70 protein-coding genes, 2 tRNA genes and 1 pseudogene are annotated in these 90633 nt (G+C 40.5%); 40 read left to right on the top strand and 33 right to left on the bottom strand.

The window, feature by feature from the left end; genetic code table 11:
* Window positions 1-11 precede the first annotated feature (11 nt).
* The 17 genes from AN391_RS12505 to AN391_RS12425 all read left to right on the top strand — a co-directional run bounded on the left by AN391_RS12505 (window position 12) and on the right by AN391_RS12425 (window position 23401).
* Window positions 12-87, top strand: a tRNA-Lys gene (locus AN391_RS12505).
* 152 nt (window positions 88-239) lie between these two features.
* Window positions 240-1280: a quinolinate synthase NadA gene (gene nadA / locus AN391_RS12500; RefSeq protein WP_055015705.1), complete on the top strand. Its 1041-nt coding sequence runs from the start codon at window positions 240-242 to the stop codon at window positions 1278-1280.
* A gap of 166 nt (window positions 1281-1446) precedes the next feature.
* Window positions 1447-1536 (top strand) — tRNA-Ser (locus AN391_RS12495).
* A 281-nt stretch (window positions 1537-1817) separates the two neighbouring features.
* On the top strand, window positions 1818-2480 hold the full coding sequence (locus AN391_RS12490; RefSeq protein ID WP_055015704.1) for a DUF6998 domain-containing protein: 663 nt from the start codon (window positions 1818-1820) through the stop codon (window positions 2478-2480).
* A 76-nt stretch (window positions 2481-2556) separates the two neighbouring features.
* The gene (locus AN391_RS12485; RefSeq protein WP_055015703.1) at window positions 2557-4677 is read left to right on the top strand and encodes a RecQ family ATP-dependent DNA helicase; all 2121 of its coding nucleotides are present in this window, start codon (window positions 2557-2559) and stop codon (window positions 4675-4677) included.
* 11 nt (window positions 4678-4688) lie between these two features.
* Window positions 4689-5690: a DNA-processing protein DprA gene (locus tag AN391_RS12480; RefSeq protein ID WP_055015702.1), complete on the top strand. Its 1002-nt coding sequence runs from the start codon at window positions 4689-4691 to the stop codon at window positions 5688-5690.
* 5 nt (window positions 5691-5695) lie between these two features.
* Window positions 5696-6082 carry a hypothetical protein gene (locus tag AN391_RS12475; RefSeq protein ID WP_152967902.1) on the top strand — a complete coding sequence of 129 codons (387 nt, stop codon included), beginning with the start codon at window positions 5696-5698 and terminating at the stop codon, window positions 6080-6082.
* A 55-nt stretch (window positions 6083-6137) separates the two neighbouring features.
* Entirely contained in the window at window positions 6138-8192 is a 2055-nt protein-coding gene (locus AN391_RS12470) for a class I SAM-dependent DNA methyltransferase (protein ID WP_055015700.1), read from the top strand.
* Entirely contained in the window at window positions 8192-9742 is a 1551-nt protein-coding gene (locus AN391_RS12465) for a restriction endonuclease subunit S (protein ID WP_055015699.1), read from the top strand. The genes AN391_RS12470 and AN391_RS12465 overlap by 1 nt, the downstream gene beginning before the upstream one ends.
* On the top strand, window positions 9742-10965 hold the full coding sequence (locus AN391_RS12460; RefSeq protein ID WP_055015698.1) for a hypothetical protein: 1224 nt from the start codon (window positions 9742-9744) through the stop codon (window positions 10963-10965). Before AN391_RS12465 ends, AN391_RS12460 begins: the two co-directional genes overlap by 1 nt.
* Before the next feature lie 76 nt (window positions 10966-11041).
* Window positions 11042-15364 carry a hypothetical protein gene (locus tag AN391_RS12455; protein ID WP_055015697.1) on the top strand — a complete coding sequence of 1441 codons (4323 nt, stop codon included), beginning with the start codon at window positions 11042-11044 and terminating at the stop codon, window positions 15362-15364.
* Window positions 15365-15368: 4 nt separating this feature from the next.
* On the top strand, window positions 15369-16205 hold the full coding sequence (locus AN391_RS12450) for a hypothetical protein (protein ID WP_055015696.1): 837 nt from the start codon (window positions 15369-15371) through the stop codon (window positions 16203-16205).
* Window positions 16202-17362 (top strand): hypothetical protein, encoded by a 1161-nt coding sequence (locus tag AN391_RS12445; protein WP_055015695.1) that lies wholly within the window; start codon window positions 16202-16204, stop codon window positions 17360-17362. Before AN391_RS12450 ends, AN391_RS12445 begins: the two co-directional genes overlap by 4 nt.
* A complete protein-coding gene (locus tag AN391_RS12440; RefSeq protein WP_055015694.1) occupies window positions 17362-19044 on the top strand; it encodes an ATP-binding protein in 1683 nt (560 codons plus the stop codon). The genes AN391_RS12445 and AN391_RS12440 overlap by 1 nt, the downstream gene beginning before the upstream one ends.
* Complete coding sequence (locus AN391_RS12435; protein WP_200910097.1) at window positions 19037-19624, top strand: hypothetical protein; 588 nt, start codon at window positions 19037-19039, stop codon at window positions 19622-19624. Before AN391_RS12440 ends, AN391_RS12435 begins: the two co-directional genes overlap by 8 nt.
* A gap of 1 nt (window position 19625) precedes the next feature.
* Entirely contained in the window at window positions 19626-21101 is a 1476-nt protein-coding gene (locus AN391_RS12430) for a protein kinase domain-containing protein (protein ID WP_200910096.1), read from the top strand.
* Between the two features lie 380 nt (window positions 21102-21481).
* Window positions 21482-23401, top strand: a complete 1920-nt coding sequence (locus AN391_RS12425) for a hypothetical protein (RefSeq protein ID WP_055015692.1) — start codon at window positions 21482-21484, stop codon at window positions 23399-23401.
* Window positions 23402-23436: 35 nt separating this feature from the next.
* Here AN391_RS12425 and AN391_RS12420 read toward each other — a convergent pair whose 3' ends face one another.
* Window positions 23437-23634, bottom strand: coding sequence for an AlpA family transcriptional regulator (locus AN391_RS12420; RefSeq protein ID WP_055015691.1), 198 nt, complete (start codon window positions 23632-23634; stop codon window positions 23437-23439).
* Between the two features lie 125 nt (window positions 23635-23759).
* Between AN391_RS12420 and AN391_RS20895 the strand changes: the two genes are divergently transcribed.
* The gene (locus AN391_RS20895) at window positions 23760-23882 is read left to right on the top strand and encodes a hypothetical protein (protein WP_268795575.1); all 123 of its coding nucleotides are present in this window, start codon (window positions 23760-23762) and stop codon (window positions 23880-23882) included.
* 63 nt (window positions 23883-23945) lie between these two features.
* On the opposite strand, the gene AN391_RS12415 is transcribed toward AN391_RS20895, so the two are convergent.
* The 3 genes from AN391_RS12415 to AN391_RS12405 are packed head-to-tail and all read right to left on the bottom strand — an operon-like array spanning window position 23946 to window position 27119.
* On the bottom strand, window positions 23946-25013 hold the full coding sequence (locus tag AN391_RS12415) for an ABC transporter substrate-binding protein (RefSeq protein WP_055015690.1): 1068 nt from the start codon (window positions 25011-25013) through the stop codon (window positions 23946-23948).
* Window positions 25010-26455, bottom strand: a complete 1446-nt coding sequence (locus tag AN391_RS12410; protein WP_055015689.1) for a sensor histidine kinase — start codon at window positions 26453-26455, stop codon at window positions 25010-25012. Before AN391_RS12410 ends, AN391_RS12415 begins: the two co-directional genes overlap by 4 nt.
* Window positions 26448-27119, bottom strand: a complete 672-nt coding sequence (locus AN391_RS12405) for a response regulator transcription factor (protein ID WP_055015688.1) — start codon at window positions 27117-27119, stop codon at window positions 26448-26450. Before AN391_RS12405 ends, AN391_RS12410 begins: the two co-directional genes overlap by 8 nt.
* A gap of 272 nt (window positions 27120-27391) precedes the next feature.
* On the opposite strand from AN391_RS12405, the gene AN391_RS12400 reads away from it, so the two are divergent.
* The 6 genes from AN391_RS12400 to AN391_RS12375 all read left to right on the top strand — a co-directional run bounded on the left by AN391_RS12400 (window position 27392) and on the right by AN391_RS12375 (window position 34691).
* Entirely contained in the window at window positions 27392-28717 is a 1326-nt protein-coding gene (locus tag AN391_RS12400; RefSeq protein WP_055015687.1) for an OprD family outer membrane porin, read from the top strand.
* 189 nt (window positions 28718-28906) lie between these two features.
* Complete coding sequence (locus AN391_RS12395) at window positions 28907-29089, top strand: hypothetical protein (protein WP_024032566.1); 183 nt, start codon at window positions 28907-28909, stop codon at window positions 29087-29089.
* Window positions 29090-29131: 42 nt separating this feature from the next.
* A complete protein-coding gene (locus tag AN391_RS12390) occupies window positions 29132-30235 on the top strand; it encodes a 4-oxalomesaconate tautomerase (protein ID WP_055015686.1) in 1104 nt (367 codons plus the stop codon).
* 332 nt (window positions 30236-30567) lie between these two features.
* Complete coding sequence (locus tag AN391_RS12385; protein WP_055015685.1) at window positions 30568-31680, top strand: tripartite tricarboxylate transporter substrate binding protein; 1113 nt, start codon at window positions 30568-30570, stop codon at window positions 31678-31680.
* A 74-nt stretch (window positions 31681-31754) separates the two neighbouring features.
* Window positions 31755-33743, top strand: coding sequence for a tripartite tricarboxylate transporter permease (locus AN391_RS12380; protein ID WP_055015684.1), 1989 nt, complete (start codon window positions 31755-31757; stop codon window positions 33741-33743).
* A gap of 84 nt (window positions 33744-33827) precedes the next feature.
* Window positions 33828-34691, top strand: a complete 864-nt coding sequence (locus AN391_RS12375; RefSeq protein ID WP_055015683.1) for a universal stress protein — start codon at window positions 33828-33830, stop codon at window positions 34689-34691.
* Between the two features lie 144 nt (window positions 34692-34835).
* Here AN391_RS12375 and AN391_RS12370 read toward each other — a convergent pair whose 3' ends face one another.
* Window positions 34836-35228, bottom strand: coding sequence for a DUF2750 domain-containing protein (locus AN391_RS12370; RefSeq protein WP_055015682.1), 393 nt, complete (start codon window positions 35226-35228; stop codon window positions 34836-34838).
* A 226-nt stretch (window positions 35229-35454) separates the two neighbouring features.
* Here AN391_RS12370 and AN391_RS12365 point away from each other — a divergent pair, with 226 nt between their 5' ends.
* The 8 genes from AN391_RS12365 (at window position 35455) to AN391_RS12330 (ending at window position 51605) form a co-directional block, all read left to right on the top strand.
* Window positions 35455-36498: an alkene reductase gene (locus tag AN391_RS12365; RefSeq protein WP_055015681.1), complete on the top strand. Its 1044-nt coding sequence runs from the start codon at window positions 35455-35457 to the stop codon at window positions 36496-36498.
* Window positions 36499-36696: 198 nt separating this feature from the next.
* Window positions 36697-38970 (top strand): TonB-dependent receptor domain-containing protein, encoded by a 2274-nt coding sequence (locus AN391_RS12360; protein ID WP_055015680.1) that lies wholly within the window; start codon window positions 36697-36699, stop codon window positions 38968-38970.
* Between the two features lie 93 nt (window positions 38971-39063).
* On the top strand, window positions 39064-40125 hold the full coding sequence (locus AN391_RS12355; RefSeq protein ID WP_055015679.1) for an alkaline phosphatase D family protein: 1062 nt from the start codon (window positions 39064-39066) through the stop codon (window positions 40123-40125).
* Window positions 40126-40285: 160 nt separating this feature from the next.
* Window positions 40286-43588: an exodeoxyribonuclease V subunit gamma gene (recC, locus tag AN391_RS12350; protein WP_055015678.1), complete on the top strand. Its 3303-nt coding sequence runs from the start codon at window positions 40286-40288 to the stop codon at window positions 43586-43588.
* Window positions 43575-47138: an exodeoxyribonuclease V subunit beta gene (gene recB / locus AN391_RS12345; protein ID WP_055015677.1), complete on the top strand. Its 3564-nt coding sequence runs from the start codon at window positions 43575-43577 to the stop codon at window positions 47136-47138. The genes recC and recB overlap by 14 nt, the downstream gene beginning before the upstream one ends.
* Complete coding sequence (recD, locus tag AN391_RS12340) at window positions 47135-49096, top strand: exodeoxyribonuclease V subunit alpha (protein WP_055015676.1); 1962 nt, start codon at window positions 47135-47137, stop codon at window positions 49094-49096. Before recB ends, recD begins: the two co-directional genes overlap by 4 nt.
* Before the next feature lie 296 nt (window positions 49097-49392).
* Window positions 49393-50454: a hypothetical protein gene (locus AN391_RS12335; protein WP_055015675.1), complete on the top strand. Its 1062-nt coding sequence runs from the start codon at window positions 49393-49395 to the stop codon at window positions 50452-50454.
* 86 nt (window positions 50455-50540) lie between these two features.
* A complete protein-coding gene (locus tag AN391_RS12330) occupies window positions 50541-51605 on the top strand; it encodes a hypothetical protein (RefSeq protein WP_055015674.1) in 1065 nt (354 codons plus the stop codon).
* Window positions 51606-51655: 50 nt separating this feature from the next.
* Here AN391_RS12330 and ttcA read toward each other — a convergent pair whose 3' ends face one another.
* The 11 genes from ttcA to ccoN all read right to left on the bottom strand — a co-directional run bounded on the left by ttcA (window position 51656) and on the right by ccoN (window position 61703).
* Complete coding sequence (gene ttcA, locus AN391_RS12325) at window positions 51656-52573, bottom strand: tRNA 2-thiocytidine(32) synthetase TtcA (RefSeq protein ID WP_055015673.1); 918 nt, start codon at window positions 52571-52573, stop codon at window positions 51656-51658.
* Window positions 52574-52676: 103 nt separating this feature from the next.
* Window positions 52677-53603 (bottom strand): universal stress protein UspE, encoded by a 927-nt coding sequence (gene uspE, locus AN391_RS12320; RefSeq protein ID WP_055015672.1) that lies wholly within the window; start codon window positions 53601-53603, stop codon window positions 52677-52679.
* 107 nt (window positions 53604-53710) lie between these two features.
* Window positions 53711-54448 carry an FNR family transcription factor gene (locus AN391_RS12315; RefSeq protein ID WP_055015671.1) on the bottom strand — a complete coding sequence of 246 codons (738 nt, stop codon included), beginning with the start codon at window positions 54446-54448 and terminating at the stop codon, window positions 53711-53713.
* A 67-nt stretch (window positions 54449-54515) separates the two neighbouring features.
* Window positions 54516-55187, bottom strand: coding sequence for a sulfite exporter TauE/SafE family protein (locus AN391_RS12310; protein WP_055015670.1), 672 nt, complete (start codon window positions 55185-55187; stop codon window positions 54516-54518).
* Window positions 55180-55347: a cbb3-type cytochrome oxidase assembly protein CcoS gene (ccoS, locus tag AN391_RS12305; protein ID WP_055015669.1), complete on the bottom strand. Its 168-nt coding sequence runs from the start codon at window positions 55345-55347 to the stop codon at window positions 55180-55182. The genes AN391_RS12310 and ccoS overlap by 8 nt, the downstream gene beginning before the upstream one ends.
* Window positions 55344-57719, bottom strand: coding sequence for a heavy metal translocating P-type ATPase (locus AN391_RS12300; RefSeq protein WP_055015668.1), 2376 nt, complete (start codon window positions 57717-57719; stop codon window positions 55344-55346). The genes ccoS and AN391_RS12300 overlap by 4 nt, the downstream gene beginning before the upstream one ends.
* An 8-nt stretch (window positions 57720-57727) precedes the next feature.
* Complete coding sequence (locus AN391_RS12295; protein WP_055015667.1) at window positions 57728-58219, bottom strand: FixH family protein; 492 nt, start codon at window positions 58217-58219, stop codon at window positions 57728-57730.
* A gap of 141 nt (window positions 58220-58360) precedes the next feature.
* Window positions 58361-59395, bottom strand: coding sequence for a cytochrome-c oxidase, cbb3-type subunit III (ccoP, locus tag AN391_RS12290; RefSeq protein ID WP_055015666.1), 1035 nt, complete (start codon window positions 59393-59395; stop codon window positions 58361-58363).
* On the bottom strand, window positions 59392-59577 hold the full coding sequence (locus AN391_RS12285) for a CcoQ/FixQ family Cbb3-type cytochrome c oxidase assembly chaperone (protein WP_004588824.1): 186 nt from the start codon (window positions 59575-59577) through the stop codon (window positions 59392-59394). The genes ccoP and AN391_RS12285 overlap by 4 nt, the downstream gene beginning before the upstream one ends.
* A 5-nt stretch (window positions 59578-59582) precedes the next feature.
* Complete coding sequence (gene ccoO / locus AN391_RS12280) at window positions 59583-60257, bottom strand: cytochrome-c oxidase, cbb3-type subunit II (RefSeq protein WP_004588825.1); 675 nt, start codon at window positions 60255-60257, stop codon at window positions 59583-59585.
* Between the two features lie 12 nt (window positions 60258-60269).
* Window positions 60270-61703 carry a cytochrome-c oxidase, cbb3-type subunit I gene (gene ccoN / locus AN391_RS12275; protein ID WP_004588826.1) on the bottom strand — a complete coding sequence of 478 codons (1434 nt, stop codon included), beginning with the start codon at window positions 61701-61703 and terminating at the stop codon, window positions 60270-60272.
* Between the two features lie 339 nt (window positions 61704-62042).
* Here ccoN and AN391_RS12270 point away from each other — a divergent pair, with 339 nt between their 5' ends.
* From AN391_RS12270 to AN391_RS12260, 3 genes are all read left to right on the top strand, one after another.
* Complete coding sequence (locus AN391_RS12270; protein WP_055015665.1) at window positions 62043-62468, top strand: hypothetical protein; 426 nt, start codon at window positions 62043-62045, stop codon at window positions 62466-62468.
* A gap of 657 nt (window positions 62469-63125) precedes the next feature.
* On the top strand, window positions 63126-65570 hold the full coding sequence (locus AN391_RS12265) for a TonB-dependent receptor (RefSeq protein WP_055015664.1): 2445 nt from the start codon (window positions 63126-63128) through the stop codon (window positions 65568-65570).
* 104 nt (window positions 65571-65674) lie between these two features.
* Window positions 65675-67027, top strand: a complete 1353-nt coding sequence (locus tag AN391_RS12260; RefSeq protein ID WP_055015663.1) for a hypothetical protein — start codon at window positions 65675-65677, stop codon at window positions 67025-67027.
* 58 nt (window positions 67028-67085) lie between these two features.
* Here the strand turns inward: AN391_RS12260 and AN391_RS12255 are convergent, their stop codons facing one another.
* The 8 genes from AN391_RS12255 to AN391_RS12220 all read right to left on the bottom strand — a co-directional run bounded on the left by AN391_RS12255 (window position 67086) and on the right by AN391_RS12220 (window position 75913).
* On the bottom strand, window positions 67086-67337 hold the full coding sequence (locus tag AN391_RS12255; RefSeq protein ID WP_055015662.1) for a hypothetical protein: 252 nt from the start codon (window positions 67335-67337) through the stop codon (window positions 67086-67088).
* 17 nt (window positions 67338-67354) lie between these two features.
* The gene (locus AN391_RS12250; RefSeq protein ID WP_055015661.1) at window positions 67355-68191 is read right to left on the bottom strand and encodes a peptidoglycan binding protein CsiV; all 837 of its coding nucleotides are present in this window, start codon (window positions 68189-68191) and stop codon (window positions 67355-67357) included.
* Complete coding sequence (mfd, locus tag AN391_RS12245; protein WP_055015660.1) at window positions 68191-71664, bottom strand: transcription-repair coupling factor; 3474 nt, start codon at window positions 71662-71664, stop codon at window positions 68191-68193. Before mfd ends, AN391_RS12250 begins: the two co-directional genes overlap by 1 nt.
* Window positions 71665-71715: 51 nt before the next feature.
* The gene (locus tag AN391_RS12240; protein WP_055015659.1) at window positions 71716-72609 is read right to left on the bottom strand and encodes a carbon-nitrogen hydrolase; all 894 of its coding nucleotides are present in this window, start codon (window positions 72607-72609) and stop codon (window positions 71716-71718) included.
* The gene (locus tag AN391_RS12235; protein ID WP_055015658.1) at window positions 72606-73661 is read right to left on the bottom strand and encodes an agmatine/peptidylarginine deiminase; all 1056 of its coding nucleotides are present in this window, start codon (window positions 73659-73661) and stop codon (window positions 72606-72608) included. Before AN391_RS12235 ends, AN391_RS12240 begins: the two co-directional genes overlap by 4 nt.
* Before the next feature lie 57 nt (window positions 73662-73718).
* Window positions 73719-74327, bottom strand: a complete 609-nt coding sequence (locus AN391_RS12230; protein ID WP_055015657.1) for a PilZ domain-containing protein — start codon at window positions 74325-74327, stop codon at window positions 73719-73721.
* A 168-nt stretch (window positions 74328-74495) separates the two neighbouring features.
* Window positions 74496-75263: a haloacid dehalogenase type II gene (locus AN391_RS12225; RefSeq protein WP_055015656.1), complete on the bottom strand. Its 768-nt coding sequence runs from the start codon at window positions 75261-75263 to the stop codon at window positions 74496-74498.
* Complete coding sequence (locus AN391_RS12220) at window positions 75263-75913, bottom strand: peroxiredoxin-like family protein (protein ID WP_055015655.1); 651 nt, start codon at window positions 75911-75913, stop codon at window positions 75263-75265. The genes AN391_RS12225 and AN391_RS12220 overlap by 1 nt, the downstream gene beginning before the upstream one ends.
* A 119-nt stretch (window positions 75914-76032) precedes the next feature.
* On the opposite strand from AN391_RS12220, the gene AN391_RS12215 reads away from it, so the two are divergent.
* Window positions 76033-76920: a LysR family transcriptional regulator gene (locus AN391_RS12215; RefSeq protein WP_055015654.1), complete on the top strand. Its 888-nt coding sequence runs from the start codon at window positions 76033-76035 to the stop codon at window positions 76918-76920.
* On the opposite strand, the gene AN391_RS12210 is transcribed toward AN391_RS12215, so the two are convergent.
* Window positions 76900-77415, bottom strand: coding sequence for a DUF2937 family protein (locus tag AN391_RS12210; RefSeq protein ID WP_055015653.1), 516 nt, complete (start codon window positions 77413-77415; stop codon window positions 76900-76902). The genes AN391_RS12215 and AN391_RS12210 overlap by 21 nt on opposite strands.
* Window positions 77416-77534: 119 nt before the next feature.
* Between AN391_RS12210 and AN391_RS12205 the strand changes: the two genes are divergently transcribed.
* The 3 genes from AN391_RS12205 to AN391_RS12195 are packed head-to-tail and all read left to right on the top strand — an operon-like array spanning window position 77535 to window position 82227.
* On the top strand, window positions 77535-78110 hold the full coding sequence (locus AN391_RS12205) for an RNA polymerase sigma factor (protein ID WP_055015652.1): 576 nt from the start codon (window positions 77535-77537) through the stop codon (window positions 78108-78110).
* Window positions 78107-79183 carry a FecR family protein gene (locus AN391_RS12200; RefSeq protein WP_055015651.1) on the top strand — a complete coding sequence of 359 codons (1077 nt, stop codon included), beginning with the start codon at window positions 78107-78109 and terminating at the stop codon, window positions 79181-79183. Before AN391_RS12205 ends, AN391_RS12200 begins: the two co-directional genes overlap by 4 nt.
* An 8-nt stretch (window positions 79184-79191) precedes the next feature.
* Complete coding sequence (locus AN391_RS12195; RefSeq protein WP_055015650.1) at window positions 79192-82227, top strand: TonB-dependent siderophore receptor; 3036 nt, start codon at window positions 79192-79194, stop codon at window positions 82225-82227.
* Between the two features lie 82 nt (window positions 82228-82309).
* Here the strand turns inward: AN391_RS12195 and AN391_RS12190 are convergent, their stop codons facing one another.
* The 7 genes from AN391_RS12190 to AN391_RS12160 all read right to left on the bottom strand — a co-directional run bounded on the left by AN391_RS12190 (window position 82310) and on the right by AN391_RS12160 (window position 88744).
* Window positions 82310-82699, bottom strand: coding sequence for a biopolymer transporter ExbD (locus AN391_RS12190; RefSeq protein ID WP_055015649.1), 390 nt, complete (start codon window positions 82697-82699; stop codon window positions 82310-82312).
* A gap of 291 nt (window positions 82700-82990) precedes the next feature.
* Complete coding sequence (locus AN391_RS12185) at window positions 82991-83434, bottom strand: PA2169 family four-helix-bundle protein (RefSeq protein ID WP_055015648.1); 444 nt, start codon at window positions 83432-83434, stop codon at window positions 82991-82993.
* Window positions 83435-83608: 174 nt separating this feature from the next.
* Window positions 83609-84547 carry a LysR family transcriptional regulator gene (locus AN391_RS12180; RefSeq protein WP_024032602.1) on the bottom strand — a complete coding sequence of 313 codons (939 nt, stop codon included), beginning with the start codon at window positions 84545-84547 and terminating at the stop codon, window positions 83609-83611.
* Window positions 84548-84564: 17 nt separating this feature from the next.
* Window positions 84565-86283 (bottom strand): bifunctional isocitrate dehydrogenase kinase/phosphatase, encoded by a 1719-nt coding sequence (aceK, locus tag AN391_RS12175; protein ID WP_055015647.1) that lies wholly within the window; start codon window positions 86281-86283, stop codon window positions 84565-84567.
* Between the two features lie 185 nt (window positions 86284-86468).
* The gene (locus AN391_RS12170; RefSeq protein WP_055015706.1) at window positions 86469-86948 is read right to left on the bottom strand and encodes a DUF4124 domain-containing protein; all 480 of its coding nucleotides are present in this window, start codon (window positions 86946-86948) and stop codon (window positions 86469-86471) included.
* A gap of 81 nt (window positions 86949-87029) precedes the next feature.
* Entirely contained in the window at window positions 87030-88526 is a 1497-nt protein-coding gene (locus AN391_RS12165; RefSeq protein WP_055015646.1) for a DUF3413 domain-containing protein, read from the bottom strand.
* A gap of 5 nt (window positions 88527-88531) precedes the next feature.
* Complete coding sequence (locus AN391_RS12160; RefSeq protein WP_004588923.1) at window positions 88532-88744, bottom strand: DUF1414 domain-containing protein; 213 nt, start codon at window positions 88742-88744, stop codon at window positions 88532-88534.
* Window positions 88745-88806: 62 nt separating this feature from the next.
* Here AN391_RS12160 and yejK point away from each other — a divergent pair, with 62 nt between their 5' ends.
* Window positions 88807-89823, top strand: coding sequence for a nucleoid-associated protein YejK (gene yejK / locus AN391_RS12155; RefSeq protein WP_055015645.1), 1017 nt, complete (start codon window positions 88807-88809; stop codon window positions 89821-89823).
* Between the two features lie 485 nt (window positions 89824-90308).
* Here the strand turns inward: yejK and AN391_RS12150 are convergent.
* Window positions 90309-90633: pseudogene (locus tag AN391_RS12150) on the bottom strand (ribonuclease E); the annotation flags it as partial.

Here is a 90633-nt window from a genome sequence, read left to right as displayed (position 1 = left end):
GAATTTAGAGCGGGTCATTAGCTCAGTTGGTAGAGCAGTGGACTTTTAATCCATTGGTCGATGGTTCAAGTCCATCATGACCCACCATTTCTAATAAAACCACAACTTTCCCCATTATTTTATTTAAATCAGTTTCTTATTTTTATTTATAAACAGCATGCCCAGATAGCTGTTATTTGCCCGTGTATTCTCGTATAATTTGCCGTAATTAATGCACCGTAGATGAAGTGGTCGAGAACATGAGTCTAGCTCAAACTATTATGCCTGAAGGCTATATCTTTCCTCCTAAGCCAGCGCCGTTAACTAAAGACGAGCAAGGCGAATATAAAGCACGTATTAAACAACTACTGCAAGATAAAAATGCAGTGCTGGTAGCCCATTACTACACAGATCCTGAAATTCAGGCCCTTGCCGAAGAAACAGGGGGCTGCGTTGCAGACTCATTAGAAATGGCACGTTTTGGTGCTCGCCACGATGCAGATATGATCATCGTTGCAGGCGTACGTTTTATGGGTGAAACCGCTAAAATTTTAACGCCAAACAAAACCGTTGTTATGCCAACGCTAGAAGCAACCTGTTCGTTAGACATTGGTTGCCCTATTGATGAGTTTTCAGCGTTTTGCGATGAGCATCCAGATCGTAAAGTTGTCGTGTATGCAAACACCTCTACAGCGGTTAAAGCGCGTGCAGACTGGATTGTAACCTCATCGTGCGCACTTGAAATTGTAGAGCACCTAGATGAGCAAGGTGAAAAAATTATTTGGGGCCCAGATAAACACCTTGGTAGCTACATTCAAAAGAATACCGGCGCCGATATGATCATGTGGAACGGCGCATGTATCGTCCACGATGAATTTAAAACAAAAGCGCTTAAAGATATGAAAGCCCTGCACCCAGACGCAGGTGTATTGGTGCATCCAGAGTCACCGGCAGAAATAGTGGCACTGGCAGATGCGGTTGGCTCAACAAGCCAATTAATAAAAGCGGCGCAAACAATGGATAAAGAAAAGTTTATTGTAGCGACAGACCGCGGTATTTTTTACAAAATGCAGCAGCTATGCCCAGAAAAAGAGTTTTTTGCAGCCCCAACAGCCGGTGAAGGCGCGTCATGTAAAAGTTGTGCACATTGCCCGTGGATGGCAATGAATGGCTTAAAAGCGATTGAAGAAGCACTAATAGACCCACGTGGTAAAGAAGTGTTTGTAGATATGGACTTACGCGAAGGCGCACTCAAGTCACTTAATCGCATGTTAGACTTTACAGCCAACATGGCTAAGTAAACATCACTCTGTATAAAAACGGCTAAGCCTCCGGCTTTAGCCGTTTTTTTATGCCTAAAGTAAATTGCTGATTGATTATTAGGCACTTAACAGCACAAATTTAAAAATGCCTTGCACCTATGTAACCTATTTCATACTATAACGCGCTGTTGCACTGCAACACCGTGGAGGAATGGCTGAGTGGCTGAAGGCGCACGCCTGGAAAGTGTGTTTAGGTTAATCCCTAACGAGGGTTCGAATCCCTCTTCCTCCACCATTATTCAATATCAGGGCGTCTCAGGACGTCCTTTTTTGTGCCTGCAACTAATAAAATGAACAAGTTGCAGTTATATCTTGCCCTATTTCGCCTAACCAAAGTTGATAGTTCTAATTCGTTTTTATGTACTGCTTGGGTATACTAAAATGCAGCCCAACTAGTAAAAAAACAAGAGTGAATGGGGCGTTGAGTGGTCACATGCACTACATAAAACAAGGCTTTATTGGTATGAGTCACGGAACCCTCAAAGTATTTTAAGTAGATATAAATAAGGATATAAAATGGCTTTAACACAGATGCAAATCATTCAATCACTGGGTGAGGCAATGAGCTGGTTAGAAAGGGAGTTAAGTTGGGATGTGCCTGCAACAGAGCTAAGACATTTAACCGGTAGAATAGGCGAGCTTTACGCTGCACTTATAACTAATGGGCGTATGGCAACTGAAGTTAACCAGGCGGGTTACGATGTTGTATCAAGTAGTGGTGAGCGTATATCAGTTAAAACAACAGCTAAAATGGGGGCAAGCGGCCATATAAGCTTTAACACAAATACGTTAGCGTTGGTTGACCGCATCATTATTTTAAGAATAAATACTGAAGAAATGCAGGTTGAGACTTTATTAGATACCACTGTTGAACAAGCAAAACTACTCATGAATATTGGACCAACAGGTAAAAGCGCTATAGCTATGAGTAAGTTAATAAATGCACAGGTTAAGCCACGTAGATTACTAAATGTAAAAGAAGCTATATGGGATAACTACAAATTGGTGGAGCTTGAAAATGGCACTATTGAAGTGTTTTTAAATAACGAGCTTGTAACACCCAGTAAGCCTTACTTACGTGATATTGCTAAAGAGTTAGGGGTTTCAATTTTAAATAGCAGCGGAAATCCATTTAATACACGGCAATTGGGTTCTTTATTATTGAAAACAATTAGGTAGCTGATATACATTTGGAGTGTACATAGATAAAATCAAACTAAATGATTTACTTAACGTCAAATAAAAGGAATTAATCATGAGTCAGCAAAGAGCGCTGGAATTATTAAGGCAAGGTGTTGGTAGTCCAACAGCTAATTTTCACGAGCATCAGTGGGAGTCTGTTGATGCCATAGTAAATCAACGCTGTCGTTTGATATGTGTACAGCGTACCGGTTGGGGCAAAAGTTCAGTTTACTTCATCTCAACTAAGATGATGCGTGAGCAAGGTCATGGCCCTACAATTATCATTTCCCCCTTGCTCGCTTTGATGCGAAATCAGATTGAATCAGCTGCAAAATATGGTGTTGCACTCGGAACGGTTAACTCTTCTCAAAGCCGTGAACAAAATGATGTTAACAAAGCTCAATTTTTAGTCGGTAATTTAGATGCATTAATCATAGCGCCTGAGCAATTGGCTAACCAGGAGTTTATAGACAACGTTATAATACCATCTAACCCTGGTTTTTTTGTTATAGATGAAGCGCATTGTATCTCAGACTGGGGGCATGATTTTAGACCTGATTATCGACGGATCTCAAGAGTGCTTGGGAACATTGCCGATACTCCAGTACTCGCCACAACAGCTACAGCTACCGAGCGAGTTGTTAGAGATGTTGTCGAACAATTACATGTTGAAGGTCAACAGGTGTATTTGTTGCGTGGGCAACTAACACGAGAATCAATTCACCTTCAAAATATACATCTAGACAAACGGTCAAAGCGTTTAGCTTGGCTTGCCCATACAATTCCACAAATTGAAGGTACAGGCATCGTCTACGCTACAACTATCAATGACGCCTTTCTTGTTGCAGAATGGCTCCGAAGAAGCGGTATAGCGGCAGAAGGTTATGCTGGCTCAATTCCAGGGCTTACTAAAGTAGAGAATACGTTAAAACGTGAGCAATTAGAGCAACAATTACTAAATGACGAAATAAAAGTTTTAGTTAGTACGTCAGCTCTGGGTATGGGCTTTGATAAAGGTAACTTAGCTTTCGTCATTCACTATCAAAGTGCAGGATCAGTTGTTAGCTATTACCAACAAGTAGGCCGAGCGGGCCGGAGTATTAATGATGCTTATGGTGTATTACTGTCTGGCGATGAAGACGAAGAAATCCAAAACTACTTTATTAGGGAGGCGTTCCCTAAAGAAGAGTTAGTTCGTGATTTACTCGCTCTACTCGAAGAAGACAGTTGTGACGGCCTTAAAAAAGCTGATTTGGAAGCACAGCTAAATTTTGCACCTATGAAAATAGAAGCTGCGCTAAAGTTTCTATTAGCTGAATACCCAACACCGATAGTTAAGGAAGGCTCTTTATACAAGCGTACGATTAATAATTACTCATTACCGACAGAAATAATCCAACGTTTATCAAATAGAAAAACAGGTGAGTGGCAAGAAATTCAAGCTTACCTTCAAAGTGACCAATGTTTAATGCAAGTATTAGCCTCTGCGCTTGACGATACCCTCGCAGCTCCATGTGGAAAATGTGCTAACTGTGATCCTGATAATGCGTTTGAAACGACATATCCTCAAGAATTAGGACAACAAGCTTTCGAATTTTTGAGTAATACCATGATTGAAATTGAACCTAAAAAACAAGTAGGTAATGGACATGCTCAAGCGGCTGAAAGATTTCCGGTGTATGACTTTGGCTATAAATTTGGCGCATTAGAACATGAGCCTGGCGCTGCACTATGTCATTGGGGAGAAGCTGGTTGGGGCGAAATAGCCGCTGCTGGTAAACGCGACCATGTTTTCGACCCTAAATTAGCCGACGCCTGTGTGAAGATGATAAACGAACGCTGGCAGCCAAATCCTATGCCTACTTGGGTAACTTATGTGCCATCGCAAAACTATCCGAATTTAGTAAAAGACTTTGCTGAGTTAGTAGCACAAAAACTTGGTTTAGAATGTGTTGAAGCTGTAGTCAAAGTAAATCAAACATTACCTCAAAAGCGCATGGAAAATAGCGATTTCCGGTGTAAAAACCTTGATGGGGCTTTCGCTGTTCAAAATGTACATGTAGGCGAGCCGGTATTACTTATTGATGATGCGTCAGATTCAGGTTGGACGTTTGCGGTAATTGCAGCATTGTTAAGGCGTGAAGCAAGTGGCCCAGTATTTCCAATGGCTATTATGTCAACGAAATCAAATTAAAGAGTGATAAATTGAATACTCAAAACACCCAATATAACGAAAATACACAAGCAGTTTTGCTGTTATCAACTTTTTTTAGTAAGCCTAAAAAAGACGAGGCTCGCCCACTAAACGCCATAGAGTATGGCCGTTTTGCTCGTTGGCTACATGAATTTAATTTCACACCTAGTTCGTTGTTTCATCAGTTTGATGAGGTGCTGTCTAAATGGAAAGATCCTAAAGGCAAAATTACCGCTGATCGCCTATCTGAGATTTTAGGCCGCAAAGCAGCTATGGGTTTAGCGCTAGAGAAATGGCAACGTGCAGGTGTTTGGGTCATCACCAGACAAGACAGCGAATACCCTCAGCTACTTAAAAAGCAACTTCGTCATATTTCACCACCGGTATTTTTCGGTGTTGGCAATAAGGCACTACTTCAAAAAGGTGGTTTAGCCGTTATTGGCTCGCGAGGTATTGATAATATTGATGAAGAGTTTACTCAAAATATCGCAATACAAGCCGCCCAGGAGAATATTAACATTGTATCGGGGGCAGCAAGAGGTGTTGATGAAACCGCTATGTTGGCTTCGCTTAATGCAGGTGGTACAGCTATTGGCATTATGGCAGATAGTCTTTTAAAGGCGGCTACTGCAAGCAAATGGCGCAAACACCTACAAAATGAACAACTAGTGTTAATCTCAAGTTTTTACCCTGAAGCTGGTTTTAGTGTTGGTAATGCCATGGCCCGTAATAAATACATTTATACCGCCGCAAATGCTGCATTAGTAGTACGTGCTGATGAGGGCAAAGGTGGAACTTGGGCTGGAGCTAAAGAGAATAATGAAAACCAATGGGTGCCTTTGTTTGTTAAACAGCAATCAGACGCCAGTGGCAATATTGTGCTGTTAAATAACGGGGCCATTCCACTTAAGTTGCAATCAGGTGCTGAACCTTGGCTTGCCAATACATTAGCCTCAGCTCAAAAGGTTGATTCAAACAACAGCCAGCCTAATAACTTAAATTTATTTGAGTAATGAATATGTTAGCAACGCAACTGTTAAACGACATTAAATATCAACTCACAGTACCCATGATGCTGAGTGAATTGATGCGAGAACATAATAAGTTAATTAAACAGCTGGAATGGTTGCCAGAGCAACTGGCTTTGTTTCTAGCGGTATTGCCTGAGTTTACCGTTACTCATCTTGAGTCTGGTGAAACCCAAATCAGTATGGGGAAAGTTGAAATTACCTTGGATCTAGCACTTGAATCACTATTAAAAGAAGCCAACAAGCCGTTACCAACAGATAAGTTAATACAGCAGTTAAAAGAATTTAAAACCAGTGGCCCACAGTTGTTGGCCATTGCAAAAAGACACCCGAATATGAATGTGATTGGTGGCCGAGCCATTCTTTACCGAGCCTAATTATAACGCTAGCAGCAATCACGCAATAACATAACAAATTTATAAGTAGACAAACATGACTGAAGAAACAAAAACAAAGAAGCTTACTAAAGCAGAGCAAGATAAGGTAGACCAAGGCGAAGCGCTAAAAGCCCAAGTACTCGCAACCCTTAGTTTACAAAACACCGCTTACGCTGCTAAAGGTTTTGATCAACAAGCTAGTCTAAAGGTTAGTAACGAAGATCAGCAAGTCAGTTTAGTTTTCGGTAAAGATAATAACGGTGAGCCTACTCACCGTGTGATGATATGGGTATTGCCAGAAGGTCATTGGCAGTTAGCTAGTGTAGATAATGTAGAAATGACTGCCATTGACGCTGCTGGGGTATTAGATGAACATGAATTCCCTAAATTTATTCACGTAACTGATGGTAAAAATGAAAAGTTCTTTGAAATGGACTTTCCACCAATGGAAGTGGACCAAATACCCAGTGTTAATGAAATAAACAACTACAAACAAATTAAGCGTGACCCGACCTATTATTGGTCCCGTGAAATGTATCAACGTTTAATGGATGGATTAGATTATTTCCATGAAACCGTGTATACGAAAACCAAAGATAACGTCAGTAATAAAAACGAAATTATTGAAGAGGTGGCCAAGTTTCTATTTTTAGAAACTTTCCGTATTCACCACCCAAACCAACAGTTTGAGTATGAAAAGCAAGTACTTCAGTTTAAAGATGTCTTTGACTGGCAGTACGTAGAAAAAAACAAAGCCGATGCAGTAAAACAAATTAAAGTGGCTTTTGATGTTTTAAAAGAACATCAAGATTATAAGGTAACGGATGATAGCGGCGAAGCGCATCCAATTTTTGATGTTGAAACTCATTTACGCCTCGCAAAACCAGAAAACTACTTAGCATTGATGAAACTGATACAAGATTTACCAGGTGTATTCTTAAATAGTGAATATCAAAAGCCAAAAGATAAGCGTGCCATTGTTGCAGGTAAAGAACAGCCTAACTTAGGTCATGTCGCAGCAGATGTATTAGGCCGAGTATTTGATGTTTTTTTACGAGCAAATTTTGAGTCCAAAGGTGGTCTTGGGGTTTACCTTACACCTGCGCCCGTTAAGCAATGTATGTTGCAAATGGCGATGCACGATATATTAGAAGAATCGCCAGAAATCCTTAATACCAAAGGTAAAGATGGCAAACCGGTATTTCGTTATTGTGACCCAACTTGCGGAAGTTATGGCTTTGGTTCAATAGCGCTCGGCCATATAGAACGAGCCTTAATGGAAGTATTAGGCAAAGAAACCGCTGATGATGTCCGCCGAGATGAGCATTTTCAAGCCATGTTAGAGCATAGCTTTGTCGGTGCTGATTCCGCACCGCTGATGGTAAAACTCGCCCGAGTCAATATGGCGTTATTAGGCGCACCAAAAGCCAATATCTTTAAAACCGATAATTCATTGACTACACCGCAATTAAAAGCAGGTAGCTTTGATTTAATTTGTACTAATCCGCCATTCGGTAAAGCAAAATCTGGTGTAACTGAAATATTAGAACAGTACATCACTGACTTACATGAAGCGCCTAAAGGCAAAGATTGGATATATAAACCAACAGTTTATGGCCGTGCTTTAGGCGGTAAACCTAATAATAAAGATCGCTGGAAACTATCAAGCAGTAATATTGACATGGCGGTTTTATTTATTGATCGCTGTTTGGAGCTTCTTAAACCCGGCGGTCGCCTACTCATGGTATTACCTGATGGCATTTTATGTAACTCAGGGGATCGTTATGTACGTGAATACATTATGGGGAAAAAAGATGAGGAAACCGGAAAGTTTAGTGGCGGTAAAGCCATTATAAAAGCTGTAGTGTCACTGCCTTCCGATACTTTTGCTTTATCAGGTACAGGGGCAAAAACCAGTATCCTATATTTGCAAAAACGCGATGCTCACCACGAAGATGAAAATACCTTTGCCAATCAAGAGCAAGGTGATGTCTTTATGGCGGTGGCAGATACCTTAGGCTATATCGTTAAAAAAAATATTGAAGACTACTCTACAGGTGTGCCAAATGATTTAGCTGCTATATCTGGTGCTTATGCGAGAGGTGAATAATGTTTAAACAACTTGTTTCCTCAAAACTGCTTTCTTCAAGGGTTGATGCTGACTTTTATCAACCAATTTATATTGATGCAGAATTAAAGATTAAAAAATCAAAATATAGAACCTTAGAAGAGTTAACTCATTTCGTAAGAAAAGGGGTCTTTGATATGCCATCTTCTCTTTATTGCGAAGAAGGTGTCCCATTTTTAAGAATTTCGGATTTTTATGGTCAAAGTATAAATATCAACCGCTCAATAAAGATCCCTAAATGGAAACATTTAGAAGAGCCTAAAACTACTTTAAGAGGGGGAGACTTAGTCTTATCTAAAGTAGGTACGACGGGAAAGGTTGCCAAAATCCCTTTAGGTAAAGAAGTCAACATAAGCCAAAATCTTGTTGGTATATCTATAATTAAAAATCTTATTGACAGTGATTATTTATTAGCTGCCTTCGCCAGCTCATACCTAGCATTATCAATTGAGCGTCATGTAACTACAGCTGTACAAGGCAAGTTAACTTTAGATATTTTGAGGGAGCTACCAATACCTATCTTTTCCAAAAGTGTACAAAGTTATATTGGTGAGAAAATTCGTCACGCTGAGTTACTTTCAGAGTGGGCAAAACAATTATTTACACAAGCAAATGATGAGTTTGAAGAATCAATTTTTTGGGATCCGAGAGTCGTTGAGAAAGTTAAGTATGGCCGTATTTCGCCTAAAAAATTAGAAAACAGGCTAGATCACCGTTTTAATAGCATTGAAAAGTTTAAAGCAATCGATTTGCTCGTAGAAAACGATATAAAGCTCGAACAACTCGAAAATGTTTACAGTATCACGGCTATGGTTGGTTGGAAGGGCTTAACTACTGATCATTATGTGGATGATGGACCTTGGTTACTGCGTGGTGTTGAATTCTCAGACGGTGTTATTGATTTTGATAACCTCGTAATGGTTGAAAGAGGTAAGTACCTTGAGCAGCCACAAATTCACTTAAAAGAAGGTGACGTAGCGTTAAGTAAAGATGGAACGATTGGGAAAGCTATCGTAATACCTGAAATTAATAGGGAGTTTGCTGTTGGTTCCACAATAGCTAGATTACGAAAAATTGATGAAACACTTGACCCTTATTACTTAGAGCATTGTCTAAACCATGACTTTTTACAGGTACAAATAGAAAGCTACGCTACAGGAGTGGCACAGCCACATATCACTCAAGAATGGATCGCAAAACTCCTGATACCAAGAGTCGCTAATGAGCAAGAAATATCGACACTAATTTACAAGCATCATTTAGCGATGAACCTAGCAAAAGCACTTACAAATTCTTCGAAGCGGTTAGTTGAAGCGCTTATAGAAGGCCAAATCACAGAAAATCAGTTAATAGAAGCACAACAAGCATTAGAAACAGGCGATAACACCAAAGACAGAGCAATTTTAAGCAAACTTTCCGACAAAGGCTACTTAGCTGAAGATGGTAAACTATTATTTTCTGACTTAGACAAACTCTATGAATTATTGGATGAAGCTAAACAAGCGGTAGATACTAGAGAGGAATCTGCTTAATGACTGCTAGCATTACCGCGCCCTTAACCGAAAAAGAAGCGCAGTTACTCTTAACGCTGATTCAACAAGGTGAATGTGCTAGCCAACCTGAACTTGAAGTGTTTCATCAGCTTGGTTTGTGGCTGTTTAGCGAAGATAAAAAAACACTAATTGCTAGTAAGAGATTATTGCTGTTACGCCAGACTCTTAATACCGATTTAGATGCTGTTACTGCGATTTTGGCAACGATTCCTGAATTACAAACTGCCTGGGCCAATATTGTCGCCGCACAATTAAATGATGCGGCTACGAGAAATGATGTTCACGCATTAAGCGAACAAATAACTAACCTGGGTGGCGGTGCTGGTTTTGTGTTCTTACAAACTCAGTCATCAAAAAGTGTAGGAGCTTCACTTAACCCAACCGATTTCACAGTGTTAGAAAGTTTTGTTTTTGGCCAAGGAGCTGAACAAAGTGCCAGTTATCCTAAGTTATTAAGATCACTATCTACTGCGGCCAAGCTAATTGATGATTCAACAAAGTTTAAGCCAGAATTAAATGAACTGTCACCAATTGATGAAGGTGATGTTACTTCTCATTGGTTAGCTCAGCGTTTAATTGAGTTGCCACTAATCACGCAAGCTAATACAAAAAGCCACGCAAAGAATGACTATCACCTGAGTGGCTTAGTGCAAGCACCAAAGAGTGACTTAAACGATAAACAAACCATCGAATGGTTAGTGGCCAACCCTTGGGTCTATTTACTGGCGCAAATTATTTATACCCAAGATATCTGGCGCAGTGAGCAGGTTTCGGGTGGCTTAGCGTTAGAGATTGAGCACAGCCAAATAAAGCACTTTATGAACCCAAATGCTATCAAAGTAGTGGTAACGACTAATACAGGTTATGAAGTTAGTTGTGGTAGTTTGGCTGAATTAATTCTACGGGTACTTGATGCGCTTGATGTTCATTTACTCACACCGCTTAAACACCCACTGCAAATTGAAGCACTTAATGCCGCGATTAGCCCCGTAATTGGCTTTATGATTTCAGCCAAGGTGTGGCAATTTATTGAAGGCAGCAGCAAAGATATTCCGCAATATAAAACTCACAGCAGTTTTGCTCGTATTCCTACTTCACGACTTGGCACTATTAACTTTGCCAGACCTAGCAAACATATCGCTGCGGCTATTCGAGAGCAGGCACAAAGCTGGGCCAATGAATTGGTAGGGCTACAAACATGATTAAGTTAGTAAAAAATAAATTACAGCAAAGGACCATTGAAGGGCCTCTGAAAATGGATGTATTGAGGAAGTTTAAATGAATAATACCAGTTTAGATAAAAACCCTTTAGGTGTTGCTGAAGCTTCAACTCCTTATTCAGCAACAAACATGGCAACGGCCAATCATCATTGGCAGTCAGATGGTTTATCATCGTATCCGCCACGGGATCCTCTAGTTGGTCAAAGCCAGTTTTTTCATGATTTTGAAAGCTTTATTCACTTGGTGGATAAAGAAGAGAATGAATTTACCCAAGTATTTTCTGTGGTTGCTGAGTGGGGTCGTGGTAAATCGCGTTTAGGTTATGAGCTCATTGCCCAAATAAATGATGCCAGCCCAGGCTGGTATTGCCGTGATAACGCAGGTGATTTAAACCCTGTTAAGTTATTTAGAAACGATGAAGATCGCGAACAGTATTTAAGTTTGTATATCCGCTATAGCCAAATAGCTACCGAAAACCAAAACCATGAAAATTGGTTTGCTTACGGTTTATATATGGCGCTGCAACCATTGGCTAAAAATCAATTTGATGGTTCTATTCAAGCTGAAGTTGCCAAGCAATGTTTTAATCGATTAGAAGTTGAAGGCTTTGATCATCAAGAGCTTGCAAACCGTTTGGAGCTTGATAAGAATTATTCAGATCAAGACTTATATGACGATGAATTTCTAGCGACACGATTAGTAAATGCTGCGTATGAGTATTTAAACCAGTTTGGCATTAAATACATTCTAGTGGTACTCGATGAGTTAGAAACCGCCGCAGAAGCAGCCACCTATGGCTTAGAAAGTGATGATATAAAACGCCTTGATGGACGTGCAATAAGCATTGTAGGTAGTGCGATTAAAGAGGAAGATCCTCGTCGTAAATTACCTTGGCTGCGCTATGTTACCTTATGTTCACCTGCTATTGGTGATGAACTGAGAGAAGTGACCTCTTTGCGACGTCGCTTTAATTTGGTTGATTTAGAGCACAATGCTTTTTCTGATGTTAGTGATTATGTTGCCACGCTAAAAAAGGATGGTCGTTTAGCACAAGATTACATTGAAGGCGTGGTTGAAGCTGCTTATGCCATGAGTGGCGGTAACTTTGGTTGGTTTAACGTGATTATGGCAGCGGTTGATGAAAAGCTTGCCAGTATGCAGATGAGCGGTGAAGCAGTAAAAAGCATAGGCCAACTGTTTAATGCCGTTTTGAAAAGCTCAGCAAGAGTGCGTGAATACGTTTTAGATTCTGGTGCTATTCAAGCAATTAAAACTGAAAACATTGGTATTAAAGATGCTGCTCTTGAACTTCTTTATGGTCAGTTGCCTGTAAATTTAAAAACGGTTGATGAAAACACTAAAGCATTGGTCACTACGGTTAATGAATTTGATGATGCCGTTGCTAGCTTTTATTGTTTGGTTAATTGGGACAGAGATAATTGCCGTCCGGCACTGCAAAATGCCAAGTTTGTGCGTGATAAAGCAGACTTATGGACCTTTGAAGGCATAGAGCAAAAGCTAGATTTAACTCAATTACTGGCTAATTTAGCTACCTATGCTATTCACGAAGGTAGTAATCAGTTATTGGTCCCTAATAATAGAGCCGAATTTATTCAGTTGCTGCAATTATTGTATCCCCATGGAGCCGCTGAAGATGTAGCAAGAGCCTTATGGTTGCATCACTTTGGCGATCAAGAGCAATTAACACAAGCTGCGACCCATATAGGGCCTAGTGTTAACATGCTGAACCGCTTAAATCTTAGGTATCGTCAGCAAAGCCAACAATCGCTTATTTTTAAAACGCCAGATTCTGCTAATGCGCATTTTGAAGTAATGAAAGAAGCAAGCGATAAAGCTGCTGATAAACAGTTGTCGCGTTTAACTGGTTTAATGCGAGTATTAGATAGCCATTGGCAATATGACGCGACTGATGCGGGTTTTGATAATAGTTGTGACTTAGTAAGCATTGCGACCTCGCATACGCGTAACCAGCAAGAAGTGAGCGGTTTATCTACGTGTCGAGCTTTACATTTACACCCTAAAGGTCGTTTAGTATTAGCTTATGTGAACAACGAAAAAGAGCTCAAAGCGCTTTGTTCACAGGTGACTAAGCAGTTTGCTGATGAAGGGAAATTTCCTGTTTTAGCGGTTACTTCTTCTATCGATTTAGGCTATAAGTTTAATAACCCATCAGATCCTGTGCTGCAAAAGGCGCAAGATTATTTAATGCTGTATCGTTTAAGTCATAACGAAGAGCATATTTTAGAGCAAGTGGGGATGCCACTGGCAGACTGCCAAGGTTTTACCATTGAGCGTAAAGGTTTAACCTCTAAGTTTTTACAGCGCCTTGATGCATTAAATAGAAGCTTGGTTGATTCTGCCACTCATTGGCGACAAGGCCTACATGAGCGTGGCTTAATTGCTATGCCATTACGAGCGAGCAATAAACTTACGCAAAAAGAACTGGAGTTATTAGCCGATGGTTGGGCTGATTTAATTGTGCGAAGCGATGTGAAAAAATTGAGCCGTTACGATCAAACACCTCAAACTGTTGAAGATGGCGCATTGTACGATTTAGTTAGGCAATTAAAAGTACCGCAAAAAGAACTTAATGATGGTTTTGGTGAACAAGAGTGGAGTCAAATATTTTCTTCTACTGATGAAATAACGGCTCAAGCACAGTTTCCTACTTTTATATGCCGTTTATTAAAAGAGCGTTTGTTTAAGCATACTAAAATCACTTTAGAATATGCTAAACAAGCCTGGTTTTTTGGCTACAGCTGGCACACAAAGAATCCTAATGATGTATTTAAAGAGTGGATGTTGTTATTAGATAGCGCTCTATTAGTTGATCAAAGTAGTGATCCTAGCAAACCTAAAGTTCCAGTTTATTCATTAAATGAACGCAGTGCTTTTGAAGGCAGGTTAAAAGAAGCTGAGAATTGGTTAGAAAATGATTACCCAACACGTGTTAGTGAGATTGCTACCTTATTTGGAGAAGGTCGAATTAATACCTTGTTTGCGCCTAAAGGTAAAAAAGAAGTTGGGGCTAAAACTCATATGGCACAGGCAAATTTAAACAAGGCGAGTTCACTTCAATCAGAAATTAAAAGGTTAGAAGAAACTACATTACCGAGCATTGATGATTGGTTTGATTATGCCAACCAGTTAGCTACAACCAGTCAGGCCAGATATGCACATCAAAAATCTGTTGAGTGGGTATACCAAGCAGAAGGTTATCAGCAAGAATTGCAGCAAAAGCAGTTTGCTAATTTAGATTTTGAACAGGATAGCTCGCCTCTTTGGAAGCGTATTGCCAAAGCAAAATCGTTTGCCGATCAGGTTTATAAAATTGAAAAAGCAGTAACGACTCAAACCACAGCGCTTATTTCTGAAATAAAATCAGATGCTGAGAGCAAACCACCATTCCCGCAAAATATCTTCACTTTATCGTTAGATAAAATCTCTCGTATTCTTGCTGGTGCTATTAGGCCGGGGACATTGCCAGGAGAAACACCAGAGAAACAACACACTGAAGCGGGAACCTTAGGTTTCTATTTGCGTAATTTAGACGTTGAACATGCTTTAAAACGTTTAGAACAATTAGCCCAGGAGGTTGGCTATAACATTGATAGTGAGCAGTGCTTACCACTTGAGGATATAAGTGGTGCGGTAATTTCTAGTTATGTAGATTTGAAAGCTGAGTTTTTAAAGCAACATACCCGTGCTGATGAAGCTGTTGCGGGGCTGGAAGAGGTTAAACAGTCTTTAGATAATGTACCTGCGGATTTTGCATCAATATACCCTGACGCTTTAACAAAATTAGAACAGCTCAATAAAAAGGTTAAATACGTTGCTGGCTTGTTTGATGACATTCAAGATGAAGCCGATTCGTTAAAAGATAGAATTAATTCTGATCTGCAATTAGGACAGTTCAAATTATTGCGAGAACAAGTACCGCCACTGCTAGCTGATGTTAAAAAGCAGCTTACACAGTGGTCTGGTGATATTGCGACCTTAAAAAACTATGTGATTGGTTATCGTGAGAAATTACTTAAAAATCAGAATTGTAATTTTGATCAAGCCTTGCATGTTCTACAAACAATAAATGGTGAAGCGCAAACTCCTACGTTAACCATTAAAGAAGTAGAAAGTATGGGCTCTTTAGCGCAAGCCAAAAAAGAGCTAGACGCAAGAGAAGCCAAAGTGAAAACTAAAATAAATACTTTGCTTGATTCACATATTGTTAGCGCTGAACGCTGGGCAGTAATTGTTAATGATTTAGCTGAAGGAAAAGATCCTAATTTCACCCATGATGAAACCCAAGAGCTAGTGAACAAACAGCTGATTGTGCAAACCTATCGATTAGGCGGGGCTTAACGGTTTGACTATTAATACCTATTTAGTTGGAGAATTAGCAACTCATCGCCGTGGCAGTGTCATCGCTGATATTTTGCCAGTAGAGGTACTAGCTGATATTGAAGCGCTTCCTGATTGTGGATCATTACTGATGTTTGGCCAAAATTGGCAGAAACTGACAAGTGAACAACAAGGTGGATTTAGAGAATGGTTAGCGTTACCGGGTCGTCAGTTGCTGTTGATCCCACCATTTAACGATGGCTTGGTTTCAGCCAATTTAGATTGGCAGGTACAACTACAAAGTGAAAGTTTAGTAGGTGAAGGTTTAGCTGCTAGTTTATGTGACGAAGTTAAATATGTTTTTGAGGCTATAACTTGTCAGTTTGAGCGTTCATTAGGTCATAGTTGGCAGAATGGCTCTTTGAATACCTTGTTCTTTAAACAGCATGCTACGTCAGGCCAGTTTGCTGTTACGTCTTTACCGCTTTGGTCTTTAACTTGTTTGGATGAAATTGAAGCAGTGAAAGGTTGGTTTGAAGCATTATTTAATTTTGCTGGCATTGCTAAAGTAAGCGAACAGGATTCAACTAGTGAAAAGGAACAACTAATTTTACAAGATGCGCATCATGTATTGCTTTGTTGTGCTTATGGTAAAAGCTTTGAGTTAGGCACACAGTTGATAGAGAGAGTGAAGCGGTTAGCTTTATTTAATGTTAATGATGAAAGTTTAATTAATGCGTTAACTGATATTGAAACGCACCAATTATTTACAGACGGGAGTTTAAGCCAGTCAGGTGAGGATACCTTAATGGCAAGCCCGTATAAGCTTTATGCTGATGAATTAAAAAGGATGGCTCCATGAGTAGTTTAGGTACAACTAATCGTAGTTTGGCACAAACATTAGCTGTGCAAACTCAGTTGCATATGCCAGGCACTGTTGGTCGCCTTTTACAGCAAATAAGGGATTTAGAGCAGTTAGCGCCTTTATTTGTATCTGCAGGTTTAGTTAAACCGATTGAACGGCCAAACCCGCTAAATATTAAAGTTGCAGGTATTGCGACCCGTAGTGCTACACAAAAAACGTTAGGTGGCTTTTTATACGCGAGTGCTGCGGTGAGCCTTGAGCTGACGATAAAAGATAATGCTGTGGCGACATCAGGGCAAAATAGTACTACAGAACTTGATGATATTGATTTTGTAAACCAGTCAAAGCGATTAGCTCTAATTCAAATAAAACAAGCCTACCAACTTGCTGAGCAACGATTACTCAATGGTGAACCTGTTGATTTAATATTGCTCGATTGTCCGTTGTTTCTTGGCCGCGATATGGCTCCCTTAAAGGATGCACCCGAGCATACCGAATATCGTAAAACTTATGATGATACCTTAGCTGTAATTGATCAGTTTTGGTTAACCCATAAAGAAAATCTTTATCCTTGGAACAAAGAAGGACCTATATTAGCTGGTATTGCTTCTGAAAAGTTTGGCGCAATTTTATACATTGCTAAACAAGATTTAAGAACCCCTGATGGACTTTCTCAATTACTTGCCAGTGAAGATATAGACCAACAAGCAGCGGGTAATATTTTGTCTCACTTAAAAGGCCTCTCAAGTATTGGTGAACAGCGCTTTATAAATGGTATTTTAAGTAGTTTTACTCGAACAGCAGCTTTTAGAATTGCAGAGAATCAAGACCGTATGGAGCCTAAACAGGCAGCCGAAAATGGTTTAGTTGGTTTTCATTTTAAAGGTGGTAATAGTACCGGTATTCGCCTAGTTCAATTAGCAGGTGATGAGCCAGACTGGGATTCACAGGCATTAGATGTTTTGTGTGGTCAATTAATGTGTTTAATGGCTGTTGGTGGACAAAGGGCTTACCCGCTGCCAATACAGTTGGCCCAACAAGAATTGAAACAATTAGACCAGTTTGTGAAGTTTTATAAATCAAATATTCAGTCAGCACTTAAATCAAGAGAAGTTGAAGATGTTTGGTTATCAGATTTAGATGGAGAATTATAATGAAGCACCAAGTTTTAGGGACATTAGTAGGTAATACCGGCGAGCCGCACAATTTACACATGGTATTAAACAGTTCGTTTTCAGGAAGAAGAGGTGAGTTTGTTAGGATTCGACATCAAGAGCGTCAGGATGAGCCTGTAACTCATGTACTTGGCCGTATTGTTTCGATTCAACGAACAAATATGTTGTTTAACTCTGGTTTTGGTAACTCTGTATCTGAGCTTGAGTTATTGCCTGGTGCTGAAATTACTGGTGAGCATGTGTACGCGACTATTGATTTAGTAGGTTATAAAGATGCAACAACTAACCAAATTAAAATACCACGTAGGCCACTTGATCCAGGCTCAAAAGTCGAGACTGTTGATTATCAATTCTTAAGTGACTTCTATGAATTTAATGAGCAAAACAGCTTACATATTGGTAATTTGGTTGGTTATGAGCATGGTGAAAATACAGTTCCAGTCTATTTAGATGTAAATAAACTAGTTACTGAGCATATGGCTATTCTAGCGATGACTGGCTCTGGTAAATCTTACACTGTAGGCCGAATAATTGAACGTTTGGTTGCGTTAAATAATGGCACTGTTGTTGTATTTGATCCCCATGGTGAATATGGCAGAGCGCTACAAGGCGGTAACTTACAATTTGGCGATCATTTAGATACTGAAGATGAACGCGATAAAAAATCTTTACCAGAAATTAAGCACATGATGGAAAAGCTACAAGCTTCAAATGCTGGTATTCAAATATATACACCGCAAATGGATAACTTCCGTCAAAAGTATGCAAATAAAAACAAGGTATTAGCTCTTCAGTTTGATAAGTTTGAAATGGATGATATTTCAGAAATATTACCTGGGTTAACAGAGCCACAACAACGAGTATTAGATGTAGCAATTCGTTATTGGCGTACAGTGGAAACTGTTGAACCTAGGGATATAAATAAACTGAGATTCTTCTTAGGTGATGGTATTGAAGAAGTTAAGAAGTGGGATGATTTAAGTAGTGCTGAAGCACAAGCATTAAATGGTCGTTCTGCTGCTGTTGCTTCAATGAAGCTATCTCGCGTTTTAAATGAAGCACAAAGTTTCTATTCATCTGAGTTAAGTGGGCCAACTGATATCTATGAAATGATTGGTCGCCCGAGTGATAAAAAAGGTCGTTTAGTTGTCATTGATTTACAAGGTTTAAGTGATACCGCTAAGCAAGTTATTTGTGGTTTGCTTTCAAGTGAAATATTAAGAGCAGCCTCAAGCAAAACAGATAAAACACGTCCAAGCTTCTTAGTTTATGAAGAAGGGCATAACTTTGCTCCAGCTGGTGGTAAAGCTGTGAGCCACAGGATCATTAAAAAAATTGCCGGTGAGGGGCGTAAATTTGGTGTTGGTTTTGGCATTGTTAGTCAACGACCATCAAAGCTCGATGCCGATGTAACATCGCAATGTAATACGTTGATCACAATGCGCCTTAAGAACCCTGACGATCAACGGTTTATTACTAAAGCATCAGATATGGTAAGTAAAGCCGACTTAGAAGAGCTACCTAGTCTATCAACTGGTGAAGCCTTGATTTGTGGTCGCTCCATACCTGCACCATTATTAGTTAAAGTTGGTTCTAAAGCCTTAGTACATGGTGGCGAGTCGCCTGAAGTATTAAATGTTTGGGGTACTTTTAGTGAATAACTCACTTCAAGAAAAAGTATTAAAGACAATTGAAAATAGTGAATTCGTTAAACACGCATTTCCAATGATGAGTGATTGGGGAATAAAAGATGATGATACGCTTATTCACAGCTTAGGTTGTAGTTATTGGATGGAGCTGGGGCATCACCTTGGCTTTTCCGGTGTTGTAGAAGTTCCAGCTCCTTTAACTTATGCCATAACAAGTAATCATGATGTTCGCTCAGATGCTGTTTGGTTTGATAAACAAACACAAAAACCTAATTTGGTTGTAGAGTTTGAACGCTACTCAGGTACAAATTCAGATCAAAAAAAGTTAATAGATAAAGTTAAGAATTTATTGCTAGCCCACAGACGGTGGCAGTTACAACCTGAATTTGTGGTTCTTGCTTACTGGACCAATGGCTTAAAAACATTACCTGATAATAAAAACTTGAAAACAATATTTGAACAAGGTTTTAAATTATCAAACGGCGAATTTGTTGAAGGTTGTGATACTAGACAATTGCTGATACTAAACTTTGTATTTCAAAGTGACAAGCAAGGTACGCATCGGTTAGTCGATGTAATTAAGAGAGGATAAAGTGGCGAAATCAAAACATTATTTTATGCCTAGTAGTGATATGAAACTGGGCGATCGCTATTTATTACTTGAGCAATTAGGTGATGGCACCCATGGCTGGGTATGGCGTGCGCAAAGGATAGAAGATAACCAAATAGTAGCTGTTAAAATACCAAAAGATTGTTCTGCCTCTGATAGCAGTTTACGTGAGGGACAAGATCTCTTAGGCGTTCCATCACACGAAAATGTTGTTCAAATATATTGGATGGGGAGAATACCACCAGAAAGAGAATGGTACGGTATTGAAATGGAATATTTTCCTAGCAGAAGCCTTGCCCAGTTGCTGGAAGATCGCGAAAGCGGTTTTGCCAAAACCTACAAACAAATATTTCAAATTTATGAGCAAATTCTTTTAGGTGTTAAACACTTATCTGAATTGGAAAAGCCGGTATCACATGGTGACTTAAAGCCTCATAATATTTTGATTAGCGGTGATCAAGTTAAGCTAACTGATTTTGGTAGCTCAGCTTTGCCAGAAGAGATATATGCTCGTAGCAGACAAAATGGCGGTACTGTACTTTATTCTGCACCTGAGTACGCTGATTGTTCAGAAAGAAAAGGTAGTTTTTTAGAATTGATTCGTGGTGATATGTACAGCTTAGGTGTGCTTATGTACCAGTTAGTTACTGGGAGGCCACCTCATGATACGCCAAGTGCTGTATATAGAAATTTACCTTTTCCAAAGCCTAGTGAGCTCAATAAAACAGTATCAGGAAAGCTTGAAGAATTCATTTTCAAAGCCTTAAGTGTTAACTCATCAGATAGATGGGAAAGCATAGACGATATGCTAGCTGACTTAAAAGTTGTCCGTTTTGCACAGACTAACTTTGAGCCTGCCGTTGCGTTATCAGCTCATAGCTCTGAGCAAGGTGACTGGTCCTCATATGCTTTTAAATTAATTGAAGATGAAAAATACGTTGAAGCAGCACAAGTAGCAAGAGCTGAGTTTGATTCAAGTAAGGATTATCATGCGCTTTTAGCACAAGTAAGAGCGCTATATCGAGGTGGTAGGTACTTTGAAATAGTTGACGTATTAAGCAATAACTCAGAGTGCATATCTTTAAATGACTACTTAGGTACTGAATTTAGAGAGTTATCAGTCAATACCTATTTGAAAAACAAAGATGTGTTAAATGCCAATAAAGTGATTGAAGATATTGAAGCTAGAGGTGAATTAAACAAGCCAGAGATGTTATTAAAAAAGGCCTCTGTGTGCGGTTTGCAATCTAGGTATGACGAAGCTATCGAATTGCTTACTAATTTAAATAAACAATATCCACGAAAACCATCAATTTTAAAACGGTTAGCGCTAGCTTATGAGCAAATAAGGCAGCCGCAAAAGGCCGTAGCTTATTTAAAGGTATATCGTAAAGTTAGTGGCGATGATCTGTGGGCTAATACTCAAATGGAAAAATTTAGGGCTTTAGGGGTTATGTGACTTTAGTCAATCTAGGGGATCTCTTTAACAGTAATCGTATTTTTATTTAACCAAGAAAATCGTTAAGAGAAAGGCATCATATAGGGGTTAAAAGCAAGTTTACGACTCTAAGTTACTGTTAGTAAAGCATCCCTAAGAATCGACATCACTTTTATTAGTCAATGACTTTTAAGAAATCATTGACTAATAAATACTTTCATAATAAGGTGCATTCCTAGGGCAGAGGCTTACCTGCGGTTTGTAATGTACTTCTTACAAAACAAAGCACTCGAATCGTTTTACATCACACCTACGATATACACTTCATTCTTGGACTTAGTAGCCAGAAGTACGCCGTTTAAAATAAACAACGGGGCTTTAACTATTCTTAAGGTTATAGAATGAAAAACAATACTATAGTTCCAACTACATACATCCCTTTAGAAAAATTTCATATAGTACCTGTAACTGGTTTAACACCAGAAAGCTTAAAATACTCAGCTAAAAAAACTATCAGAGACAGAGAAAAAATATCTCATACCACAAAGCTTAATATACTAGCGAAAAGCCTCGGTATTAAGGGGGGGTTTGCTAACTACGAAAAAGAGTTTGAAGACAAGCTTAAACCATTTATGGCAAAGCATAGCCTGCACAAACGAGCTAATTTACTTGAGCATAAATACCGTGGAATGCAATTAGGCTACACGCAATTTACCCACCAGCAAGTATCTGAAAGACTGTTTTACACAAAAGGGCAGATGCCGAGCAAGTTATTTACTGGCCACGACTTCGATTTTTCAGGTGTTTTAGCCTGGGATATGCATGATCTTTATGAAGTATTAGCTAAAGATAAATATTGGGAAAATATTTTTATTCAAAAGCTGCATATTAAGCTCTTTTGTGATGATAGCTTTGAACTTGATAAATATATTGAGGCTATGAAGGAACACTATTTTGTAGACCTTAATGAAGAGCGCTTTAAGAAATTATTATCTTTAGATCTTAATGCAAAAATTCCTCTTACTAAGAGACGAGCAGAAAACCTTCGTTCTATCTTTGACCTTGCAGATGATACTTCAAGTATAGTTTTCAGCCAAACCTCTGAATATAAAGAAGTGATGGTGAGTATTTCAGATTTAATCATTATCAGTAATCAATTTGAAGTAAATGGTTGCTACAACTTACTTGGTAACAACCTTACAAACTTCTACGAGCATGGTTTCGGTTCAGATGTTGAGGTCTATTATGAAAATAGCATGTCTTCGGATGAATCTGAGACATATATAAAGTCAGCGCAATTTATACAGAAATTATTAAATCAAAGGTTTCAGCAATCAAGCAAGGGGTGGGTACATGTCATTCCTTATAACGACAATCTTATATTTTTGTCTGATGATAATGGTAACTATGACTTAGTAATTAAAAACCAAAGAGATAAGGTTTTTTCACATCAAATATATGGCGATTACCTAAAACGAGCTGATATACCAAGTTTTGTTGAAGACTACCGTTTTAAGCGTTGGGAGTACTTTAACTATAAAGGTAATCGTGAATTAGATAGCCACTTAGCTGAACAGCATTACTATGGCAATGGTGGTTTGACGGAAAATTACCCAGGGCAGCATGTAATACTTCAGAATTATTATGAAGCTTCTGGTGATTATATTACTGAAAGCCACGGCTCGAATAAGCGCCTACATGGCTTTAAAAAGATTAAGCTAGCCGAAAAAGAGCTAATGGTTTCAGAGCTTATAACCATAGATGAACTAAATGATTTTTTACATAAAAACCATGAATATTTTGCTACCAGAAAAGGCGACTCATTACTCCCATTAAATAGTGAGGCTGATAAAAATTTAGCCGCAACATGTACTTTTTATGATGTGCTGGCTTATATTAGCTGGGCAGAAAAAGAAACAAACGTACCACTAAGATTACTAGCATACGACGAGTACTTAACTGTTAGGGATAACGACTTAGGGACAAATGCCAGCTTTAAAAGCGGTGGCTATATGACCTTTTATACACCTAACGGCAAGCAATACCCAAATCATCCACCTTATATGAGTCAGAGTGACTTTGATGCATTAACACTACGCTTTCCTGAAAGTTTATCTAATTTTGAAAAGAACGGGTTAAAATTTATAGACTCGAACTTTTTTGCTGAATGGTTGTTGGAAGGCGTAAGTATTCGTTCAGCAAGTTTAACCTCTTTTTATGGTGACGCTCATGTAATAAGAGCATCAGGTCCGCGAGATTGTACTGGCAAATATAAAGGAGTAAAAACCGGCTTTAGACTTTGCTATGAATTAAGCCAGTAGGCTTTATTAAAGCTACCCCGCTATGGGGTAGCATTTTAAGCTGCTGTATTTATAGTGTCCCTTTTCCCAATTTTTTCACTTATCCATTCTTCAACTTCACTTTCTACCCAGGCTACAGAGTTACCACCTAGCTCAACTTTCATTGGAAATCCACCAGCACTCATAAAGCGGTAAACAGTTGAGCGGCTTAAGCCTGTGATATGTAAAACTTCTTTTAATTTGATTAAACGCATGGGATTTCTCCGGTTAGGTTATTAGTACATATCCTTTCCGGGGGTAGTAATTTTTTACTGAGGCGAAACAAAAACGTTAAACATATACATCACTATTTTGCATAAACCATTAAGAGGGCATAACAATGCAAAATAACAAGTCACTATACGAATTTGATCACCCTGTAAGTGATGAACAAATACTTGAAGCAGCGGCTTACATAATCGCTCAAAAGCAAATCAATCAAGGGTTTAAAGCGCTACTATAGGGAGTGAAAAGTTTTAGGCTTAAATATTAATAAATTGGCAAATGTACTTTTAAGCCCATTGGCTCATTGGTACTCAAATAACGCGTTTTCCCATTCTTGAATGATTATTTGGCGCTTCATCTGATCATCTATCACTAATATTTCTATGCCAAGGGGGACGGGGCGAAGCTGACCTTCTGATATATCAAGTAAATGTTTTTGTTTTACACGTACTTCATTGTTAATTGGTTCAAAGTTAGTAAAATTAGCCATGTCTGTTTGTCCTTGTACAGACACTAAATAATCAATAAACAGCTGTGCGCCAATAACATTTTTTGCGTGTTTAGGAATTATGGCGCTGCGCATAATAACCGAGGTGTAGTCTTTAGGTTGCACTACAATAATATTAGGGTGCTGCGCCGCCCAGGTGCGCGCATAAGAGCTTAATATGTTATAGCCAACAGTGAGCTCACCCGTTGAAAGGGCCTTGAGTATGTCGGCGCTGCGTCTAAATACACGCGTACTGTGATAGCCAAACGATTCAAGCATTCGGCCATAGCTGGAGCTTTGCTCGCGGTCATGAGCCCACAGCAAATAGCCTATACCCACTTGAGTAATATCGTAAATGCCAATTCGGCCTTTAATTTTGTCACTGCGCCTACGTATGAGTTCAAGTAATTCGTTGCGGCTACTTGGTGCGACCTCTTCACCTAAAAATTCTTTATTAAATGCAATTACCGCGGTTTCATAAGTAAAGCCAAACACTTCATTGCGCCATTTAGCCCATGCGGGGAGTTTATTTGTTTGCTCAGAGCTGTAAGGCTGTGCGTAGCCATCGTTAACTAGCTTTACTTGCAAATTCATTGCTGAACTTAATAAAACGTCGGGCGGGTTATTAACGTCGGCTAAAAATTCGCTATACACTTCGAAGGTACTCAGCTCATAATAATCAACTTGTACAAATGGGTACTTTTTTTGAAAGGCCGATAAAAAAGGGGCAATTTCCATTTTATCGGCGCCGCCATATATTTTTAGTACTGACTTGTTTTCGCTTTGTGCAGGAAATACTAAAGGAGTTTTTGCAGCAACGAATGGCGAGCCTACAAAGCACGTAAAAACAACGGCAATATAAATCAGCGATAAAAATTTCAATGTTCGTCCTCTGTTAGCATGAGCGGAAAGTTTATTTCAAAAATAAGCCCTGACGGGGTGTTATCAAGCAGCTTAATCTCTGCTTTATGATGTTCTGCCACCTCCTTTGCAATACTTAATCCCAAACCACTGCCAGCACGTGGGTCGCCTTTACTTTTGTAAAAGCGTTCAAACACATGTTGTTTTTGCGCATCGGGTACACCTACACCTTGATCAGCCACACATAAACGGGCTATGTAACCACTATCTGTACTATGAAGCTCGGTAGACACATTTACTTCTTTATTTTGCGGGCTAAATTTAATCGCGTTTTCTAAAATGTTGCGTAGCATTTGGCTAAGTGCAAACGAATCGCCACTAATCATTAAGTTATCATCACCCTGATATGTGATGATCACGCCACGTTGAATCGCCGATACCGCAACATCTCTACACACAGACTTTACCAGCTCCGGCAACGAAAGCGTTATTAATGGCTGGCTATGAAAACGATGCGCAAGGGTTGCTTGGTTTAACAGTTGGGTCACGGTGCTGTCGAGTAAATCTGTTGAGTATAAAACACGATTTAACTGCTCTGTTCTTATTTTTTCATCGCTTTCTTCAATGGCATTTTGCGCTTGGCTTTTAAGGCCTGCAAGGGGCGTTCTTATTTGATGGGCCACTTCGCCGGTAAAGCGTTTTAAATGATTAAGCGAGACTTCTAATTGTGATATAAAATGGTTAATGGTTGACACTAAATCGGCCATTTCTTTAGGAACTGACATGTCAATCGGGCGTAAGTCAGTAGGAGAACGTTTGCGTATTTTTTTATTTATACTGTAAATAGGGCGCAAAATTTGATTCACTCCCAGCAATATAAGCACTATTGCGATTGCGAAAGTCAAAATAACCATTTGTATAACATTTAAATTCATTTCATAGGCGAGCTGATCGCGCGCTTGGGTTGTTTGGCCTATTAAAATATTTACATCGAACGATTCACCCACTTCATAAAGCTTATCTGAGAGTAAAATAAAGCGATAGTTTTCGCCTTTGTAATCACCTTCCCAAAATTGTATCAGTAGGTTATCTCGCGGGTCATACTCTGTACGTTGCCACTGAGTGTTGGCTTTTTGCAAAATGTGTTGGTATAAGCCTTTGTAGCCGGTTAAGTGCTCCCCTTGATTTTGCGTTATTTGATACACCAATCTGTCATTTGAGGCCATCGAAAGAGTTTCGAATGTAGCGCTGGGTAAATCAACAATAATTTCGTGGTAATCAATGTGGGTATTTTCAAATATTTGTAAAGCAGCACTGGCAAGTAGCCTATCGTATGAAATTTGGGCGGCGTTTTTACTGTAATTATTAGCCATAAAATAGGTAATAAGTGTGATTATAACCATTAGAGTAATGGTTATTGTAAGTAGCTGTCGGCGAATAGAGGGGAGGGTTTTGCTATTCATTACACTGTGCTAAAAGGTAGCCTAAACCGCGCAGTGTTTTTATATCGACACTGCTATTTACCAGCTTTTTACGAAGCCTTGCTACGTAGGTTTCTATGGCGTTAGGGCTAGGTGAGTCGTCAAACGAATATAAGTGATCGAGTAACTCATCTTTATTAAGCACTTTACCTTGATGAGTTAAAAATATTTCGAGTAATCTAAATTCGCGTTGTTTTAAATCAATAAGTTCTTTAGCAATAGTGACCGTGCATGATTTTCGGTCAAAATCGAGGTTGCCATAACTAATAATGTCTTTACCAAGGCCTTGGTTACGCCTAAGTAGGGCGCGGCAACGGGCTTCTAATTCGCCAAAATCAAAGGGTTTAGTGAGGTAATCGTCGGCGCCTAAGTCGAGTAATTCTATACGGTGCTCTACTTGAGCGCGTGCCGTTAAAATTAATACAGGCGTATTTGATGAGCGAGCCCTGAGCTTTTTTAATATTTGCTCACCGTTTAAATTGGGCAAGTTTAAATCAAGTAAAATAAGGTCGTACTCATGGCGTTTTAACAGCGAATTAGCCACATCACCACTGGTTACAAGGTCTATACCTTGGCCCATTTTGGTGAAGCGTTGGCAAATTGCTTCTCCTAACACTTCGTCGTCTTCAACTGCTAAAATTCTCATTAAGCACACCCGCAAAGTCGCAATTAAAAAATATAATTTTAAGTTGTGCAAGACACTAAACAATTACTGCAACGTTTACAATACGCAAATGCCTTCGTTTATAGCAAGATAAGCTATAGTTTTAATTTAATAGCTAAAAAATACAATTGCCTAATATGTAATTATCTTGTGACAGGTTTGTGACAGGTTTGCCGTGTAAATTGCAACATGAATAAACTGATACACACTACACACAACTATAAATTTAATTAAACAAGGTAGCGGAGACAACTATGGCTCAACGGTTCTCTAAAATATTTGCAGTAACAGGCGCAGTATTAACTTGTGTTTCTATTCCTTCGTATGCTTCTTTTAATGGGCTTACAGAGCAAGACGAATTTAATATTAAGCTAAGGTCAATTTACTTTGACCGCGATTACGATAACGACGCCAGCGATGACTCAACGTTTGCACAAGGCATAGAGCTCAATTATCAATCGGGCTATTTTAATGACTTAATTAGCATGGGTGTCTCTACTTATACGGTACTTAATTACAACTCAACCGGCAGCGCACAAAACAATATTTTACCCGCAGGGGATGAAAAAGGCGGCGTTGACGATAGTTTTTCTAAATTTGGTCAATATTTTATCGACGTTAAACTTGGCGACAATGGCCATGTAAAAATAGGCGGGCAAAAAACCAAAAGCATGTTGTTAAAAAGCTCAGGTAGTCGCGCAATTCCCAATACTTTTAGAGGCGTATTTGGTGACTACACGTTTGGGAATACCAAAGTATATGGTTACGCCTACGATAAATGGAGCCGCCGCCACGACGACAAGTGGGAAGATTTTTCTACCGACCAGTCAGATAACGGCGCAATTAGTGTTATTTGGGGTGTGGGCGCAAGCTACAAAAAAGATGCGCTAAAAATAGACGCAGAGTATTTAAATTCTCATGACTACTTATCAAAGCTTGGGCTTAAAGGCAGTTACGCTATTAAGCTCGATCAAAGTAAGTTAACCCTTTCAAGTGGCGTGTTTACCTCACAAGACGATGGCGATTTATTTGTAACCGGCGCAGAGGGTGGCGATTTAGATGATGAAGATGCACTCGATGCGGTTTCAGGCGTTACTAAAAGTGAAAACGATGGTTTTGCCTATTACCTAGATGCCAATTGGAAAAAAGATATTTGGACACTAGGCGCCGCATTTACCAAAGTGAACGATGCTTGGATTGAAGATAACTTTAGTGGCGATCACGGTACTAACCCATTTCCCACGCGCTCATTGATTGGTGCCGATTTAACAAACCAAAATGAGTCAACTTGGCAGGCTCGCTTAGGTGTTGACCTAAAAGCGGTGGCACCGGGTTTAACCACAAAATTTTATTACACCAGCGGCAGCGATGCAGAAAATTCAAGCTTAGGTAAAGCAGGTGGCACAGCCGATGAAAAATACTGGGCTATTGATACACGCTACAAAGTAGCGGCTGTAAAAGGCTTAAGCCTACGATGGTTATTTTTAGATTACACCACAGATGAAACCGGCAGTGTTGATGGTGTAAAAGGAGACAGAGCAGATCACCGTGTATATGTGGATTACACCATTAAGTTTTAAACGCCCCTTCGATTGGCTTTTAACGCGCAGCATGAAAATGCTGCGCGTTTTTTAATGTTTAAAAGTTATTTTTTAATCAATTTTTATTTCGTGACAGGTTAGTGACAGTTTGGCTCCTTACTCTTAAAAAACGGGCAACGTTTTGATAACGACGTTACTTGTTTTTAATTGCATTGAAAGGGCGAAACGATGAACTCAACACACGCTACACCTCAGTTAAAACCTACGCCGAGAGCCATTCACTTTCGTGCAAATAGCCACCAAACAGCCACGGCTGCTAGTGCAACAAGTAATACTAATTTTGCCCCTCAATCTTTGCAAAGTAAGCAAGAGCAAGTGCAAGAGTGCGTGGTTATTTTAAGTAATAACTAACCCGTTACTGCTCATTTAAATTGATTTAGAAGCTGGATTATTATGACTATTCAAAAAAAAATACCTTGTGTCATTATGCGCGGCGGAACGTCTCGCGGGACTTATTTTTTAGCCAACGATTTACCGAGAGAGTGGGATAAACGCAAAGAAATTTTAACTGCAGCAATGGGCTCAGGCGACCCGCTGCAAGTAAATGGCGTTGGTGGAGGAAACTCACTAACCAGTAAAGCGGCCATTATTTCACGCTCAACCGACCCCGATGCAGACATTGATTACTTATTTGCGCAAGTTGCCATTGAGCAAAATGAAGTCGATATAACCCCTTCGTGTGGCAATATCTTATCTGGTGCAGCACCACTGGCAATTGAATACGGACTGGTTACTGCAAACGACGGTGAAACAACGGTACGGGTTAAAAATGTAAATACCAATACCCTGATTGAAGTTGTGGTACAAACGCCTAACGGCTTTGTTGAGTACGAAGGCGATGCCACCATTGATGGCGTACCGGGCTCTGGGGCGCCTATTTTACTTAAGTTTTTTGATGTGTGTGGCACTAAAACAGGTGAATTACTGCCTACTGGCTCTGTACGCGATACCTTTGATGGCGTAGAGGTAAGTTGTGTAGATGCTGCCATGCCAATGGTACTAATACCTGCACCATCACTGGGTGTAAAAGGCTCTGAAACTAAACAAGAGCTTGATGCAAATACAGAGTTACTGCAAAAAATAGAAAGCATTCGCCTGCAGGCGTCACTAAAAATGGGCCTTGGCGATGCAACCGGAAAAGTCATTCCTAAAGTCGGCTTACTGTCGGTGCCGCAATTTGGCGGTACGATAACTTCGCGCTACTTTGTGCCGCAAAATTGCCATACCAGCCATTCTGTTACAGGAGCAATTTGCGTGAGTGTTAGTTGCATGTTGCCAGGCAGTGTGGCGTCCGACTTAATTACCCCACAAAGCTCAGAGCAGCAAAATATAGTGGTTGAACACCCCAGCGGTAAAATAGATTTACTACTTGAGGGGCGCTTTGAAAACGACACGCTAGATATAAAATCGGCGGGGTTAATGCGCACCGCCAGAATGTTATTTAAAGGTGAAGTACACATACCTGCAAAAGTATGGGATGAAAGCAAAATAGCTTAACTTATACCAATGGGCAAAATAGCTCACTTAATTAAGCGAATTGGTGTTAAGCCTTAGTAAACCAACCGAAAATGCGATAGCAGATTGTCTGTTATCGCTTTTTTTATGCTTTAAATAAATAAAAATAAATTTATTTTTATTTAAAAACAATATCTTATAAATAATTTTAAATTAATGGATAGTTTGGCATCGATGACAGGTAGATGACAGTTTCGGCTATTAGTCTAGCTGTTGTTAACTTCTTTTAACGAAATTCTTTCATCTACGTAATAGATGCAATGGCGTTATTAGGACCTATTTAAATAATTGCAGCGAATAACAGAGGTCAAATTATGAAGATTAAATTAAGTACTTTTGCACCTAATCGACTAAAAGCAATGCTTGTTGTGTTAGCAGCAAGCACTTGTATCAGCTCAGCTTATGCAAACAATAACGACGAAGTAAGCTTTGATGGTGAGCGAGTAGAGTGGGTTGTGCCTTTTAAAGAAGGTGGCGGCTCTGACACATGGGCACGTTTTTTTGGTCCGCGTTTTTCTCAGCATTTAAATGGTAAACCTGTGGTTGTGGTTAAAAACATTCCAGGTGGTGGCTCTACCAAAGGCGCTAACCGCTTTGAGCGCCGCGCTACAGCAAATGGCTTAAATGTATTTAGTACTTCTGCCTCTACACAAATCCCTTACTTACTTGGCGACTCACGCGTTAGATACGAAGTAAAACGTTGGAACGTAATTATGGCCACACCGACTGGTGCGGTGGTATATGTGCGCCCAGAGCTGGGTATTAAAAACGCATCAGAGCTTGCCAAATTGCAGGGTCAAAAACTTAAATTTGGTAGCCAACGCGCCGCCTCAATGGACTTGGTTGGGTTATTAGCTTTCGATATGCTTGATTTAGACATTCACGCCATTTTTGGTATGAAAGGCCGTGGCAGCGCGCGTTTATCGTTTGAGCGTGGCGAGGTGGATATCGACTTCCAAACTACGTCTGCCTACTTAAAAAAAGTACAGCCGCTAGTTGATGAAGGTAAAGCGATTCCGCTTATGTCGTTTGGCGTACTTAATAAAGAAGGCAAAATTGTACGCGACCCAACGTTTCCTGACTTACCACACGTAGGCGAAGTATACGAAATGATCCATGGTAAAAAGCCAACAGGCGTTGAATACAACGTATGGAAAACCTTTTTTGTAGCCGGTTTTGCCGCGCAAAAAGGACTGTTTTTACCTAAAGGCACCCCTGATGACGTTATTGCAGAGTGGCGCAATGCAGCACAGCGCGTCATTGATCAAGACAACTTTAAAAAAGAGTCTGAATTAGTACTTGGCCAATACCCACAACTTGTAAACGAAGATGCAGTAAACACACTGAGCTCAGCACTGACAATTTCTGAAACTGACAAACAATGGGTAAGAAATTACCTAACCGAAAACTACAACGCGCGTTTTTAAAAACCCATGTTGATTTGTTATACACACAGTGGCTCGCATTTAGTGAGCCACTTTTTTAATCTAAGGAGAGCAGTATGTTAGATGCATTTTTAATTGCGCTACAAACTATTCTTACCCCCACACACTTAATGTATTTATGCGGCGGCGTTTTTTTAGGCTTGCTGATTGGTATTTTTCCGGGTTTAGGCGGTATAGCGGGTTTATCGTTATTATTGCCATTTTTATATGGTATGGACCCAATTTCAGCGCTTGCGATGCTTATTGGCTTAGTTGCTGTTATTCCAACCTCTGACACCTTCACCTCTGTATTAATGGGTATTCCGGGTTCCAGTGGCTCACAAGCCACAGTGCTTGACGGCTTCCCACTGTCTAAAAAGGGTCAAGCAGCGCGTGCGCTTTCAGCAGCGTTTGCTTCGTCATTATTTGGTGGTCTTTTTGGCGCGATTATTTTAACGCTGTTTGTACTGATTGCCCGCCCTGTTATTTTAGCGTTTGGCTCGGCCGAATTATTTATGCTTACTTTGCTAGGTTTAAGCATGGTGGGTGTATTGGCCGGTAACAGCCTGGTAAAAGGCTTAAGCGCATGTGGCTTAGGTTTATGTTTAGGCTCACTTGGCGGTGCTCCTGCAACCGGTGAATACCGCATGGTATTTGATAACGGTTACCTTATGGATGGTATTCCGTTAGTGGTTGTTGGTTTAGGTATATTTGCATTACCAGAAATTATCGATTTACTGCGTCAAAACCGCTCTATTTCAGAAGCTTCTGAGCTGGGTAGTGGATGGTTTGAAGGCGTCAAAGATGTTGTTAAAAACAAATGGCTAGCCACGCGCTGTGCTGCCATTGGCTGTGTTGTTGGCGCACTACCTGGCCTAGGTGGCAGCGTAGTTGATTGGATCTCTTATGGTCATGCGGTGCAAACCTCTAAAGACACCGAAAACTTTGGTAAAGGCGACATACGCGGTGTTATTGCCCCTGAATCATCGAATAATGCCAAAGAAGGCGGTGGCTTAATTCCGACCTTATTATTTGGTATTCCAGGTTCTGGCAGCATGGCTGTATTTTTAGGTGGTATGGTTTTAATTGGCTTAGAGCCAGGCCCTGCGATGATCACCACTGACCTTGATGTTACTTACACCATTGTATGGTCACTGGCACTTGCTAATGTAATTGGCGCGGGCGCGTGTTTACTAATTTCTAAATGGGTAGCAAAGGTAACGACTATTCCTTACACGCTCATGGCACCATTTATGGTTATGGTGATCTTTTTTGCGGCGTTTCAGGCAACCCGTGATTTAGGTGATTTAGTCGCACTTATTGGTATTGGTATTTTAGGCGTATTAATGAAGCGCTTTGGATGGCCACGACCAGCATTTTTAATTGGTTTTGTACTGGCAAGCGGCATGGAAACTTACCTTTATCAAGCTATTCAGTTTGACGGCATAGAGTTTTTATTAAAACCGGGTGTGATGATTATTGGTGCATTAACCGCGCTTTCTATTTTCTTTGCAGCACGCCACTCTATTAAAGCTGCTAAAAAAGAAAAAGCCAATAAAAACACGGCTAATGCTGAGATAAGACCAACGAACCTTAAACCACAAATCGCATTTTCTGGCTTTATTTGTTTAGTGTTTGCGTACGGTTTGTATGACTCATTCCAACGCTCATTCTTAGGTGGAGTATTTCCTGCCGTAGTGTGCTCGTTCATGTTAATACTTTCTGCAGTTGTGCTTATAAAGCTTTTACTTAATAAAGTAGACGATGCTGTAAATTACGATAATGAGGTCTCTGCGGGGTATGTGAACGACTCAAGCGTGACTGGCCTTTGGCATTATGTATTTTGGCTGTGTGGCTTATTAGCTGGGTGTTTTTTACTGGGCTATGTGATTTCGATAGCGTTGTTTTTCATAATATTTTTACTTGTAAAAGCACGTATTTCGATTGCAAGAACATTAACACTGACAGTGTGCGCGTTAGCATTTTTACTCACTTTATCGCACTTTATGGTATTAGATTTACCAAGCGGTTACCTACAAGAAGTGGCAAGCTTTACGCAGCTGTAAACGCCGCCGTGCTGAGCAAAGCAAGTAGCGCTTAGCACGGTTTACATTCGCTCTAAAAGGCACTGGCTTAAGAAGGATATAATTATGATTTCACCTAAGCTTATTTTAATGCCGCTTTCTACAAGTGGGCATGTAACAGAGCGCTTAAAAGGGGGCTTAGCCGTTGCTAAGTATTTTAATGCGCACCTTGATGTTTATCACACGCACTTAGACCCAAAACGCTTTTTGCCAACAGGGCAGCTTGGCTTACCAACTAAATTGGTAAAAGAGTTAGACTCTGTAGCAGGGCGCTTTGCAACAACCGAATCGGCAAATTTAAAAACCGAATTTGTTAGTTTATGTGCCCAGCAGCAAGTTAAATACACTGACGACAGCGCAGAGCATCCCACGCACCCAAGCGCTTCATGGCATATTAATATAGGTGTGCGCAGCGAAATAATTGCAGAGCAAGGCAAAGTTGCTGATTTAATTATTATTCCGCAGTCTAAAAGTGGTAAATCAACCTCGACCTTTGAGGCATCGGTAATGCGAAGTGGTAAACCTATATTACTGGTACCACGGCAAATGACCCACTTTGATATAAAAACAGTGGTGATTGGCTGGAACGCTAGTACCGAGGTATCGCGTGTGCTCACTTACAGTTTACCGCTATTAAAACAGGCTAAAAAGGTTGTTATTTGCACCAGTGCAAGTAGCGCCGATAAAATGCCAAACGGCCATGAAGTGGTTAAATATTTAGCCCAGCACGATATTAAAAGTGAGTTTGTAACATTTAATAATGGCAGGCAATCGACTGCTAAAGCGTTTATGTCGGTAGCGCAAATGCATAATGCTGATTTAGTGGTGATGGGCGCATTTACTCACAGGCGAATCCATGAGCAAATTTTTGGTGGTATGACTAACTACATGCTTGCAAACACCACACTTCCAATATTTATGGCGCGTTAGTACTTTAAATTGATTAATTAAGTTTTACCCAAAAGCCGATATTTACGTTCAATATCGGCTTTTTTATTTTTAGTGACTCTAAAGCTTATTTAGCTTTTGGGAAAAGTAATGTTAGTGCGCAAATAAAAACGTGATGCTGGCTACTTAATACTTTCTCTTTTTAGGAATTTTTAACTGGCTTTCAAATTCATCAGGAAAAAGCACCGTGCCGTCGTCCTCTTCGGTAGGGAACACTGCAATCAGTAAGTCGTCTTCTTCGAGGCCGGGTGTCCAGCGGCTAAACCAATCTTTAGTCGGAATGGCCTTTGGTGTACAGCCTTCCCAGTCGCCTGTTGCCCAAGCTTGTGCAAAATCGCGGGTTGGCCACACGGGTACACAGTCGTCATCTTCGTTGGCAAGCATTACGCAGCCATCATCGTCGTTTAAAATCCATACTTGCTTGTACTGTTGTACGGTTTCAAACATAAAAGCGAGTCGTTTTTTTGCCCCTAGCCCTAAAATTACGGTTTGTTCTTCAGTCGCATTTGCAGTTGTCATAGTTGGCTCACTCTTTATTGCTTCAAATTTGAATTTTACTGTTACCAGTATATCGAGTTATGTGACAGTGTGTTGAAAAATTATTATTTAAATTCATCTTTGCAGATCTAATTTTAAAATTGAACAGTATAAGCTCTCATAAATTTGAGCGAGCATTCAAAATTGCCCTTGAATGTTGTTAAAAAGGCCGCATCTCAAATGCATACTCTTAATGAAGGATTTAACAATGACCACAGATTTACTGGCCCCGTATACATTAAACGACTCACTTGAACTAAAAAACCGCGTTTTAATGGCGCCTTTAACCCGCTGTATGGCTGATGATAATTTAGTACCCACACAAGATATGGTGGAGTACTATGCGCGCCGTGCCGATGCCGGTTTAATCATTAGCGAAGCCACTATTATTCGTCCAGATGCACAAGGCTACCCAAATACACCGGGGCTATTTACCAGTGAGCAGATTCAAGGTTGGAAAAAAGTAACCGACGCCGTACACGCAAACGGCGGTAAAATGTTTGCTCAGCTTTGGCATGTTGGCCGTGTTGCTCACCCTCACTTTTTTGGCGGCGATGTATTAGCGCCATCGGCAATTGGTGTTGAAGGCTCTGTACCGCGTATGCGTGAGCTTACTTACATTACCCCAAAAGCGGCCACAAAGGATGATATTAATTCACTGATAGCCGACTTTGCTAAAGCGGCCGAAAACGCCATAGAAGCGGGCTTTGATGGCGTAGAAATTCATGGCGCTAATGGTTATTTAATTGATCAGTTTTTACATTACGCTGCGAATGAGCGCACAGATGAATACGGCCAAACACCTGAAAATATGGCGCGTTTTGCAATAGAAGTGACCGATGCGGTTATTAATGCAGTAGGTAATGAGCGTACTGCGATTAGGTTATCGCCAGGTGCTTATTTTAATATGGAAGAAGATAAGCGTGATAAAGCGGTATTTGATTATTTATTACCACAGCTAGATGCAAAAAAACTGGCTTATATTCATGGTGGCATTTTTGATGATAGCACCCAATTTGACTCATTAGAGGGCAAAACCACCTCGCAATATTTGCGTGCAAACACTAAAACCACCCTTGTAGGTGTAGGCAGCTACAGTTTTGATGATGCAAAACAAGCAATAAACAACGATAAGTTTGATTTAATTGCGATTGGTCGCCCGTTTATTGCCAACCCTGATTACATTAGCAAAGTGGCCAATAATGAAGAGCTTGTTGCTTATAGTGATGAAATGCTAGCTAAACTCTTCTAAGAATTTAATATTTATATATATAAATCAGCCTGGGTGTTTGCACTCAGGCTGACTTACAAATGACATAACAAAGCCATAAAAGTCCCACAATTTTTTAACACCTCTGTCAATAAACTTCATTTTTGTTGTAATAATACGACACCATACTGTGCCCGCTTTCATAATTACTTAAGATAATTAAAACCAAACGGGACAACAATGTACGCTTTAACCAATAAATCGATTTTGAGCATAGCAATTGCTATGGCTGTATCAACGTCAGCTTATGCAAATGATAACGAAATAGAAGAAATAACCGTTACTGCTAAACCAACCAGTTACGCAAATAATGTGATTGAGCCTGCAATGCTTGATCAACAAACAACGGTGTCGAGTGTGTTATCAGTTATTGATAACTTACCTGGCATTAGCATAAATGAAGGCGATGCATTTGGTGGCGATGACTGGTCTACCACTATTACTATGCGTGGTTTTAGTATTGACTCAAACCAGCAGCAATTAGGGATGACCATTGATGGTATTCCTAACGGTGGCTCAAACTATGGCGGGGGCGCTAAAGCAAACCGTTACCTAGATACCGAAAACCTAGCCACAGTAGAAGTAGGCCAAGGCACCTCAGATATTAAATCGGCCTCACTTGAAGCGCTTGGCGGTACATTTAATTTTGTAAGTAAAGCGCCAAGCCTTGATAAAAGCACCACTTTTGCTTACACCTCAGGTAGCCACGATGCGACCCGTTATTATGTTAAGCACGAAACCGGTACTATTTTTGATAATACACAAGCGTATGTAAGCTATTCACAAACCGATACTAGCCGTTGGATTGGCTCGGGTAGCAACGGCGGAAAAGATAACCAACACGCAGAGCTTAAATTTGTGACAACGCTCACAGATTTAACCATCACAGGGCGTTTATCTTACGATGATGTAAGCGAGACTAATTATAATAGTGTAAGCCTTGCACAATTTGAGCAAACGCCAGAGTGGGATCAGCTAACGTGGGACTGGACCGGCATTCCACATTACGACCAAATGTTTGCCGAGGGCTGGGGTACACTGCGTGAAAATACGTTAGCGTATTTAAAGTTTGAATATGCGCTTTCGCCCACATCGCTTATTACAGTGAGCCCTTATTATCATAAAAACTCGGGCCGTGGCGATTGGATCCCACCGTATTTAACAACTCCAGTAGATGAAAACGGCAACCCAACGACAGAGGGCGGCACTAACGCAGGCTCTTACGGTTTTGTAGATAGCGCAGGGAACGCACTGGCACCAAACGAAGGGTGTACGGCAAGTTTAAGCTGGCCGTGGGAGTCGGGCCCGGGTTTAAACCCGGCGTGTTACGATGACACCGCAATACCTGTTATGTCGTATCGTCATACGCATTACAAAAAAGACCGCTTGGGGGTTACTGCTAATTACCAAGCTACGTTTGGTATGCACGATATAGAAGCCGGTTTGTGGTATGAGCAAAGCGACCGTGATGAGTCTCGTGATTGGCACAAAGTGATTAATGCCAGTATTTATCATCACTTTGATAGCACGCCATACTGGACCCAGTATAAAAACACCTTTGAGACCGACACCCTTAAATGGTACGCGCAAGATTCAATGGCACTTGGCGATTTCACGCTTAACGTAGGTGTTAAAAAGTACCTTGTTGATATTGAAAAGTACGACCATTATCAAAATGCCACAACTGCTAAAGTAAATAGCGATTCTGATATGTTGTTCAGTGGCGGTATTTTGTATCAGCTAAACAACTCAACTGAGCTATTTACTAGCTACAGCGAAAATTTTGCAGCTATTAAAGACGGTGTACTTGAGCGCGATAGCTCTGATTTATCAGCCATAGAGCCAGAAACTGCTGAAAACATTGATTTAGGTGTACGTTATCAAAATAACGCATTAAAACTGACTGCCACGGCGTATTCAATTGAATTTGATAACCGTATAACCTTTATTGCCCCTGGCAGTGATACCGGCGGTATTGATTACACAATAGGCACAAATGGCACTTACTTAAATGTAGGCGGCATTGAATCACAAGGTTTAGAGCTTTCGGCAAGTTACATGCTAAGCCCACAATGGAGCGTATACAGCTCGTACACAAATAACGACTCACAGTACAAAGGCGATGCTCCCAGATTTGAAGCCGGTGAAAAAGTAATAGACTCAGTAGATGACTTATTTGTGTTATCGACCGATTACTTTAGCGATGATTTCCGCTTTGGCTTATCGGCTAAATACACCGGTGAACGCGGCGAAGTTGATGGCTATACCGTGGTTGATTTAAACGCAGGTTACGCCACCGATATAAACGCAGGACCATTTAAAGCGATAGATGTTGCCTTTGTTGTTTATAACATTACTGATAAAAGTTACTTAGCCGGTGGTACGGGCAACGGCAGCACTTACTTTATTGGTGCGCCACGTACAGCAGCACTGACGTTATCGGCTACGTTTTAAGCCAATGAACCCGTTTTAAGCCCATCAATGATGGGCTTTTTTTATTAATAGCCATAGATTAAAACTAATGTATGGCTGTATCGAGATTTTAAAATGAAGCAGTTAGTAAAACCTATTACACACGCCGCATTAGCATTAGGGCTAGCGTTTAGCGCAAACAGTATTGCAGCCCCTTCTAAAATTTTATTTGGCTCGTGTGGGCATCAAGATAAAGACATTCCAATATTTGACACCATTAATAAAGAGCAGGGCGATTTATTTATATTTTTAGGTGACAATGTTTACGGCGACACCAACGATATGACGGTACTTGCCAATAAGTACCAAAAATTAGGTGCAAAACCAGGCTTTAAAACACTAAAAGCGAATACCCCAATCATTGCGATGTGGGACGATCACGATTTTGGTCAAAACGATATTGGTAAAGATTACCCACATAAAGAGCAATCTCGCCAAATTATGCTCGATTTTTGGGGCGAGCCTAAACGCTCACCCAGACGCACCCGCACGGATGGCATTTACACGTCGTATATGTATGGCGAGGATGAGCAAACCGTACACGTTATTATGCCCGATTTACGCTGGAACCGTGATGCACTTAACCACGTAAGCGAGCTTGAATATTACACCAAGCGTAAGCTTAATAACCAGGGCCCGTATAGCCCAACAGAGGTGAAAGGCGCCTCTATGCTAGGTGAGACGCAGTGGCAATGGCTTGAGCATGAGCTTAAAAAGCCTGCGGCTGTAAAGTTGATTGCCTCAAGCTTGCAATTATTACCCGATTTTACAGGGTGGGAGTCGTGGGCTAACTTCCCAGAGGATCGTAACCGTTTATTTGCGTTAATTAAAAAGCACCAAGTGAATGGGGTTATTATCATCAGCGGTGATACGCACTGGGGCGAAATATCAAAGTATCAGCAAAATCTTGATTACCCTTTAATAGAAGTGACCAGCTCAGGTCTTACTGAAAAGTGGAAAGACGTCAGCCCAAATAAACACCGCGTTGGCGATTACACCCACAATGTGAATTACGGCGATTTAAGCATAGATTGGCAGCAAGCCGACCCCGCTATTTCACTTAAGCTTAAAGGGATAGATGGTAAAGTAATTATGCAAAGCGCATTTAGCTTATCAAGCATTAGCCCTTATAAATAAAATGGCCTGACAAATTAAACACACAGTGTTTAAAATTAACGCTGTGTGTTTAATCCACCTGCTAACTCGCTGATTTATTAGTGCCAATTTACGGATTGCGCTACCCCTATAAATGAAAATATCTTAAACTGGTTTTACTTCAAGTAAGGACTCCAGTTGTATGCTCAATATTATTCAATCAAACCGTATGGAAGCGCTGCAAGCTCAGTTTAATCAGCTGTTAAAAGTAAACCCGCTGCAAAGCCCATTCGATAAAGAAGTGGTATTAGTGCAATCGCCGGGTATGTCACAGTGGCTAAAAATTGGTTTAAGCGAAAACCTAGGCATAGCCGCGCAGGTTGATTTTCCGCTGCCATCGAGCTTTATATGGCAGTTGTATCAGCAGTTATTGCCCAATGTGCCTAAAGAGTCGGCATTTAATAAGCCAAACCTTGCTTGGAAATTATTTGCAATACTGCCCAGCTGTATAAATGAGCCGCTTTATTTGCCGTTAAAAACCTATTTAGAAGGCGACCTAGACGGGCAAAAAACCTTTGCGCTGTGCGAAAAAATTGCCGATGTGTACGACCAATACCTAATGTACCGCCCGCATTGGATTGCCACCTGGGATAGCGGCAAAGATGAACTTGACGATGTTGATGTAAGCATTGCCCCATGGCAGCCCGACTTATGGCGAAAGCTAGTGGCGCACAGTAAAGCACTTGGGCAAAGCCAATTTCATCGTGCCAACATGCAAGGGCAGTTACTTGCAGCCCTTGAAAATATGGATAATAGCTTACTACCTAAGCGCATTAGTTTATTTGGCATATCGGCCATTGCCAGCTCACAACTTGAGGTGTTTGAAGCGCTGAGCAAAAAAACAGAGGTGTTTTTATTCTTTTTTAACCCAAGTGAGCACTATTGGGGCGATGTGGTTGATGAAAAAACAGCAGCCAAAATAAATGCCAAATACGCCAAAATGCCGCTTTTAGAAGCGCAGCAAAAAAAACAAGCTAACCCTGACGAAGAATACTACTTTATAGGCAACCCGTTGTTATCGTCGTGGGGAAAACTAGGGCGCGATTACTTTGAGCAGCTCTTACAGCTTGATGCGCGCTGGATTGATGGCTTTATAGATGCATTTGACGATAGTTTACTAGGGCAAATTCAAAGTGAGATTTACCAACTGGCATTTAAAGGTGAGTCGCTTACCGATAATAAAGAGTGGTTTATAAATGATGAGGGCAAGCTGCCCATTAGCGACACTGACACCAGTATTACCCTAAGCGATTGCCATACACCACTTAGAGAAGTTGAGCGCTTGCACGACTATTTACTTACTTTATTTAATCAAAATCCGTCGCTCACTCCCAAAGACATTATTGTAATGATGCCAGATGTAGGTACGTACAGCCCGTACATTGAAGCGGTATTTGGCGGCGCGCAAAACACCAGCCGCTTTATTCCTTATGCTTTGGCCGATTTAGCCATAGAGCAAGAAAAACCTGTGCTTAGCTCGTTTGCCAGCTTGGCCAATTTGCCGTTTTCGCGTTTTGGTGTATCGGATATTCTCGACTTACTGCAAGTAACACAAATTGCCGAAAAATTTGGCCTTGAAGCGCACGAGTACGAGCAAATTCAATATTGGCTTGAGCGAGTTGGCGTAAAGTGGGGTATAAATGCCGAGCATAAAAGCAGCTTTGATTTACCCGCAATAGATTTAAATACCTGGCAGCATGGTTTAAATCGTTTACTGCTAGGCATAGCCCAGCGCGACGAGCAATGCCCGTTTAACGGCATTTACAGTGCCGATGAAGTAGAGGGCATGGCGCTTGATACCCTTAATAAGTTAGTGCATTTTATTGATGTACTGCAGCGCTTTAAGGATGAGCTAACCCCTGATGATACGCTTAGTAATAAAGCGGATATTTTATCTGAGCTCATAAATGCTATTTATTACAACGAAGGCGACGACAGCTGGGATTTACTGGTACTGCAAACTGTTTTAGAGGAACTTAAAAAACACCACGATAATGGCGATTACGATAAAGCTGTTTCGCAGCGTATTGTAAGCTACCTGATAAAACAAGGCATTCAAGAAAAAGGCGTAGGGCAGCGCTTTTTAGTGGGGCAAGTTAACTTTTGTACACTAATGCCTATGCGCGCCGTGCCGTTTAAAGTGGTTTGTATGCTTGGCTTAAACGATGCCGACTACCCACGTACAGTTCAGCCAATAGGGTTTGACTTAGTACCGTATTCTAAAAAACAAAAAGGTGACCGTTCACGTAAATTAGATGACCGTTACTTGTTTTTAGAAGCTTTATTGAGTGCCCGCGACAATTTATACATAAGTTACATTGGCCGTTCGTGCTTTGACAACCAACCGCGTATGCCCTCGACCTTAGTAAGCGAGCTTTTAGAGTACATAGGCCGCAGCTTTGTGCTTACAAATGACAGCGAAAAAACGTTGCCTGAGTGTTTAATTAATCAACAGCACTTACAGCCTTTTAATCGTGCGTATTACACAGCAGACACTGAAGCCGATACAAAGCTGAGTAACCACAGTTTTAATCCTATTTGGCTGCCAAGCGAGCGCATTGACGCGCAGCCACTAACAGCCATTGATGTAATAGCGCCCGCGCAATTAGAGCTTGATGTATTTATTCGCAGTGTGTGCAACGCACAAGAGAGCTTTTACCAGCAAACATTAGGTTTACGCCTACCCGAATTTAGCGAAGTAGCAAAAGATGAAGAGCCTTTTAGCCTAGATGCGCTGCGCCGTTATTTTTACCTTGATGAAATACTTGAGGCCAACATTAATGAGGAACCTTTAAGTACAGAGCAAATATTGCAACGAGGGGAGCTGCCTCAAGCCAATGTGGGCAGTTTAGTGTATGAGAGCATGACGCACCGAGTAGATGCATTAGCCGGGCAAGTAAAAGAGCATATTAAAAGCGGCAAAACCGACCCCCTTGAGGTGTCTTTACGCATAGAAAATACCATCATTGAGGGCTGGCTTAATCATATTTATCTTCAAAAACAAGTGTTTTACCGAAGTGCCAGTATAAAGGCCAAAGATTTAATTAAAGGCTTTATATATCACCTTGTTGCACAAAGTATGGAGCAAAATGTAGAAACCTTGTTACTGGGGCTCGATAAGCAAATTAGCTTTGCACCGTTGAGTAAACATGAGGCCGATGCCTTACTCAGTGATTGGTTTGAACTATATAAAGCATTGTGCAAAGAGCCAGTGGCATTTTATCCGGTAAGTGGCTATGAATATGTTAAAAGTGGTGGCGATATTGGTAAAGCCATTAGCAAGTTTAATCCACAATATATAGGGCGCGGCGAGGGCGAAAATCCGTATATTCGTTTAACGGTACAATCGCTTAATGACTGCCAAGAAGAATTTATTAAGTGGAGCGAAAAATTACTCTCCCCATTACATGCCCATGCAAAGGAGAGTGACCATGCAAGCGCTTAATCCGCTAACCATGCCATTAAAAGGGCAAAGTTTAATAGAAGCCAGTGCGGGAACAGGTAAAACCTACACCATTACCGGGCTTTATTTACGTTATTTATTAGGCTTGCAAATACCAGGGCAGATAAACACCCCGTTAAGTGTTGAGCAAATACTTGTAGTTACCTTTACCGATGCTGCAACACAAGAAATTAAAGACCGCGTGCGCAGCCGTATTATTGCTGCGCGCGATGCATTACTTGGTCAAAGCCCAAACGATGAATTAATAGCAGGTATAATAGCCGCAGTAGATGACAAACACCGCGCCTTTGATTTACTCGATGCCGCGGCTAAATCTATGGACGAAGCCGCTATATTTACCATTCATGGCTTTTGCCAACGCATGTTAAAGCAACATGCGTTTGAATCGGGCGTTGCCTTTAACCTTGAGTTTATTTTAGATGAGCGCGATATCCTACTCGACACGATTAAGGATTTTTGGCGCGCCTTTGTATACCCACTTAATAAAGAACGCACTGATGCCATTTTAGAGGTGTTTGCAGCCCCTGAATCGCTATTTAGTCAAGTCAGTAGTGTGCTAAATAAAGCCAATGCGAACATAGTGCCGCAAATAAACTTAGATGACGTATTTAAAGCTCGCGATGAGTACATTGCTAAAGTACCCGCTTTTAAAAAAGCAGTGCTGGAGCAAGAGTTTATAGCTGCAATAAAGGGCTCGGGTTTAAGTGGCTCTAAAACACCTGGGCGAAAAGGCAGTTTAACGGCCCTAGAAGCATTTTGTTTAGGTGATGAGTTATTTTTTGAATTTGGCACCAATAAATACTCGTTTGAGGTGTGGAGCAGTGAAAACTTAAGTGATGCCAGTAATTATAAAAAAAATCAGCCATTATTTAGCCACCCTCTGCTTAGCCTGTTTGATGAGCTTAGCGCACTTAATACTAAAATTAATCAGGGCCTTAAAATTGCCGTTGTACAAACCGCGGCTCGGTGGGTTAAACAGGCAATTGTAAAACGTAAGCAAGAGCAAAGTGTGATCACCCCAGATGATTTACTGACTAATTTACACAGTGCTTTAAATGCAGAGCAGGGCGAGGCTTTATCGCAAAAAATAGCGCAGTTATTCCCTGTTGCCATGATTGATGAGTTTCAAGATACCGATCCAATTCAGTACGGCATTTTTAGTAAAATATACGGCCAAGAAAACACCACACTGGCCATGATAGGTGACCCAAAACAGGCTATTTATGGCTTTAGGGGCGCTGATATTTTTACCTATATTGGCGCAAAAGAGTCGGTAGAGCCTGAGCAGCAATTTACGTTAGGTACTAATTTTCGCTCAAGCACCGATATAGTAAACAGTGTAAACAGCTTGTTTTCTAAACATGCTAATAGCTTTATTTATAACGATGCCATACCGTTTAACGCAGTAGCAGCAAAAGGCAAAAAAGCCGATGAAACATTTACAATCGATGGCAAACCTGCCACCGCGTTTGAATTTAATGTATTTATAGATGACGCTGCAGATGAAAAAAACAAACCCACCAGCAAAGGGGTAGGGCAAGGACATTTGGCCAGCTATTTTGCCAATAAAATAGTGACATTGCTTGAGCAAGCCGAGCAAGGACGAGCGTGCATAGGTAAGCATAAGGTGACCGCAGCCGATATTTGTATATTAGTGCGCGACCGTGTAGAAGCGCAAATAATGAAAAAAGCACTGAGCAATGCCAATATTGCTAGCGTGTATTTATCGCGTGACAGTGTGTTTAGCCAAGAGCTTAGCCACCATTTACTTAACTTTTTAACCGCATTGCATGGGCAATATAACGAGTCGTTACTGCGCGGCGTATTAGCAGGGCCATTATTTTGTTTAAGCTATAACGAAATTTACGCCCTTGCTGAGGATGAAAATAAATGGCAGGAGCACTTAAACTTTTTTGCGCAACTTAGCCATATTTGGAACAAACAAGGTGCAATGGCCATGCTTGAGCGCTTGTTAAGTCATAATCAGCTGAGCGCTAAGTGGCAAGGGCTTGGCTATAACGTTGAGCGTTGGTTAACCGACTTCAGGCACTTAGGTGAAATACTGCAGCAAAAGCAAATTGAGCTAGAAGGTACGTTACGTTTACTGCGTTGGTTTGCACAAAAGGTTAGCCAGCAAGATGGCGAAGCTGTACAAGTACGCCTAGAGAGTGACGCCAACTTAGTTAAAATAGTAACTATGCATGCCTCAAAAGGGCTTGAATACCCGCTGGTATTTATGCCTTTTGCTAGTGGCTATCGCGAAACTAAAGACGCGCTTTATCATCAAAACGGCCAGTTAGTTTACGATTTAAGTAAAAACGAAGACGCCTTAGCACAAGCCGAGCAAGAACGCTTAGCTGAAGACTTACGCTTACTCTATGTTGCGCTTACCCGCGCGGTACATTTTTGTGCACTTGGGGTGTATAACATAGGGCAAGGGCAAAGCAGCCGCTTGGCTATACAAAGTAGTGCATTAGGGCATGTGCTATTTGCAGGGCTTGAGCTTACAAGTAGCCAAACGTGGCGCACCCACTTACGTGAATTTTGCGACGCACACGCTGAAATGCGTTACCAGCAATTTACCGCTGAGCAATTAGCCGAGCAAGGACAGTTAACACTTAATAACGCAGTGCAGCAGAGCCAAGCGTTAAAAGTGAATACAGTTACAGCCAACATAGAGCGAGATTGGCGAGCAACCAGCTTTAGTGCGCTGAGCTTTAAAAAGCACACCGATCATATTGAACCTGGGCGCAGCGATGAAGATCATGAAAAAGATGAATTTGCTAACAGCCAAGATGAAGTACCATCGCCTTATAGTTTTCCCAAGGGGGCAAAACCGGGTAGCTGTTTGCATGAAATTTTTGAGCAAATAGACTTTACCAGTGCACGAGTACACCCGACTAATCCAGAGCAAAATTTAGCAGAGGTAGTTAAACAGGCGCTTGATAAATACCATATTAGCGAAAGCTGGCAACACGTAACCGAGCAATGGGTACTTGATTCGTTAACCTGCCCCTTAAACAATGAGGGATTAAGCTTAAGCCAATTAGCCCCCGCAGATTGCCTAGTCGAAATGGAATTTAATTTACCTTTAGATAGTTTAAGCGCGCCTAAATTAAACGAAATACTGGTAAAACATTTTGGTTTTACCCAGAGCAAACTCGAATTCTCTCATGTAAAAGGCCTTTTAAAGGGTTTTATAGATTTAATTTTTTGCTATCAAGGTAAGTATTATATTTTAGATTATAAGTCTAATTACTTAGGCAATACGCCCGCTGACTATGATAGCGATATGCTAGCGCAAGCCATGAATAGCCATCAGTATCATTTACAGTATTTAATTTATAGCGTTGCGCTGCACCGATTACTTAAACAACGCATTAGTGATTATGCAATAGAAACCCATTTAGGCGGGGTTTATTATACTTTTTTACGCGGCATGCCGGCAGGCAAAGGGGTGTATTTTAATAAGCTCACCGCAGAGCAAATCACACTATTAGATGGCTTATTTAGCCAAGGAGCCATGTTATGAGTGACTACCCTATGCAGCAAAGCTTGTTTGATGAGCCGCCAGCACCCGTACAGCCGTTAAATACGGTGAAGTTGCTTGACTACTTATTAGATGAAAAACGCATAAAAATGGTAGATGTAAAGCTTGCCTTAATGCTGTGTGATAATCAGCAAAACGACGTGTTTTATATAGTGTTATTGCTGTGTTTAGCACAGCAAAGCCAGCATAGCTGTTTAACATTAAAAGAAGTCGACTGGCAAAACCCGTTTAATTTACGCCAAAGCGACTTCACTAAAACTGAGGGCAATGTACCAAATATTACATCGCCTTTTAACGAAGCCTTTACCTACCTCGATGCGCTTAGCTGTTTAAGCGCCCATAACAGTGTGGGCGAGGCCAAACCCTTACAGTTATTTAACGAGCGGCTTTATTTTGCGCGCCTTGCTGAGTACGAACATACTTTAGCTACGCGTTTACTCGCGATGAGTGAGCGCCATTTAAATATAAATACCCAGTTACTCAGCCAGCTATTGAGTGACTACTTTGTAGATAATTCAGCGCTTACCATAGATTGGCAAAAAGTGGCCTGTGCAATTGCTGCAACAAAAGGCTTTAGCGTTATAACAGGCGGGCCAGGGACCGGTAAAACCACCACAGTAACAAAGCTGTTGGCAATTTTGCAGTCGCTTTATAAAAGTGCGCCTTTAAGTATTAAGCTAGTGGCGCCTACAGGTAAAGCCGCAGCACGTTTAAGTGAATCAATTTTAGGTGCCAAACAAAAGCTTGAAATTATTCCAGATGATATTAAGGCCTTAATTCCTGATAGTGCGCAAACTATTCACCGACTTTTAGGGGTTAAACCCTTTACCAATAAATTTAAGCATAACCGCACAAACCCGTTGCATTTAGATGTACTGATTATTGATGAAGCCAGCATGGTTGATTTATCACTCATGGCTAAATTAATAGAGGCACTGCCTACCCATGCGCGTTTGATATTACTTGGCGATAAAGACCAACTTGCCTCGGTAGATACCGGCAGTGTAATGAGTGATTTATGCCAGGGGTTAGCACTAGGTGAAACGCCTAATTACTCACAAGCGCGATGTGATGAGCTTAATGCGTTATGTTTTAAAGGAGAGGCTAAATTAGCGGCGCCTGGGCATAGCGAATTTAAACTAGCTGATTGCATTGCGTTTTTACAACACAGCTACCGGTTTGATGCACAAAGTGGCATTGGCCAGCTTGCGCTGGCGGTTAATACTAACCATAACGGTATTTTAAAATACGTAGAGCAACAAAGCACACAAGGGCAATTTAACGATGTTATTTTAGATTATGACTTTGTTGCAAAACCCATAGAAAAATTAATAAACAGTGCTGCTAAGCATTACGCCCATTATTTAAATTTAATCGCGCAGGGGGCAAGTGTTGCAGATGTTCACGCGGCGTTTTCCCAATATCAATTATTAGCGGCCGTTCGTGAGGGTGATTACGGCGTAAATAGCTTAAACAGCCGCATTGAGCGAGCACTTGCGCAACAAGGGTTAATATCGGTGAGCCCAAATCAGCGTCATTACAGTGGTATGCCCATTATGGTGAGCCAAAACGATTATCAACTTAAGTTGTTTAATGGGGATATTGGTATTTTAATGCCTGATGAAAGCGGGCAGTTAAAAGCATTATTTATTGATGAGCAAAACAATGTACGGGCGTTTTCACCTGCACGCCTACCTGCTCACGATAAAGTGTATGTAATGACCATACATAAATCGCAGGGCTCAGAGTTTAGTTATACCGCTATGGTTTTACCGCCTTTAAAGCAAGCTAGTATGGGTATAAATCGCCAGCTGGTATACACAGGCATAACCCGCGCAAAAAACACCTTTGAGCTGGTGGCCGATAAAAAAGTGCTGCAATTAGCCATGAGCAAAAGCGTATCAAGAGCCTCAGGGTTGTATGAGCGTTTAAAATACTAATACCTATTTATATTTTAGGGTTCAACTAAATACTAAAAACCTAACGTATTTTTATGCGTTAGGTTTTTTAGCTTTAGTGGGTATGTGTTAATAATACTAAATATTGCAATTATTTGAATTTAAGTAACTGTATATACAGATAATATAGATTTAGCTGAATTTAAATGATAATAAATTGTTGCATTTTTGAGCGTTGTTCCTAATACTGGTCAATGCATGTGCGCCTGCACATGTGTAAATGAATACCTTAAGTACATAGGCATAAAAATAAAACACTGAACACATTAAGGATTTATATGAACAACAATAAACGCACACACACGCTTAAATACTTACTTTGCGCCGGTTTAGCCGCATTAATGAGTTTTTCGGCAGCAAGTAAAGATCACAAAATTATACTTATTCACGGCTTGCAGGTATCGCAAATAACCAATAAGTCGGGCAGCGATGTAGTAAATGACGGTGAAACTTATTGGCAAACCTATTGGAACAACCGAGCAGATGAGCGAATTGATTGGCCTGCCTACGAGCGTGTTGAAGGTAAAATAGCAACAGATTGGGTTTGGCCTAAATTAAAGCAATTATCGCGCTCAAACTTATGTGCTGATGGCTGTGTATTAGTGACACACTCAACGGGGGATTTAATTGCACGCCATATTATTGATAACCAAGCCAATTGGCTTGAAAATGCGGGCCTTACACCACTTAATATTGTAGCGACCTTTGATTTAGCCGGCGCAGGGGGCGGCAGCGAGCTTGCTGATATTGCTGTAAGTGCTTTAACAGGTGCCGCATGGAACTTTGCGGTAGATGCGGCACTCAAATGGTGGTTAGGCAGTGACGTGACAGAAGCGGTGGGCGTATTACATGATTTAAAAGTAAATAACGCACGTAAAATATCGCCGTTTCCAGATGCTCGTACGCCAAGGTTGCGCTTTGTAGCCGATGGCAATGCTTACCTAGGGTTAACGGGTGGGTTTTTAAAAGGTAATGATGACTCGGTAGTAGCATCGCATTCATCGTGTGGAGCAAGCTCGGCTAAGTCATTTGGCAGTTGTAGTAGCAGTATTGATACCAATGGCCAGTTAAAATCGCAAGGTGATGCCGTTAATAGCTTTATGCCATACCATTACCCAATGATGATGAGCGACAGCTATAGCCACAACGAAATTCATAACGCGCAGCGCAAAGGCAATGTCACGATTGCGATGAACAATATAAATGTAGATGGTCAAAATGTGGGCTTTAATACATTTGATAAAACAACGGGTACTTGGTTTTGGAAAAAACACTACCGCTATATTAAGGATTCAAACACGCAAAGTGCCTCGGCACTTATTTATAACGTGATCCCTTAATAAGTACCTAAATTTTTAAGCGCGTTAGGTATTAAACGCTAGAGCGTGTAGTTATTTACTGCACGCTTTTAAAGGATTGATGCAATATGAAAAAGTTTTACATTGGTGCCGCTGTGGTTAGTATTGGTGTGTTTTTACTCTGGTATACAAATAAAAATGAAGTTAAAACGCTTGAGCCTCCCGCTGCGTATGCAATAAAACAGAACACAGGCTCAGCAAGTCCAGACAAAAACACCGTAATAACCATTGATGTGCCAAAACAAAAACAGGTAAAAAGTCCAGCCAAAATACAGTATGATCAGCACTTAGCCAGTGCCGCTGAGCATGTAGCAATGCAATACCAAAATGCACTAAAATACCCGCCTTATTCGCAGCCCTTGAGCGCACTTGATGAAGACCGCTTAAAGCCTAATCAGTTTTACCCAGTTACAAGTCCCATTGACAATGCGGGTAATGCTCTCGTCGTTAGTTTAGATAAATACCGGTTTGTATATCCGCAAGATATAACCGTTAATATTGCTGCGCAAAACCTAGCAGAGGTAAATGTAGCGCTTAGCAATACCGATACTAAAGCGTCAATCAGTTCAAAAACCACCACAGCACAGCAGGGCGAAGCCACGGTTAAATTTAAAGCCAGTGAAGACTACCCGCGAAATTTACAGCTATTTGTAGAGGCAAATATTGCAGGTAAAAAGGTGCCTGCAGTAGCGCAAATACAGTATATGCCACCAAGTGCTACGCTTATTGATTTTGATAATGCCTATGCACAAAACGAAAATATGATAGCTAAAGCGCATTTAAAGGTGCTCAAAAGCGGCTTATATAGAATTAGGGCAAATTTATACAGTGATACGAGCCCACTTGCACATTTGGTGACTAAAAAGAAACTCTCACAAGGCAGTCAAACGGTGGATTTAAAGGCGCATTGGTCGGTATTACCACAAGGGGTAGTGAATATGCGTTTAAGTGACTTTGTGATAGAGCGCATGTCGCCAAGCCCCGGTGAACGTAATAGTTTTGGTAGCAGTGACATTGCTGAGTTTGAAATTAAAGATTTTGCCTACGATAGTTTGCAACAACTGCCTTATCAAGCAAATGAGCAAGAACGAATGAGTTTAGAGTTTTTAAAAGGGTTAGCTGATAAAGGTTAATGGTAATAAATAAGGGGCATAAAGCCCCTTAACTGTATTTTTTTAAACGGTTAGCTTAGGTTAATAGTAACCACATCAGTTTGCTGATCTTGGGTTTCATCTTCATCGCTTACAGGCGCTTTTGGGATATCTGGTTTATCAAGTGCTATATCACCGCCATCAATAACATCGCCGGTTTTTAGGTTTTCAAAATCAAATAGTGCTGTATCGGCTAAATGCGAAGGCACCACATTTTGCATTGCAGTAAAAATACTTTCGATACGCCCTGGGTGCTCTTTATTCCACTGCGCTAACATGTTTTTAGTGTGTTTACGTTGCAGGTTTTCTTGCGAGCCACATAAATTACACGGAATAATAGGGTAACCTTGGCTAAATGCGTATTTACTTATATCGGCTTCTTTACAGTAAGCTAGCGGGCGAATAACCATGTGCTCGCCGTTATCGCTCATTAATTTAGCCGGCATGCTTTTAAGTTTGCCGCCGTAAAACATGTTTAAAAAGAGTGTTTCGATCATGTCGTCGCGGTGATGGCCAAGGGCAATTTTAGTCGCGCCCATTTCTTTGGCTGTACGGTACAAAATACCACGACGTAGGCGTGAACACAGCGAGCATGTTGTTTTACCCTCAGGGATAATATCGGTCACTATACTGTAGGTGTCTTCTTCTACAATTTTGTATTCAATATCTTGTTTATCAAGGTACTCAGGTAAAACATGTTCAGGAAACCCTGGCTGTTTTTGATCAAGATTAACAACAAATAAATCAAAGTTAATAGGTGCTACACGCTTTAAATGTTTAAGCATATCAAGCATGGTATAACTGTCTTTACCACCCGATAGGCATACCATTACACGGTCGCCTTCTTCAATCATGTTAAAGTCCATGACGGCTTGGCCAGTAAGACGGCGTAAACGCTTTTGTAGCTTATTTAAGTTGTATTGAGCTTTGGCTTGAGCTGAGTGAGACACTACGCCCCCTTATAAAACAATGCGGCAAATTATTTGCTGAAAATAAAGGGGCGTATTATATACCCAAGTACTAGGGGTATTAAAGCGCTAGTTAAGGCTTTGTTTAACTTTTGGCAAGTGGGCTTACGTAGCCATCGGGTTTTAAAGCAAGTACATCACAATCTAGGCTGTCTATTACGTGCTCGGCAGTGTTACCTACTAACGCAGCGCTTAAACCTGTTCGACCTACAGTGCCAATTACCACTAATTCGCTATTTAAGCGACTTGCTACATCGGGGATTACATCCTCAGGCAGGCCTTCTTCTATAAAGCATTGCTCGTTAGTTAAATTAAATGTTTTAGCGAGCTCGTTGGTAGATTCTATGTGGTGTTTTTTTACTGATTCGTTGTAAAGGCTGGGGTTAAACTCAGGGATTTCGATAGCAATATTAATGGGTGTAGCGGGATAGGCATTGACCAAATTAAGCTTAGCGTTGGCAAGCTCACACAAAAATTGTGCATCTTTAATAATGCGTTTATTTAAAGCTACATGCTCGTCGTTTTCACTAACTGCATTCACTGCAGCTAAAATATTGCCTTGCTCAGGCCAAGCCATTTCTTTTACAAATAATACCGGTGTTGGGCATTTGCGTACTAGATGCCAATCAGTAGGGGTAAAAATAACCGACTTAAGCGCGCCATGCTGATGGGTGCTTTTAACAACTAGGTCGTATTCTTGCTCGATAACAGTATTAATAATGGCTTCAAACGGGCGGTTATGCCATACCACTTCGGTGGTGATGTTTATATCTGGGTAGGTAGAAATTATATCTTTAAGCCATATTTCTCTATCAGCAATAACGGCTTTTCGCATTGCTTCGCGCTCTTCGAACGACAACATAGTGGTCATTTCGTAAGAGAAGTCGTAAACAGTCATAAAGGCGGTAATACTGGCACCTGACTTTTTAGCTAAATCAATTGAGCGAGCTAAACCGTGATGATCATCTTTAGTGGGGTCAATAACGGCTAAAATACGTTTAATAGTGTTCATATGCTACTCCCTTTTTTAACTTACTTTCAGTGTAACGTAAATACACAGCAGTTAAAGGGGTAGCACACAAATTGTTGTTCTAAATCAAAGTTACAACAAGCGTTAGCTTAGCAGTGTTTAACTATTGCTGCCGTTTTTGCCAGTGCGTCGCAGTCTAAAATAGTAATAAATTTACCCTCGACTTTTATTAAGTCCGCTTTTTGAAAACGGCTTAATAAGCGACTAATTGTCTCTACCGTTAGGCCTAAATAGTTACCTATTTCTCCTCGAGTCATGGTAAATCTAAACTCTTTGCGCGAAAACCCGCGCTCGCCAAAACGCTCCGAAAGGTTATAAATAAAGCTCGCTAGGCGTTCTTCAGCCGACTTTTTATTAAGAAGTAGCAGCATTTCTTGATCATAAGTAATCTCGCTACTCATTAAACGCATAATTTGTTGGCGCAGTTTGGGTAATTTACCGGCTAACTCATCGAGTGTATCGAACGGGATTTCGCAGACCATTGATGTTTCTAGGGCTTGCGAAAAGCTCTGATGAGCCATTTTGCTAATGGCATCAAAGCCGACTAAATCACCGGCTAAATGAAAACCAGTAATTTGTTCATCCCCTTGCTCAGACAGTGTATACGATTTAAATGAGCCAGAGCGTACTGCATAAATAGCATTAAGAGGAGCACCAGATTCAAACAGGTAGTCACCCTTGTGAAGCGGCTTTTTGCGCTCAATGATTTCGTCGAGCTTGTCCATTTCTTGGCCATTTAACGAAAACGGCAAACATAATTGGCTAATACTGCAATTATTACAGCTAATTGCACAATTACCTTTAGCGCGACTTTGAGAGAAATCCATAATTTAATCCGTTTTAATTTTTATACACAGTACTGAAAATAAACCCAAAGGGTTAATACCGCGACGATTAATGTACTAGTTTATCGGTGGCAATTATTAATAGGTACATACCATACCAAATTATAATACTGCCTAAAACAATACGCGTCCATGGGTGGTTAATAACACTATTGAGCTTTTGAGCGGCTAACCCTAGGGTGATCATGGCCGGAAAGGTGCCAAGTGCAAAGCAAAGCATCACTATGGCTCCGTCAAATGCGCTAGGGCTGGTCATTGCCCAGGTAAGCGCAGAATAAACCAAACCACAAGGCAGCCAACCCCATAAAGCGCCATAGCCTAATGCTTTAGCTGTTGAATCTACTGGCATTAAATACTTATTAAGCTTAACAATGTGCTGCCAAATAAGGGTTTTCCCGATTTTTTCGAGCCATTGCAGAGTAGGTCCTATACGCATAATATACACGCCAACCAACAGCATAAAAATAGCAGCAACGAATGAAAGCGTGACAGAAAAAAACGTATTTTGTTTTGCAAATTGGCTGCTTATACCCGCAACAAGGGCTCCAGCAAGCATGTAACTACACGCTCGGCCAGTATTATACGCAAAAGAATAAATAATAGATTGGCGTTTGTCGGTGGCCAATTGCAATGAACTGGCAATACCACCGCACATGGCTAGGCAATGCCCGCTACCAATTAAGCCCATTAAAAATGCGCTGGTGTAAAGTGGCTCAATCATTACTTTTATTATGCTGATCTTTATCATCTTCAAACAAAATACTATGACCTTGTTTATTTAGATCAGAAAATTGCTCGCTTTTAACCGCCCAAAAAAACACGCCAATAGCAATAATTACAAATAAAATAGCAATGGGGATTAAAATATAAATTATGCTCATAATTTTAAAAGCCTTAGTGAATTACTAATCACAATAATTGAGCTGGCAGACATACCAATAACCGCCATCCACGGGGCCACAAGCCCAAGCGCTGCGAGTGGTAAAATAGAGGCATTATACACCAAAGACAGGGTCAGGTTTTGCTTAACGATTCGCCGCGTTTGTTTAGCAACATTGAGTAGGTGTGCAATAGAGGCTAAATCACTATTTAACAACACCACATCGGCACTGTTTTTAGATATATCGGCACCGGTTTCCATGGCTATGGACAAATGTGCACTGGCAAATACAGGGCTGTCGTTTATGCCATCGCCTACCATAGCGACCACTTCGCTTTGTGATGACCACTGCTCAACGGCGGTTTGTTTATTTTTAGGTGAAAGGGCGCTTTGACTGCTATTAAGCTTTAATTGTTTTGCTATTTTTTGCCCCGCATCTGATGCATCGCCTGTCAGCATATGACAGCTTAAACTTTGTGCTTGTAAGTTAGCTATAAGCTCATTAGCACCAGGTTTTACTTTATCTATAAAGTAAAAACGGGCAACTACACGTTTGTTTATAAATAGGCTTGCTTGCGCATTCGTTTTTTTACTATCAAACCAGCCACTTTTACCAATAGCGTAATGATCAGCACCGCTTTGCGCACTGATACCCAACCCGGGGTGAATGGTAACGTTAGTAAGAGTAAGCTCTGTGTTGGCGTATTTATTAAATGCACTGGCAATGGGGTGTTCTGAGTAGCGCTCTAACTGGGCGGCAATATTAAGGACTTCCTCTTTAGAGAGATGAGTGTCAAGTATATCAACGGCGTCTAAACTAAATTTGCCTTGTGTGAGCGTGCCTGTTTTATCAAAAGCAAACAATGTTAGTTTTGAGAGTGTTTCAAGCACATGTGCTTGTTTTATTAAAATCCCTTTGCGGGTGAGCGTTGCAACAGCACAAGTTAAAGCTGTTGGTATAGCAAGACTTAACGCACAAGGGCATGTTGCAACTAATACAGAAATGGTGATCCAAAATGCGTGCTCTGGGTCAATTTGGTACCAGCCAATAGCCGTTATAGAGGCGAAAACGAGTAAGCAAGCAATAAACCACTGTGCAACTTTATCAGTAATTTCTACCAGTTTAGGGCGCTTAGTGAGGGCATTATGCTGTAAACGTATAATTTGGTTTAGTAGGGTATTTTGGCCAACTTTATTAATTTTAATTTCTATTACGCCATCATGATTCACACACCCTGCGTATACATTGTGACCAATAAATTTATTTACGGGCTGATGCTCACCTGTCATCATGGATTCATCAACACTCGTTTGTCCTTTGATTAGTTCTCCGTCAGCCGGAATCGTCTCGCCTGCTTTTATAAGAATAACATCATTAAGCTTGAGTTTTTTAGCGGCGATAATGTGCTCTTGGCCTTTATCATCAAGGGTGCGGGCCGTTAAAGGCAGCAGTTTTTGTAGGTTTGCGGTAAATTCGCTGGCTTTTAATCTAGCTCTAAATTCAAGATATTTGCCTAATAATAACAAAAAGGTAAACATACAAACCGATTCAAAATACACTTCGCCTACGTGCATAAACGTGGCATAACAACTTGCGCTATATGCGCCAAAAATGGCCAACGATACGGGTAAGTCCATATTTAACTGTTTTGCTTTTAAGCCATTGATAGCATTGGTTAAAAAAGGTAATGCGCTGTACAAAATAACGGGGGAGGCAAGGACTAGGCTTATCCAGCGAAAGTATTCTTCAAAGTTACTATCCATACCCGAGAACATGCCAAAGTACATCGCAAAGGCAAACATCATCACCTGCATGGTCATCAACCCTGCAACACCTAAACGGCGAATATACGCTTTTGCTGTTTGTTGTTTTTGTTGAGCTTCGTCATCGGCCTGAAAGGGGTAAGCTTTATAGCCAATTTTGGCAAGCGAGGTGATAATGTCGCTAAGCGGAGTTTGGGTTTTATCCCACTGGATCATGGCACGGTTAGTTGAAGTGTTAACATCTACGCGCTTAACTGTTTTTAAGCTCAGTAATTGTTTTTCAATAAGCCAAGCACATGCGGCGCAGGTAATGCCTTCAACACTTAATAAAACCTCTGACAAGTTATCGGTTGTGGCTATAAACTCATCTTGTATGTCTTCGTTGTCGTAGCTTTTAATAAATTCTAGTTGCTCTGGCACTAATTGTTCTACTTTACCGGCGCGCACAGTGCGGTATTTGTAGTAGTCAGTCATGCCCTGATCAACAATGTTTTGCGCAACCGCTTGGCAGCCAATACAGCACATGGGCTGAGGTGTATTATCTATTGTTACGGTTGCGCTAAATCCATTTGGCACACTTTCAAGGCAATGAAAGCAAGAAACGCTCATAGTGATGACTACTTATAATTTGGGGTAACTAACAACGCTTGCTCTGTAGGAAGAGTAATATTTTCTTTTAACTTCCAACTGCCATCTACAGGCTCTATAAATACAGAGTAAGCACCTGGTGTGTAGTTATCGAGTAGGGCTGTAAATTCTTTATTTGCATTAGGGGTAAGCGTTGCTTCAAAGTCATGCGCTTTAATAGTGCGATGATAAAAAGACAGTTTTAAAGCGTGTACGTTACTGTAATCGCCTTTGGTAAAGGCAAAGCTGGCACGTTCGTTTGTAACATTAAGCTTGCCATGTAAAAACAGGGCTTTGGCTTTTTCAAACTTAGTAAGCTCTAAGTTTATTGCTTTACCTTTTTTATAGTAATCATCAACTACCATATCTGGGCCATTCCCCACGGCAGTAATAATTAAGGTTATGCACCCAATAATGGCCGCTAGCGGAAAAAACATTAAAAACCAAGGCCAAAAATTTTTATACCACGAAGTAGGTTGCATAGTTGCTCTAAAATTAGTTTAGGTGGTGCTATTTTATAGCAAATATTGGTAAAAGACTAAAAAAAAGCCTCCGACAGGAGGCTTTTTTGATCTGGATTAATCTATTGAAATAATAAGATTAATTAATGGTTAACTCCGTGTTTATTTATCTTGCGATAAACTGTAAACGTAGGCAGTTAACAGGTGAATTTTGTCTTCACCTAAAATATCTTTCCATGCTGGCATTACACCGGCGCGGCCATGGTTAAGTGTTTCTTCAACTGCGCGTTGAGAGCCACCGTACAACCAAATGTTATCCGTTAGGTTAGGCGCACCAAACGGTAAGTTATGTGCTACAGAACCCTTACCATCAGCACCGTGACACGCGGCACACATTGCAAACTTGGCGGCACCTGCGGCTGCATCTTTTTGGTTAACAGTACGACCAGATAAGCTAAGTACGTGCGCTGTCATTTCTTTAACGCCTTGCTCACCCAGTGCTGCACTCCAAGAAGGCATCGCTGCTACACGACCATAAAGAAGCGTTTCTTTAATTTTGTCTGGTGAGCCACCGTATAACCAGTCTTTATCAGTTAGGTTAGGGAAGCCAGTTGCACCACGTGCATCTGAACCATGACATTGTGCACAGTTTTGCGAGAATAAACGCTGACCAATTTCAAGAGCTAACTGACCGTCTGTTTGTTCATGCTTTTCGCCATTTTCAAGAGCCACTTGCTGCGCTGCATCACCTTCAAATTTAGAGTTAACTAAATCTAAAACGGGTACTTGTGCAAGCTTGTTGAAAATAGGGCCAAAACGCTCTTCGGCTGCTTCGTATTCTTTATCAAGTTTTACATAGCGGCCTTCTTCTTTTGCTTTAGCCGTGGCTTCTTTAGATTCAGCTAAAGAGGTAATACCTTGGTTAGAGCTTGTCCATTTACCTAAGCCTTCCCAATTACCTAAACCTGGGTAAGCAGCTAAGTAATATACCGACCAAATAAATGTTGCAAAAAACATGTACGTCCACCATTTTGGTAGTGGATTATTTAGTTCGGTAATGCCGTCATATTCGTGTCCGCAGTCTTCACCTTCTTTTACGCCTGCATAGTTTTTAAGGTTCCAAACTAATAGGCTAAAAATGATGATTAAGCAGGCTAGGGTTAATACAATAACCCAAATACTCCAAAAGCTAGTCATTTTTCAGACTCCTTTTCCTCGTTAGAGAGTGTGTTGTTATGTTTTTTTTCATCTTCAAAAATGGCATTAGCAGCGTCATCAAAACGGTTTTTGCTACGCTTGCTGTATGCCCATACAACAATCACAATAAACAATACTAAAATTACCAGAGTCAAAATGCCTCTGTATGTTCCGTAATCCATAATAATTACTTCAAGTGAGTGCCAAGTTGCTGTAAATACGCGATTAGGGCTTGCATTTCAGTTGCGCCTTCGCCGTTATTCATAGCGTTAACTTTATCAACATCTGCTTGTAGCTCTTCGTCGCTGCCATAACCTAAACCCGGGTGTTTAGGGTTTTCTGGGTTAATAGCAAAAGTATCACGGAAAATTTGTAGCTTTTTCAGAGTTAGGCTGGTGTCCACCTTTGTCTCTGCTAACCAAGGAAAGCCTGGCATGTTCGACTCAGGAACCACGGCACGTGGGTCAACTAAGTGTGCATAATGCCAATCGTCCGAGTAACGGTTACCTACACGAGCAAGGTCAGGACCAGTACGTTTTGAGCCCCATTGGAAAGGGTGATCCCATACTGATTCGCCCGCTACAGAGTAGTGACCGTAACGCTCAACTTCATCGCGAAAAGGACGAATCATTTGTGAGTGACAGTTGTAACAACCTTCACGTACATAAATGTCACGGCCTTCCATTTCAAGCGCGTTAAGTGGGCGTAAACCTTCAACAGGTTTGGTTGTATCGTCTTGGAACATTAGCGGAGTAATTTCAACTAACGCACCAAAACTAATAGCAAAAACAGTCAAGATAGCCATTAGGCCAACGTTCTTTTCTACTATTTCATGTTTGTTTTGTGAATTTTTATTGCTCATCATCTCACTCCGTTATGCTAATTGTGCTTGCGCGTCTAACTTCAGAGATTCTTTCTCAGCTGAAATTGTACGCAGAACGTTGTAAGCCATAACTAACATACCTGTAACGATGAATACACCGCCTACAAAGCGCATAATATAGAATGGGTGTGATGCTTCTAAAGACTGAACAAAGCTATACATTAGTGTACCGTCAGAGTTAACTGCACGCCACATTAGGCCTTGCATAACACCTGAGATCCACATTGCAACAATGTAAAGTACAACACCTACAGTGTGTAACCAGAAGTGGGTGTTAACCAATTTAACGCTGTACATACGACCTTGTGCGAATAGCGCAGGAATAAGGTGGTAGATAGCACCAATTGAAATCATTGCAACCCAACCAAGTGCACCTGAGTGTACGTGGCCAATAGTCCAATCTGTGTAGTGAGATAATGCATTTACAGATTTAATTGCCATCATTGGGCCTTCAAACGTAGACATACCGTAAAAAGACAATGAAACAACTAAGAAACGCAGTACTGGGTCGGTGCGAAGCTTATGCCATGCGCCAGAAAGCGTCATAATACCGTTAATCATACCACCCCAAGATGGAACGAATAAGATAATAGACATAACCATACCTAAACTTTGCGTCCAATCAGGAAGCGCTGTGTAGTGAAGGTGGTGAGGACCAGCCCAAATGTAAAGAGAAATAAGTGCCCAAAAGTGAACAACCGATAAACGGTAAGAGTAAACAGGGCGACCTGCTTGCTTTGGTACAAAGTAGTACATCATACCTAAGAAACCAGCTGTTAGTAGGAAACCTACAGCGTTATGACCGTACCACCACTGAACCATAGCATCTACAGCACCCGCGTAGATTGAGTATGATTTAGTTAGCGACACAGGCACTGCCATGCTGTTTACAATGTGAAGCACTGCAACAGTAATAATAAAGCCAGCGTAAAACCAGTTTGCAACGTAAATGTGCGATACTTTACGTTTGATCAGCGTACCAAAAAATACAACTGCGTAAACTATCCATACTACCGCGATTAAAATATCAATTGGCCACTCAAGCTCTGCATATTCTTTAGAGCTAGTAATACCCAATGGGAGTGTTATTACGGCTAATACAATAACAAGCTGCCAACCCCAAAAAGAGAAAGCGGCGAGTTTGTCTGAGAAAAGGCGCGTTTGACAAGTACGTTGAACGACATAATAAGACGTCGCGAAAAGTGCACTGGTACCAAATGCGAAAATTACTGCGTTCGTATGTAACGGACGTAGTCGAGAGTATGTTAACCATGGTGTATCAAAGTTAAGTGCTGGCCAAGCTAATTGGGCAGCAATCAGAACCCCAATACTCATGCCAACGATGCCCCAAATCACTGTCATAATAGCGAATTGGCGTACAACTTTATAGTTATACTCAGTTTGTGATGCTACTGTTTGGCTCATTTTCTGGCTTCCGCTGCAATAAATGCGTTTAGAAATGAATTACCCACCGTTTAAAGTGGGGCCTACTATTTTCCTCAAGCGTATTACCTAAAACGTTCAAAGCCTGAATGCTTCAGAAAACAAACTCGAGAAACCCTTATTTTTTGCGGGTGAAATGATAAATTTTTTGGCCTAAAAAAGATAGGTCAATTACATAAAATTATGACATCAATCAAAGTTTGTGAGTTTGTTGTTTATTTTTTGATACAGATTGTACCTATATTAACCAAACATCACACTGGCTATTGTTATTTCAAAGCATGCTAATTAAGATTTGTTTTTATTTAGCGCGGGTTTGTTATGCATATATATAAATTTACTTTGTTTTTTATGCTGTTTTTTGTATTAACAGGCTGTGACAATGCCAACCAAAAAGATCAAAAAGCGCTGTTAAAAACAAATTGCGACCCAAATCAGCACTGTATTTACAAGACCGGTGTTAAAGTATGGTTAAGTGATAAAAACATTACCCCCGAAACCCCCTTTAGTATTTACCTTGATCTACCCGCCCACCTAAAAATAGATAACGCTAAGCTTGAAAGTATAACTATGTATATGGGTTTTATTCCGCAAAAGTTCACTAAAGAAGCAACTATTTATAAAAGTGACACTATGGTGGGGATATGCTCAGAGCAAAATATGTTGTGGCAACTTGTGCTTAATTTAAGCAACATTCAAACTGGCGAGTCAATCACCCATTTTTATAATTTTTACGTAACGTATTAAATAGGCATTATTTTTACACTTTTATTTTAAAGCATAGCAAGTAATGAAATACCCTATTAAATAACGTGCTTTTAGGGCTTACTTAGTTACATAACCTGTTTTATGTTGTGTAATTGTACCTGAAAAGCGAAAACCATCTCCCTAGCCTTTCATAAATCTCACTCATTTAAACAATTACGCTTGTTCCAATCAAACGTTGAAGCCTCGCTGAACAAAAATATGACCCAAAAAAGCCAAACAAATAGCTTAATCAGACTATTTAATCAGTAAATTTGCATATTTATAGTTAGTAAATTTATTACACCTTTACGGTTTTACTAATGCGCTGTGATTAATATGTTAATTTTTCTAAAAAGGGGATATTTATAGGGTGGTTACATTTAATTACAATCTGAATAACTTTGATTTCAGGTGTGTTTTTATTGGTTGGCAAGTTGATTAAGTTATTGGTTGTAAACTGTTTTTTTTAATTAACACTGAAACAACCAATAACCTTTGTACCTTTTATGGTTGTTCTTTTTTGCTGTTGTATATACATTCGCCTGCCATTAAGTTTTTGTTCAGTTAACTGAGCCTAAGTTGCCCCCCTGACTCACAATTCTTATAAAAAGTGAGCATTACCAATCAAGGTAAATTTCCAACAAGTAGGGTTTATTCATGAAAAAATCAACTCTTGGTTTAGCTGTAATCGCAGCAATCCCAATGTTCTCAAGTATGCAAGTAGTAGCGGCCGAAGATGGCGCAAACGCGATTGAAAAAATTCAAGTAACAGGTTCTCGCATTAACCGTACGGACATGGAAACGGCTAGCCCAATCACGATCATCGGTGATGATTTTATTGCTAAAAGCGGTTACACATCAGTTGCTGATGTGCTTTCAAACCAGCCATCAGCTGCTGGTATGAGCTTAGGTGGATCAAGTAATAACGGCTCAGGTGGTTCTGCTACGGTAAATTTACGTGGTATGGGTGCCCAACGTACACTAGTACTTCTAAATGGCCGCCGTATGGTTTCATCGGGTACTGGTGCTGACTCTTCTGTTGATTTAAACACCATTCCAGTAGCAATGATAAAATCAATCGAAATCTTAAAAGATGGAGCATCAGCGGTTTATGGCTCGGATGCTATTGCTGGTGTTGTAAACATCATTACAAAGAAAGATTTTGAAGGTACTGAGCTTAATGTTGAAGGTAGCAGAACTACCAAAGCAGATGGCAATAATTATGGCTTTAGCTTATTGCATGGAGTGCAGGTAGCCGATGGAAACCTAGTAGTTGGCGCTCAGTTTTCAAGCCGCGGCGAAGTAATTCAATCTGATAGAAGCTTTGTTGAGCCTGGTCAATCTTCTTTTATCCCTGAAGGGACTTTAGGTGGAAAAACTTACGAAGGAAATGGTGTTTTTGAGGATAGAACAACATCATATGATTACACTACGTCTAGTTATGCACAAACACCTAATGATTTATACAGTGTTTTTACAAGCTATGATACGGAGCTAGACTCTGACACTACATTAAATGTAGATTTAATGTATACACGTCGTGAATCTTCACAGCAATTAGCACCACAGCCTGCAAGTGTAGATCTTCAAACCGCAAATTTAGATACTGAATATACTTCTGCATTTGTTGAAGATGGTGCTTTAGCTGATACGTTAGAATACAGACGTAGAATGGTTGATGCTGGTCCTCGTATTTATGAGCAAGAAACAGATACTTACCGTGCTTCTGTAGCTTTACAAGGTACTTTAGACAACGATGCAAGCTGGGATATCAGTGCAACATATGGTCGAAATGATTCTAAAGATACGGTTCAAAACTCTATAAATGCAAGTCGTGTTGAAGAAAGTATCTACGCTAATCAAGCTTTATGGTTCAGTGGTGACTCATTAGAGCGTAGTTTCTTGACTGCAAATGACTCTATTTATACTGAGCAAAATGAGGGCGGAAATGAGCAGTTTATCCTTTCAGCTGGATACAGCAACGTAACTGAAAATGATATAGGCTATGCAATCGGTGTTGAAAATCGTTATGAAAGTGGTTTTTATACGCCTGATTTAATTACACAGCTAGGTGAGAGTACAGCAGCTCAACAAGACCCAACAGAAGGTGATTACTCTGTACAGTCAGTGTACTTTGAGACGTCTGTTCCTGTTTTAGAGAGTGTAACCTTAGAAGGTGCAGCTCGTTATGATAATTACTCTACCTTTGGTGGCGAAACAACGTGGAAATTGGGTGCTACATGGAATGTTACTGATACGTTCATGGTGCGCTCAGTACTTGCAACAGGCTTCAGAGCTCCAAATGTAGCCGAGTTATTTGGTGGTAACTCAGGATCATATGATTACCTTGCAGATCCATGGGGCAATGAGCAAGATGCTCAGATTTTGGTTAACTACACAAGTGATCCAGATCTACAGGCAGAAGAGAGCCGCTCATTTACGTTTGGTACTGTATGGGAAATAACAGATGGTTTATCAACGACTCTAGATTACTGGAAGTTTGATATTACTAATGCTATTACCCGTCTTGATGTTCAAAATGAAATGAACAACTGTTTTGCAGGTGATGCAGAGTCTTGTGCTTCAGTAAATATTACATCATCGGGCGATTTATCAGACTTAAGCTCTGCACTTACAAATGTAGGCGCACAAGAGACGTCAGGTGTTGACTGGAATATTAGCTACTCAGCCGATAATTACCGTATTAACTTAGATACGACGTACCTTATCGAATTTGAGCAAGATGATATTGACTACACAGGCACTATTGATGGTAATGTTGGTGGCTACTCTAAGATAAAGTCTAACCTTTCTGTAAGCTATGATATTACCGATGCATTTAATGTTCTTTATAATGCACGCTTTATTCGTGGAATGGATGGTGATTACTACGGTGAGTCGTTTAGCACTGATAACGTTATATACCATGATATCTCGATGAGCTATAACATCAATGATGCACTTCGTGTTACCGGTGGTATGAACAATATCTTTGATAAAGAACCAGAAGAAGTGCTAGGTGGTAATGATATGGGTACTGTCCCAGAAATTTACGATGTAGTGGGTTCTCGTGTGTTTGCTAGTGTAAACTATAAGTTTTAATTAGCACATTAATCGTATTAAGGCTCAGTGTTTACTGGGCCTTTTTTATTGAACAAAACTAAGGAGACAAGTACACTTAAATACATTATTAGAAGGAGAACTGATTGTTAAAACAAGACGAAAATTTATCTTTTGTCATAGAACCAGAGCTAACCCCTCGCTCTGAGCAACGTATCGACTTGTACTTTTCTATTCCCAACGAAATGGGTATCAACGCGCAAACCCTCAGTGAAGAGTCTTATTTTAATAACCACTTTAAATCGCACTTAGCTTATAACGCTAAAAACATACACTTACCTTTAGTGCGTAGCCGCTTTGTTAGTAAAAACAAAGGTGAGCAGCAAGATTACCGTCAAAACCTTAATTTGTACTGCTATCAGGTTCGTTTAGCGCTCGATGCTGATATTAAAGATGCGTTAAAAATTCAAGAGGTAGAGGCTTTTTACGCCCGCGCACAAGAGCTGTTTGAACAAAGTGAAGGGCTGCTAAAAAAGCTGCGCAGGTATACCCCTGATGATGAAAAGCTGGTGCCGTTTTACACCAATGCGGATAACTATTTAAGTTGGCATGTTGAGCAGTCGTTTTTAAAACTACTAGATGAAGGCCCACGCAGTAGTGACTTTGCTAAAGAGCGCAACGACTTACTGCAATTTTGTAAAAACGAAAATACATACCGGTTTGAGCAAAATTACAATTCAGAAACCACGTTGCAAGATGGGAACCGAATCACGAATAAAATGCGTCTACTGCAGCGCCTTATAGAGCACGGCGTTATTTTGCATCGCAATACGCGTTATTTAAATAGTTACTTAAAGCGTTTAGTAAAAGGCACGGTAACAGCGGTTATTATGGCATTTGTGATGGTGGTTATACTCAATGCACGTTCAACCTTTACCGAGGTTACCGCCACGCTTATTTTAATATTAGGGGTTATTTACGGGCTACGTGAAATATTTAAAGAAGACATTACGCGGGTAATTTGGCGTGCTATTGTGCGGGGGCGACCCAAATGGCGTTTTGTATTTAAAAACAGCATCACTAAAGACCGGGTGGCAAGCCAGTTTGTTTGGCTTGAATACATGCGTTTTAAAAAAATCCCCAGCGAAGTAAAAACAATATTTTCAAAACGGCGTCAGCAAAACAAATTAGCCGCGCAGTGGCTTCATTTTGCTAGTGAAACACGTGTTTCGGCAAAAGAATTTTTACCTGGCTACGACACGCTACAGCAAAGTATGCGTTTTAATTTGGCACCTTTTGCACGGTATTTAAAACGCGGCGAGGGCAAGCTGTATCATTTAGATGGCAATAAAATATCAAAGCAAGCGGTTGAAAGACGATACCAGTTAAATTTGGTGATGGTATTAAAAGACGAGGAAAGAACCTTATATCAACGTTACAAAATCACGCTTAATCGCAGTAAAATAGTTAATATTGAACTTATTTACTCTAAAAAATAAAAAGGGATAGCACGGCTATCCCTTAGAGTTATGTAAACTAAGCTAATAAAGCGCAGTGTTATTTTGTAATACCATGCTTTGAATAAATCGTTACTTTGTCTGAAACAAGTGTGATTTCGATGTTTTTAGACTCATCACCCCAAACACAGTTAGTATGCAGTGTTTTTTCTACGCAGTTATCAGCAGAGCCTAAAATCGCTTCTACCTCGGCTCTATCCATGCCAACTTCAATTTTTTCGTAGTTTTCTAGGCTTACTTTTGAACAAGCTGCCAGGCTTAGCGTTGCTGCGATGATCAGGAATTTTTTCATTGTTATGTCCTATTGATTTAGTGTTTATACTTTCGTATTTGTACAATCATGCCCATACGAGGATGGTCAAAGTAATGGATTTCACCACTAATCACACGTTTAAATTGTGAAAAGCGGGCTGATTCAATATCCCCATTAGGTAGTTTTTCGTTTACGTCAAACTCTGCCGTTATGTACAGGTAGTGGCGTAAATGTATTTTAAATAAACCATCTAACTCCCAATAGCTTAGGGGTTGATCAGAGGTATCAAACAGCTGTGGTTTACTTTGAACAAGGCTAATAAAGTCGGGGTTTGCATAATTTGGCGTGGTGTTAACATCGCGCTTTATATGCTCCCCAGAAATTAAATGTACGCTTGGCGCACGCGATTTACTTGCCCCTTCAAAGCGCCAGCCGGTATGTAGTAGCGGGGCTAAACCTTTGCGGTCAAGCTCTCGGCGTTGAGCGTTAAATTGTAATTGCTCGGGTGCCAATAGGTAGGGCTCATCCATTGTGTCTTGCGGTGGTGCCAATGGCGTAACGGGTAACTCGTCGTAACTTTGCATAAAGTCGATACTGTTATCACACACACCCGATTGTGGGTTGGCATTAACTAAAGAATCGGTAAAGGTGCGTTTTTGAAAACGACTATCGCCATCTATACACGCTTGCATTGCTTGCTCTGTGTATAAAGGAGTGAGTAACTCTAAGGTATTTTTAGCCTTAATGGCTTCGTGTTTTAAGCTAAAGTCTTCTTGTAAATAGGGTGCAGGGCGCTGTTTAAATATCAGCACTTCTACTTCAAACCAACGTTCAGCAATTGCGGTGCTGCTAAATAAGCAACATAACACGATAAGCGATTTTTTTAGCAACATTAATGGCTAACCTTTTTTTCGAAATCTGCAATCATTGCAGTGACCATTTTTAAGCGTTCACGAGGGTTTACCTCATTAATTGCAAAGCGCAATTTGTTTGCGCCATCCATTTTGTACACATGGGGTGCACTTTGTATCAAGCCTATGATGAAGCTAGGATTAACCTTGGTATTTTGGCTAAACTCAAAGTAGCCTCCTTTAGGGTTTGCCTCTATTTTTGTAATGCCTAAATCGCTGGCACGCATTTTTAGTTGCTGCAAACTGAATAGGTTTTTAGTGGCATCAGGTAATAAACCAAATCGGTCTATTAGCTCTACTTGTAATTCGTCCATATCGGCAAGGTTAGCACAACTTGCTATACGCTTGTACATACCTAAACGGGCATTAACATCATGTATGTAATCATCAGGTAATAAAGCAGGGAGTTTTAAATCAACGTCTGTTTGTTGCTGCAGCAGGTTTTCAAGCGTTGGCTCTTTACCATTTTTAAGGGCATTAACCGCTTGCTCTAGCATTTCCATATACAAGCTAAAGCCAATGGTTTGCATTTGCCCTGATTGATCATCGCCTAATAGCTCACCCGCACCCCGTATTTCTAAATCATGGGTCGCAAGGGCAAAACCTGCGCCTAAATCTTCCAACGACTCAATTGCTTGTAAGCGTTTGGTGGCATCTTTAGAAAGTGCTTTAGCATCGCCGGTTAATAAATAAGCATACGCTTGGTGGTGGCTTCGCCCAACACGCCCGCGTAATTGGTGTAACTGTGCAAGACCAAGTTTATCGGCTCTGTCCATAATAATAGTATTAGCAGTAGGCACATCAATACCGGTTTCGATAATGGTGGTACATACCAGTACATTATATTTTTGATGGTAAAAGTCAGTCATTATTTGCTCAAGCTCTTGCTCGCGCATTTGCCCGTGCGCAGAGGTAACACTGGCCTCTGGCACCCATTCGCTAATTTCTTGCGATACGCGCTCAATGGTTTCTACATTGTTATGTAAAAAGTACACTTGGCCGCCGCGTTTAATTTCACGCAGAATGGCTTCGCGTATTAAGTCGCTGTCGCGTTGGCGTACAAAGGTTTTAACCGCTAAACGCTTAGCCGGTGGGGTGGCAATAATAGATAAATCACGCATGCCGCTCATTGCCATGTTTAACGTACGCGGAATAGGCGTGGCGGTAAGCGTTAAAATATCTACATCAGCGCGCAATGATTTTATTTTTTCTTTTTGGCGCACGCCAAAGCGATGTTCTTCATCAACAATCAGTAAACCTAAGTCGTTAAACTTAATATCTTGCTGTATGAGTTTATGGGTACCAATTACGATATCGAGCTTACCGTCGGCCATTTTTTCGAGCGTGTCTTTTTGCTCTTTAGTTGAATTAAAACGCGAAAGTACACCCACCTCGATAGGAAAATCGGCAAAGCGGTCTTTAAAGTTTTCATAGTGTTGCTGAGCAAGCAGGGTTGTAGGTACTAACACGGCTACTTGTTTATTATCGTTAACCGCTACAAATGCGGCGCGCATAGCCACTTCTGTTTTACCAAAGCCTACATCGCCACAAACTAAACGGTCCATAGCGAGCTTAGATTGCATATCGCCAAGCATGGCTTCGATTGCGTTACGTTGATCGTCCGTTTCTTCAAACGGGAAGCTGTCGCTAAATTGGCGGTAGCTTTGGCTATCAAGTGCAAATTTATTACCAGGCTTTGCTTGGCGCTGTGCGTAAATATCTAATAGCTCTGCGGCTACGTCACGTACTTTTTCAGCAGCGCGTTTTTTAGCTTTTTCCCACGCATCTGAGCCCAGTTTATGCAGTGGGGCGCTTGCTTCTTCACCGCCAGAATAACGGCTAAGCATGTGCAATGCCGATACCGGCACATATAGCTTTGCCTCACCAGCATAGGTGATGGTAACAAACTCAGTGATTACACCGGCGGCGTCAATTGTTTGCAGGCCTTGATAGCGGCCCACGCCGTGATCGAGGTGAACAATTGGCTGGCCTTCTTTAAGCTCGGCTAAGTTACGTATGAGCGCATCTTGGCTTGCTTCGTATTTATGTTTACGGCGCCTGCGCTGCGATACTTTAATACCAAGCAGTTCTTGTTCAGTAATTATCGACAGACTCGGCTTACTGCCAAGTACTACACTTTGTTCAAGCGGGCTTACAATTAGCCCTACATCACTTTGGCTTTGGGTAAACTGAGTTAAATTTTCAAACTCTTTAAATTTTAAGCCGCTTGGTTTGAGCACACTTAATAATGATTCGCGTCGGCCATCAGATTCAACACTGAGTAATATGCGGCTTTTTTTCTTTTTTTGCGCTGCAACATATTCTATAAATGCGCCATAGGGTTCGTGTTGTTTGTGATCGATTCTTACCGCTGGCAGCTCGCTTACATTTAAGTTTTTGTTGCCCGCTTTAGTAGGCAACTTAGCTTGCGATAAGCGTATTCGCGCAAACTCACCTAAATTAGAAAACAACTCATTAATAGGCTGATATAACTCGCTGGGCGCAAGCAGTGGACGTAGGGGATCGACTTTACGGTTTTCATAGCGCACGTTTACATCGTGCCAAAAGGTCTCTGCGGCGTGTTCTAAATCACCAAGTTGCATAACCGTGGTGGTGTTTGGCAAGTAATCAAAAATGGTTGCAAGCTTTTCAAAAAACAACGGCATGTAGTATTCAATGCCGGCAGGCCACGTACCTTTGCTTACTTGCATATAAACAGAGTCTTGCTCTGAGCTGGCACCAAATTTATCGCGATAATTTATTCTAAAACGCTCAACATCTGACTCGTTGGTTGGAAATTCATGCGCAGGCAATAACTCAATTTTATCTACCTTTTCATCTGAGCGCTGAGTTTCCACATCAAATAAACGAATTGAGTCTATTTCATCATCAAAAAAGTCGAGTCTAAAAGGATGGACACTGCCCATCGGGTACAAATCAACAATGGAGCCACGTATTGCGTATTCACCGTGTTCCATTACCTGCTGTACATTTAAATACCCTGCTTGTTCTAAATTACTGCGCAGGTGATGGGTGTCGAGCTTATCGCCTACTTTAAAATTAAGGGTCGAGCCATAAATAAACGACGCGGGCGCAGTGCGTAACATTAAGGTAGACACAGGCACTATCAGTACGCTTTGCTGCTCGTTTTTTAATGTGTTTAACGTGGCTAAGCGTGCTGAAATAATATCTTGGTGCGGAGAAAAGTGGTCATAAGGTAAGGTTTCCCAATCAGGAAATACCATTACTGGGTTGTCTGGCAATAGGTATTCGAGCTCTGTTTCAAGTCGCAATGCGCTTGGCGTATCTGGTGTAACTATAAGCACTAAATCGTTTTGCTGTTTTACACCTTCTGCAATGGCTATACTTAATGCACTACCAGTTAGCTGCCCCCATTGAATTTTATCTTTTTGAGATTTTACCCACGGCAAGGCTGCCCATTGCTCAAACGCCATTTAGTGCTCCATTTTTTAGCTGGCGCTTGCTCACAAACGCCATGCAGTTATTTAGTCTCGGTAAATTTTTGTTAAGTCTTGATAGTGATCAATTCTGCGGTCGCGTAAATACGGCCATATACGTCTTACGTTTTCCGAGGCTTTTTGATCAAGTTCTACTACTAAAATTTGCTCATCAGTATTGTTTGCCTCTGAGAGCATTTCGCCTTGAGGGCCTGCAATAAACGAGTTACCCCAAAATTGTATACCTTCGCTTTGTCCGCTAGGGTCGTTTTCATGGCCTACACGGTTACAGCTGATAACAGGTACGCCGTTGGCAACCGCATGCGCACGCTGGCTTATAACCCACGCGTCTTTTTGGCGCGTTTGTTCATCGCTTTCATCACGGGGATCCCAGCCAATTGCGGTTGGGTAAATTAATACCTCCGCGCCAGCCATAGCCATTAAACGCGCCGCCTCAGGGAACCATTGATCCCAGCACACTAATACGCCTAATTTACCTACTGAGGTTTGAATTGGCTCAAAGCCTAGATCGCCTGGGGTAAAGTAAAATTTTTCGTAAAAGCCAGGATCATCAGGAATGTGCATTTTACGGTATTTACCCGCAATGCTGCCGTCTTTTTCAAGTACCACAGCGGTATTGTGATACAGCCCAGTGGCGCGCTTTTCAAACAGTGAAGCCACAATAACAATACCAAGCTCCTTGGCAAGCTCACCCAATGTATTTGAGCTTGGGCCCGGAATTGTTTCGGCTAGGTCAAATACATCCACATCTTCTGTTTGGCAAAAGTACAGACTACGATGTAGCTCTTGTAAAACCACAAGCTGTGCGCCTTGCTTAGCAGCATCACGAATGCCAGCAATCGACTTAGCGATATTTTGCTCGGCATTATCACTGTTAGTTTGTTGCACTAGGGCAACGGTTAATTTTGCAGGGCTTGTCATTGTGTTGCTCCAGCTAAAAATCCACGAGGTAATTGCATGGTAATGCAATGTAAGCTACCAAATTGTTCAATAATAGGTAGGCAATTAACGCCAATAATAGTGTGCGTTGGGTACGCTTTTTGAACTTGCGCGAGTGCCAGTGCGTCATAGTCATCGTTATACGTAGGAACTAAAACCGTATTATTGATAATCAAGTAATTTGCGTATGTTGCCGGTAATCGGGTGTTGTCATCATCAAACACCGGTTTTGGCCATGGCAAATCAATTAATGTATATGGGGTATTATTTTGTGTTTTAAAGCTTAGTAGCTGTTTTTCCATCGCATCTAAAGCATTAAAGTGCTCATCTTCTTTCGCATCGCACTTAACATACACAAGGGTATTATTTGGCGCAAAGCGTACCAGTGTGTCAATGTGGCTGTCGGTATCATCACCGGCTAGATAGCCATGATCTACCCATAAAAAGTCAGTTGCGCCTAAATGCGTTTTTAAAATTGACTCAATATCGCCTGGTGATAAATCTGGGTTGCGGTTTTTGTTCAGTAAACATTCGCTGGTTGTAAGCAGTACACCGTGTTCGTTGATTTCAATACCGCCGCCTTCAAGTACTACATCAAGGGCTTGGTATTGATTTGCTTTATTGCCTAGCTTGTTTACCAGTACGGCGTTAATTTTATTATCGAGGGCACTTTCGAACTTATTACCCCAGCCATTAAAGATAAAGTCGTAAATTTTAAGTTGGCGAGGGTCGTTTATATTTGCGCAGGTAATAGGGCCGTGATCACGCGCCCACGTATCGTTTGTTGGTGTAACAACAAAGTGCACTTGGCCTAAGTCTATATTCGCTTTTTTTAGCAAGGCAGTAATGTGGCTTTTAAGTGCCGCGTTATGGGCAACTATAACAAGCTGCTGCACGGCTGTGATATGCGTTGCAAGCTCAACATATACAGGCTCCACGCGTTCAAGCGTATCAGCCCAGTCGGTCTGTGCATGGGGCCAGGTAAGCATAATGGCGTCTTGCTCAGCCCATTCAGGTAAAAGTCTAAAGTTCATGAAGTTTTTATACAAATTACGGTGGCGCTAGTTTAGCATTTTACATGCATATGTCAGCTATTTATCGCTGCTTGAATCATCGTCAATTTGCTCGAGTTCTTGGCGCTTTTTTAGCTGGCGTGTTTGTGCATGTAAGCTGGCTCTTACAACTAACTCTTGGTCTGTGGTTCTTATTGCAGTAAACAGTAATGTGTATTGGTAGTGTTCGCTGTCTTGTTTTTCAACGGCCACCACTTCTGTATAGCAGTAAACGGCTGAGGCTTCGTGGTGCAAAAATAGCTTTGTTCTAAAAGCTTGGCCTATTGCGTATACATCAGTAGAGGTAAAACGAATGCCGCCTCCGCCGTAGCTATCACACTGAATAGCATTATCTTGGGCTTGCTCTGAAGCTAAAATGTGACTCATTATTAAATCAATTTTACGCGACTGAGCCTGTAAAAAAGACGCCAGGTCTTGTGCTAAATCGCCTAAGTTTCTTAGAGGTCTTAATGAGGCCTGTTCAAGCTCACTAACTTCGTTAGCTAGCTTAAATAGAGGAGGTATGTCGTCTTCAAGTGCGAGTTGAGATTGCGGGACTGCCTGGTTTTCTACAGCAAATAAGTTTACCCGAATGCTTTCATTTATTTGAAAGTACTCTTCAAATTCGCTTAATCTTTGACTGTTCATAATTATCTCCACTGCGTATTCATTAAATAGTAGCGTTGTGGGGAGTAAATTGCTAGCAGATAAAAACGTTAAATACTTTGTTTATACGTGGTTTTTAGTAATAAAAAAGCGGCCAATGTCATCCTAACATCAGCCGCTTGGGTATTGATTAATTAGCGCTGGGAGTGCTTATTTAAGTAGAGCGGCTAATTCATGTAAATCTTTCACAACATGGTCTGGTTTTTTAGCCAGTGGGTAAAGTGTTTTACCTGGGCGGGCGATAAAGGTTGTTTGTAAGCCGGCTTCTTTCGCACCTGCTACATCCCAACCGTGCGCTGCTACCATCATTGCCTCATTTGCTTTTACATTTAATTTAGTCAACACCCACTCATAGGCACGTAAGTCTGGTTTATAAATTTTAATATCTTCAATGCTGTAGCGCTCATCAAAGAACGACATTAATCCAGCGCTCTCAAACTGGGCTTTAACACCTTTGTTTGATGAATTTGTCAGACTTACTAACTTATAGCCCTGAGCTTTGAGTTTTGCCAGTCCTTCTTTCACATCTTTGTGAGGCGGTAGGGTTAAAAGCGGAGTAACAATGGCTGTTTTAGCTTGTTCATTTGTAATGGCTATATTGTTATTTTTAGCAACCATGCGCAGCGACGCAACGCCAATTTGCCCAAAGTCGTGATAACTGCCACTTACTGTATCAACCAGTGAGTGATGCAACATGGTAGAAAACCAAAGCGGTAATAAATCTTCACGCCCGCCAAGCGCTTTACCAATAGAGGTGCGCATTGAGGTTAAATCAAGGAGTGTTTCATTTACATCAAAAATAAGCACTTTAGGCTTTACTTGCGATTGTGGCTCCTCAGCTATAGCGCTACCAGAGGCTAAGCTAGTACCAACGAGTAACGATAGAGTAAGGGTTTTTAACGATTTTAAAATAGACATTAGTATTGCTCCGATTCAAGGGCGGCCATCACATCAATAGGCTCTGCACGTAGGGTATAGTCTTCGTTTAAAAAGGCATAAGTGATTATGCCTCTTTTGTTAATTACGTATGTGGCGGGCAAGGGTAACTTATAGCTTTTGTCGCCGTAGTATTTTTCAAAATCAATGCCAAATTGGCTATAGAGTGCTTGAATGCGCTCATCTAATGTAAACAGCAAACCAAATTGCTCAGCTACCTTATTATTAATATCTGAAAGTACGTTAAATTCGAGGTCATTTTTTTGCGCGGTAGTTAACGTTTCATCTGGCAATTGAGGAGATATAGCAATTAACTGCGCACTGTGCGTTTTAAATTGGGGTAGGTAATCATTAAGTGCTTTGAGTTCTAAATTACAATATGGGCACCAGTTACCACGGTAAAAGCTAATTATTACCGGGCCTTTATTTAATAAATCAGCTAATTCAACATGCTCGTCGTTGTGATTTTGTAAGCTAAAGTTACTTACTTTAGCGCCTACTTGCAGTGCCTTATTTTTTATATGTTGAGCAATGAGCTCATTCGTTGTTTGCTCCATTAGAGCTAATACATCGCTAGGTAGCTTCGCTTCTTTTTGAACGTTATATGCATCAATCTGTTTTTTCAAACTCATGGTTAAATCTCGAAAATAGCTTTAGGAAGATTATGAATGTTCTATTAATTTAAATATATATTGCAAAACTGAAAGCTTCATTTGAAAATATTAAACATTAAAAACTGCTTAGCCTACGTATGTATAATTTAACTGACCTAGAAACATTTATTGCTGTGGTAGAAAATAAAGGGGTGCTGGCAGCAGCACGTGAGCAACGCTTGTCACCAGCAACTGTGAGCCACAGATTAAGCAAGTTAGAGCGCGAGCTCTCAACCGTATTAGTGTTCAGAGACAGTCGCCGGGTAAGGTTATCACCTGCGGGTGAGCTATTTTATCATCGCGTAGGCGCTATTATAGAAGCCCTACATGATGCAGAGCATAGCATTGGCGCACGAAGCTCGTCGGTGAGTGGGTTATTGCGTGTGACTATGCCACCGTGGGTTTTTTCAAAGTATGTTATGCCTAAATTGACCGAGTTTGAAACAAAATACCCAGCACTTAAGCTCGATTTTTTAATTACAGATCATTTTGTCAACGTGGTTGATGATGCGCAAGACGTGGCAATTAGAGTAGGGCAGTTAACCGATTCTGGCCTGCTTTCACGTAAGATTGTCAATAACTCGCGTATTTTGTGTGCCGCGCCAAGTTATATAAAAAAGCATGGTATGCCCCATACATTAAGCGAATTAGCTGAGCACTATTGGGTGTGCTTACCCTGGCAAAGGCAGTTAAAACTGTATGATAAAAACAATAAAATACACACCTTTAATGCCAAAACACGCTTTACTATTTCTAATTCCGATAATATGACGCAGGCAGCGCTTGCGGGACATGGCATAGCCATTAAATCCAAAATAGCCATTAATGATGAGCTACGTGCCGGAAATTTAGTAGAGGTTATGCCCAATGCAATGGCACAAAGTGACGCTCCAGTGTGGTTTTTACGCCCTCAAAATAGCTTAACCACCCGTAAAACAGAGGTGTTTTACGAGTTCATGAAGTCTTTATTTACCAGCTATGAATAAGCGAGAATATCCTCGCTTAATAATAAACAAAGTTATAAAGCCAAAGAACTCAGCAAAAATAGCAATTATTATGGCGCTTGCAAGCGCTGCTATTATAGAGTCTTTTTTTAACACTATTTGCCCTTCAAAGCGTTGCCATACTTGCTTTTTAATGCTGCTAAAACCACTGGTTAAGGTATATAAATAGGGTGATTGGTTAAAGTTATTAACTGCCGCCTGTAGGGATTGTTGTCGATCATTGAGGGTTTTGATATGAATAGCCCCTTTACCGACTACATCGTCTCCAATATTTTCATAGTGGGCAATTAGCTTGTTTAAATCGTTATTAAAGTAGTTTTGAGCATCTTTTCTAAACGGCGCTAATGCGTTATTAGCCTCAACAAAATGCGCCTGTAAAGCATGGCCGTAATCACTCACAAAGGCAGGTATTTGTACCCCTAATAGTAAACCTGCCGCAAAAAAACTGAGCCTTATGTAATCTAATAATTTACTCATTTGATCTCCTGTTTACTCAAATCCTACCTAAACAACGGCAAATTAACATTTACGCTTGTTTTTATGCTAAAAACTCGTAATCTATCGGTAATAAAAACAACAATAGGCCTATGTTAAGGATGACTACCAAAGTAAATATGACATCAACGTTTGTTGATATCACTAAGCAATTAAAACGCTTTGTGTCGCGTATTGTACAGCCCGATGACGTAGATGACATTGTGCAAGAAACTTTTATTAAAAGCTACGAAGCTGATTTAAAACAAGATATTCAGTTTAGACGCAGCTACATGCTCAAAACTGCAAAGCACTTAGCACTTAATCATATAGCCAAATGGGACAATAAATTTAGTGACTCGTTAGAGCACGATGCAGAATTACCTCCGCTGCTAAAATCCTCACAACTTGAGGATGAATACACCTCAAAAGAGCGTTTTTTACTTTTTTGTAGAGCAACGGATCAATTAAATTCTTCTATCCGTAAATGTTTTATATTTAAAAAAGTGTACGGTATGAGCCAAAAAGAAATTGCCCAGCACATGCAACTAAGTGAAAGCACCGTAGAAAAACACATAGCCAAAGGGTTATTACAAACCATGTTATACATGAAAGAACATGAACAAACTTATAACCAATCTGTGGCAAGTAATTCAGCTCGTAATTCGGCGCTGCCAATTGAGAGGGTGGCTAAATGAGCAACGTTCACCAATTTACCTCAAAAGATTTAATTTTAGAAAAAGCATGTGAATGGATAAGCGCCATTGACAGAGGCTTAAATAAAAATGAAAAAGAGCAGTTTAAGCTGTGGATGATGCAAAGCACCGCCCATCAAGACGCTGTATACGAACTGGCCCAGCTGTGGGATGAACTGGCCGTATTAAACGAACTGAGTAGTTTGTTTCCACATAGAAATACAAAACCGCAGAAAAAGAAGTGGGCGTTTTCTAGTGCCATTGCCGCAAGCTTATTTGCGGCATTAATGGTGTGCAGTTATTTATTAATTAGTCTTGAAAACGGCTACAACGCAGAGCAGGCCAAAATAAATTACACCAAAATTTATACAACCAAAGTAGGTGAACAAGCCACGTACGTTTTACCTGATGGCACAATTGTGCAATTAAACACCAATAGTTTACTCGAGGTAGCTTATAGCAAAGGGCGACGTCAGCTATTACTGAGTAAGGGAGAAGGGCGTTTTAATGTAGCAAAAGATCCAGCTCGACCCTTTAGTGTGATGGCTGGCGATAAAAGCTTTACGGCACTGGGTACTGTATTTAATGTACAGCGAAATACCTCGTCTGATTTAGAGCTTGTTGTAACCGAAGGCAAAGTGATGATCACAGACCCTAGTGTTGCAGTTAGTGCCGATGATTTTAAAGACTACCAACTGGCTGATAATAACGCTAAAAAAGTCCGAAATATCAATGCTAATATTGTTATCTCAGGCGAAAAAGCAATTATTGAACAAAGCATTACCAAGCCTATTACCCAACTTTCTGTGGACGACGTACAACGTGATTTAGCGTGGCAGAACGGTATGTTAATTTTTAATGGTGAGCATTTAAGCGATGCCTTAAATGAAGTGAGCCGTTACACCTCTACACGATTTGAGCTGTCGAGCGCTGAGCTTGCCAACATAAAAGTAGCGGGTGTATTTAAAGCCGGAGATGTTGAGGGATTACTTGAGAGTTTGCAGACTAATTTTGCAATAGAGCATGAGCATTTAGGTGAGCATATGGTGAGCCTAACACAGCAAACTAAATCATAAGAAATGTTATGCATATCAAACAAATGTTAGGTGAAGTTGCATTTTTAAATGTTATTGGTAAAAAAAAGTTTAAAAAAAAGATAAAAAACTATAGAGGAATTTTGTTTGTCAGCTGTTTATATAAATTGCGCAGTAACCAAACGCATCTACTTAGTGGTTTAAGTGTACTTGCTCCGGCTATTTTTAGCATGAGTGTGCAAGGGGCAACACAAACTACCCAGAAAATGGTGCAATTTGATATACAAGCGCAGCGAGCAGACAAAGCCTTAATAGAATTTGCTAAACAAACAGAGCAAACCGTGGTGTTTTCTTATGAGTTGGCAAAAAAATACCAAGCAAATTCGGTTTATGGTTTTTATACCCAACTAGATGCACTGCAAGCATTATTAGTAGGGACTGAGCTCGATGCGGTTGTCGATCAAAATGGTTTACTGAGTATAAAACTCAAACAAATCAATAGGAAAGATAACAACATGATGAAGCTTTCAGGGGTTAGTGCAGCTGTATTACCAGCATTGCTTGCAGCAAATTCACACGGTGTGAATGCAGCCGAGGACGTTGCACAAGAGAATATAGAAAAAATTGCTATTGTAGGTAGCCGTGTCGCAGGGCGCTCAGTAGAAGATTTACCCGTACCCGTTGATATTTTAAGTGCTGAAGCACTTGAAAACACAGGCCAAACCGAAGTTGGCCGTATGTTGCAATCTATTGCACCTTCATTTAACTTTTCAAGCTCGTCAATTAGTGACGGCACAGATGCCTTACGACCTGCAACACTGCGTGGCTTAGGGCCTGACCAAACATTAGTGCTAATTAATGGTAAGCGTCGTCATCAGGCAAGTATTATTCATATCAATACCTCAGTAGGACGTGGTACCGCAGGTACCGATATGAATGCTATTCCGGCCTCTGCTATTAAACGCATAGAAGTATTACGAGATGGCGCCGCAGCGCAATACGGCTCAGATGCAATTGCCGGTGTAATTAATATTGTACTCAAAGATGGCAGTGAAGGCGGTAAAGCGGCCGTTAATTACGGCGAATATTCAGAAGGCGATGGCGAAACAGTAAACGTTGATTTTAATAAAGGGTTTGCCCTAGGTGATAGCGGCTACTTAAATGCAACGCTTAATTACCGCGACCGCGCGCCTACTAACCGCGCTGGCTTACATGGCTCATGTCAGTTTTATGGCTGTACAGAGCTGAGTGATGGTACTTTATTGGCTGGCGATCCGCGTGAACTGACCGCCGATAGAGATACCTTCCGTATTGGCGATGCCGACTCACAACAATTTGGCTTAACGGTTAATACAGGGTATGAGTTAGGTGATGGCGAGTTGTATGGTTTTATTACGTATTCAACGCGCGATAACGAATCAGCGGCGTTTTTCCGCCACAATGCTAATGCAGGCGGTAACCCGGTATTACAAGATAACGATGCCACCATCCCGTTAGGCTTTTTACCTAAAATAAATACCACCATTGACGATATTTCTTATAACTTTGGTTACAAAACCGATTTTGATAACGACGCAAGCTTAGATGTATCGTACACATACGGTGAAAACAGCATTGATTACACAACCAGTGACACAATTAATGCCTCGTACGCTAACTTTTTACGTTACGAGCAAGGTTTAAGTGCCGCTGATATACGCAATACTATTCCGCGAGAAGCTTATGCTTATGGTATGGAGCTATCACTGCAAACCATTAATATAGATTTTACACAAAACTTTGATGACTATTCACTGGCGATGGGTGCAGAAATTCGTACTGATGAATACCGCATTTTAGAGGGCAACGAATATGCGTACCGTGATTACGACACCCTTGATGGGGTAAGTATTTATAGTGGTTTAAGTGGCGGAGTGGGCTCAGAAGATGCCTCTGGTGGCACGCAAGGTTTTGGTGGTTCTTCACCGGCGTCATCGGTTGATGAGTCGCGCGATGTAATTTCGTTTTACCTTGATGCAGAAACTTACCTAATTGAGGATGTTATTTTATCAGGCGCACTGCGTTACGATAATTACAAAGGCTTTGGCGATACGGTAAACTTTAAGCTTGCGGGTAACTGGGCAATTACTGATGATGTGTCATTGCGTGGTGCATTAAGTTCAGGCTTTAGAGCACCGTCAATGCAGCAATTGTACTTTAACAACATTAGTACACAGTTCGTTGTAGCGGAAGACGGCTCATTAGTTGCTGAGGAAGTAGGTACATTCAGAAACGACTCAACCCTTGCGCAAAGTTTAGGTATTCCAAAGCTTAAAGAAGAAAAATCGCAAAACCGCAGTTTAGGTATTGTCTACAATGTAACAGACAACATTAATGTTACTGTAGATTACTACTCAATTGATATTGACGACCGCATAGTAATTAGTAACCGTTTAGGCAAAGGGCTTTCTTCAAGCCTAGATGCGGCATTAATCAGCTCAGGCGCAGGTGCAGGGCAGTTTTTCTTAAATGGTGCCGATACCGAAACTTCGGGTATTGATTTTGTAGCGACTTGGAATACTGAGGGCTTAGGCGGCACGCTTGATTTTACTTTAGCGGCTAACTTTACAGAAACTGAGGTTGTATCGTTATTTACGCCATCGGGTTCAGGGCTAGAAACCGTACCTGTGGAAGATGTATTCTCTGATCAAGAAATTTCAATTATTGAAGAGTGGCAACCAGAAGATCGCATTAATTTAAGTGCGCTTTATCAGCGTGGTGACTGGACTGTAAACCTTTCACTTAACCGCTTTGGTGAATACACAGTAGAAGATGGCGGCCGCCAAACTTACGGAGCAGAAATTTTAACTGACGTTAAAGTTAACTATTTTGTGACCGAAGATTTATCTGTCAATATTGGTGCAAACAACTTATTTGACGTATACCCAGATAAAAACACCATTGGTAACTCACGTTCGGGCACAATTGTAGACGCTAACGGTAATACAATTGTAAGCAGCGATGGTGTATTTGAATACTCTCGCCGCTCTGCACCATTTGGTTTTAACGGTGCATACTACTACGTAGGTGCAGAATACCGCTTTTAATAAATAACACTCCCTTATGTTATTTAAGTTCAAAGGGCCGTAAGGCCCTTTTTTTGGTCTACCATCAATGTATATAACTACGTTATTCAGATATTAAGCTAATAGTGTAATCTTCATACTCTTTAATATTATCCATTACTCTCATTAATGTATTATGTTTACTGTTTTCGTGAGCCTTAATAAGTACAGCGCTTACTTTGTATTTAGCAGCAAACATAGCAAGATTGTTGGTAATTTGTTCTAAATCGATTAACCTGCCAGAAAAATACACCGCATTATGTTCATCAATACTAAAAGTGGCACTTTTAGTTTGTTTATTGATGGTGGGTTTATCAAGTGGTCGTTGTATTTCAATGGCTATAGGTTTAATAAATGATGTAGTTACAATAAAAAATATCAATAAAATTAATACGATATCTAACATTGGTGTCATATCTACATCTGCATTATTTTGAGATGTTTTATTTTTCATATTGGACCTTATGTTAATTAAATGCTGCGGCGCCACAGCAAGGAATTAGGTACCTATTACTAAAACTAACACAGTAAATATAGTGTGTGGTTAAATAAACATTCTATTAAAGTTAATTATTTGTATTGCTAATGTGTTTTTTAGGGGGGAATGGGCTAATAGTTGCTTCAACATGATCAGAATAAGTAGAAGCCGAGTAAGGGGTCGAGTTTTGCTCACTACATGACTTATATTTGAATCGGCAATAAAAAACCCAGCTAAAAAGCTGGGTTGTAGTTTAAGCTGTTACTTTTAATGCTTTTGCATGCGACTCATTTCTGTATGGCAACTTTGCATGGTTAATAACGTTTTAGCTAATGCAGCTTCACAATCAGCGGGCTGTGGTTTGTCCATAGCTGCTTTAATTTCTTCAAGAGTTTTATCTTCTACTTCTTCAAGCTCTTTAACGTATGTTTTATCGTTATCAGAGCTGAAAGTAGTGAGCAGGGCGGTGTATGCTCTGCGCGCTTCTACAGCAAAAGAAGAGCCGTCTTCACGCTCGCCTTTTTCGTTAACTGCATAAGGTTGTAAGCGCTCAACACTTACTTTTCGTGCGTCAATCATGCGTTGAAATAATGCGCCAATGGCTGGGTCTTCAACTTTCTCTTGCGCTTTTTGATAAAAATCAATGCCACTGTTCATTACTTGGATGATGTCAGTAATATGAGTTGCTTCGGTTCCTTGATGGGTATTCATAATGACCTCTCTTTACATGAATTTAAATGTCATAGTAAATAGAGCAAAGGGCATTCCAAGTTTTGAACTGTTCTTAAGTGTTTGAAAGTTAAGTGCATTATATATTATTAATAGCAAGCGAGGTTATTTAAATTAATATAACCTCGCAAATTTTACATGGCTTTTGTAATAAGGTTATTTAAGTTCATCTGCCACTTCGGCTACTTTTTGGCGCAACCAAATATGACTTGCGTCGCGATGTAGTAAAGGGCTCCAAATCATATCAAGCTCAAAAGGCGGTATAGGAAATGGCGGCTCTAAAATTTTAAGGCCTGCATCATCTAAGTAAATATTGGCAGCTTTTGAAGGTAAGGTTGCTACTAAGTTTTGCTCTTTGGCTAAATGAATGGCTACGTGGTAATTACGGGTAAACGTGGCAATATTTCGGTGTTTACCAAAATGAGCAAGTGCTTCATCAACCCAACCTAGCTTTTGTACATCTTTAGGGTCCATTCCTACACCTACCCCAAAGCCGGTTTTACTTACCCAGATATGACGCGCTTTTAAATAGCTATCTAGGCTGAAATTTTCGATAATTGGGTTGTCGGCTTTTACTAAGCAGCAAAAGCTGTCTTTCCAAATACGTTTATGATGAAAAGATTGCGGTAGGTTTTCAAAGCGGTTAATGGCCATATCCACTTTACCATTTTCAACATCATGAAATGTTACATCACTCGGTGTGAGAATATCTAAGGTTGTATCGGGTGCTTCTTCATGAAGTTTACTTAAAAGCTTTGGCGCTAAGGTGCTGGCCGCGTAGTCACTGGCCATTATTCTAAATACACGTTTACTTTGGCTGGCTTCAAATTCACGATTCGGTGCAAGGGTTTCCTCTAGAGTCATTAATATACCACGAATAACAGGTTGCAGCTCTATAGCGCGCTCTGTAGGAACCATACCTTCACTGGTGCGCACCAAAATAGGATCGTTAAACAAATTGCGTAAGCGCTTAAGGCCGTTACTCATGGCCGGTTGAGTAATACTTAACTGGTTAGCGGCGCGGGTTACATTGCACTCGCGCAATAGAGTATCAAGGTAAACCAGCAAATTTAAATCTATTTTACTTATGTTCATTGTGTGTCCTTTAACGCTTACCAGTGATGAATAAAGCGTTGTGCTGTCGGGTATGGGTATATGTGACTAACATAGCCCTTTTTGATATTTTGTTGAGCTTGCTTCCAAAAGCCAACATCAACAAGCTCAGGGTGTGTACTGAGCAAAAACTGTTTGTACTTTGGGTTTGGCATTACAAAGGTACAAAGTTGCTCAGGAAAAACATCCTGTGGCGCAACTGAGTAGCTTTGTTCATCGGTTAAGTAATCATCATAGCTTTTGGCCTTAGGTAAGGCTCTAAAGTTCATATCAGTTAAGTACTGAACCTCATCATAATCGTAAAAAATAATTCGGCTGTGTTTGCTTACGCCAAAATTTTTAAGCAGCATATCGCCTGGGAATATATTTACCGCAATCATTTCTTTAAGTGCTTGGCCGTATTCTTCTATTGCATCGGCAGCACTTTCTTCGCTGGCATTTTCTAAAAATAAATTGAGCGGTGTCATACGCCTTTCAATGTATAAGTGCTTTATAATAAGCCACGGCCCTTCAATAATCATAGATGAGCCAATGGTTTTATGCAGCTGCGCTAGTAATTTACTATCAAAGCGAGCCAAAGGAAATACGACGTTAGAGTACTCTATGGTGTCAGCCATGCGGCCAACCCGATCGTGACTTTTTACCAATTGATAGCGTTTAAGTACGGTATCGCGGCCAAACGGTTTGCTTTCACCAAACTTGTCTTTAATAACTTTAAAGACGTAACCAAATGAGGGCAGCGTAAATACCATCATCACCATGCCCTGGGTGCCTGGCGCTATTATAAAGTTATCGTTTGAGTGAGATAAGTGATGTAAAAACTCACGGTAAAACTCAGTCTTGCCTTGTTTATGAAACCCGATGGCATTGTAGAGCTCAGCGAGCGTTTTATTAGGCATAAGTTGATTTAAAAATCGCACCATAGCCGAAGGCGCATGGGTTTCTACCATAAAATAGGCACGTGCAAAGCCAAAAATAACCCGCATTTGCGATGATTTGGTTAACAGTGCATCGAGATATAAGCCTTTATCTTCATGATGAAGTACCGCAATAATAAAAGGCTGTACACCACTTTTAGAGACCACTCTGCCCACAATATAGGCTGCTTTATTACGATAAAAAGGTGCGTGCAAAATATCAAAACGCATTTGCCAAGGTTGGTGGTGTGTGTCGGGCGCTTGTTTATAAAATGCTTTTACGAGCAAACGTATATCACGCTCTAAATTTACAAATGGGGCTTTAAAATCAAAATGGTCAATAATGCGCTTTATAGTGGGTTTTAAACCATCAACCACAGGAAAGTAGCTTCGGTATTCTGCCTCAACAGGAATAGCAGGCGCATCTTTCAATGTGGCTTGTACAAATATAAAGTCGTTATGAAAATAGCGCCTGTGGTACAAACGGCAAAATACTGAATTATAGAACGTTTCGGCAAGTTCAGCTTGAGGGTGGAAGCATAAAAAACGTTGGTACAGTTTTTTTACTTCTAGCCAAAGCTGTTCATCTAAGTGCTCAGTTAAGTGTGCCTGTTTTAATGCTTTTGTTGTTTCGTTTACTCTTTCATCGTAATAACTAATGCGCAGTTTACTTATGTCATTAATATGCTGCCAATCACGTTTAGCGAAGGCAAGCGGAGCTTGAGCGGTAGTTTTTTGAAACAGCTGATAATGCTTTTTAAAGCCCGTTAAAATTAATTCTGCTATGTGGCGTGGCTGCATAAACACTCCTTAAAAAAGTGCATATAACGTTTTTAGTGTTAGTGGTGCTGATACGTTATACACGTTAGAGCTTTAACTCTATAGTTGTTAAGGGTATGTTATTTTAAGTTTAAAACCAAGATAAATATTCTCGGTTTTTATACTTTGCGCTTAAAGCATAATTGAGTGTGATGACAAAAGCTATGCTATTGGAAGGAGGCTATTTTTTTCTCTAACTTTTTAATACGTTTTTCAATTTCGGTTGTTTGCTTTTTATGCTCTTTATTTATTATTTTTAACTGCTTGGTTATATCTTTGCTAATTAACTTTTTATCCTCGTCATCTAAAATTCGATTAAGCCGCTGTTGCTGATTGTACTCAGCGCGGTCTTTCTTACGTTTTATAATTGCTAACTTATTATTATTGCTTCTCAATTCTGCTTGCAGATCAAGCACAATACGTTCGCGCTCTAATGCGTTTAGCTCTTTTGTGTAATCTTGCGCTGGTGCAGTATTAATTCCTGATACAGTATTAATTGTGTAGGCGGTAGCGTTATCTTTACAAGGGAATTGCGAAAAGATAGTGCCGTTTTCTGTCACGCATTTATAGTAGGTTGTGGCATTTTGCGCATGCAGAAAAAGTGGGCATACCATTACTGCGCATAAAAAAAGTGTGTGCTTTTGCATTAAGTTCATCCCTGGCGTTTACTATGATTTAGTAAATATAACCTAGCTTGGTGTTATAGCAAGCTAGGTTAAGGGATAGGGCTATTGTGTGTAGGTTTTTAGCTTTTTAATACTTTGTACTAAAAACGGGATATCGAGGCTTTGCTCTATAGAAAAGCCTTCAGCGGCAGATATATTTTTATAGTTACCGTCTGAATCTATAAGCGTAATTCTATCTTTTTTGTAAGCAATAACTACACCTTGTGAGTAGTTAACGCCGGTATCTGTTTTTTTCTTATAGAGGTTTTCACCTAGCATGGTTTGCGTAACAACAGACTTACAGTTTAAGTATTGCCCTACACTGGTTGCAATAATATCACTAGGTTGAATAAGCCCGTCTACCTTGGCTATTTGCTTATCAGAGCTGTATAACACCGATGATGTAACTACTTCTGAGCTATTATTCGCTAAGCTAAAGGCAAAAATATGCGTGTCGTCATTGCGTGGAGAAGGGGCATCCTCTGCTTTTATGATTCTAATCGCACTGTTTGAGTGGGCTTGGTCGTTTATAAAGCTTAATTCTTCAATACCCGTAAGTTCAATGCTTCTACGTTGGCTTTGCCATGCAGGCAAGGTTTGCTCTGATAAAATGCTCATTTTATAAAAAGAAGGTAAGCCATACACTAAACTAAATAAGCTATCGCCATGGTGTGTTGGCTGTAAAAACTGATCAGTTTTATGTAGATTTTCATGCTTAGCAACAAACTGTTTTAACTGTTCATCGTTCTCAAATACAAAAATATCAACTTGTTGCTCGGTGTAATCGTCGCACTTTTGTAAAGGCGAAGGAATTTGATAATTAACGTTTTGATTATTAATTCTTACATCGTGAGCTTGTTTGTAGCTTTCAATGTCGAGTAAATCATTTTTAGCTAATAAACTTTTAGCGGTTGTAGGGTACGAAAGCGGTAAAACGTTATCTTGCTTCGTTATATCAAACTTTAAATTTGCATCGGCCCAAATGTGAATACTGTGGCTAAGAGCAAAACACAATACTAAAAACGAGCTGGCAAAACGGGCAAACTTAAGTTGTTTTAAACGCGCTAAATGCTGCCATGTATAGTTACTTACAACTAGCTGAAAGCCTAAAATAAGTAAAACAATCCCCCCAGCTAACAATGTAGTAAGGGTCGGCGAGCTCGTAAGACGATGCCATAGTAAAGAAATAATTTCAGGTAGCGCAGAAGAGCTTAAGTGGTAGCCCAAATTAACATATACATATGCATCAAGCGTTAATATAGACGCCCCAAGTGTTGCAATAACGGCAGCCATACCTCGAATATGGCGGGGATAAGGAAACACCAAGCTTAAAGGAAATACCGTCAGCACAAATGCTAAAAAAGCGATAAAGCTCGTATGGCTTAACCACGTCACTAACATATAGGTAATACCCATAAAGCTAGTTGGCGGTGAATCTGCAAATAAAAAACTTAGGCTAATAAAAAGCGCTAAACCAATATTTGCAAAAGTGAACCAATGGCCCCAACTTAATAACTGACTCGCTTTAGATGAAAACTGATTGTGCTGCGATAAATTCATATAATTTATTTAACCGACTGAGCAAGTGCTTTTGCAAAGTTCTCAGTTACGGCTTGTCTTTTCCCTGCAGGTACATGCTCTTTTAGGATATGCGTGATAGAATTTCCTAAACACATAAGGCTTAAATCAACCGGCGCATTATGTTGCGTTAGCACATCAATGAGCTGATCGACGATTTGTTCTACTTCTTCATTAGAGTATTTTGATAAGATTGGCATCAGTTGGTTCAATAAAAGAGTTATATTCTCGTATTTTAACACCAGAGGCGTGAAAAACAAAGATGACAACAGACGTTAAAAAATTAGTCGTTCATTATGTAGACAAAAAAGACGACGATACGCAAATTCACCTCCGAAACGATGAAATGGTGATTAATGATAAAGTCGCTGTTTTTATCGAACAACTCCATCATGCATACAACTCAAAGCCAGGCAAAGGTTACTGTGCATTTAGTGGCGATAAAAATAGTGTTGTAGCGTCAGCAATGCAAAGCTATCGTAACGACGAGTTAGGCTTTTGGCACATGACCGAGCAAGCATCTACGGTTTTAAAAGAAGAGCTTGATAAGTACGCCTTTAGTGAAACCGGTTATTTAGTATTTTGTCATTATCAGTATGTGGCTACTGATTACATGCTAATAGCCATGATTAACATTAAAGAGCACTACAGCATGACCTCAGAGCTTGATTTAGCAGCGTCGCGCCACTTAGATATATCGCGCATGCAATTAGCAGCTCGCATTGATTTAACCGCATGGGACACACAAGCTGACGACAATCGTTATATTTCGTTTATTAAAGGGCGAGCAGGGAGAAAAGTAGCAGACTTTTTCTTAGACTTTTTAGGGTGTGAAGAGGGCATAGACCCTAAACAACAAAGCCAAGTGATGCTCAGCGCTGTTGAAGATTATTTATCTGAGCAGGAGTTTGATAAATCAGAAAAAGACGAATTACGTAAGCAAGTATTTGACTACTGTAATGACTGTGTAACCACAGGTGAAGATGCAAGTGTAACTGAACTTTCGGCGACTTTAACTAAAGGCGATGACAGTCCATTTGACAGCTTTTGTAAAGAGCAAAGCTACGATTTAGAAGACTCTTTCCCTGTTGATAAAAAAACCGTGACCAGTATGGTTAAGTTCTCGGGTTTAGGCGGGGGGGTTAGTGTAAGTTTTGAGCGTAAACATTTAGGTGAGCGCGTAACTTACAATGAAGCGACCGATACACTAGTCATTAAAGGCATTCCACCTAACTTAAAAGATCAACTACAACGTTTTATGGAAAGTGAAAGTGAGTAAACTCATTTGATCTAATTAAAAGCCGATTTAAGAGCGCGATTTTTATATCGCGCTTTTTTATTTTTGCTAGGTAGTAAAGCCACTTAAAAGTCTATTGCACAAAGAGAAGTGAATGAGAGTAAAATGAGAAACCAACACTAATTTAAACAATTATTTTTCATTTCTTCTCTATAAGCGCAGCGTCTCTTATCCTCTTTGTGAATATACGTTTATTACGGGCTTTGCCCGGCACGCCAATAAGTTGTGCGTCTACAAGTTAATATTATTTACGGTGTTTAAGTTTGGCTGGAGTCATAAAGTTTGCTTAGGCGAGAAGTAATGCAGCTGTTTATTTTTGCTGGCTATTAAAGCCACTTAAAAGTCTATTGCACAAAGACAAGCGAAAGAGGATAAAATGAGAAAATACATTTCAGGGCAAGACAGGTTTTAAAACAAAAAAGCCCCGCTATTTGTTAATAGCGGGGCTTTTTAATGAGTGTTAATGGTTAATCAGCACTCATTGTTTTAGTCATTGCAGAACTCGCACGACCTGCTGGTTTAATTGAACCTGCGCGTAAGCCACTATCAGGCACTAACTCACGTTTGTCGTGTGCCATGGCAACTGATGTATGCTTTACGTCGCTATCAGCAACAGGTGTCGGTTGTGCCATTGGTGCACTTGCCGCGCCTTTGGTGATAACCGTTTTTGCATTTACATCTTTTTGAGTTGCATTTGCAGTAACTGGTTGCTCAGCTGCTACAGGCTCTGCTTTAACAGGCTCTGGCGTTTCTGGTTGCTCAGCTGCTACAGGCTCTGCTTTAACAGGCTCT

Origin of the sequence: Pseudoalteromonas sp. P1-13-1a, assembly GCF_001401875.1 — a bacterium.
GTDB lineage: Bacteria > Pseudomonadota > Gammaproteobacteria > Enterobacterales > Alteromonadaceae > Pseudoalteromonas.
Note: the sequence above shows the minus strand (reverse complement) of the source record. Positions and strands in the feature narration are given on the sequence as shown.

What these genes read in the sequence shown, in the direction of transcription:
- nadA (WP_055015705.1), top strand. Translation starts at nt 240, where the DNA reads ATGAGTCTAGCTCAAACTATTATGCCTGAAGGCTATATCTTTCCTCCT.
- AN391_RS12490 (WP_055015704.1), top strand. Translation starts at nt 1,818, where the DNA reads ATGGCTTTAACACAGATGCAAATCATTCAATCACTGGGTGAGGCAATG.
- AN391_RS12485 (WP_055015703.1), top strand. Translation starts at nt 2,557, where the DNA reads ATGAGTCAGCAAAGAGCGCTGGAATTATTAAGGCAAGGTGTTGGTAGT.
- AN391_RS12475 (WP_152967902.1), top strand. Translation starts at nt 5,696, where the DNA reads ATGTTAGCAACGCAACTGTTAAACGACATTAAATATCAACTCACAGTA.
- AN391_RS12470 (WP_055015700.1), top strand. Translation starts at nt 6,138, where the DNA reads ATGACTGAAGAAACAAAAACAAAGAAGCTTACTAAAGCAGAGCAAGAT.
- AN391_RS12465 (WP_055015699.1), top strand. Translation starts at nt 8,192, where the DNA reads ATGTTTAAACAACTTGTTTCCTCAAAACTGCTTTCTTCAAGGGTTGAT.
- AN391_RS12460 (WP_055015698.1), top strand. Translation starts at nt 9,742, where the DNA reads ATGACTGCTAGCATTACCGCGCCCTTAACCGAAAAAGAAGCGCAGTTA.
- AN391_RS12455 (WP_055015697.1), top strand. Translation starts at nt 11,042, where the DNA reads ATGAATAATACCAGTTTAGATAAAAACCCTTTAGGTGTTGCTGAAGCT.
- AN391_RS12445 (WP_055015695.1), top strand. Translation starts at nt 16,202, where the DNA reads ATGAGTAGTTTAGGTACAACTAATCGTAGTTTGGCACAAACATTAGCT.
- AN391_RS12440 (WP_055015694.1), top strand. Translation starts at nt 17,362, where the DNA reads ATGAAGCACCAAGTTTTAGGGACATTAGTAGGTAATACCGGCGAGCCG.
- AN391_RS12425 (WP_055015692.1), top strand. Translation starts at nt 21,482, where the DNA reads ATGAAAAACAATACTATAGTTCCAACTACATACATCCCTTTAGAAAAA.
- AN391_RS12420 (WP_055015691.1), bottom strand. Translation starts at nt 23,634, where the DNA reads ATGCGTTTAATCAAATTAAAAGAAGTTTTACATATCACAGGCTTAAGC.
- AN391_RS20895 (WP_268795575.1), top strand. Translation starts at nt 23,760, where the DNA reads ATGCAAAATAACAAGTCACTATACGAATTTGATCACCCTGTAAGTGAT.
- AN391_RS12410 (WP_055015689.1), bottom strand. Translation starts at nt 26,455, where the DNA reads ATGAATAGCAAAACCCTCCCCTCTATTCGCCGACAGCTACTTACAATA.
- AN391_RS12405 (WP_055015688.1), bottom strand. Translation starts at nt 27,119, where the DNA reads ATGAGAATTTTAGCAGTTGAAGACGACGAAGTGTTAGGAGAAGCAATT.
- AN391_RS12400 (WP_055015687.1), top strand. Translation starts at nt 27,392, where the DNA reads ATGGCTCAACGGTTCTCTAAAATATTTGCAGTAACAGGCGCAGTATTA.
- AN391_RS12395 (WP_024032566.1), top strand. Translation starts at nt 28,907, where the DNA reads ATGAACTCAACACACGCTACACCTCAGTTAAAACCTACGCCGAGAGCC.
- AN391_RS12390 (WP_055015686.1), top strand. Translation starts at nt 29,132, where the DNA reads ATGACTATTCAAAAAAAAATACCTTGTGTCATTATGCGCGGCGGAACG.
- AN391_RS12385 (WP_055015685.1), top strand. Translation starts at nt 30,568, where the DNA reads ATGAAGATTAAATTAAGTACTTTTGCACCTAATCGACTAAAAGCAATG.
- AN391_RS12380 (WP_055015684.1), top strand. Translation starts at nt 31,755, where the DNA reads ATGTTAGATGCATTTTTAATTGCGCTACAAACTATTCTTACCCCCACA.
- AN391_RS12375 (WP_055015683.1), top strand. Translation starts at nt 33,828, where the DNA reads ATGATTTCACCTAAGCTTATTTTAATGCCGCTTTCTACAAGTGGGCAT.
- AN391_RS12370 (WP_055015682.1), bottom strand. Translation starts at nt 35,228, where the DNA reads ATGACAACTGCAAATGCGACTGAAGAACAAACCGTAATTTTAGGGCTA.
- AN391_RS12365 (WP_055015681.1), top strand. Translation starts at nt 35,455, where the DNA reads ATGACCACAGATTTACTGGCCCCGTATACATTAAACGACTCACTTGAA.
- AN391_RS12360 (WP_055015680.1), top strand. Translation starts at nt 36,697, where the DNA reads ATGTACGCTTTAACCAATAAATCGATTTTGAGCATAGCAATTGCTATG.
- AN391_RS12355 (WP_055015679.1), top strand. Translation starts at nt 39,064, where the DNA reads ATGAAGCAGTTAGTAAAACCTATTACACACGCCGCATTAGCATTAGGG.
- recC (WP_055015678.1), top strand. Translation starts at nt 40,286, where the DNA reads ATGCTCAATATTATTCAATCAAACCGTATGGAAGCGCTGCAAGCTCAG.
- recB (WP_055015677.1), top strand. Translation starts at nt 43,575, where the DNA reads ATGCAAGCGCTTAATCCGCTAACCATGCCATTAAAAGGGCAAAGTTTA.
- recD (WP_055015676.1), top strand. Translation starts at nt 47,135, where the DNA reads ATGAGTGACTACCCTATGCAGCAAAGCTTGTTTGATGAGCCGCCAGCA.
- AN391_RS12335 (WP_055015675.1), top strand. Translation starts at nt 49,393, where the DNA reads ATGAACAACAATAAACGCACACACACGCTTAAATACTTACTTTGCGCC.
- AN391_RS12330 (WP_055015674.1), top strand. Translation starts at nt 50,541, where the DNA reads ATGAAAAAGTTTTACATTGGTGCCGCTGTGGTTAGTATTGGTGTGTTT.
- uspE (WP_055015672.1), bottom strand. Translation starts at nt 53,603, where the DNA reads ATGAACACTATTAAACGTATTTTAGCCGTTATTGACCCCACTAAAGAT.
- AN391_RS12315 (WP_055015671.1), bottom strand. Translation starts at nt 54,448, where the DNA reads ATGGATTTCTCTCAAAGTCGCGCTAAAGGTAATTGTGCAATTAGCTGT.
- AN391_RS12310 (WP_055015670.1), bottom strand. Translation starts at nt 55,187, where the DNA reads ATGATTGAGCCACTTTACACCAGCGCATTTTTAATGGGCTTAATTGGT.
- ccoS (WP_055015669.1), bottom strand. Translation starts at nt 55,347, where the DNA reads ATGAGCATAATTTATATTTTAATCCCCATTGCTATTTTATTTGTAATT.
- AN391_RS12300 (WP_055015668.1), bottom strand. Translation starts at nt 57,719, where the DNA reads ATGAGCGTTTCTTGCTTTCATTGCCTTGAAAGTGTGCCAAATGGATTT.
- AN391_RS12295 (WP_055015667.1), bottom strand. Translation starts at nt 58,219, where the DNA reads ATGCAACCTACTTCGTGGTATAAAAATTTTTGGCCTTGGTTTTTAATG.
- ccoP (WP_055015666.1), bottom strand. Translation starts at nt 59,395, where the DNA reads ATGACTAGCTTTTGGAGTATTTGGGTTATTGTATTAACCCTAGCCTGC.
- AN391_RS12285 (WP_004588824.1), bottom strand. Translation starts at nt 59,577, where the DNA reads ATGGATTACGGAACATACAGAGGCATTTTGACTCTGGTAATTTTAGTA.
- ccoO (WP_004588825.1), bottom strand. Translation starts at nt 60,257, where the DNA reads ATGAGCAATAAAAATTCACAAAACAAACATGAAATAGTAGAAAAGAAC.
- ccoN (WP_004588826.1), bottom strand. Translation starts at nt 61,703, where the DNA reads ATGAGCCAAACAGTAGCATCACAAACTGAGTATAACTATAAAGTTGTA.
- AN391_RS12270 (WP_055015665.1), top strand. Translation starts at nt 62,043, where the DNA reads ATGCATATATATAAATTTACTTTGTTTTTTATGCTGTTTTTTGTATTA.
- AN391_RS12265 (WP_055015664.1), top strand. Translation starts at nt 63,126, where the DNA reads ATGAAAAAATCAACTCTTGGTTTAGCTGTAATCGCAGCAATCCCAATG.
- AN391_RS12255 (WP_055015662.1), bottom strand. Translation starts at nt 67,337, where the DNA reads ATGAAAAAATTCCTGATCATCGCAGCAACGCTAAGCCTGGCAGCTTGT.
- AN391_RS12250 (WP_055015661.1), bottom strand. Translation starts at nt 68,191, where the DNA reads ATGTTGCTAAAAAAATCGCTTATCGTGTTATGTTGCTTATTTAGCAGC.
- mfd (WP_055015660.1), bottom strand. Translation starts at nt 71,664, where the DNA reads ATGGCGTTTGAGCAATGGGCAGCCTTGCCGTGGGTAAAATCTCAAAAA.
- AN391_RS12240 (WP_055015659.1), bottom strand. Translation starts at nt 72,609, where the DNA reads ATGACAAGCCCTGCAAAATTAACCGTTGCCCTAGTGCAACAAACTAAC.
- AN391_RS12235 (WP_055015658.1), bottom strand. Translation starts at nt 73,661, where the DNA reads ATGAACTTTAGACTTTTACCTGAATGGGCTGAGCAAGACGCCATTATG.
- AN391_RS12230 (WP_055015657.1), bottom strand. Translation starts at nt 74,327, where the DNA reads ATGAACAGTCAAAGATTAAGCGAATTTGAAGAGTACTTTCAAATAAAT.
- AN391_RS12225 (WP_055015656.1), bottom strand. Translation starts at nt 75,263, where the DNA reads ATGTCTATTTTAAAATCGTTAAAAACCCTTACTCTATCGTTACTCGTT.
- AN391_RS12220 (WP_055015655.1), bottom strand. Translation starts at nt 75,913, where the DNA reads ATGAGTTTGAAAAAACAGATTGATGCATATAACGTTCAAAAAGAAGCG.
- AN391_RS12215 (WP_055015654.1), top strand. Translation starts at nt 76,033, where the DNA reads ATGTATAATTTAACTGACCTAGAAACATTTATTGCTGTGGTAGAAAAT.
- AN391_RS12210 (WP_055015653.1), bottom strand. Translation starts at nt 77,415, where the DNA reads ATGAGTAAATTATTAGATTACATAAGGCTCAGTTTTTTTGCGGCAGGT.
- AN391_RS12205 (WP_055015652.1), top strand. Translation starts at nt 77,535, where the DNA reads ATGACTACCAAAGTAAATATGACATCAACGTTTGTTGATATCACTAAG.
- AN391_RS12200 (WP_055015651.1), top strand. Translation starts at nt 78,107, where the DNA reads ATGAGCAACGTTCACCAATTTACCTCAAAAGATTTAATTTTAGAAAAA.
- AN391_RS12195 (WP_055015650.1), top strand. Translation starts at nt 79,192, where the DNA reads ATGCATATCAAACAAATGTTAGGTGAAGTTGCATTTTTAAATGTTATT.
- AN391_RS12190 (WP_055015649.1), bottom strand. Translation starts at nt 82,699, where the DNA reads ATGAAAAATAAAACATCTCAAAATAATGCAGATGTAGATATGACACCA.
- AN391_RS12185 (WP_055015648.1), bottom strand. Translation starts at nt 83,434, where the DNA reads ATGAATACCCATCAAGGAACCGAAGCAACTCATATTACTGACATCATC.
- AN391_RS12180 (WP_024032602.1), bottom strand. Translation starts at nt 84,547, where the DNA reads ATGAACATAAGTAAAATAGATTTAAATTTGCTGGTTTACCTTGATACT.
- aceK (WP_055015647.1), bottom strand. Translation starts at nt 86,283, where the DNA reads ATGCAGCCACGCCACATAGCAGAATTAATTTTAACGGGCTTTAAAAAG.
- AN391_RS12170 (WP_055015706.1), bottom strand. Translation starts at nt 86,948, where the DNA reads ATGCAAAAGCACACACTTTTTTTATGCGCAGTAATGGTATGCCCACTT.
- AN391_RS12165 (WP_055015646.1), bottom strand. Translation starts at nt 88,526, where the DNA reads ATGAATTTATCGCAGCACAATCAGTTTTCATCTAAAGCGAGTCAGTTA.
- AN391_RS12160 (WP_004588923.1), bottom strand. Translation starts at nt 88,744, where the DNA reads ATGCCAATCTTATCAAAATACTCTAATGAAGAAGTAGAACAAATCGTC.
- yejK (WP_055015645.1), top strand. Translation starts at nt 88,807, where the DNA reads ATGACAACAGACGTTAAAAAATTAGTCGTTCATTATGTAGACAAAAAA.